The 115343-nt window shown below is 35.4% G+C and carries 91 protein-coding genes and 2 tRNA genes (1 of these 93 running past the window's edge); 46 read left to right on the top strand and 47 right to left on the bottom strand.

All coding sequences use genetic code 11. From position 1 onward, the window contains the following. A protein-coding gene (locus ACJJVI_RS04750) for a NifU family protein (protein ID WP_042269056.1) crosses the window boundary here: on the bottom strand, window positions 1–65 show its beginning. The gene continues 844 nt to the left of window position 1, outside the view; the window shows 65 of its 909 coding nt (coding positions 1–65); it begins with the start codon at window positions 63–65; the stop codon falls past the left edge of the window. 144 nt (window positions 66–209) lie between these two features. Between ACJJVI_RS04750 and ACJJVI_RS04745 the strand changes: the two genes are divergently transcribed. The 3 genes from ACJJVI_RS04745 to ACJJVI_RS04735 all read left to right on the top strand — a co-directional run bounded on the left by ACJJVI_RS04745 (window position 210) and on the right by ACJJVI_RS04735 (window position 5093). Further along, on the top strand, window positions 210–3473 hold the full coding sequence (locus ACJJVI_RS04745; RefSeq protein ID WP_405350746.1) for a choice-of-anchor L domain-containing protein: 3264 nt from the start codon (window positions 210–212) through the stop codon (window positions 3471–3473). A 17-nt stretch (window positions 3474–3490) separates the two neighbouring features. Continuing rightward, the gene (locus tag ACJJVI_RS04740; RefSeq protein WP_036583716.1) at window positions 3491–4492 is read left to right on the top strand and encodes a type IX secretion system membrane protein PorP/SprF; all 1002 of its coding nucleotides are present in this window, start codon (window positions 3491–3493) and stop codon (window positions 4490–4492) included. Between the two features lie 73 nt (window positions 4493–4565). Then, window positions 4566–5093, top strand: a complete 528-nt coding sequence (locus ACJJVI_RS04735; RefSeq protein ID WP_405350742.1) for an RNA methyltransferase — start codon at window positions 4566–4568, stop codon at window positions 5091–5093. Here the strand turns inward: ACJJVI_RS04735 and folK are convergent. Beyond that, window positions 5090–6193 (bottom strand): 2-amino-4-hydroxy-6-hydroxymethyldihydropteridine diphosphokinase, encoded by a 1104-nt coding sequence (gene folK / locus ACJJVI_RS04730; protein WP_405352603.1) that lies wholly within the window; start codon window positions 6191–6193, stop codon window positions 5090–5092. The two genes, ACJJVI_RS04735 and folK, sit on opposite strands and share 4 nt — an antisense overlap. A gap of 93 nt (window positions 6194–6286) precedes the next feature. Between folK and ACJJVI_RS04725 the strand changes: the two genes are divergently transcribed. Together ACJJVI_RS04725 and ACJJVI_RS04720 are read left to right on the top strand one after the other, a co-directional pair. After that, window positions 6287–6985, top strand: a complete 699-nt coding sequence (locus ACJJVI_RS04725) for a queuosine precursor transporter (protein ID WP_036583723.1) — start codon at window positions 6287–6289, stop codon at window positions 6983–6985. Next, window positions 6985–9699, top strand: coding sequence for an AsmA-like C-terminal region-containing protein (locus tag ACJJVI_RS04720; protein ID WP_405350738.1), 2715 nt, complete (start codon window positions 6985–6987; stop codon window positions 9697–9699). The genes ACJJVI_RS04725 and ACJJVI_RS04720 overlap by 1 nt, the downstream gene beginning before the upstream one ends. Here the strand turns inward: ACJJVI_RS04720 and ACJJVI_RS04715 are convergent. Beyond that, window positions 9696–10490, bottom strand: a complete 795-nt coding sequence (locus ACJJVI_RS04715; RefSeq protein WP_405350735.1) for a DUF2797 domain-containing protein — start codon at window positions 10488–10490, stop codon at window positions 9696–9698. The two genes, ACJJVI_RS04720 and ACJJVI_RS04715, sit on opposite strands and share 4 nt — an antisense overlap. 62 nt (window positions 10491–10552) lie before the next feature. Here ACJJVI_RS04715 and ACJJVI_RS04710 point away from each other — a divergent pair, with 62 nt between their 5' ends. Then, window positions 10553–12079 carry a GH3 auxin-responsive promoter family protein gene (locus tag ACJJVI_RS04710; protein ID WP_405350732.1) on the top strand — a complete coding sequence of 509 codons (1527 nt, stop codon included), beginning with the start codon at window positions 10553–10555 and terminating at the stop codon, window positions 12077–12079. A gap of 47 nt (window positions 12080–12126) precedes the next feature. On the opposite strand, the gene clpX is transcribed toward ACJJVI_RS04710, so the two are convergent. The 8 genes from clpX to ACJJVI_RS04670 form a co-directional block, all read right to left on the bottom strand. Further along, complete coding sequence (clpX, locus tag ACJJVI_RS04705; RefSeq protein WP_405350729.1) at window positions 12127–13368, bottom strand: ATP-dependent Clp protease ATP-binding subunit ClpX; 1242 nt, start codon at window positions 13366–13368, stop codon at window positions 12127–12129. Window positions 13369–13437: 69 nt separating this feature from the next. Continuing rightward, complete coding sequence (clpP, locus tag ACJJVI_RS04700) at window positions 13438–14112, bottom strand: ATP-dependent Clp endopeptidase proteolytic subunit ClpP (protein WP_006796247.1); 675 nt, start codon at window positions 14110–14112, stop codon at window positions 13438–13440. Window positions 14113–14199: 87 nt separating this feature from the next. Continuing rightward, window positions 14200–15528: a trigger factor gene (gene tig, locus ACJJVI_RS04695; RefSeq protein WP_405350725.1), complete on the bottom strand. Its 1329-nt coding sequence runs from the start codon at window positions 15526–15528 to the stop codon at window positions 14200–14202. A gap of 162 nt (window positions 15529–15690) precedes the next feature. After that, complete coding sequence (locus tag ACJJVI_RS04690; protein ID WP_405350723.1) at window positions 15691–16038, bottom strand: phage holin family protein; 348 nt, start codon at window positions 16036–16038, stop codon at window positions 15691–15693. Between the two features lie 81 nt (window positions 16039–16119). After that, window positions 16120–17712, bottom strand: coding sequence for a G-D-S-L family lipolytic protein (locus tag ACJJVI_RS04685; protein ID WP_405350720.1), 1593 nt, complete (start codon window positions 17710–17712; stop codon window positions 16120–16122). Window positions 17713–17725: 13 nt separating this feature from the next. Further along, window positions 17726–18982, bottom strand: a complete 1257-nt coding sequence (locus tag ACJJVI_RS04680; RefSeq protein ID WP_105070416.1) for an OmpP1/FadL family transporter — start codon at window positions 18980–18982, stop codon at window positions 17726–17728. A gap of 101 nt (window positions 18983–19083) precedes the next feature. Then, a complete protein-coding gene (locus ACJJVI_RS04675; protein ID WP_036583740.1) occupies window positions 19084–19848 on the bottom strand; it encodes an alpha/beta fold hydrolase in 765 nt (254 codons plus the stop codon). Beyond that, window positions 19849–20565, bottom strand: coding sequence for a pyridoxine 5'-phosphate synthase (locus ACJJVI_RS04670; RefSeq protein ID WP_405350716.1), 717 nt, complete (start codon window positions 20563–20565; stop codon window positions 19849–19851). 86 nt (window positions 20566–20651) lie between these two features. On the opposite strand from ACJJVI_RS04670, the gene ACJJVI_RS04665 reads away from it, so the two are divergent. From ACJJVI_RS04665 to murI, 8 genes are all read left to right on the top strand, one after another. Beyond that, entirely contained in the window at window positions 20652–21308 is a 657-nt protein-coding gene (locus ACJJVI_RS04665; protein ID WP_036583744.1) for a CBS domain-containing protein, read from the top strand. Next, the gene (locus ACJJVI_RS04660) at window positions 21308–22183 is read left to right on the top strand and encodes an NAD kinase (protein ID WP_405350712.1); all 876 of its coding nucleotides are present in this window, start codon (window positions 21308–21310) and stop codon (window positions 22181–22183) included. Before ACJJVI_RS04665 ends, ACJJVI_RS04660 begins: the two co-directional genes overlap by 1 nt. 102 nt (window positions 22184–22285) lie before the next feature. Beyond that, window positions 22286–22966, top strand: a complete 681-nt coding sequence (locus ACJJVI_RS04655) for a DUF6089 family protein (RefSeq protein WP_042244776.1) — start codon at window positions 22286–22288, stop codon at window positions 22964–22966. A gap of 2 nt (window positions 22967–22968) precedes the next feature. Beyond that, window positions 22969–23703, top strand: coding sequence for an isoprenyl transferase (locus ACJJVI_RS04650; protein ID WP_036583751.1), 735 nt, complete (start codon window positions 22969–22971; stop codon window positions 23701–23703). A 4-nt stretch (window positions 23704–23707) separates the two neighbouring features. Then, window positions 23708–26287, top strand: coding sequence for an outer membrane protein assembly factor BamA (gene bamA, locus ACJJVI_RS04645; protein ID WP_036583754.1), 2580 nt, complete (start codon window positions 23708–23710; stop codon window positions 26285–26287). Window positions 26288–26323: 36 nt separating this feature from the next. Further along, window positions 26324–27184 carry an OmpH family outer membrane protein gene (locus ACJJVI_RS04640; RefSeq protein ID WP_405350707.1) on the top strand — a complete coding sequence of 287 codons (861 nt, stop codon included), beginning with the start codon at window positions 26324–26326 and terminating at the stop codon, window positions 27182–27184. Window positions 27185–27255: 71 nt separating this feature from the next. Next, window positions 27256–27786, top strand: coding sequence for an OmpH family outer membrane protein (locus ACJJVI_RS04635; protein ID WP_036583761.1), 531 nt, complete (start codon window positions 27256–27258; stop codon window positions 27784–27786). 87 nt (window positions 27787–27873) lie between these two features. Continuing rightward, window positions 27874–28662, top strand: coding sequence for a glutamate racemase (gene murI, locus ACJJVI_RS04630; RefSeq protein WP_405350703.1), 789 nt, complete (start codon window positions 27874–27876; stop codon window positions 28660–28662). Here the strand turns inward: murI and ACJJVI_RS04625 are convergent. Continuing rightward, complete coding sequence (locus tag ACJJVI_RS04625) at window positions 28659–29393, bottom strand: LytTR family DNA-binding domain-containing protein (RefSeq protein ID WP_042244769.1); 735 nt, start codon at window positions 29391–29393, stop codon at window positions 28659–28661. The two genes, murI and ACJJVI_RS04625, sit on opposite strands and share 4 nt — an antisense overlap. Window positions 29394–29403: 10 nt before the next feature. Further along, window positions 29404–31674, bottom strand: a complete 2271-nt coding sequence (locus ACJJVI_RS04620) for a histidine kinase (protein WP_405350699.1) — start codon at window positions 31672–31674, stop codon at window positions 29404–29406. A 254-nt stretch (window positions 31675–31928) separates the two neighbouring features. Here ACJJVI_RS04620 and ACJJVI_RS04615 point away from each other — a divergent pair, with 254 nt between their 5' ends. The 5 genes from ACJJVI_RS04615 to ACJJVI_RS04595 all read left to right on the top strand — a co-directional run bounded on the left by ACJJVI_RS04615 (window position 31929) and on the right by ACJJVI_RS04595 (window position 37242). Further along, entirely contained in the window at window positions 31929–32960 is a 1032-nt protein-coding gene (locus ACJJVI_RS04615) for an SIMPL domain-containing protein (protein WP_042244759.1), read from the top strand. 10 nt (window positions 32961–32970) lie between these two features. Beyond that, window positions 32971–34146 (top strand): vWA domain-containing protein, encoded by a 1176-nt coding sequence (locus tag ACJJVI_RS04610; protein WP_405350695.1) that lies wholly within the window; start codon window positions 32971–32973, stop codon window positions 34144–34146. 181 nt (window positions 34147–34327) lie between these two features. After that, a complete protein-coding gene (gene mutS, locus ACJJVI_RS04605) occupies window positions 34328–36931 on the top strand; it encodes a DNA mismatch repair protein MutS (RefSeq protein ID WP_405350692.1) in 2604 nt (867 codons plus the stop codon). A 95-nt stretch (window positions 36932–37026) separates the two neighbouring features. Further along, window positions 37027–37098, top strand: a tRNA-Gly gene (locus ACJJVI_RS04600). Between the two features lie 58 nt (window positions 37099–37156). Further along, window positions 37157–37242, top strand: a tRNA-Leu gene (locus ACJJVI_RS04595). A 220-nt stretch (window positions 37243–37462) separates the two neighbouring features. On the opposite strand, the gene ACJJVI_RS04590 is transcribed toward ACJJVI_RS04595, so the two are convergent. Together ACJJVI_RS04590 and ACJJVI_RS04585 are read right to left on the bottom strand one after the other, a co-directional pair. Beyond that, window positions 37463–37681: a hypothetical protein gene (locus ACJJVI_RS04590; RefSeq protein WP_405350689.1), complete on the bottom strand. Its 219-nt coding sequence runs from the start codon at window positions 37679–37681 to the stop codon at window positions 37463–37465. Window positions 37682–37701: 20 nt separating this feature from the next. After that, entirely contained in the window at window positions 37702–37920 is a 219-nt protein-coding gene (locus ACJJVI_RS04585; protein WP_405350687.1) for a hypothetical protein, read from the bottom strand. Between the two features lie 1334 nt (window positions 37921–39254). Between ACJJVI_RS04585 and ACJJVI_RS04580 the strand changes: the two genes are divergently transcribed. Beyond that, window positions 39255–39893 carry a hypothetical protein gene (locus ACJJVI_RS04580; protein WP_405350685.1) on the top strand — a complete coding sequence of 213 codons (639 nt, stop codon included), beginning with the start codon at window positions 39255–39257 and terminating at the stop codon, window positions 39891–39893. A gap of 331 nt (window positions 39894–40224) precedes the next feature. Here the strand turns inward: ACJJVI_RS04580 and ACJJVI_RS04575 are convergent, their stop codons facing one another. The 12 genes from ACJJVI_RS04575 to ACJJVI_RS04520 form a co-directional block, all read right to left on the bottom strand. Continuing rightward, on the bottom strand, window positions 40225–41463 hold the full coding sequence (locus ACJJVI_RS04575) for a hypothetical protein (protein WP_405350682.1): 1239 nt from the start codon (window positions 41461–41463) through the stop codon (window positions 40225–40227). Between the two features lie 97 nt (window positions 41464–41560). After that, window positions 41561–41962 carry a hypothetical protein gene (locus ACJJVI_RS04570; protein ID WP_405350679.1) on the bottom strand — a complete coding sequence of 134 codons (402 nt, stop codon included), beginning with the start codon at window positions 41960–41962 and terminating at the stop codon, window positions 41561–41563. A gap of 4 nt (window positions 41963–41966) precedes the next feature. Beyond that, a complete protein-coding gene (locus ACJJVI_RS04565; protein WP_405350677.1) occupies window positions 41967–42149 on the bottom strand; it encodes a helix-turn-helix domain-containing protein in 183 nt (60 codons plus the stop codon). A 78-nt stretch (window positions 42150–42227) separates the two neighbouring features. Then, the gene (locus ACJJVI_RS04560) at window positions 42228–42902 is read right to left on the bottom strand and encodes an RteC domain-containing protein (protein ID WP_405350674.1); all 675 of its coding nucleotides are present in this window, start codon (window positions 42900–42902) and stop codon (window positions 42228–42230) included. A gap of 2 nt (window positions 42903–42904) precedes the next feature. After that, window positions 42905–44203, bottom strand: coding sequence for a hypothetical protein (locus ACJJVI_RS04555; RefSeq protein WP_405350671.1), 1299 nt, complete (start codon window positions 44201–44203; stop codon window positions 42905–42907). Between the two features lie 375 nt (window positions 44204–44578). Then, window positions 44579–45025 carry a hypothetical protein gene (locus ACJJVI_RS04550; RefSeq protein ID WP_042244752.1) on the bottom strand — a complete coding sequence of 149 codons (447 nt, stop codon included), beginning with the start codon at window positions 45023–45025 and terminating at the stop codon, window positions 44579–44581. Between the two features lie 168 nt (window positions 45026–45193). Continuing rightward, the gene (locus ACJJVI_RS04545; RefSeq protein ID WP_042269001.1) at window positions 45194–45997 is read right to left on the bottom strand and encodes a TIGR03915 family putative DNA repair protein; all 804 of its coding nucleotides are present in this window, start codon (window positions 45995–45997) and stop codon (window positions 45194–45196) included. After that, window positions 45994–47256, bottom strand: coding sequence for a putative DNA modification/repair radical SAM protein (locus ACJJVI_RS04540; protein ID WP_042268999.1), 1263 nt, complete (start codon window positions 47254–47256; stop codon window positions 45994–45996). Before ACJJVI_RS04540 ends, ACJJVI_RS04545 begins: the two co-directional genes overlap by 4 nt. A gap of 74 nt (window positions 47257–47330) precedes the next feature. Next, entirely contained in the window at window positions 47331–50453 is a 3123-nt protein-coding gene (locus tag ACJJVI_RS04535; RefSeq protein ID WP_405350666.1) for a DNA polymerase III subunit alpha, read from the bottom strand. 10 nt (window positions 50454–50463) lie between these two features. After that, window positions 50464–51681 carry a DNA polymerase IV gene (gene dinB, locus ACJJVI_RS04530; RefSeq protein ID WP_036585273.1) on the bottom strand — a complete coding sequence of 406 codons (1218 nt, stop codon included), beginning with the start codon at window positions 51679–51681 and terminating at the stop codon, window positions 50464–50466. Between the two features lie 133 nt (window positions 51682–51814). Beyond that, on the bottom strand, window positions 51815–52099 hold the full coding sequence (locus tag ACJJVI_RS04525; protein WP_036585279.1) for a hypothetical protein: 285 nt from the start codon (window positions 52097–52099) through the stop codon (window positions 51815–51817). A gap of 14 nt (window positions 52100–52113) precedes the next feature. Further along, the gene (locus ACJJVI_RS04520) at window positions 52114–52941 is read right to left on the bottom strand and encodes an SOS response-associated peptidase (RefSeq protein WP_036583781.1); all 828 of its coding nucleotides are present in this window, start codon (window positions 52939–52941) and stop codon (window positions 52114–52116) included. A gap of 132 nt (window positions 52942–53073) precedes the next feature. On the opposite strand from ACJJVI_RS04520, the gene ACJJVI_RS04515 reads away from it, so the two are divergent. After that, complete coding sequence (locus tag ACJJVI_RS04515) at window positions 53074–53838, top strand: LexA family transcriptional regulator (protein ID WP_036583784.1); 765 nt, start codon at window positions 53074–53076, stop codon at window positions 53836–53838. Window positions 53839–53919: 81 nt separating this feature from the next. Continuing rightward, on the top strand, window positions 53920–54579 hold the full coding sequence (locus tag ACJJVI_RS04510; RefSeq protein WP_036583787.1) for a DUF2461 domain-containing protein: 660 nt from the start codon (window positions 53920–53922) through the stop codon (window positions 54577–54579). Here the strand turns inward: ACJJVI_RS04510 and ACJJVI_RS04505 are convergent. Both ACJJVI_RS04505 and ACJJVI_RS04500 read right to left on the bottom strand, forming a co-directional pair. After that, a complete protein-coding gene (locus ACJJVI_RS04505) occupies window positions 54576–55547 on the bottom strand; it encodes a carboxypeptidase-like regulatory domain-containing protein (protein ID WP_405350659.1) in 972 nt (323 codons plus the stop codon). The two genes, ACJJVI_RS04510 and ACJJVI_RS04505, sit on opposite strands and share 4 nt — an antisense overlap. After that, on the bottom strand, window positions 55525–56811 hold the full coding sequence (locus tag ACJJVI_RS04500; protein ID WP_405350657.1) for a 3-deoxy-D-manno-octulosonic acid transferase: 1287 nt from the start codon (window positions 56809–56811) through the stop codon (window positions 55525–55527). The genes ACJJVI_RS04505 and ACJJVI_RS04500 overlap by 23 nt, the downstream gene beginning before the upstream one ends. A gap of 116 nt (window positions 56812–56927) precedes the next feature. Between ACJJVI_RS04500 and ACJJVI_RS04495 the strand changes: the two genes are divergently transcribed. The 6 genes from ACJJVI_RS04495 (at window position 56928) to ACJJVI_RS04470 (ending at window position 63150) form a co-directional block, all read left to right on the top strand. Next, complete coding sequence (locus ACJJVI_RS04495; protein WP_317290322.1) at window positions 56928–58061, top strand: DegT/DnrJ/EryC1/StrS family aminotransferase; 1134 nt, start codon at window positions 56928–56930, stop codon at window positions 58059–58061. A 3-nt stretch (window positions 58062–58064) separates the two neighbouring features. Then, window positions 58065–58583, top strand: a complete 519-nt coding sequence (locus ACJJVI_RS04490; RefSeq protein WP_036583798.1) for a hypothetical protein — start codon at window positions 58065–58067, stop codon at window positions 58581–58583. Between the two features lie 32 nt (window positions 58584–58615). Next, a complete protein-coding gene (locus ACJJVI_RS04485) occupies window positions 58616–59728 on the top strand; it encodes an SH3 domain-containing protein (protein WP_405350653.1) in 1113 nt (370 codons plus the stop codon). A 3-nt stretch (window positions 59729–59731) separates the two neighbouring features. Further along, window positions 59732–60907, top strand: coding sequence for a hypothetical protein (locus ACJJVI_RS04480; RefSeq protein WP_405350650.1), 1176 nt, complete (start codon window positions 59732–59734; stop codon window positions 60905–60907). A gap of 48 nt (window positions 60908–60955) precedes the next feature. After that, window positions 60956–62236 carry an amidohydrolase family protein gene (locus ACJJVI_RS04475; protein ID WP_405350647.1) on the top strand — a complete coding sequence of 427 codons (1281 nt, stop codon included), beginning with the start codon at window positions 60956–60958 and terminating at the stop codon, window positions 62234–62236. 80 nt (window positions 62237–62316) lie between these two features. Beyond that, window positions 62317–63150, top strand: a complete 834-nt coding sequence (locus ACJJVI_RS04470) for a M23 family metallopeptidase (RefSeq protein ID WP_405350644.1) — start codon at window positions 62317–62319, stop codon at window positions 63148–63150. A 10-nt stretch (window positions 63151–63160) separates the two neighbouring features. Here the strand turns inward: ACJJVI_RS04470 and ACJJVI_RS04465 are convergent, their stop codons facing one another. From ACJJVI_RS04465 to ACJJVI_RS04455, 3 genes are all read right to left on the bottom strand, one after another. Further along, a complete protein-coding gene (locus tag ACJJVI_RS04465; protein WP_405350640.1) occupies window positions 63161–64501 on the bottom strand; it encodes an ABC1 kinase family protein in 1341 nt (446 codons plus the stop codon). 153 nt (window positions 64502–64654) lie between these two features. Beyond that, window positions 64655–65338: a TetR family transcriptional regulator C-terminal domain-containing protein gene (locus tag ACJJVI_RS04460; RefSeq protein ID WP_317290316.1), complete on the bottom strand. Its 684-nt coding sequence runs from the start codon at window positions 65336–65338 to the stop codon at window positions 64655–64657. Window positions 65339–65509: 171 nt separating this feature from the next. Continuing rightward, window positions 65510–65869: a nicotinic acid mononucleotide adenyltransferase gene (locus tag ACJJVI_RS04455; RefSeq protein ID WP_317290315.1), complete on the bottom strand. Its 360-nt coding sequence runs from the start codon at window positions 65867–65869 to the stop codon at window positions 65510–65512. A 231-nt stretch (window positions 65870–66100) separates the two neighbouring features. Here ACJJVI_RS04455 and aspS point away from each other — a divergent pair, with 231 nt between their 5' ends. Together aspS and ACJJVI_RS04445 are read left to right on the top strand one after the other, a co-directional pair. After that, a complete protein-coding gene (gene aspS / locus ACJJVI_RS04450) occupies window positions 66101–67849 on the top strand; it encodes an aspartate--tRNA ligase (RefSeq protein WP_405350636.1) in 1749 nt (582 codons plus the stop codon). A 124-nt stretch (window positions 67850–67973) separates the two neighbouring features. Further along, a complete protein-coding gene (locus ACJJVI_RS04445) occupies window positions 67974–68207 on the top strand; it encodes a hypothetical protein (RefSeq protein ID WP_042268979.1) in 234 nt (77 codons plus the stop codon). Between the two features lie 3 nt (window positions 68208–68210). Here ACJJVI_RS04445 and ACJJVI_RS04440 read toward each other — a convergent pair whose 3' ends face one another. Next, window positions 68211–68660, bottom strand: a complete 450-nt coding sequence (locus tag ACJJVI_RS04440; RefSeq protein ID WP_042268977.1) for a nucleoside deaminase — start codon at window positions 68658–68660, stop codon at window positions 68211–68213. 136 nt (window positions 68661–68796) lie between these two features. Here ACJJVI_RS04440 and ACJJVI_RS04435 point away from each other — a divergent pair, with 136 nt between their 5' ends. Both ACJJVI_RS04435 and ACJJVI_RS04430 read left to right on the top strand, forming a co-directional pair. Then, entirely contained in the window at window positions 68797–69771 is a 975-nt protein-coding gene (locus tag ACJJVI_RS04435) for an energy transducer TonB (protein WP_042268975.1), read from the top strand. A gap of 57 nt (window positions 69772–69828) precedes the next feature. Continuing rightward, on the top strand, window positions 69829–71598 hold the full coding sequence (locus tag ACJJVI_RS04430; protein WP_042268973.1) for a 1-deoxy-D-xylulose-5-phosphate synthase: 1770 nt from the start codon (window positions 69829–69831) through the stop codon (window positions 71596–71598). Here the strand turns inward: ACJJVI_RS04430 and ACJJVI_RS04425 are convergent. Beyond that, window positions 71588–74425, bottom strand: a complete 2838-nt coding sequence (locus ACJJVI_RS04425; protein WP_405350631.1) for a T9SS type A sorting domain-containing protein — start codon at window positions 74423–74425, stop codon at window positions 71588–71590. The genes ACJJVI_RS04430 and ACJJVI_RS04425 overlap by 11 nt on opposite strands. A gap of 34 nt (window positions 74426–74459) precedes the next feature. Next, a complete protein-coding gene (gene dgt / locus ACJJVI_RS04420; protein WP_405350628.1) occupies window positions 74460–75794 on the bottom strand; it encodes a dGTP triphosphohydrolase in 1335 nt (444 codons plus the stop codon). Between the two features lie 180 nt (window positions 75795–75974). Between dgt and ACJJVI_RS04415 the strand changes: the two genes are divergently transcribed. The 3 genes from ACJJVI_RS04415 (at window position 75975) to ACJJVI_RS04405 (ending at window position 82593) form a co-directional block, all read left to right on the top strand. Beyond that, the gene (locus ACJJVI_RS04415; protein WP_042249763.1) at window positions 75975–77246 is read left to right on the top strand and encodes a hypothetical protein; all 1272 of its coding nucleotides are present in this window, start codon (window positions 75975–75977) and stop codon (window positions 77244–77246) included. Window positions 77247–77401: 155 nt separating this feature from the next. Then, window positions 77402–80140, top strand: coding sequence for a TonB-dependent receptor domain-containing protein (locus tag ACJJVI_RS04410; RefSeq protein ID WP_405350625.1), 2739 nt, complete (start codon window positions 77402–77404; stop codon window positions 80138–80140). Between the two features lie 191 nt (window positions 80141–80331). Then, entirely contained in the window at window positions 80332–82593 is a 2262-nt protein-coding gene (locus ACJJVI_RS04405) for an anion permease (RefSeq protein WP_405350622.1), read from the top strand. A gap of 337 nt (window positions 82594–82930) precedes the next feature. Here ACJJVI_RS04405 and ACJJVI_RS04400 read toward each other — a convergent pair whose 3' ends face one another. The 4 genes from ACJJVI_RS04400 to ACJJVI_RS04385 are packed head-to-tail and all read right to left on the bottom strand — an operon-like array spanning window position 82931 to window position 89601. Further along, window positions 82931–86431 (bottom strand): efflux RND transporter permease subunit, encoded by a 3501-nt coding sequence (locus ACJJVI_RS04400; protein WP_405350620.1) that lies wholly within the window; start codon window positions 86429–86431, stop codon window positions 82931–82933. Between the two features lie 2 nt (window positions 86432–86433). Further along, window positions 86434–87591 carry an efflux RND transporter periplasmic adaptor subunit gene (locus ACJJVI_RS04395; RefSeq protein ID WP_036583832.1) on the bottom strand — a complete coding sequence of 386 codons (1158 nt, stop codon included), beginning with the start codon at window positions 87589–87591 and terminating at the stop codon, window positions 86434–86436. 24 nt (window positions 87592–87615) lie between these two features. Further along, on the bottom strand, window positions 87616–88986 hold the full coding sequence (locus tag ACJJVI_RS04390) for a TolC family protein (protein ID WP_036583835.1): 1371 nt from the start codon (window positions 88984–88986) through the stop codon (window positions 87616–87618). Next, window positions 88987–89601, bottom strand: a complete 615-nt coding sequence (locus tag ACJJVI_RS04385; protein WP_042272590.1) for a TetR/AcrR family transcriptional regulator — start codon at window positions 89599–89601, stop codon at window positions 88987–88989. It lies immediately after the preceding gene. Between the two features lie 139 nt (window positions 89602–89740). Between ACJJVI_RS04385 and ACJJVI_RS04380 the strand changes: the two genes are divergently transcribed. Next, complete coding sequence (locus ACJJVI_RS04380) at window positions 89741–90724, top strand: polyprenyl synthetase family protein (protein WP_405350617.1); 984 nt, start codon at window positions 89741–89743, stop codon at window positions 90722–90724. Next, on the top strand, window positions 90724–91029 hold the full coding sequence (locus ACJJVI_RS04375) for a hypothetical protein (RefSeq protein WP_105070377.1): 306 nt from the start codon (window positions 90724–90726) through the stop codon (window positions 91027–91029). The genes ACJJVI_RS04380 and ACJJVI_RS04375 overlap by 1 nt, the downstream gene beginning before the upstream one ends. Window positions 91030–91057: 28 nt before the next feature. Here ACJJVI_RS04375 and ACJJVI_RS04370 read toward each other — a convergent pair whose 3' ends face one another. Next, window positions 91058–91591: a hypothetical protein gene (locus ACJJVI_RS04370; protein ID WP_036583846.1), complete on the bottom strand. Its 534-nt coding sequence runs from the start codon at window positions 91589–91591 to the stop codon at window positions 91058–91060. Between the two features lie 114 nt (window positions 91592–91705). On the opposite strand from ACJJVI_RS04370, the gene ACJJVI_RS04365 reads away from it, so the two are divergent. Both ACJJVI_RS04365 and odhB read left to right on the top strand, forming a co-directional pair. Next, complete coding sequence (locus ACJJVI_RS04365; RefSeq protein WP_042272579.1) at window positions 91706–94453, top strand: 2-oxoglutarate dehydrogenase E1 component; 2748 nt, start codon at window positions 91706–91708, stop codon at window positions 94451–94453. Window positions 94454–94457: 4 nt separating this feature from the next. Then, window positions 94458–95744, top strand: a complete 1287-nt coding sequence (gene odhB / locus ACJJVI_RS04360; protein WP_042249774.1) for a 2-oxoglutarate dehydrogenase complex dihydrolipoyllysine-residue succinyltransferase — start codon at window positions 94458–94460, stop codon at window positions 95742–95744. Between the two features lie 131 nt (window positions 95745–95875). Here odhB and ACJJVI_RS04355 read toward each other — a convergent pair whose 3' ends face one another. The 3 genes from ACJJVI_RS04355 to ACJJVI_RS04345 all read right to left on the bottom strand — a co-directional run bounded on the left by ACJJVI_RS04355 (window position 95876) and on the right by ACJJVI_RS04345 (window position 98835). After that, window positions 95876–96880, bottom strand: coding sequence for a hypothetical protein (locus tag ACJJVI_RS04355; RefSeq protein WP_152557898.1), 1005 nt, complete (start codon window positions 96878–96880; stop codon window positions 95876–95878). Window positions 96881–96925: 45 nt separating this feature from the next. Continuing rightward, entirely contained in the window at window positions 96926–97813 is an 888-nt protein-coding gene (gene fabD, locus ACJJVI_RS04350) for an ACP S-malonyltransferase (protein ID WP_405350611.1), read from the bottom strand. A 119-nt stretch (window positions 97814–97932) separates the two neighbouring features. After that, window positions 97933–98835: a dihydrofolate reductase gene (locus ACJJVI_RS04345; RefSeq protein WP_348022195.1), complete on the bottom strand. Its 903-nt coding sequence runs from the start codon at window positions 98833–98835 to the stop codon at window positions 97933–97935. A 56-nt stretch (window positions 98836–98891) separates the two neighbouring features. Between ACJJVI_RS04345 and ACJJVI_RS04340 the strand changes: the two genes are divergently transcribed. From ACJJVI_RS04340 to ACJJVI_RS04325, 4 genes are all read left to right on the top strand, one after another. Beyond that, complete coding sequence (locus ACJJVI_RS04340; protein WP_405350608.1) at window positions 98892–99965, top strand: aminotransferase class V-fold PLP-dependent enzyme; 1074 nt, start codon at window positions 98892–98894, stop codon at window positions 99963–99965. An 18-nt stretch (window positions 99966–99983) separates the two neighbouring features. Further along, window positions 99984–102071, top strand: coding sequence for a T9SS type B sorting domain-containing protein (locus tag ACJJVI_RS04335; RefSeq protein ID WP_405350605.1), 2088 nt, complete (start codon window positions 99984–99986; stop codon window positions 102069–102071). A 365-nt stretch (window positions 102072–102436) separates the two neighbouring features. After that, on the top strand, window positions 102437–103264 hold the full coding sequence (locus ACJJVI_RS04330; RefSeq protein WP_036583861.1) for a hypothetical protein: 828 nt from the start codon (window positions 102437–102439) through the stop codon (window positions 103262–103264). A gap of 130 nt (window positions 103265–103394) precedes the next feature. After that, entirely contained in the window at window positions 103395–104969 is a 1575-nt protein-coding gene (locus ACJJVI_RS04325) for a family 16 glycosylhydrolase (RefSeq protein ID WP_405350601.1), read from the top strand. A gap of 7 nt (window positions 104970–104976) precedes the next feature. Here the strand turns inward: ACJJVI_RS04325 and polA are convergent, their stop codons facing one another. After that, window positions 104977–107814: a DNA polymerase I gene (polA, locus tag ACJJVI_RS04320; protein WP_405350600.1), complete on the bottom strand. Its 2838-nt coding sequence runs from the start codon at window positions 107812–107814 to the stop codon at window positions 104977–104979. 177 nt (window positions 107815–107991) lie between these two features. Between polA and ACJJVI_RS04315 the strand changes: the two genes are divergently transcribed. Next, window positions 107992–108288: a hypothetical protein gene (locus tag ACJJVI_RS04315; protein ID WP_042247183.1), complete on the top strand. Its 297-nt coding sequence runs from the start codon at window positions 107992–107994 to the stop codon at window positions 108286–108288. Window positions 108289–108319: 31 nt separating this feature from the next. Here the strand turns inward: ACJJVI_RS04315 and ACJJVI_RS04310 are convergent, their stop codons facing one another. Then, on the bottom strand, window positions 108320–109588 hold the full coding sequence (locus ACJJVI_RS04310) for an MFS transporter (protein ID WP_405350596.1): 1269 nt from the start codon (window positions 109586–109588) through the stop codon (window positions 108320–108322). Between the two features lie 132 nt (window positions 109589–109720). Between ACJJVI_RS04310 and ACJJVI_RS04305 the strand changes: the two genes are divergently transcribed. After that, window positions 109721–110971 carry a metallophosphoesterase gene (locus ACJJVI_RS04305; RefSeq protein ID WP_405350595.1) on the top strand — a complete coding sequence of 417 codons (1251 nt, stop codon included), beginning with the start codon at window positions 109721–109723 and terminating at the stop codon, window positions 110969–110971. A gap of 81 nt (window positions 110972–111052) precedes the next feature. After that, a complete protein-coding gene (locus ACJJVI_RS04300; protein WP_036583873.1) occupies window positions 111053–111349 on the top strand; it encodes a co-chaperone YbbN in 297 nt (98 codons plus the stop codon). On the opposite strand, the gene ACJJVI_RS04295 is transcribed toward ACJJVI_RS04300, so the two are convergent. Further along, the gene (locus ACJJVI_RS04295) at window positions 111324–111962 is read right to left on the bottom strand and encodes a polysaccharide deacetylase family protein (RefSeq protein WP_036583876.1); all 639 of its coding nucleotides are present in this window, start codon (window positions 111960–111962) and stop codon (window positions 111324–111326) included. The genes ACJJVI_RS04300 and ACJJVI_RS04295 overlap by 26 nt on opposite strands. A gap of 3 nt (window positions 111963–111965) precedes the next feature. Next, window positions 111966–115310, bottom strand: coding sequence for a DUF2723 domain-containing protein (locus ACJJVI_RS04290; RefSeq protein WP_405350592.1), 3345 nt, complete (start codon window positions 115308–115310; stop codon window positions 111966–111968). Between the last annotated feature and the right edge of the window lie 33 nt (window positions 115311–115343).

Genomic DNA, 115343 nt, shown 5'->3' with positions numbered 1-115343 from the left:
TTGCTTTCAAATTTAATGATCGCCTCATTAGTAGTAGGTGTAATAGTAATTGTATGTGAATCCATGATCGTTCTCTTATAAGCTACAAAGATACGATGCGTCATGTAGATAGTAACTTAAAGAAGTCATTGATTCTATTGATAGTGTCATCTTTAAGCCGTTAAGTTATTCTTAAAACCATATATTTACTTTTTATTAGTTAAGAAGAAATGAAAAAAGCAGCCCTTTTATTACTTCTACTAGGTCTTTGTGTTTTTTCAAATGCTCAAATAATAGTAGACAATACAACTTATACCAATATTGAGCTCGTTGAAGATGTTCTTGTGAACAGCACTTGTGCAGGTGTTAGAAATATCGCCTGGAGTACCGGAGCTGGACCTAATGAAAATGGGATAGCTTATTTTCAACACAACTCTTCTGGTTTTCCTATTCGTGAAGGAATTATTCTTTCCACTGGGCATGCCCCAAATGCCATAGGGCCTAATTACGTTAATGGTATCGAGGAACCTACTTTGTCTGATCAATTAGGAACCGCTAGTGATTCAGATTTAGATAATGCTTTGGCTGGAAGTACACCTGCGGTTAATTCAACTGATGTGACATGGATGTCTTTTGATTTTGTGCCACAGGCAGGTTTTATGTCTTTTGAGTTTTTGTTTGCTAGTGAAGAATATGATGGAGGTTTTGAATGTACTTTTTCAGATGCGTTTGCATTTCTCTTAACAGATACTGTAACAAATACAACTACTAATCTTGCAGTTCTTCCGGGCACAACTGAGCCCATTCGAGTTACAAATATTCATCCAGCAGTACCAGGATCATGCCCAGCTATTAATGAACAATATTTTGATAGATATAATATACTTCCTCAAGGTTCAACAAGTCCAACGCAATTTAACGGGAGAACAGTAGTTTTAAGAGCTCAAAGTTCTGTTGTTGCAGGTAGAAATTATACTATTAAATTGGTCATAGGAGATTCTGATCAAAGTTCTCCACCTAGTGATCGAATTTACGACTCCGCTGTTTTCATCGCAGGAGGAAGTTTTGATATTGGAGCAGATTTGGGTCTGGATAGAACTTTAGTAGGTTCAAATCCGCTTTGTGAAGGAGATCAATATACATTAGACGCATCTGTAGCTGGTGCTGCCATGAGTTATCAATGGAATCGTAATGCGGCACCAATTCCTGGTGCTACTAATGCAACATATACAGCAACCACCACAGGGAATTATTCTGTAGATATTAATTATACGGCATCTTGTAGTACGATAGCGAGTGTGTTTCTAGAATTTATCAGTCCTAATTCTTCTACACCTACAGATATGCAAGCTTGTGGTTCTGGTGGAACTGCTGTTTTTGATTTAACGTCTAAAACTTCTGAAGCTTTAGGTGCGTTAGCTGCAGCAGACCATACCGTAAGTTATTATGAGTCTCAGTCTGATGCTGAAGCTGGTATCAACCCGATTCCTAACCCATCAACTTATTCAAACACCGCAAATCCACAAACTGTATATGTACGCATAGAAGAAAACGCATTTAACTGTGCGTCTGTTGAAGAGTTTGATCTCATTATAGCAACCATATCAGCAGGAACGCCAATGGATATGATCGCTTGTGATGTTGATAATGATGGTTTCTTTGATTTTGACTTAAGTACACAGGACGCAGACATGGCAGGAACTAATGCTGCTGGATCTGTAACGGTTACTTACCACCTTACTCAGGCAGATGCAGACGCTGGTGTTAATCCTGTAGGACCAATATATACTAATACGACAACGCCAGAGACTATTTATGGTCGAGTAGAATTAAATACAGATAGTAATTGTGCAGATACTGCTAGTTTTAATTTAATTCTTAATCCTTCACCAGTCGCTCCTACAATAACAGATTTTGAATCATGTAGCACTATAGATCCTAATACTACGGTTTTCGCTTTAAGCGATAAGGATACAGAAATTATGAATGGACAAGCAAATGTCCTTGTCAGTTATTACAGCACGCAAGCAGATGCTGATATAGGTGTCAATGAGTTGCCTACTAATGGTTATACAAACACATCTAATCCACAGACTATTTATGTGAGACTCATAGACGCGCTGACTAATTGTGTTAATACAGATACAACTTTTGAACTGGTCGTTAATGACTTACCGGTAGTTATTGCGCCAGCCTTATATGATCTTTGTGATGATAATACAATTGATGGATTTACTTCTTTTGATTTGGCGACAAGAGATAGTGAAATAACTGGTGGTAATACTTCTTATACTGTTTTCTATTATGCCACACAGCTAGATGCCGATAATAGGATGAATGAATTAACTGGTTCTTACACTAATACTGTAAATCCACAAACGGTATTTGTTGTTGTAGAAGATAATGTAACAGGTTGTGAAAATTATACAACGTTAAATCTTGAGGTTATTGATGCGCCACAGGCTGCAACGGCACCAGATTTAATATTATGTGATGATAATAACACAGGTGATCTTACCGAAACCTTTAACCTGACAGATAATGAGACTGCAGTTTTAAATGGGCAAACGGGAATTACATTAACCTATCATAACTCACAAGCTGACGCAGATGCCGGTTCAAATGCTATAGGAAATCCTACGAGTTTTGATAATTCATCATCGCTGCAGACTGTTTATGTAAGAGTAGAAAACACTACTGGATGTTTCAATACAACAAGTTTTAATATTGTTGTAAATGAAGTGCCAGTCCCACAAATGTTTGATTTGTACTATTTATGTCTTGATGGTAACGGTAATGTTTTAAACACAGATAATTCACCACCTACATTAGACACGACATTATCAGTTACAGGATTAAGTTTTAGCTGGTCGTTAGACGGTAATGTGTTGCCAGCTGAAACAGGTGCGACACTTACAGCTACTATGGTAGGAATGTATACGGTAACAGCTACAGATACGACTACAGGATGTAATAGTTCTCAAACTACAGAGGTAAGACAATTAGGTCCGCCAGATAGTTTTGGTGCCGAGGTAACATCTCGATATTTTGATGAAGTTCATAGAATAGAAGCCTTTGCTCAAGGACCTGCAACACAATATATTTTTAGCGTTGATGATGGTCCATGGCAATATAATGGCTTTTTTGAGGACGTTACACCAGGACCGCATGTGGTATTTATACAGGATTTAGACGGTTGTAACACAGTAGAAATCCCTATCGATGTCATCGGTTATCCACGCTATTTCACGCCTAACAACGATGGTTACCATGATACTTGGAACATCATTGGAATTAACAATGAACCTACTACAAAAATTTATATATTTGACCGATACGGAAAACTGCTTAAACAAATGAATCCTTCCGGTATAGGATGGGATGGTTTTTATAATGGTCAACCGTTACCATCATCCGATTATTGGTTCCAGGTGGAATACATAGAAAACGGAAGCAATAAAACATTTGGTGGACATTTTGCGTTAAAGAGATAGAATAGACTTAATAGAACATGAGAAAAATTTTAATTGTACTGGCACTAGCGTTTAGCAGTCAGTTTGCGTTAGCTCAAGAAGGTGTACCAGTATATCTGGATTACTTAACAGACAACTATTACTTGTTACATCCATCGATGGCAGGTGCCGCTAGTTGTGGTAAAGTTAGGTCTACTATCAGACAGCAGTGGTTTGATCAAGAAGATGCTCCTAATTTACAGACACTCAGTTTTAATACAGCAATAGGTGAAAATAGCGGTATTGGAGCTATTCTATTTAATGATAAAAATGGTTATCACTCTCAAACGGGTGGATACATTTCATATGCTTATCACCTACAAATAGGTGGTGGATTTGAAGACCTTAATAGACTTTCTTTTGGTGTAAACGTAGGTCTTGTTCAAAGTAGATTAGATGAATCTGATTTTGACCTAACAGACTTCGATCCAATCATCACTGGAGTTTTAAGGTCTGATTCTTACTTTAATGTAGATTTAGGTGCTTCTTATTTCTATAAAGAATTTTATGCACACTTCACAGTGAAGAATGCTATCTTCCAAAATCGCGAAATTTATTCTGAAGGTTTTGAAAGCACTAATCAACGTCGTTACATCGCGACATTAGGATATCTTTTTGCACCACGTAATTCAAAATGGCAATGGGAACCATCTTTCTTATATCAACGTACAGATCGTACTGAAGAGCAGTTTATGGATTTCAATGCAAAAGCATATTATGACTTGAGCGACGAGAGTGTGCTTTATTTAGGAGCTTCTTACCGTCAGAGTTTTGATGGAGCAGAGTTTGTAAATGGAACCAGTATCCAAGAACAAAACCTTTCTTTACTTTCTCCATTATTAGGGATTAAGCACAAGAATTTTACATTTGCTTATACGTATAGCTACCAGTTTGGTGAAATTAAATTTGCCAGTGGTGGATTCCACCAGATTACTTTAGGAATTGATTTCTTATGTACTAAAGATAGATGGAGTTGTAACTGTCCTGCAGTGAACTTATAATACTATTTATATTCAAACTAAAAGGACTGTGAAAGCAGTCCTTTTTTAGTTTCAAAAATATTTTCATCTTGATATGAGAAAATTACTTAATGAAGAATTAGGCCGGTTGTCGGTAGATCGCTTCCGCGAAAGCGATAAAACACCGCTCATCATTGTATTAGATAATGTGCGCAGTCTCAATAATATTGGTTCTGTTTTTCGTAGCGCAGATGCTTATCGAGTAGAAAAAATATATCTATGTGGTATCACAGCGCAACCACCACATAAAGATATTAGAAAAACGGCACTGGGCGCAACAGAAACGGTAGCTTGGGAATATCGTGAGCACACCATTGATGTAATTAAAGAGCTTAATGAGCAAGGTGTAACTACTTGTGCTGTTGAACAAGCAGAAGATTCAGTCACTTTGCGCGGTTTTAAGCCATCTACTAAAAAAGTAGCTGTAGTGATGGGTAATGAGGTGAAAGGTGTTCAACAAGAGGTTGTAGACGCTTGCGATACTGTCATTGAGCTAGAGCAATATGGTACAAAACACTCCTTAAATATCTCAGTATGTACAGGAATTGTAATCTATGATTTGTTCTATAAACTCAACTCTTAAATAGCTGAGGTAATTTGTTCCAGTACTTTTAAATAATCTTCTTGATTATTTACAAAATCAAGATCTGTAACATCAATAACTTTAATTTTTAAATCCTGTTGAGATCTTATAAAATCTGCATAACCTTGCTGGATTTGAGATAAGTAACTGGCCTCGATGTTTTGCTCATAATCACGACCACGCTTTTTTATATTTTCTAATAAACGATCTTCTGTCTGATATAAATAAATGTATAAATCTGGTTTTACCAGCTCTTTATACATCATATTAAACAGCCTTTTGTACAGAGAGTATTCTTCTTTTTCAAGGGTTATTTTACTGAAAATAAGTGATTTGATGACGTAATAATCTGCAACTGTAAAATCTGAAAATAGATCTTGTTGTGCGACGTCATCACTTAATTGTTGATAGCGATCTGCGAGAAAAGACATCTCAAGCGGGAATGCATACCTTTCGGTATCTTCATAAAATAGAGGCAGAAATGGATTGTCTGCAAATCGTTCTAGGACCTGTTTGCCATTAAAGTCTTCAGCAATTTTATGAGATAAGCTCGTTTTCCCAGAACCTATGTTTCCTTCAATGGCTATAAAATTGATATTAGTTATAGGATAACGCTTTCGCGAAAGCGGAATCTCAAAGCTAACCTTGCTGTCTAATGACTCTAAGGAATCTGTAATTTCTTGTATACTCTTTTTTAATACTGGATGATATACTTTACCAGCTATGGCAGCAAGAGGCTGCATTACAAATGAACGTTGTTCCATTCTAGGATGCGGCACTTGCAATGAATCAGTATTGATAATTTGATCATCAAATAGTAATATGTCTAAATCTATAACACGATCCTCATAAGTATCACCGCTTCTAGGAACGCGACCTAGATCACGTTCAATCTGTTGTAATATGATGATGGTCTCTAGTGGGTTTCTATGACTGTGAACTAATATACAAGTGTTTAAGAAATTCCCGCCAGTAAAACCTGCTGCAGGCACTTCATAAACCGGAGCCGTTTTAATAATCAAGCCCAGTGTGCTCTCAATAAGTCGTGCGGCATCAAGAAGATGCTTCTCACGATCTCCTAGATTACTACCTAAAGCAATGAATATCTTATGGTTATGATTTGAACTGATGTCTAAAAATTTTGCAGCAAATTAAGGAATTATACGCAGCCTAAAAGCTACTTTTACATTAATATGAAAACTCTTTTGGGCGCAGATTTGCGCAAGGCACATCGTATTTATTTAGTTCTAGCGGCATTGTTTATATGTTCGCTAGTGGTATCTAATCTAATTTTTCAGAAGTTTTTTTATTGGAATCCGTTAGGGCTATTTAATTTTGAGATATCAGTTGGTTTATTACCATATCCGATTACATTTCTCATAACAGATTTAGTGAGTGAGATATACGGAAGACGTAAAGCAAATGATCTAGTACTTGCAGGAATTTTTGCATCAGTATTTAGTCTAGGAATTATCTATGTGGCAGATATGGCTCCTGCTACGGGATTTTCGGCCATACAGGATGATGTGTTTAATAAGGTTTTTGGGGCTACCACAATTGCAGTTATTGCGAGTATGTTGGCTTATTTATTTGCTCAGTTTGTAGATATACAGATTTATCATTTCTGGAAACGGTTGACAAAAGGGAAAATGTTATGGCTGCGCAATAATGCGAGTACCATATTTTCACAGTTTGTTGACACTATGAGTGTGTTATTATTGTTATGTTACTATAATGTGATACCATGGGAGCGATTCTGGCCGTTATTAGGTGCTGGTTTCTTGTTCAAATTATTGGTAGCGTTGATCGATACACCATTATTATATCTGGGTGTTTACGTATTTAGAAGATTGTTTAAATTAGATGTAGGAGAAGAAATTAAAATAGATTAATGAAAAAGTTTTTAAAAATATTAGGCGTCTTTTTACTCGCAGTTGTTGTACTTGTTGCAGCAGCACCATTCTTGTTTAAAGACCAAATTGCGACCATCATCAAAAACAAACTTAATGGTGCATTAGATGCTCAGGTTGAGTTTGCAGATGTGGATTTGAGTTTGTTTAGAGCCTTTCCAGATGCTAGATTACAGATTGATGGATTATCGATTATTAATAAAGCTCCATTTGAAGGTGATACTCTTTTTTATGGTAAGGAAGTGAAACTAGATTTACCAGTAGGTGATTTATTTAATGATGCTTCTGATCCTATACATATCAATGAATTAGTCATTAATGACGCGACCTCGAGACTTAAAGTAAATGAAGATGGTAAAGCTAGTTGGGATATTGCAAAGGTGGACTCTACCGCGGTTGTCGTAGAAGAGCCACAAGATACGACTGCAGGTTTTAGTTTTGATTTAAATCACTATGAGATTAACAATACTGATTTCAGCTATGAAGATGTGGCTACTAAAAATAAATTAAGATTAATGAACCTGACACATTCAGGGAATGGAGATTTCTCTCTAGACAGTAGTACGTTAGATACCCAGACGAGTGCGCAAGTTTTTTACGGCATGGATGACATAGAATATTTATCTGGTCAGCAAGTAGAGCTAGATGCAGATATTTTAATGGATCTCGCAAATCAGAAATATACTCTTCAAGAAAATGAGGCTTTAATTAATGATCTCAAGTTAAACCTCGACGGTTATGTGCAAATGGTAGAAGATGGTACGATGGTAGACTTAGCGTTTAAAACACCTAGTTCTGATTTTAAAAATTTCTTTGCAGTCATTCCTGAGGTTTACCGTAAAAATTTGGACGGTATTACCACCACTGGTGATTTTACGGTTAATGGTGTTATTAATGGTATGGTAGACGATGTGCATATACCAAAGCTAGATATCAATATTAGCTCTAATAATGCTTCTTTTAAATATCCTGACTTACCGCAAAGTGTTACTAAAATTGATATTGATACACAGATAAAAAATACAACAGGTCTTGCAGAAGATACCTATGTTAAAATAGGGAATGTTGCTTTTAATATAGGTCAAGATCGATTGAAAGGAAACGCGCTAATACGCAACTTGACCACTAATATGCTAGTAGATTTAAACCTAGATGGTACATTGAATTTAGGGAATCTATCTAAAGCTTTCCCTATGGGAGATGACATGAATCTAGACGGTACATTAGTAGCAGACGTATCTACAAAGTTTGACATGAACAGTGTAGAACAAGAACGTTATGAAAATATCAATACTAAAGGAACCGCAAGCCTTACTGACTTTAATTATGCCAGTGCAGATTTGAAAAATCCACTTTACATAGAGCGTGCAGATCTGGATATGAATAATACTAGGATCAAACTCGATAACTTTAAAGCAAAAACAGGAAACACAGATTTTGCAGCAAACGGTACGATAAGTAATTTAATGGGATTCTTGTTTAAAGATCAAGACCTTAAAGGAAGTTTTAAAGTCGATTCTAATCAGTTCGACACTTCTGATTTTATGACAGAAACAGAAATTGAGACTACTGAAAATAATAGTGCTAATTCTGCAGCGGCCACTACAGAGGCGATAAAAATACCTTCATTTCTCAATGCAGATATGTCATTTAACGCAAATAAAGTTTTGTATGATAATCTCACTTTGACTAATGTAAAGGGACTTGCTTTGGTTAGGGATGAAACGCTAACTCTAAATAATACCACTACAGATATTTTTAACGGTAACATCGGTCTTAATGGATCTGTAACTACTAAAGGTGATACGCCATTATTTAACATGGCGCTAGATATGAATGATCTAGATATTGCTCAATCTTTTGAAGGATTTGAAATGTTCCAAAAATTAGTGCCTATCATACAGGCATTAAAAGGAAAGATAAATACAGAGATTAATTTAAATGGTCAACTAAATAATGACCTTACACCTATAATCAGTAGTCTTACTGGTGATGCTATTGCACAATTATTAACTAGAGAAATCGATAAAAACAAGGCGCCATTAATTGCAAAACTAGATGATCGCCTTAATTTTATTAATCTAGATGATTTGAAACTTTCAGACTTAGTGACTAAGCTTAATTTTAAAGATGGAGCTGTTCAAATTACTCCATTTGATTTTAATATTAAGGATATTAAAATTACCGCTAGTGGAGCACATAGCTTAACTAATGATATGAGCTATAAGCTAGATTTAAATGTGCCAGCCAGATATTTAGGTACTGATGGTGCTGCATTATTGTCTAAGTTGAGTGATGAGGATATTGATAAAATATCAGTACCGATACCTGTACAGTTGTCAGGATCCTTTATGAAACCTAATGTTGATTTAAATCTAGATCTTGCCGTTAAAAACCTCACAAATCAAATCGTTGAGATACAAACGGCACGTATTAAAGATAAAGGTAAAGAAACACTCGACGATGCTGTTACAGATATATTAGGTGGTAAAAACCCATTAGATGGTATTAAAGATGCAATTACAGGTAATAAAAAACCTAGCGATACCACACAAACTCAAGTAAAGGACTCTACTGCGGTTACAAAACCTAAAGACACTACCGCTATAGGTAAAGCAAAGGAAGAGGCAGAGGATAAAGTAAAAGAAGCTGCCGGAAATATTTTAAATAATTTATTTAAAAAGAAAAAGTCTTAATCAATCGTTAGGTCCACCACATAACCTTCATGGCTGCGAACATTCATGACGTGGCCATCTTCAAAAATAAGGTACTGACCTTTAATTCCCTTTACAGTTCCGCTGTGTTCTGGTGTTTTAGAAAGGTTTACCGTTTTTACCTTTGCTGGGTATTGTAATACAGGAAAGTTGATATGCATCTCGTTTTCTGGAGCTAGAATATACTCTTTTGCTTCCTCAGGGATGTGTTCGATGACGCTTTCGCGAAAGCGTAATAAATCAACATCTACAATATCATTAGTCAACATTTTTCTCCAATTGGTCTTGTCTGCTACGTGATCTTTTAGGGCAACTTCAGCAATTCCAGCTAGGTAGCGATTAGGCGTTTCTAAAATAGCAATTGCCTCATGTGCACCTTGATCAATCCATCGAGTCGGTACTTGCGTTTTGCGTGTGACACCTACTTTTACATTGCTGGAATTTGCTAGGTAAACGATGTGCGGTTTAAGCTGTACTTTTTTCTCATATTCTAGATCACGATCTTCCTCGTCTAGATGGGCACGACTCAGTTCTGGTTTCATGATCCAGTCGCCAGCTTGTGGTGCGCTAGTAAAACAATCGTAGCAAAATCCCTGACGCCATATTTTCTTATCCAGGCCGCAATTAAGACATTCATTTGCGACATGCTTGATATGGATTTTTTTATCGAGCAGCTGGTTAACATGTATAAAGTTATCTTTAAAAACCCAATAGTATTGAACGGTTTCTTGTAGTTCAGTCTGCATTTTACGTAAGGTTCCTGTAACCAGCATAGTCGCTTTATGTTTTTAGTAGTATTTTAGTACGGTAAAAATACCCAAGTTTTTTCGGCTTTATGGCTATACCGTTAATCAATTCTGTAGTATCGTGGTTTCTTAAGAAACGTATACATGATATGGAGCTTTTTATGAAGCATCCACAAGAGTTGCAAAACAATCTGTTGATGGACATGATACGTTTTGCACGTCATACTGAAGTGGGAAAAAAACATGGTTTTGCAGATATGAAGTCTTATCGGGATTTTGCAGACCGTGTGCCATTAGGAAATTATAATGATGTTCAAGATGATATTGAGCGTTGTAAAAATGGTGAAAACAACATTTTATGGCCTACACCTATTAAATGGTTTGCCATGAGTAGTGGTACCACTAGTAGCCGTAGTAAATTCATACCCGTAAGTCAGGAATCTCTTGAGGATTGTCATTATGCAGCGGCAAAGGATTTGTTATGTATGTATCTTAATAATAATCCTAATTCAAAACTGTTTAGAGGTAAAGGCTTGCGTCTAGGTGGTAGTAAAAAACTAGATAAAATAGCTGGTACTAGTGCTGGTGATTTAAGTTCTATATTAATAGATAATATGCCTTTTTGGGCAGATTATAGTTCTACACCAGGTAATGAAATAGCATTGATGCCCGACTGGGAAACTAAGATGCCAGCCATAGTACGAGAAACTATTAATGAGAAAGTAACCAGTCTTGCTGGTGTACCGTCATGGATGATGGTGTTATTGAATAACGTGCTAGAAACTACTGGAAAAAACAATATCTTAGAAGTATGGCCTGATATGGAAGTGTTCTTTCATGGAGGCGTGAGTTTTGATCCTTATGTAGATCAATATAAAAAGTTGTTGCCAGACGATAAAATCAAGTATTACGAAACCTATAATGCCAGTGAAGGATTCTTTGCCATACAAGATAGTAATGATAATAAGGAGTTGCTGTTAATGCTGGATTACGGGATTTTCTATGAGTTCATCCCTATGAAATCTTATGGGACACCAGATGAAAAAATCATCACCTTAGACCAAGTAGAAGTAGGAGAGAACTATGCGATAGTAATCACTACAAATGGTGGTTTGTGGCGTTATAAAATAGGTGATACGGTACGTTTTACGAGTAAAGCACCATATCATATCAAAGTCACTGGTAGAACGAAACACCATATTAACGTTTTTGGAGAAGAGCTCATCATAGAAAATGCTGAGGCTGCGCTTAAAAAAACAATGAAAGAAGTGCCATGCAGTATTAAAGATTATACGGTAGCACCCATTTTTATGCAAGGAAAAGAGAAAGGTGCTCACGAGTGGATGATCGAGTTTGAACAAAAACCTGCCGACTTACATCAATTTGCTCGCACACTGGATCACGAACTACAACAGGTCAACACTGACTATGAAGCTAAACGTGCTAATAACATCACACTTACAGAGCTTAAAATTCACGACGCACAACCCGATTTGTTCTACAACTGGCTCAAAGAAAAAGACAAATTAGGCGGACAACATAAAATTCCTAGATTGAGTAATTCTAGAGATTATATGGAAGAGTTGTTGCGATTGCAGTCGCAAATTCTAGCATAAAAAAACCTCATCATTTGATGAGGTTTTTATTATTTAAATAAGTGATATTAAACCACAGCCTTCAACTGCTTTTGAATTCCGCTTTTGTTGAGTTTAGACTCGGCGTAAGTTTTAGTGACTTTAAATTCTTTATCATCACTACTAGGTAAATCAAACATAGCGTCTGTAAATATCGCTTCACAAAGAGAACGTAATCCACGAGCACCTAATTTATATTCAATCGCTTTTTCAACAATGTATTCCAGCGCACCATCTGTAATGGTGAATGTAATATCATCCATGCCAAAAAGCTTCGTGTACTGCTTGATAATTGCATTCTTAGGTTCTGTAAGAATAGCTCTTAAAGTACCTGCATCTAATGGATTCATATGTGTAAGCACAGGTAAACGACCTATGATTTCTGGAATCATCCCAAAATCTTTGACATCTTTAGGGATGATATATTTCAAGATGTTGTCTTGATCTTTTACATCATCATTAGACATACTAGCGCTAAAACCTACCGCTTGCATATTCAATCGCTTACGGATCACTTTTTCTATTCCGTCAAAGGCTCCACCAGCGATAAATAGGATATTCTCTGTATTTACTTCAATAAATTTCTGATCTGGATGCTTACGACCACCTTTAGGCGGTACGTTAACAACGGTTCCTTCTAGTAATTTAAGAAGTCCTTGTTGCACTCCTTCACCAGATACATCTCTAGTAATAGATGGATTATCACTCTTGCGAGCAATTTTATCTATCTCATCGATAAATACGATTCCGGTTTGTGCTTTTTCAAGATTATAATCTGCAGCTTGTAAGAGACGTGTTAAGATACTTTCTACGTCTTCACCTACATAACCAGCCTCAGTAAGTACGGTAGCATCAACTATTGCTAGCGGTACATTAAGCATGCGAGCAATGGTTTTGGCAATAAGTGTTTTACCAGTACCGGTCTGTCCTACCATAAGGATATTGGATTTTTGAATCTCAATATCATCATCGTTATCTACTTGTAATAATCTCTTGTAGTGATTATAAACGGCGACAGACATCACTTTTTTAGTGAACTCTTGACCTATGATATACTCATCAAGAAAAGCTTTAATATCTTGTGGCTTGCGCAGTTTCAGCTCGGCATTAGTGATACCAGTTTCATCTTCTTTCTTGACATCTTCTAATACAATACCATGTGCTTGCTCAATACAACGATCACAGATGTGCGCGTCTAATCCTGCAATTAATAAATTGGTATCGGCCTTATTACGGCCACAAAAACTGCATTCCAGTTGTTCTTTACTCATAATTTGTAGTTTGTAGTACTTTGTTTTAGAATACGCTTTCGCGAAAGCGTAAACACTATAACAGATGTACTAGTCACGAGTTAGTACTTCATCAATCATACCGTACTCTTTAGCCTCGGCAGCCTTCATCCAGTAATCACGATCTGAGTCTGCATAGACTTTTTCATAAGTTTGCTTAGAATGCTTAGCAATAATAGTATAAAGTTCTTCTCTTAATTTAACGACCTCGCGTGCGGTGATTTCTATATCACTAGCTTGTCCTTGTGCGCCACTAGAAACCTGGTGGATCATCACACGACTATGTGGTAAGGCACTGCGTTTTCCATCTGCTCCTGCACATAGTAAAACAGCTCCCATACTAGCAGCCATACCGGTACAAATTGTTGCAACATCTGGTTTGATAAATTGCATCGTGTCATAAATACCTAAACCTGCATAAACGCTACCACCTGGTGAGTTGATGTAGATTTGTATGTCCTTGTTTGCATCTGTGCTTTCTAAGAAAAGCAACTGTGCTTGTATAATGTTTGCTACTTGATCATTTACTCCTGTACCCATAAAAATGATACGGTCCATCATTAAACGTGAAAACACGTCAAAGATGGCGATGTTCATCTGGCGTTCTTCAATAATATTAGGAGTAAGATTAGTAGGGTACATGCTACCCATTATTTTATCGTAATACATCGGGTTGACACCTTGATCTTTTACGGCAAACTTTTCAAATTCTTTAGATATATCCATGTGGTAATATTACTTTTAATAAGGTAAAAAAGGCGTTAACCTATTGATAAAGTTAACGCCCTAAAGATAAGAATTATTCCATCGAGTTTATGACTCGTAGGCTTCCTTAATGAACTCTTCATAGGTAAGCTCTTTTTTCTTGAGCTTTGCGTTGTCCTTAAAGAATTGTAACATTTTTTCGTTTTGTAATTGCTCGCTCATTCTTTTTACCTCTTCTTGGTTTTGCATGATGCGTGCAACAACTCCATCTATCTCTTCATCACTAGCATCTGTATGACCATACTGTGCCATTTGTGCTTTGATTTGAGTACGAGAATAATCTTTTAGTTCTTCAAATTTTAATTGAAGATCTGGATTAGTCTTTAATATTTTAGATTCAATTAGCTGGTAACGTAGACCTTTTTCAGAACGCTCATACTCTGCAGCGGCTTCTTCTTCAGTCATAGGGTTCTCACCAGAATTTGCTATCCATTTCTTTAAAAAGTCTGCTGGAAGATCAAATTTTGTGTTTTCAATAAGTCCTTCAGTAACGTCTGTTAAGAGTTTTTGATCTGTTTGTTGAGAGAACTGGCGTCCAGCATCTTCTCTTAAACGTTCCATTAATTCTTCTTTACTTGAAATGACTCCAGGACCGAATAACTTATCAAAGAACTCTTGATTCATCTCAGCAAGTTCACGCTCGTTTACTTCTGTGATTTCAAAAGTTACTTTAATGTCTAGACCATGTGCTTTATCGTGTTCTACTTTTAAGAAGTTCATCAAATCGTGATCATCTTCAAAAAGGCTTTTAGTTTTTAGTTCTAAAGTATCACCTACTTTACTACCTACAAATTTCTTAAGGTTGGTCTTCCCTTTGATTTTGTCGGTTTTAAAGGTAGCGTCACTGTTGATGTCTTCATCATCATTACGGAAAACTCCAGTCACTTCATTACCTTCAGCAACGGTATCCTTAGCAATTAATTTACCATATTGCTCACGGATACGATCAATTTGACGATTTAAAGTATCGTCATCTGTTTTGATCTCGTAGTGAGTAATGGTCTTTTTGCCTTTTACATCTACATCAAATTGTGGAGCTATACCTAGTTCAAATTCAAAGGTAAAATCGTCTGCATCCCAGTTGATGTCCTCTTGAGCTTTAGGAAGTGGATTTCCTAATAACTCAAGTTCTTCTTTAGTAATATACTCGTTCAATTGTTGCTGGATCATTTTATTGATCTCTTCAACTAGAATAGGAGTTCTGTATTTTTTTCTGATTAAGCTAGCAGGTACATGTCCTTTTCTGAAACCAGGAATGTTTGCTGTCTTGCGATAATCTGCAAGTAACTTATCTACTTGTTCTTGATAGTCTGCTTTCTCAACAGTTAGTGTAAGCAACGCATTAAGTGCGTCTATGTCAGTGCGCTTGATATTCATTTAAAGACTTTTAAGTGCTGTTAAAATTGGGGTGCAAAATTACTCTTTATTTGCGTGTAATCAAATAGTTTGTAACAATGAACGGTTTTAAAGTCACGGTTTTAACTTGAATTTACGTTTTTAGGATACAAAATGCTGCTGTAGCATGGCATCTTATGTCGATTAATCCTTGTCCTTTTCTAGTAGTTGAAACAATATAGAGCGACCGATAGCTAATAGTAAAGAGAAAATAAAAGCCCATAAAAGCCCATCCACCTCAAAACCGCTTACTAGCCAATCTGCAAGTAAAATGATGATTGCATTGATGACTAACAGAAATATCCCTAGAGTAATTATGGTCACTGGTAATGTGAGTGTCACTAGAATAGGTCTTACTATAAAGTTAAGAAGTGATAATGAAATGGCAACTAAAATAGCGCTTAGATATCCATCGGTACTTACTCCTGGTAATAGCTTTGAAAGCAATACAACTAATAGTGCAGTTATTAACAGCTTGATTATAAATTTCATAATGTATGATTTAGGTGGTAAAAATAAAAAAATCCGTCTCAGTAAAACCGAGACGGATTTTAATAAAGTATTGAACTGATTTTAGTTTACAGAATCACTAGTTTGAATAGAGCGGTATGCACCTATGTTAACCTTAGGAACGTTAGCGTCATATTTAGCGTTTATTGCATCTATAATAAAGTTTGCTGTAAGAGCATATCCTCTTGGTGTTGGGTGAACACCGTCTAAAGAAAATGCACCACCTGTCGCATAAGTAGATGTTAAAACACCACCATTAAAAGATACACCACCGTTAGCAACTTGTGAAAGAGCTGTTCTAGCATCTACAAAAGCAAGATCGTTTGCAGCTGCAAGAGCTTCTAGAGTAGAGTTGTATGCTGTTTGAGCTGTGCTTATAGCAGTTTGTTCTGTAGGAGTTAAAACCCACTGATCTTCTAACGGGAATGTAATACCGTTTACTGATAACTGACCAGCGGTTGCTTGATCAAGACCTAGACCTACTAACTCTTGGAAACGTGTACTGTTAAGCTGTGCAATTACAGTCTGACTAGTGAATACTAATAGGTCGTCCTCAGTTGCTTGTCTTGCTTGTCCATATTGCTGACCGAAAAGTGCAGCTTGTTGAGCAGGAAATCCGCCTCCTATTAAAACCTGTGTAAGTTGTGCTGATATATCTGTCAATGATTCGTCTTTAATTACTACTGCACTTGCAGCTGTAGTAGAAAAAGTAATAGATCTTTCAGGTACACCTAAAAATGCAAACGCTTGATTTAACGCACCAAATTGAGCATTTAAAGCTGGGATTTGAGCGGCAAAATCTGGATTTGCAGGGCTTAATGGTGCAAAAGGAACAGTTGTAAAGAAAGGTATTGAAGTTACATCTGGAATGTTAACTAAAGCGCCTTTAGCTCCGTTTGCTGTTAGTGCCGTTACATATTGAGATACAGCACCTGCAAATACATTAGGGTCTGTAATGTCATTACTCCCATATGATGTTGGGTCAAAGTTTCCAGTTTGATCAACTCCTATACCACCAGAAGTAGCAAAAGATAATATGTCATTATTACCTATCCACAGAGTGAAGAAGCTCGGGTTTGCTGCAGCGGCATCACCTATAACAGTAGACATGCCACCTGATGCAAAGCGTACATAATACGGATTAGCCTGGCCAGTTGCCACACCTGCGATATTTCCATATCCTGGTGCGCCTAAATGAAAACTTTTTGCACCTGGTACACCATAGTTATTCAATTTTCCAGTAAAAGTATTTGTGATATCTGTAGTAGGTGCCTCGCCAGTATAAACTGCTGGTGCAGGACTACCATTTGCGCCTACTGCTAGTACAAATCGATTAGGCAATATTTGAACTCCACCGGCAAGCAATCCACCAGCGTTGTCATTTACTAACGGTTGGATAAATTCACCACCACCAGCAAGTTCCATTTGACCAGCCATTATTGCTGGAAAAGATTTTAATTGAGCGTCTAGATAAAGTGCGCCATCTGCATAACCAGATGTTAAAGAGTTACCTACTGACACGTAGTTTGAAAAATCTGCTTCACCAGAGGTGTATACTCCAGCTTCATCAATAGGATTATCAAATTCTACCTCACAACTTACTACCGCAGCTGCTGCGATAAAAAGTCCAATATATTTTAAATTAAATTTTTTCATCATCATTGTTTTTTTACATGCTGTATGTTACTCCTATACCAGGAATAAGCGCTTGTGATTTATAAGTTCCGCCAAAAGAAGAAGGTGCCGAAGCTCCCGGATCTGTAAAGAAGTCATACGATTCATTTACTTCCTTAAATCTTAAGTAAAGGAATGAAGCATCGATAGCAAGTTTAGAATTAACTTGATAAGAAAGTCCGAAGGTGTATCCTAAAGAGTCGTTACGTGGTGTCTCTGGCGCAAAATAACCAGATTGTACAGGAGATTCATCATAGTACCATCCGGCTCTTAAGGTAAGATTATCAGTTGCTAAATATTGAGCACCTAATCTCCATGAAGAAGAGTCTTTGTAGTTTCTAGGATTGATAGAAGTAGATCCATTTTCAAAAACTAGATCTAGACTTTCGTACTCACTCCATAATGCACGATTGTAATCAAATGCAAGTAAAAGTTTATCGTCAAAAAACTTATGACTAAGTCCTACAGTGATTTCTGCTGGTAAAGGAAGTGTCGCTGTAAATCCAGTTTCACCGTTTGCTGGTGTTAATGCAGAGTTAGGGAAATTTGAGAATGTAGCTGTTCCTTCTGTACTTTCAATATTAATTAAAGAACGATAGTTAAAACCAAAAGAGAAACGATCATTAGGTGTAAACATTAAACCTGCGGTCCAACCCCATGCAGTTACACCTGAATCATCAATGCCTACATTTGAACGGTTACCTTGCTCATCAGTAAGTGATTGGCCAGCGTTTCTGTTAAAGGTAACTCCGCCTATCGCTAGAATCGGTCCACCACCTATACTAACGCTATCAAATAGTTGATAAGAAATAGTAGGTTGTATAAATATAGCGCTTAATTCAATTTCATTTACTAAATGAGAACCTGACCAATCTGTAGGCCATGTTACATTACTACCAAAAGGAGTGTAAATACCTAAACCTACAGCAAGCTTTTCATTGATTTTATAAGTTCCATAAGCATAAACAGGAGTACCTGTAGGGCTGTCAGTTTCTGAAGAAGTTCCAAATTCTGAGTTTTGATAAGAAACGCTTGAAAAAACGCCAAATCCACCAGCACTAAAATTAATTTTGTTTTCTAAGTGTACCAATCCTGCTGGATTGAAAAAGAGAATGTCAGCACTGTTAACTACAGCCACACCAGTGTGTCCCATGGCTAACTGTCTATTACTCTGTGTACTTACTCGATATCCACCAGCATAAGCCATTGTAGAAATCAAAAGAAGCACTGCTAAAGCTTTTAATTTATTCATAATCAGTTTGTTATTAAAAAAATTGGGGTTTTGTTAAGTCAAATTTAATATTTTAAACTTCTTACGCAAGCGTTTTCGTTATTATTATGCTTGCATAGTATTTAATCTGTAAGAAAACTTGTGACCGTATTATAGAAAATTTCAGGTTGTTCTGCGTGCAACCAGTGTCCTGCATTAGGGATTGTTTTTAAGTCCGCTTTCGCGAAAGCGTGTTCTATAATTACGAAATCGTTATCGTTAATGTATCCTGAATTTGCACCTCTAACAAACAGTGTAGGGATGTTTATTTGAGTCTGGATGGGTTCTTGAAAACCAATCATCTCTTGACTATCACCTAATACTTCTAGATTAAAGCGCCATCCATATCTATTTTTATCTATCCGATATAAACTTTTTAATAAGAATTGTCTCGTGCCAAAATCTGATATGCGTAGGGCGAGCTGCTCATCTGCTTCTTTACGACTTTTTATTTCATCAAAGTTGATGGACTTTAATCCATTAATGATATCACTATGATGAGGAGCATAGGTTTTAGGCGCAATGTCTGCAACAACTAGTTTTTTAATAAGTTGAGGAAAATCTGCGGCCACTTTCATAGCAACTTTTCCACCCATAGAATGGCCTAATAAATAGATGTTCTCCAGTTTATGTTCTATACAATAATCATGAACGTCTTTTGCAAGTAGTGTGTAGTTAAAGTCTACACTGTGTAAACTACGTCCATGATTGCGCTGGTCTATTAAATGAACCTCATAGCCGTTTTCACTCCATTCTTTACCAAGAGTTTTCCAATTGTCTGCCATGCCTAAAAAACCATGTAGAATAATAAGTGGTTTTCCTTCTCCTAAAATAATTGAATGCAGCATCTAGTCTGTTAATCTGGATTTATACATATTCACAACATTTTCAAGACCCATGTAGAGGCTTTCTGATATAAGAGCGTGGCCTATAGAGACCTCTAGTAGTCCGGGCACGTTGTCTTTAAAATACCTCATGTTTTCTAGTGATAGGTCATGACCTGCATTTATTCCTAGGCCTAGTTCAAGCGCTTTTTGAGCAGCTTTAACATAAGGTGCAACTGCTAATTTCTTATTGATAGGGTATTGTTGCGCATAAGCTTCTGTATAAAGTTCTATGCGATCTACACCAGTTTTTGCGGCGCCTTCAACCATTTCTATTGTTGGATCTACAAAAATGCTAGTTCTTATGCCTTGATCTTTAAAATGTTTTACGATTTTAGTTAGATAAGCTTCATTCTTTATGGTGTCCCATCCAGCGTCTGAAGTTATTGCGTCAACGGCATCTGGTACTAATGTAACCTGTGCTGGTTGAACCTCGTCTACTAGTGCGATAAATTTCTCATTAGGATTACCTTCAATATTTAATTCTGTCTGAATCACCTTTTTAAGATCACGAGCATCTTGATATCTAATATGTCTTTCATCTGGTCGAGGATGTATGGTAATACCTTGTGCGCCAAATTGCTCTATGTCTAATGAGCATTTTATTAAGTCAGGTACATTTCCTCCACGAGCGTTACGCAGCGTGGCTATTTTATTAACATTTACACTAAGTGCGGTCATAATAATTTATTGAGTTTCAAAAATACAAAGGATTCACCGCAACGAGTAATCACAGAAATGATTAATTTGCAAAAAAAGCTTGTTAAATGAACATTCAAGAATACATTATTAATGATGTGAAGCCGCTTCAGGTTACAGATGAGGTTACGGTGTCTCAAAATATATTCTCGCAATTGACCTATTCCCATCTTCCTGTAATGGAGAATGAGGTTTACATTGGCTGTGTTTCTGAAAACGATGCGCATTGTTTTGAATCTGGATGTACATTAAAAGATGTAAAGTATGCGCTAGACACTTTTTATGTTATGGTTGACACACATTGGTTAGATGTGCTGGAGGCATTTGCACAGCATGATTGTAATGTGATGCCAGTGTTAGATGATAATAATCAATATTTAGGTTATTATGAACTTAAAGATATTTTGCAGTTATTTAATGATTCTCCTTTTTTATATGAATCTGGAGCTGTAATCGTACTAGAAAAAGGTACAACAGACTATAGTTTTAGTGAAATTACTCAGATTATTGAGTCTAATGATTCTAAGTTATATGGTTGTTTTATTAGTGGTTATAATGATCATTTAACTCAGATAACCGTTAAGGTCAGTGCAGAAAATGTTAATCAAGTGCTACAAACTTTTAGAAGATATAGTTATGAAGTAGTCAGTGCTGCTGAAGAAGATACCTATCTCGATAATCTTAAAGAACGATCAGATTACCTTAATAAATACCTTAACATGTAATGAACAAAATCGCTATTTACGGTCAGTATCTTCAAGAGGATAGTCTTACTACTATTGCCAGTGTTCTTAAGCAATTGCATTTACGTGATTGTGATGTTTATATGGAGCAGGACTATGTTTCCCTTATTGGGGATAAGATTGATTTAAACATGGCAGGGACTTTTAAATCGTTAGATACTAGTTTTGATTTAATGATTAGTATAGGAGGTGATGGTACTATTTTAAGGGCTGTATCCTATATCGGTAAGCTTAATATTCCTGTAATGGGAATTAATACTGGGCGACTTGGATTTCTCGCGACATTGCAGTCAGAAGAGTTAGAGCTCGCTTTTACTTTATTATTCAATAAAAAATACCGTTTAAGTAAACGCAGTTTAATCACAGCAACCTCTAAACATCCAGAAAATCATCTGGTACCAGATAACTTTGCACTTAATGAAGTAACAGTAAGCAGACAGAACACCACGAGTATGATACAAATAGAAACACATCTTAATGGTGAGTTGTTAACATCATATTGGGCAGATGGGTTGATTGTTTCCACTCCTACAGGTTCTACTGGTTATAGTTTAAGTTGTGGTGGACCGGTAATTACACCAGATACTAAGGCATTGGTCATTACGCCTATAGCGCCTCATAATTTAAACGCACGACCGTTAGTCATTCCTGATGAAACTGTTATTACCGTAAAAGTTATGGGTAGAGAAAATGAATTCCTGGCCTCTTTAGATAATCGTATTGCTTCATATCCAGATGAGACTGAAATCACTTTAAAAAAGGCAGATTTCACAATTGATTTAATTGAATTAGAGCACGTGAGTTTTATAAAAACCATTCGTCATAAATTACTTTGGGGAGAAGATAAACGTAATTAGACAATAATTTTAAAGAAACCTAGTTTTACATTACTCACAATCATGCATGTTTACTCATGTCAGGTAATGAGAATTGTTATATTTGCACGTTTTAAAATTTCCATGCGTTTATTATTATTAGTTAGTTTTCTTTTTTGTTTCGCTTTCGCGAAAGCGCAAACCTATGAGGTAGGCCTCTTTGCAGGTGGTAGTAATATCATTGGTGATGTAGGTAGCACGCAGTTTATAGATCCTGTAGATCTTACTGTAGGTGGTATTTTTAAATGGAATCGTAGTGATCGTCACAGCTTTAGAGCTTCGTTAATATTTTCTAATATGGTAGGTGACGATAATGACAGTGATGATATATCAAGAGATTTAAGAGGTTATAAGTATAATTACAACCTTATAGAAGCAAGTGTAGGGATTGAATACAATTTTTGGGAATGGGAACTTTACACGGGTAAACCTCAAATCGTGCCCTATATTTACACAGGGATTACTGGTTTTCAATATGAAGGCTTTAGATTAGATCAAGCTAGTAATCAACTAGTAGAAGATGACACAGATAGAGGATTAGCAATTCCGTTTATTTTAGGAGTAAAGTATAATATAGCACCTAAGCTGGTCTTAGGATTAGAAGCTGGTGTGCGATATACGTTTACAGATAACCTAGATGGTAGTAATAACGAGGATTTTGAAAATGTAAGCTTTGGGAATATTAACAATAATGATTGGTATGTATTCTCTGGTGTAACGTTAACTTATGCATTTGGTAGAAAACCTTGTTATTGTAATTTTTAAGAATGGATAAAAACGTACTACATACCCATAATATACCACAGCATGTTGCTGTAATTATGGACGGTAATGGTCGCTGGGCAAAAAAACAAGGCCTCATGCGAGTGCGAGGACATGAAAAAGGAGCAAAAGCTGTAAGAGAAACAGTTGAAACCTGTGCAGAGTTAGGTATCAAGAACCTGACTTTGTATGCTTTTAGTACAGAAAACTGGAAAAGACCTAAGCTTGAAGTAGATACTCTTATGAGATTACTGGTGTCAAGTCTTAAAAAAGAACTTCCTACTTTACAAAAAAATAATATTTCCCTTAAAGCAGTAGGTAGTCTTGAATTATTGCCTAAAACGGCACAAAAAGAACTTCAAGAAGTAATTACTGCTACAGAAAATAATAATCATATGAACTTAACTCTAGCCCTTAGTTACGGGTCACGTGAAGAGTTGATTACAGTTATTAAAAATGTAGCAAATAAGGTGAAAGAAGGAGAGATAGAAGTTGAGAATATCAATCAAGATACGATTAATGGTTTATTGTATACTAATTACATGCCAGACGTAGACCTATTGATTAGAACGAGTGGTGAGCAACGTATAAGTAACTTTTTGCTGTGGCAGATCGCTTATGCAGAGCTTTATTTCACTGATGTACTTTGGCCTGATTTCAGGAAAGAACATCTTATAGAGGCATTAAAAAATTATCAAGACCGAGAACGTAGATTCGGTAAAACGAGTGAACAATTATAGAATAATGACAAGACAGCTAGCACACTCGCTACTTATAGCAGTAGTATTTTTATTAGGAACTACTATAAAGGCACAACAGGCAGATACACCTATTGGAAACGCCACAAAATATAAATTAGGCGATATTACTGTAACAGGTAGCCAGACTTATAACGAAAACACCGTAATTGCCTTCACAGGTCTACGCAAAGGAGATGAAATTTATGTTCCAGGTCAGCGATTAAGTGATGTGGTTAAAAAATTATGGGATTTAAAGCTATTCAGTGATATTAGATTCTATAAAACCAGTGTCATTCCTGATCCAGATGGTGGTGAGTTAGAAATCATCAACCTTGAATTAAATATTGTTGAGGTTCCTAACTTAAGCAATGTAGAAATAACTGGTATTAAAGAACGAAAAGCTAAAGACTTAAGAGATGAACTTAAGCTTACTAGTGGCCGTAAAGCAACTGAAAACCTGGTTACCAACACACGTAATTTTATTGAAAATAAATACAAAGACGACGGTTATTTATATGCAGACGCTTTAGTTCGTGTACGCGAAGTAATCGATACAACAGATCAAAGCACTAATCGTGTTGATATGAAAATCGATATTAATAAAGGTGAGAAAGTAAAAGTTGAAGAAATAACTTTTACTGGAAACCAGTTGATTGAAGACAAGAAGTTGCGTAAAGCGATGAAAAACACAAAACGTCGCAATCCTTTTAGGTTATTAAAAAGGTCTAAATATATCGAGGCAGACTATCAAGAAGATTTAAGCTCTGTTCTTGATATGTATAAAGAAAGAGGTTTTAGAGATGCCCGTATTATAGGAGATACTCTTATAAAAAACAGTGATAAAAGGATTTCTCTAGATATAGAGGTAGAAGAAGGTAAAAAGTATTATTTCGGTAATATAGAGTTTGTAGGGAATACTGTTTACACAGACGATCAATTAAGGAGAATATTGCAAGTTGATAAAGGTGATGTGTATAATGGAGTAGCGTTTTATGAACGTATTAGTAATCCACAAGATCCAGACTCTGATGATATATCAAATCAGTATCAAAATACGGGTTACCTATTCTCATCTGTAAATGCTGTTGAAACACGAGTGTATAATGACACCATAGATTTTGAAGTACGTATAGTAGAAGGTGAAGAAGCCTTCTTTAATAACATTACCGTTACTGGTAACACAAGAACTAATGACCACGTTATTTATAGAAATTTACAAACCACGCCAGGTGAAAGATATTCTAGACAAAAAATTATTAACTCAATTCGTGAATTAGGTCAGCTAGGATTCTTTAATCCAGAAACGATTAATCCACAACTTAAAAATGTAAGTCAGCAAGACGGTACTGTCGACGTTGAATTTGAATTAGAAGAAGCAGGTGCTAGCCAGATCGAACTACAAGGTGGTTATGGTGGTGGTGGTTTTGTGGGTACACTAGGTTTACGTTTCAATAACTTTTCTTTACGTAACATATTTAATGGCGAGGCCTATGAACCAGTGCCTATGGGTGATGGACAAACACTAGCCATACGTGCTCAAGCTAGTACAATATTTAGAACATATAGTTTAAATTTCACGGAGCCTTGGTTAGGTGGTAAGAAACCAGTTTCATTTAATGTTTCGTTTTCACACAGTGAACAATTCCGTGTTAATCAGCAAAATTTCAGAGAAGTCGATCGTAGTCAACGATTCTTAATTACTGGAGGAACCATAGGGATTGCTAAACGTTTAGAGTGGCCTGATAACTATTTCCAATTTTCACAAGCTTTATCATTCCAACATTATAACTTGAAGAATTATCAAACTTCTTTATTTAATTTTCCTAATGGTTTTTCAAACAATCTAGCATATACCATCGGATTAAGTAGAAATAATGTAGGTGTAAACCCTATTTTCCCTACTTATGGATCCTCATTCTCAATTACCGCAAAGTTAACTCCGCCATATTCCTTATTCAACGGTGTTGATTATGCTACATTAGAAGATCAAGAAGAATTCCAAACTAATGGTGAAGCTGATTTAGCAAAAATTGATCAAGAACGATTTAAATTCTTAGAATATTACAAAGTTAAATTTCAAGGTACTTGGTATACTCGTCTATATGATAAGTTGGTTTTACAAACTAACACAGAGTTTGGATTCTTAGGAGCTTATAATCAAGATCGTGGTCTTGTACCATTTGAACGTTTCTTTGTAGGTGGTGATGGATTAGGTGCGTTCTCATTAGATGGACGTGACATTATAAGAATGCGTGGATATGATAACTCATCATTAACTACAAATGCAGATGGAGATACCGTTTATAATAAATTCTCTTTTGAGTTGAGGTACCCTATATCTTTAGAGCAAGCAGCTTCTATTTATGTATTATCATTTGCAGAGGCAGCAGGTAGTTATAACAATTTTAGAGACTATAACCCGTTTGAGGTTCAGCGATCTGCAGGTGCTGGATTGCGTATATTTATGCCAGCCTTTGGATTGTTAGGTATTGACTTTGGATATGGTTTTGATAAAGTGCCTACAGCAGTAAGTAATGATCCTAGTGGATGGAATGTTCACTTCATCATCGGGCAACAATTCTAAGAATGGCACGATATTTTCTATAAACACTTTGAGCTTATGAAAAATAAGATTTTTGTTATCAGTATAATGGCCTTTATGAGTTTCGCTTTCGCGAAAGCGCAAGGAGGAACTAGAGGTATTAGAGTAGGTTTTATTGATATGGAATATATTCTCGAGAATGTGCCAGAATATCAAAAAGCATCTCAACAGCTAGAGCAAAAGATGGGTAAATGGAAGCAAGAAATTGATGCCATGAGTCTAGAAGTACAACAAATGAAAGATGCTTTACAAAATGAAAGAGTCTTACTTACTAATGAGCTTATTGAAGAGAAAGAAGAAGATATTAAGATAAAAGAAGAAGAGCTTTTAAACTATCAACAAAAAAGATTTGGTCCTCAAGGTGATTTTGTTTTACAAAAAGAACAATTAATACAACCAGTACAAGATCAAGTTTTTAATGAAATACGTAAGATAGGAAGCCTTAAGAAATATGATTACATACTTGATAGTTCTGAGGCAGCAATGCTTTATAATGCAGAGCGTCATGATTTAAGTGATCAAGTGTTAAAAGCGATAGGAAGAACTGCAAAAATCGATTCTAGAAATAGAGGTAATGACAAAAAACCTACTAAAGAAGAATTGAGAGAGCAAGAGAAAGAAGAACGTTACTTGTCTGTAGAAGAGGCAGAAACTGTAGAGAAAAAAGAAGAAGCAAAGGAACAACTAGTAAATGATAGAGAAAAGGCACGTCTAGAGAAGTTAAGAGTGCGTGACTCTATCAAAGCAGCCAGAGCTGCAAAGTTTCAAAAGCGTAGAGATAGTATCATCGAGGCTAGAGAGAGACGCAAGGATAGTATACTAAAAGCACGTGAAGCAAAGAAGAAGGCTAATCAAAAAACGCCTCCAGGCGGTGAATAATAACACGATACCATTATATTTGCAGCCGCATTAATAGAAGTTAAAGCAAAACAATAATTAATAATTAGAAAATGAAACAAGTAAAAACCCTTATAACAGCAGTAGTAGTGATGTTTCTTATGGCAGGAATCAACACAGTGCAAGCTCAAGCTACTCCTAGTAAAGTATGTCACGTAGCATCTCAAGAGTTAGTGGAACAACTACCTCAAGCTAAAGCTGCTGATAAACAACTAAGAGATCTTGCTAAGACTTATGAAGCAACTCTAGGTGAAATGGATAAGGAATTGCAAAACAAAGCTGAGCAATTAAAAAGTCTTGCTGAATCACGTAGCGATGAAGAAAATCAACGTGCTTATCAAGAGCTTATGGCTGGTCAAAAGAAACTTGAAGAGTACTACCAAAGTTCTCAACAAGCTATGGCTCAAAAAAGAACAGACCTTTTAAAGCCTTTATATAAGAAAGTACGTGACGCTATTCAAAAAGTAGCTCGTGCAAAAGGTTTTGATTATGTCCTAGACTCTACTACAGGAACAGGAGTAATCATGGCAGATGGTTATGATATCACTCCAGATGTAAAAAAAGAATTAGGTATTACTCAGTAATTAACTAATACCTATAAAAAAACCGCTTGGTACATCTAAGCGGTTTTTTTATGCGTTAAATTCTGGTAATCACATTATCTTTATGTCATGAGTAATTTACAGCCTATTGGATTTTTTGATAGTGGAGTTGGTGGTACTTCGGTGTGGAAAGAAGTTGTGCAATTACTGCCACATGAAAACACGATTTATCTAGCAGATAGCAAGCATGCGCCTTATGGACGTAAGCCTAAAAATGATATAACTCAGTTATGTGTTAAAAACACAGAGTATTTACTTAGTCGTGATTGCAAGTTAATAGCTGTGCCTTGTAATACTGCAACCACTAATAGTATATCATATCTACGTGAACATTATGATGTGCCGTTTATAGGTATTGAGCCTGCTATAAAGCCAGCAGCGCTTAATAGTACTACAGGTAAGGTAGGGATTCTAGCCACGCAAGGAACATTATCTAGTGAATTGTTCAATAGAACTCAAAGAGCCTTTACAAAGGATGTAAACACTATAGAAATAGTAGGTACGGGCATTGTTGAACTTATAGAATCTGGCAAAAAGGATTCTGAAGAAATGAGAAACCTTTTGGTAGGTATTACAGAGCCTTTTATGATATCAGGTATAGATTATCTAGTATTGGGCTGTAGTCATTATCCTTACATTAAAGACATGTTACAAGAGCTGTTGCCTAGCCGTGTAAAAATCATAGATAGTGGAGCTGCTGTAGCAAGACAAACACTTCATATTTTAAAGGAGTTTAATTTACTAAATGACCAGACTTCGTTAGGTCATCATGAGTTGTATTCTAATCTCAATACTCAAGTGCTAGACTTACTAACTGTTGAAGTCAACGATAGAAAAGTGGACTATCTAGACTTTTAACTAAAGAATTTAAATAGTTCTAATTTTCTACTGGGACTCACCGGTAATTCTATCTTGCCCAGAATGACACTGCCGCCTTTACCTTTCTTATAGGCTGTTACATGCGAGGCATTTATTAAATGAGACTTATGAATTCTACAAAAACCTTTATCGGTAAGCATATCCTCGAAATGTTTTAATGTTTTAGAAACTAATTTATGAGAGTTTGCTAAATAGACGTTTGTATAATTATCATCTGCACTGCAGTAAATAATATCCTTTACTGGTATAACTTCAAAACCTTCTTGTGTTGGAATAGTAATTTTATCATTTAATTGAGAGCTATCTTGTTCTTTTACAGAAAGGCCGATATTTACTTCTTCCTCACGCTCTTTAATACTTTTTACAATATCGACAGCTTTAATAAGCTCGTCTATTTCGATAGGTTTTAATAAATAATAAGCAGCCTGTTGATTTAGTGCTTCTTTTGCATATTGATCATAAGCAGTTACAAAAACTGTTTCAAAATCTCTATTTCCTAGTTTGTCTAGTAGGTCAAAGGCTGTTCCATAAGGCATTTCTACATCTAGAAATAAAATGTCAATGTCAGTTTTACGTAGTAACTGTAGTGCCTCATCAACGTTTGATGCTTCAGCAAGAACTGTGACGTTAGGACAGTACTTAGACAGATATTTCTTGAGAATCTCTCTAGAGATTTGCTCATCTTCTACAATGATCGCTTTTAAATTCATAGAGCATTTTTTAATTAGAAACAATCATTTTAACGGTGACTGCAGTCCCTATGTCTGGAGATAGGCCAGCATCATTTACTATCATTTCAATCTGGCAATCGTGCAATTCATTTAGTAATGCTACTCTGTTCATGACATTGCCCAGGCCTTTACTTTCTCGTTTCTTTTGGTGTTCTGTTTTGAGCTCTTTGGACTTAGCTCTTCCTATTCCGTTGTCAGTTATGGTAACGATGATTTCGTTTTCTGCTTTCGCGAAAGCTACCTTTAAAAAGCCTTTCTCATCCTTATATCTCAATCCATGCCATACTGCATTTTCTATAATGGGCTGCAATAACATAGGTGGAACTTGTAAGGATGTACCTTCCAGTAATGGATCTACTATAAACTCATAATCAAACTTATCTTTAAATCGCTCGTGTTCTAGTTTGAGGTAAAGACCTAACAGTTCAGTTTCTTTTTCTAGTGGTATAAAATCTAATTCTGAATTCTCGAGAACACTCCGCATGAGCTTAGAAAAGTCTGCTAGATATTTATTTGCAGCACGTTCATCATTCATTGCGATATAACTATTTACAGAATTAAGTGCATTAAAAATAAAATGTGGATTCATCTGGCTGCGCAGTGATTTGAGCGCTAATAAATGGTTATTAATGCGTTGCTGTTTATTGTTGCGCCACATAAAATATGCGAGAGAAATCAATAAAAGACTTAAGGCAACCAGTGAGTAGATGATCCAGCGTTGTCGATTGTTAACCTGTTGGGTTAATTCACGCTCTGTATTAATTAGCGCGATTCTATTTTCTGTAAGTTCCCGATCTTTTTCAAGTGTTAAAATGCGAGTTTGTCTATTTACTAGATCTTGTGCTTTACGAGTGTTTAAAGCTATTTCTTGTTCTTTTTGCTCATAAAGTCGGTCAACAGTTTCAATGTAAATCTCATTATATTTTAATGATTTTGCCGTGTTACCATTGATGCGATAAAGTTTATAAAGATTACGCGCAGCCTCTTTTTTAGTATCCAGATCATCATTTGCACTAGCTTCCTTAAAACTGTTTTCAAAAGAAGCGATTGCTTCTACAAAATTATTTGTGGCTTTATAGGCTTCAGCAATTTTAAGTTGTTCTTTTTGTTTTGAGTATGCGGTTGTGACGTTATCCACAGGTGTATCTATAGGCGCGCCCACTTCTAGATCTTCCATAATGGTATCTTCCATCTCTATAATGTTACTAGAGCTAGGTGTGTCAAGGTTAGTTACCGTCGCCTTTCTTTTTGCAGTACTAGCTTTATCAATAAGTTCGATATTTTTTTTACGCAAAGCAATTTCTTTATCGTATTGTTGATTGCTATTATAAAAATCTGCAGTGGCAGATTGTGTGACCACGTTACTTATAATCCCTTCATTTTTTGAATCTTGAATGGCGTTACTATAATAAGACTCTGCAGTAGTGACTTGTCCTGTTGCATTATAAACATTTGCAATATTAGTGTTGAGTTGTGGTAATAATGCTTTTAAATTATTTGTCTGTGCAGTTTGTAAAGCTGCTTTATGATTTTTAAGCGCTGCCTCGGTATTTTTAGTTATTTCATAGACATTTCCTAATGTTGTATATGCAGTTACTATTTGTTGAGTGGATAGTCCTGTACTGCGGTTAGAAGATGTTTTTATTGATCTTTCATTAACAGTAAGAGCTTCCAGTGTTTTGATCGCTTCTTGATAATTACCGTTGCTTTGTAGTGATTGGCCAAGTTTGAGTTGTCTTTGTGCTGTGTTTTCAGACTTAATCGCTGCTCTATAATTGGTAATCGCTAGGTCTGCTTGTTTGTTGAAAATGTATAAATCACCTAATGATTCATAAGCACGAGCCTCTTTGCTAGTACTAATGCCACTAGAATTATTAGATAAAGCAGCAATTAAAAAGTCTGCCGTTTTTTGTGCATCCTTTTTAAGATAAACTTGGGCGCTATCCATTAACACTTCATAGCTCAATGATTTAAGGCGATCTTTTTGTGAGAGGTCATCGATAACTTGGATTTCAATTTTATCATAACTTCTTATCGTATAATAAACAGTCTCAAAATCAGATCTCCTAATGATAATTTCATCACCTAGATTTGCTGGTATTTTAAAATAGCCTTGTAAATCTGTGGTTGCATATCGTCCCATAGGCCCTTCAATATTAACGCCAGATACAGGTTGTTTTTTATCGCTAATCACGCGTCCTTCTAGAACCATAGTGGTGCGTTCACTATTGGTCTTACGTGACTCATTACTTTGCGCCATAACCGTAGAGGTTAGACCCAAGGATAAAATTATATATAAGATTATTGCTCTCATTTCGGTTGTAAACTTAGGCATTAAAAGTTAGATAGATTCAAGCACTGTGCCGTTTATGAGCCGATTAGAGCTTATATATTCCGGTAATTAAGAAGTGTACTCGATAGAAATACCATTACACTCATTCATATACTGGTTTCACTCATTTGACATATTTATAAGAAAAGCATCCCAGTAGATTTGATTAAAATTCTAACAAAATGAAAATCATCTCAACGACATTTTTAATCCTTTGTGCACTTAGTTTGAGTGCACAGCATTTAGGTAATTTTAATAACCAAGCCTCGCAAATGGAAATCTCGAGAGCTAATATTGCAACCGCAGATATGGGTAATGCGAGAGTGATAGGTTATAACACCAGCCCGGCTGCAAGCGTGACTTTACAACCCAGTAATATATTAAACTTAAGCTTGCGCAGTCTTTATAACGTTGAGGCAACAGATTACACAGCAGTTTTTAATATCAACCAGGTAGGTGAGACGGCTGATGAGACCACACAGTTAATGAGTGATAAAATTAATGCCATTAAAGCTGAATTAAAAGGTAAGGGTTTCAATGGTCAATTTGCTATTGACATGATATCTTTTATGCCTCAGTATGAAATAGAAGTGACTAAAAAGCTTTTTAGTAAAACATATACAGAGGTTCCGGTCGGTTTTGAATTACAACAAAATTTATTGATTTCTTACCGTGATGATGCCGACTTTGAAAAAATACTGTCGGCATGTGCCAGTGCTGAGGTTTATAATCTGGTTAAAGTAGATTATTATGTGAAAAACCTAGAGGCAATATATGCTGATCTACAAACTAAACTACTTGCCGAAGTAAAAAAGAAGAAAGAATACTATACAGCATTGGGTTTTGATATGGCTGAATATGATGTCCATATGGCAGATGCAAAATATTACCATATGCCTAAGGATCACTATAAAAGTTATGTTGCAGCCAATAATATAAGTATGGATGCACTTAAACAGAAAAAAGGTGTGACACGTATTAAAAAACCTATTTCATATTATTATGATCCTATTCCTCATTCTGGTTATGATATTGTCGTAAATGCTGCTATTACTAGACCTGTAATACAACTAGGTATGGATTTAACATTGCGATATGTGCCTAAGCCTGCAAAGCCAATTGCACCAGTTGCACCAGTAAAAGAGCCTAAACCTAAAGTGTATGTCATATCGCCTACAGGTCCAGTAGACATCAAACAACTACCTAACTCTTAAACGCAAAACCATGAATAATTTTCAAAATATATTACTAGTTACCGTATTAATAACATTCATTGCATGTAATGGAGCAGCTATGGGAAAACCTGTAAATGACAATATTCCAGAGGTTGCTTTATTGGAGAGAAAGCCTTCTCAACCTATTCAACCAGCAACTATTCAAATAGCATTACTACTAGATACGAGTGGTAGTATGAATGGATTAATAGATCAAGCTAAAACTCAATTATGGAATCTGGTAAACAAAATGACTTATGCGCAGTGTAATGAAGTACAGGCTAATATTGAAATCGCGTTGTATGAGTACGGTAATACTACAATTCCACAACAAGAAGATTTTTTAAGGCAGATTGTTCCTTTTTCTACAGATCTAGATTTAATAAGTAAAGAATTATTTGCCCTTGATACCAATGGTGGTGATGAGTATTGTGGTGCGGTAATTAATCACGCAACTAAAAATCTAGAATGGCGCAATGGTACTCAAGATTTAAAGATGTTATTTATAGCTGGTAATGAATCTTTTCTTCAAGGCAATACTTCTATAGATGACGTTATAAAAGATGCTTCTCAAAAAGATATTACTGTTAATACTATATTCTGTGGTGATGCACAAACAGGAATCTCTTTGAAATGGAAAAACGCTGCTTTTTTAGGGAAAGGAGAATATATGGTAATTGATCATAATCAGCAAACTCAATATGTGTCTACACCATATGACGACCAGATATTACAGCTGAATTCACAGTTAAACAGCACTTATATTTCTTACGGAAGTCAAGGTCAATCTAGAATTGCACAACAAAATTATATAGATAATCAAACGGCTGGTGTATCTGTAACAGCAAATGTAAATCGCAGTGTTGTAAAATCAAAAAGTGTATATAATAATGCAGCTTGGGATTTAATTGATGCAGCAGAGGATGAAGAGATGCTAGAAGATTTAATTCTAGCAAATAAAAAAACTCTAGACGCAGATTTAAAAGATAAATCTATTGAGGAAATAAAGGCTATAACTCTAGTGAAAAAGAAGGAAAGAGAAAGCGTACAAAAGAGTATTATAGATTTGAGTGAGAAAAGAGAGGCTTATATAAAGTCGCAAAATGCTGGTGAAAATGGTCTAGAAAGCGCCATGATAAATGCGGTAAAAAAGAAAGCTGCCTTAAAAAATTATACATGGAAATAGTTGTAAGGATGTAGAGGTTGTTTTTATTGCGCTTTCGCGAAAGCGTAATAAAAACAACCTTTTAATTTTTAAAACAACATCTAATCCATAAGACTGACAAGCTGTTGAAAAATGCTCTTTGAATTGCCGTAACTAGCGGTAACAGAATCGTATTTTTGATGCTCACTCATAAGTATACGGTTTGTCAAAGAAGGTTAAGAAGGTCACTCCATTAATGCAACAGTACAACAGGATAAAGACTAAATATCCAGATGCGTTGTTGCTTTTCCGTGTTGGAGATTTTTATGAAACCTTTGGAGAGGATGCAATTAAGACTGCACGTATTTTAAATATTGTTTTAACCAGTAGAAATAATGGTGGAGAACCTATTGAACTAGCAGGTTTCCCTCATCATTCTATGAATACCTATTTACCTAAATTAGTAAAAGCAGGTGAGCGAGTTGCTATTTGCGATCAATTAGAAGATCCTAAACAAACTAAAACGATAGTAAAAAGAGGTGTTACTGAGTTAATCACACCTGGTGTAGCACTTAACGATGAGGTGCTGCAGTCCAAAAGCAACAACTTTTTAGCCGCTGTATCTGTAAATAAGAATATTTATGGTGTAGCGTTTTTAGATATTTCTACAGGTGAATTTTTAGTGAGTCAAGGGTCAAGAGAAGAAATTGATAAACTGTTGCAAAACTTCAATCCTAGCGAGGTATTAATTAATCGTAAGGATAAGACGCTATTAAAAAATGACTTCCCTTATGATTTACCGTATTTCTTTTTAGAAGATTGGGTGTTCCAAATAGATTTTGCCCATGAATCGTTATTAAAACATTTTAAAATCAATTCTTTAAAGGGATTTGGTATTGAAAAATTAGAAGAATCCATCATTTCTGCTGGTGCAATCTTACATTACTTAGAAGAGACCCAACATAACAAGGTAGATCATATTGCTGGAATCTCTAGAATCGCAGACGAGGATTATGTGTGGATGGATCGATTTACTGTGCGCAATCTTGAATTGTATCAAGCATTAAGTACAGGAGCAGTCACTCTGATAGATATTATAGATCAAACTACAACGGCAATGGGTGGTCGTATGTTGAAAAGATGGTTAGCATTTCCATTAAAAAATAAACAGCAGATAGAGAAAAGACATGATATAGTGGAGTTTTTTACAAAATCTGCAGAAACTTTGAATGCGATTAAACTTGAGTTTAAACGCATGAGTGATTTAGAGAGGTTAGTTTCTAAAGTTGCGGTAGGGAAAATATGTCCTCGAGAGGTTGTACAACTTAAAAATAGTCTTGAGGCCATTGAGCCAGTAAAAAAAATAGCTGAAAGTTCTGGAAATAAAGCCTTACAGGTATTAGGGGATAGTCTTAATGCTTGTACACACATGACTCAATTAATTAAAGAGTCTATAGATGAGGAAGCTCCTGTAAATATTTTAAAGGGTAGAACCATCGCTGCTGGTTATAATAGTGAGTTAGACGAGTTGAGAGGTCTCGCTAATAGTGGAAAGGAGTATCTGGATAACATGCTTGCAAGACACACAGAAGAGACTGGTATAACCAGTTTAAAAATTGCTAGTAACAACGTATTTGGATATTATATTGAGGTGAGAAATACTCACAAAGATAAAGTTCCAGAAGAGTGGATTAGAAAGCAAACACTGGTTAATGCAGAGCGATATATTACTGAGGAATTAAAGGAGTATGAATCAAAAATTTTAGGAGCTGAAGAGCGTATTAACGCTCTTCAGCAAGAGCTTTTTGATAAAATAGTTCAGGAAATAGTGCCTTTTATAAAAGTAATTCAAAATAATGCTCAATTAATTGGACAATTAGATTGTTTGATATCATTTGCTGCACATGCTGTCCAAAGCAATTATGTTAGACCGCAACTATTAGAAGGTGACGCTTTAGAAATAACAGGTGGTAGACATCCCGTAATTGAAAAGATGCTTCCTGCAGATAAGCCATATATACCCAATGATGTTTTATTAGATAGAGATCAACAGCAAATCATAATGATTACTGGTCCTAACATGAGTGGTAAGTCGGCAATATTGAGACAGACAGCATTGATTGTACTACTTGCACAAATGGGAAGTTTTGTTCCTGCGACAGATGTTAAAATGGGTATTGTAGATAAAATTTTTACTCGAGTAGGTGCAAGTGATAATATTTCTCAAGGAGAATCTACATTCATGACAGAAATGAATGAAAGTGCTAGCATACTTAATAACATTAGTAAAAGTAGTTTAGTGCTGCTAGATGAAATAGGAAGAGGAACAAGCACCTACGATGGGATTTCTATAGCTTGGGCGATTACTGAGTACTTACATGAACATCCTTACATGCCTAAAACTCTTTTTGCAACTCATTATCATGAATTAAATGAGATGACGGAAATGTTCGACCGTATCAAGAACTTTAATGTTGAGGTAAAGGAATTAAAGGATAAAGTATTATTTATGCGAAAACTTATACCTGGAGGTAGTCATCATAGTTTTGGTATTCATGTGGCAAAGATGGCAGGAATGCCACAGCAAGTCATTAAAAAAGCAAATAAAATTTTAAAAAGACTTGAAAAGAGTCATCAACAAGAGGATTCTAAAAAAGTTTTGCAGGATACTCAAGAAGAAGAATTGCAATTGAGTTTTTTCAACCTAGACGACCCTTTGTTGCAAAACATTAAAGAAGAGATACTTATGGTTGATATAGATACGCTTACTCCAGTAGAAGCACTCATGAAACTTAACGAGATTAAACGTATGCTTCAAGGAAAATAATTTTTATCAAATAATTTTAATTGAAACGCTTTGCAGATAAAGGAAAGTTGTTAAATTTGCACTCGCTTTGAAAAGCTTTTGAGTTTTTCAATTTTGCGAAAGTAGCTCAGGGGTAGAGCATCACCTTGCCAAGGTGGAGGTCGCGGGTTCAAATCCCGTCTTTCGCTCTAAAGTTTGTTCTTAAAAAGATTTTAATAATACCAATGATGTGTCGTGGACACAATCGCTCGAGTGGTGGAATTGGTAGACACGTTGGACTTAAAATCCAATGGGTAGTAATGCCCGTACGGGTTCAAGTCCCGTCTCGAGTACTAAGCCCTTTTATAATCAACTGATTATAAGAGGGTTTTTTTATTACAACCTGTTTTTTATTGTATTTTGCCCCGTATTTGCCCCGTAATTAATTAAAAAGCGGGAATTTAAGATGTTTAACCTTGATGTAATCTAGGGGTTGTTAGTTAGGTGTTTTCTTAGTTATTCATAGTATTTACTCTCGCTCCTAACTGTTTTCAATCTTAGGAATACTTAAGATTAAATAATTCCCTTTAGATTGCTGTATTTATCCAGTAGATCACCTGCTTTAAACGCTCTGAGGTTTACTATCTTATTTGTGGTGCTGTTGTATTCAACCTCAACGAAAAACCTATTTATTGCGTAAAGGTTATAGCGTTGGTGTCCATTAATGTGATTATCTAAGTAAACGCCTAAGCCGTTTAATACAACATCGTATTGCTGTTGTTCTTGCAGCATTTTAAACTCATATAAAGTCATTAAATACGTTTCTTACTTAATGGTTTAACGTACTTGGGTATATCGTCTATCAATATAAAAGTTCTATGAAAATTCTTTGTAGGTGTCTTACCTTCAAAACATGCATTTGCAGCACCAACACTTTTAAAGGTCATAATATAAGGAGGTTTATCTCCGTGATACTTCTGCTTTATTTCATACTGATTGCCTACTTCTAAATCATCTTTGTTTAAATTCATCGAAACAAGTTTAATAATATATCAAAAAGATTGCGAGTTGGTAATACTTTATAAGTTGTTATCCATTTGCTGCATCCCTCACAAAGTAATGGTAATGGTTCAGGTCTCAAATTTAATTTTCGCGCGCAATTTTTACAATATTCTGCCATGAATCATTGATTTGACAATTAATTTTTTGTACAAAACTATATAAATATAATAATTCTGTTTTGTATTTATAGGTAATATCATCAATTCTATTTTATAAATATGCATTGTAAAAGTTAGAAAAAGAAACAAGCGCTGTTGGATAATCGTGGATAACTTTTGACTTATCGTTAATTAAAATAAGTAGGAAAAAGTTTATAAAAAAACTGTTGTTGTTGGCTAAATATGGGATTGTATGGTGCGGTTTCTATATATGGTTCATAAAACAGGTTGAAAATATAAAAACTTGATAATCAAAATTTTAGATTACATTTTTAAGTTTTTTTAACATTTCAAATAAGGTATTCGGATGTGTATAACTTGTTTAAAAGGAAAAAGTTAAAGTAGTCTCTTTAAGTGTTTAAAATGGCATATTTGAATGTTCCCAATGACTGCGAACAAAAAGCCTGAAAGTCGGGTAAAGAAAAACCAGAATATGCTTGGAGGCTTTCTGGTTTCTTAAAAATCCATTTAAAACGATTAGAAAATGAATAGCGTTTATGTTATTTTACTTTTGATTCTTTTAGTTCTTAGAGAATCTAATAAGTAGATGTTTGGACAAGTTTATTTTGTTCAACGAGTACAAATTTAAACTGTTTGTTCGAACATCAAAATTTTGTAGGTATCTATTTTTATTGGCTATGAACAAACTATAGTTAATAACTCGTTTATCTCATGATACACCTAGCTTTTGGTTAGGTGTATTTTTTTTGTTCTACTTTGAATTTATAATTTTACCACTAGTTGTTAACTGGTATTGAATTGTATTTAGACTTTTAATGTTATTCAATTGTAATAGTTTTGCTTAAACTATCACGGTTATCTACTTTTTCTTTTGTTAGTAATCAAAGAGTTCATTAAAAAAATTAATGATATGCCAAAGTATATGCAAAGTCTAGGTAGTGTATAAATACATATGTCGCGTTTGTCTTATTTTATTCGTGAGATTAAGATACCAGTATCATTTAAAACATCTTGTAGAGTTATGCCTTTGCTTTTTACTAGTACTTTCAATCTAATAGAAAGAAGTTTTAAGAGGATTTTATTTGCGCATCAATCATGTTGCAAAATGAAAATACTCTAATACTGACACAACTACCGTTCTATTGGTTATTTGATATATTTGATAATAGATCAGTTACGACAAGATGAAAAATTTATTCACAATACTATTATTATTAACCTCAGCAATAGTGTTATCTCAAACATTTAAAGAAGGTTATAAAAAAGGCTATGAAGAAGGTTACTGTTACGGAATATCTCATTGTACACCTCCGTTAAGTCCGATGGTGCCAATGCCCTCACTCGGTCAAGACACATATACAGATGGATATAATTTAGGGTTTTTAGAAGGTAAAAAATCTAACGAACCAATTGAGCAAGAGACTTACGAAACAATACATGATGCTGATTCAAATGGATCTATGTCCGAAGAGTGTAAAGTAAGTATAGATAAATGTCTTGAAAAGATAATGAAGTATGTCGATGATTTAGATGCTATCCATATTAAACTATTAGAATTATCAGTACAAGAATTCAAAGAACAAAACTACCGTCAAGCACAGGCATATTTCGAATTAAGTTTATACAAGAGACGTGAAGGTATTACTTCTGCAGATTATTATCTATTTGGTGCTAGATGTTATGCGAAATTAATTGCAGAAAGTGAAGAAAAAGAAAGTGCTATAATACTGAGGGCATTAGAATTATTAAATAAGGCAAAAAATAATGGAGCAGAAAATACTGATGAAGTTAGACAGGCAATTAGCGACGCTATAAAGAACTAATTCCTGTAATATCTATTTAATTATTTATGAATACTTAGTATTAGATATACCAGTCTATAATAGTGAGGGGAAACGTTTTTATAAAGCCCCCTAACCCTTTAAATCATATTAATTTATTGAAAGTTATAGGTTTTTTTGCACTAGGACTTAGAACACTTGATTGATTATATACTATTACTAATGACGACATAATTACATAATAGTCCATTGTAACCCTAACTATAATTAAGGAACAACACTATTAAATTGTTAGACCTTAATATAAACACGAACGAATATTAAATTATCTTCTAACTTAAATTATCATTGATTGTTATCTAGTTACAACTGCTTAAAATGAAATACCAAATTGATTACGATCTACTGGTGGTCTAGACCCACCCCTATTACGTATTTGCTTACTCATCTTTGAATAAATATCTTTTTCAAATTTGTTCACATGACCTGTCAATAAAGACTTTTTTAATATTAAGAAAGTTGGCAAATCATTTATTTCTAAAAACTTTAATCCAGTAATAGAAAGATATTTGCTAGATGGTCTTTGCATGGAAATATCTAAACCAGTTAGTATACATACCTTAGAAGTGGTGCAATCTCTGCCTATACTATAAGTAGAAGTTAAACCACTTTTATTTGTAAGAGGGATACTAGAGATTAACCCACTTTTCATCTCAAACAGTTCTTTTAATTTGTTGTCAACGCCTGTTATAACTGCATCCGTATAGTTGAGGTAAGTGCGGTTTGAAATGTTAAAATATTCTCGTTTTTTGCGTGCAAACTTTGAACGGTTGTTTTTAAGTAATTTTTGCCAGTAAATAGGGTTACTCATTCGCTTTGCTTTTGCTATTTGTTTTCGTGTTAATCCCTTAAGGTTACCTTGTTCATGAATAAATAAAAGTTGCTTAGTCTCTTTGATTAAACTAGATCGCAAAGCGTTGTAGTTTTCTAGAATTAATAGATCATTTAAACTGTTTATCCCACGTTGTTTTATAAATGCACTTCTGTTACTTTTTATTTCTGCTCTTAATGTGTTAGGTTGGCAATGTGTAGGGTGTTGTATTGCCTTTGAGTAAAATTTGTATTGTTTGTGTTGGTTTGCTTTGCCATCTGGTCTAGGTTTATAACTCACTTTACTGTACGCAAGGTCTTTATTATTATAGAATTGATTTGTACTATGATAATATACTGCGTTCACTATTTCAACATCTGAATAGGGAGTTACAAAATTAACACCATATTCGAGCCCTACGATTTTAAGACGTTTTAAAGCGTGTTGAAGTTCTAGCCTTTGAGCTATACCGTTAAGTGTTTTAACACATTGAGATGGTGTAAAATCGTTTGCATTATGGACGTTGTTGTTATGGTAGTAGTGAGGTTTGATAATTATAGTTAGTTTGAAGTCATCCCAGTAGAAAACTAATCCTTCTAAGTTAAATGTATGTGTTACAAAAATTTGCCCTGTTTCAATATTTACCCATCTTGAATAATTTATTTTTTCAATAAACGGCAAGTTTGAAACATGGTCAATTAACACTTTATCAAAAACGAATATTTTTATAAAATCAATCAAAGTATAGTATCTTTGAGGTGTAGGATACGTTGCTAAGTGTAACCTATTGAACAATAAAGGACGGTGTGAACAACCGTCCTTTTTCTGTTTGTAACCTTTAGTTATAGATTGATTTTAACTTGTCTATGATGCTTTTGATAGTTTTTGCATCCTTACTGTAGAAATTTTTGAAGTAGAATAGTATTACAGTATTATTTACCTCATCCACTCGAGCAATTAAAAGATGCTTTTTTTTGTACGCATCTCCTTTAAAATAATATGGTGTTGAGGTTTTGAAAAGTCCAGTGATACTTTCCCATTTATTTTGAGGTCTAAATGAAAGCCAATAAGTTGGTAAAGATTTAGCAAAGGATCGGTTTACCGCCACTCTTATTTTATGGCTTATAACCTCTTTATTATTTTTGCTCAACTCCAGTTCAAAATGTTTAGTACCTAAATACTTGCCTATATTGATTTCTTTGAACTGGTTTGTTATTGGTGTTGGGTACGTTGCTTTCATAACCTTAAAATTTTGGGGTTAATGATGCGTTTACCTCATCTACTTTGTAAAATACCCTTGAGCCTAATCCGTACGCTTTCAAACGCCCTGATTTACTCCAGTTGTATATTGTTCTAAGTGAACAATTAAAAAGGACTGCTACTTCTTTGCGAGTGTATAACTCTACTTTGCTCGACGCTGTTTTCATGCTATTGTTTTAAATATTACAATGCAAAACTGCGCTCGATTTCTACTACTATTCCAATACTAATGCCATCAGGTGATGCTAAAAACTTTCTAAAAGACTAGTTTTCAGTCTTTCTAAAAAAATAGGTTTACGATCTTTTCTCGTTTTAATTTCTTGAATCTTCTGATCTGGATTGTTTACTTTAAAGTTTAGAATTTTACAGAACATATCCAAAGTTTCGGTTTGTGTTCCTTCAATACTTTTACTCTCAATTAATGACTTGACTAATTCCACTAAGTCAGTTTGAGTACCTTTCCATTTTAAGGTCGAATTAAAGTCTTTCAAGTTCTTTTCAGGATTTGTATTTTCGAGATCATAACCTAATACATCTTCAATTCTTATTTTAGACCAATTATAGAACGATTCAAAACTTAATCTATTACTCAAAATTGCTAGCCTTAATCTATCAATTTCTTTGTGATCGATTTTAAAAAGATCAACATGTTTCTCGATCAATACTTTTTCAATTTGAATAAGGTATTTTTTAATTTCTAACAATATACGCCCAAGCTCTTTAAAATATAAAGGTTCAATATTATTTTCGTGATAAATTCTATCAGATAAAACCTCTTCACAGTATTTGAAATAATCATTGTTATATTTCTTAATCTCATCAAGTTCATGTTGATAGTTTTCACTAAAACCTATCAGAAAATCTAGTGCGCCTAATTTTTTTTTATATGCCGTAAACTCCTTTATTAAATCGAATTTCATTTTTAACTGGCTATGACTTTTAGTGGTGCGTTTTCTTTTTTGGCAATTGCTTTTTTCTCGATACTTATGAAATGATTTGCTATTTCTTGAGAATAATTTGATGCGGTTGTGCCTATGTAATTGAAAAATGTTTTTTGCGATTTATGTCCAGTAATATGCATTAACAAGTGCAAAGGCATTTTACCATAATAATTTGATGCAAATGATCTACGGCATACATGGGATGCTAAAAGTTTATACTTAGGATAAGCACCATATTTTAAAGGTTGGTGTTTACCAGTACTAATTCCTCCATAACATAATTCATTAAGCTGTGCTTTCTCTCCTATCGTTTTAAGATGATTATTGAATATTTGGTTAGTGATTTGATATGGAAACCCATCTTTTAACAGCTTTTCAATTTTACCTACGGTTGGGATAGTTATTGTTACTGGTGTTTTTTGTTGTCTGAACTCTAAAAGTTTAATACCATTTCTGTAGATAATATCCTTTTCTGTTCTAACCAATAAATCACTCTGTCTTTGCCCTATATGGCAACCAAGGAGTAACCACTTTCTAGCATTAATTAGTCCCTCTGTTTTAAGTTCTAAACTTTCAATCTTTTCTAATTCATCATCATTGAGAAATATAATAGAGCCTTTTTTTGGCTTAGATATTTTAATCCCTAATAGATTGTTGCTTATTTCAATATTATGCATCGCAGCATCCTTACAAACTGTTACAAGATCTCCAGCAAGTTTATGAATGTAACTAGGAGCGTATGTTTTTTGCGCACTAACTGTATTAGAATACAAGAACTCATTAATAAATTCTTGGTCAATGTCTTTAACTCTTAGATTATTATCCTTTTGGTAGTTTTTGATAAAAGTTAGTAATGTGTTATATCCCTTTACACGCCTTTCACTTAGACCAACTCCTCCTTTTTGATTTTTCCTTATAGGTGCTGTGTCAATTACATGTTGAATATAATCGATTACTAAATCACTTCTTTTTTGCCCACGTGTTTTTTCCCCTTTGAATATTTTGATTTGATCTATTATCCAATTCCGATTAATCTTGTGAATTTCTGTATTGTTGAACTCCTTAATGATTGCATTTTTAAGTTCGTTTAATTTTGATTGTAGATTGTTTAGATCAACATCGCCTTTACTAGTTACTTGCTTTTTTGAATTGCTCCAGTATCTAGGATTAATTGCATAATCCGTAGTGCAATAAATATCAAATTTGTTAGAGTGTCTAAAACGTAGAGTAATATTTGTAGGGTTTGAATTGCCCCTTACTAAATAGTTTACGGTTGCCATTGTGCTAAGTATTTTAATTGAACAGTACAAATATAACCTTTTGCCCCGTTTCGCCCCATATTTGCCCCGTAAACCTTTCTTTTCTTTTCTTTTAGTTTCTACTTATTACCTCAACATTAAGGTTTTAACTATTTGGTTTTTAGATGTTACTAAACATAATTGTATAGTGCACAGACCGTTACCTAAATATTCAATTTTAATACTTAGTACTCCCGTCTCGAGTACAAAGAGGTTATCTAGAAATAGGTAGCCTCTTTTTTATTATAATAATTTTTTAGAAATTGATTTATGTAGAGCTTTTAAGGTAGTAGCTTTAATATTGATGTATAAAAAAACCGCCTAAAAGGCGGTTTTGTTTTTTAAAGAGAAAGTGGATTATTTTCCAATCATTTTCTTTCCAGCTTCAGTCGCTTTATCTGCAGCACCTTTAGCAGCATCACCAGCGTTATCAACTGCAGTGTTAGCAGCGTCTTTAGCTCCATCTACGGCTTTGTTAGCAGCATCTTTCACGTCACCAGCAGCACTTTCTACAGCATCACCAGCGTCATCTAAAGCATCTTTTGCATTGTCTAACCCTTCTTTAGCAGCGCCAGTTGCATTGTCAGCAGCATTTTCAATTGCGTCACCAGCATTTTCAATACCGTCCTGTGCACTTTCTACAGCGTCACCAGCAGCGTCCATTGCATCGCCAGCAGCATCTCCTGCAGCATCTGCAGCATTTTCAACGCCGTTTGCAGCATCTTCCATTCCTTTTTCTACTTCTCTACATCCTACTGCGAACATAAGAGAAAGAGCCATCGCTCCGATAAATAATTTTTTCATTTTGAGGTAGATTTATTGATTTATTAAACAAATGTATACTTTTTGATTAAATAACTTAATTTCTAAATTATAAATAGCTATTTATCGATTAGTTGTATGATTTCATCTATGATTTGAAGTTGAATGGTTGATTTCGTAATTGGATTTCAAAAAATCATCAGAGGTTCTTTAAAGTTTTTCACTTAGGTATTTCCAATATCTTTTAGGAACATGCTGCACATGTAGTTTGAGGTTTTTTCTTGACTTTATATTGGTACTTTGAAAATATTGATTCCATAGATCTCTATAATTATTTTCTTTTTCTTGAAAACCAGTCGTTAATTCAATATTGTTCTTATTAGAAGTAGCAGTGGTATTTAATATTCCTCGTTGACCTTTAGGAGTTTTAAAGTCTATATAAACTTCTTGTACTATATTTTGATCGTAGCTTATTCCATAGTTCCGACTCAAATCATATATGACCCAATTTTGATCAGCATATCTGTTTTTGAAATGTTTTGTAATTAAGGGTAAAACATTGAAGTCTGGTTCGATATTAGCATAGTAGGTTTTTTCATCTATTAAGTGAAACCTAACAAATGCCTCCATTCGATGCTTTTCACGACCTACCATCTTTGCTGCTTGTGCAATTTTTAATACACTTGGGTTAGTGAAATCACCGCTTGGTGTTTTTTGCTTTTGGAAAGTAGATTTTATATATTCATATATAGTATTTTCTATTCCATTTATTTCACTTAAGAAAGCGCAATAGACTTGATGTGAGTCTCTATAATCGCATAGAGATTCAAAACGGTTCCATACTCGTTTTGCTTTATCAATATCTGTGGTAATGACCTCCATACCGTCAAAAAGATTTTTTTGTGTTTTGGAAGCTTTAGAAATAATAGGTGATTTTATTTTATGATCATAGATGATAAAAATCGTAGTTAATAATCCATTTAAACTACCATCATATAATAAAGTGGTAGTCATGAGAATAAATTGAGTTGATTGTTAAAGTTTTTATGATACTTACTATTAGAGTTAAGCATGATTAAGTTTTTAATTTTAGAACTAGTAAGATCTCTAGTCTCAAAATCGCGTGAGTCACAGGTCATGAAATATTTAGATCGATTCATAGAGATTCCTATTGCTTTCAAGTGTTGCCAATTTAGTTTTCTATATCTTCTGGCACTTATAATTTTACCTACAGATCGCATTCCTATTCCTGGCACTCGAGCTATCATTCTTTTATCTGCTTTATTAATGTCTATAGGGAATTGGTCTAGGTTGCGCAATGCCCACGATAGTTTAGGATCTATATCCATATCAAGATTTTGATGAGTTTCATTTAATATTTCTTGAATATTAAAACCATAAAATCTTAATAACCAGTCGGTCTGGTAAAGCCTATTTTCTCTCATCATGGGCACCTCTGTACCTATTGCTGGTAATCTAGAGTCGTTTGCCACAGGTATGTATCCAGAATAGTAAACACGTTTCATTTGAAACTTATTATAAAAGAAATTTGCGCTATACATAATGTCGCGATCACTCTCACCTGTAGCACCTACTATCATTTGAGTACTTTGACCAGCTGGAGCATAAATAGGTGTATTTTTAATAAGTTTTTTTTCAGATTTATATATTTGAATAGAGTTTTGAACCGCTTTCATAGGTTTAATAAAATCTTTATGATCTTTATCTGGTGCTAGTAGTTTCAATCCAGCCTTAGTTGGGATTTCAATATTTACAGATAATCGATCTGCATATAACCCAGCTTCTTGCATCAGTTCATCGCTAGTACCTGGAATGGACTTAAGATGTATATAACCATTGAAATTCTCTTCCTCTCTCAGCTTTTTTGCTACTCTAATCAATCTTTCCATTGTAGCATCAGGACTTTTAAAAATTCCAGAACTCAAAAACAATCCTTCAATGTAATTGCGGCGGTAAAAATTAATAGTAAGATCGACCACTTCTTGTACAGTAAAAGCGGCACGTTTGATATCATTAGACTTTCTAGTCACACAATAGGCACAATCAAAAATGCATACGTTGGTCAATAAAATTTTGAGTAATGATACACAGCGACCATCTTCAGTATAGGTATGACATATACCCATACCGCTTGAATCACCTAGACCTTTGTTCTTATTTTGCCTTTTACTTCCACTACTGCTGCAGCTCACGTCATATTTTGCAGCATCTGCTAGAATTTCTAATTTCTCTTTTATTCTCTCGTAATTCATGTGTATAGACTATTCAGACTTTTATTTGAACTCTTTTATATAATGATTGCTTTATTCTTATTATTAGATAAGAATCAATCAGTTTTACTTGATTTTCTCGATACTCTAGGTTGATGTATTTTTATTTTTTCAAGAGGTAATTCTAGCTTACGATACCCATTACCATTTCCCATTCTACGATCTCGTAAGTTGGATTGCTTTTCTAAACGTTGCATGGTTTGGGGATTCTCTTCTGCATACCTCGGATCTTGAATATAATCGGCCTTATGCATGTTGTGTACCTCAATAGAAAAGAAATCAAATTCTTCTACCACCTTACCATATATTTTATAGATTCCGCTTCCGCGAAAGCTGATCTTAGAGGCCACAGGAGGAAACATAACCGTATCGAAAAAGTCACCGTTAATGTCTAAAAACGTACCGAACTGCATGCGCTTGCCTTTAGCAGTATGAGTGGTTTTAATGTTTACAACATAGCCATACATTAATATCATTTTATTGTGATGTGCTATCATTTCTGTACGGCCGTAATGATTTTGAGGTGGCTCTAACAGTAAATCAAAATGAGAGCACAAAGGAAACCCTAGAAGTTCTATTTGTTCATAAGCCATCTCTAAAGCGGTTGTGTGTAATCTGGGTATACTTGCTTCCTGATGCTCAGTAACAAATAATTTATTCTGTATATACTTTTGAGGTGACTTATCTAATTTAAAATGTGCGTGCCATAACAATTCATAGCGATCTATTCCTGTAAATCTAAAAGCATCTATGCGTATCAAAAGAGCTAATTGGTCAATGCTTATGAGTACTCGATCTATGAAATCTTCTAAGGATTTAAAAACTCCATTAAGATGACGAGCCTCTATTATGCGTATCATAGTTTTTTTCTCTAGCTCTTTGAGATAGCTATAGCCCAGGTAGATACTAGTTCCTTTTATAGTATTAGCAATATCGCTATGGTTAACACACGGTGATTCTATAGTTGCACCACACATCTTTGCTTCATGAACATAGAGCTCAGGCCTGTAAAAACCACCACCATTATTTAATGTGGCTACCATATACTCTAGTGGAAAGTATCTTTTAAGATAAAGGCTTTGGTAACTTTCTACAGCATACGATGCAGAATGGCCTTTTGCAAAAGCATAACCAGCAAAACTCTTAATTTGATTCCAAATTTCTTGTGTCTGTTTAGGATCATGGCCTATATCGATACAGTTTTTAAAATACTTTTGTTCCACCTTTTGAAACTCTTCACGAGAACGATATTTTCCGCTCATTCCACGTCTCAATACATCTGCCTCAGCAAGATCTAGCTTTGCATAGTAGTGAGCAACCTTAATGACGTCTTCCTGATAGACCATAATACCATAAGTTTCTGGCATTATTTCTTGCATAATGGGATGTGCTTCTTTGCGCTTTTCAGGATAGCGTGTACGCAAAATAAACTCGCGCATCATACCACTTTGGGCTACACCTGGACGTATGACAGAACTTGCAGCAACCAGTCCTATATAATCATTAGTGGCTAGTTTGCTCAATAGCATTCTCATCGCTGGTGATTCTATATAAAAACAACCTATGCATTTTGCTTGTGAGATCATGTTATTAATCTCTGGATCTAGCATAAATTTTTTCACATCGGTTTGTAGATTTGCTATAGTCGCATCGGGTTGATTGTACTTAATGATCTCTATGCTATCACGTATTTTCCCTAGGCCACGCTGTGCTAGAATATCAAATTTGTGAATCCCAGCATCTTCAGCAATGTGCATATCAAATTGAACCGTACGATAACCTTTAGGCGGTAAACTGGTAGCACTGTAGTAATGAATAGGTTTTTCCGTGATTAAAATTCCGCCAGCGTGTATGCTTGTATAATTAGGCATGCCTTTTATTAAATGACTGTATTTTAATACCAGTTGGTGCATTTGATCTAGTTGCTCTAGTTGAAAATGACCAGTGGTAAGCATATCTATATCTGTTTTAGGCAACCCAAAAACTTTACCTAATTCTCTTACTACTGCTCGATATTGAAAAGTATTATAAGTGGCTAGCAGCGCTACATTATTAAATTCATTGAATATAAAGCGTGTAATATCTTCTCTGTCGTCCCATGCAAAATCGATATCAAAATCTGGTGGACTGGTTCTATAGTCATTAATAAAACGTTCAAAGTATAGGTCTAGTTCTATCGGATCAACCTCTGTGATTTTAAGTAAATAAGCTAAAATGCTATTTGCACCACTACCACGACCTACATAAAAAAATCCTTTACTGCGAGCATATTCACAGATGCGCCAGTTGATTAAAAAATATGCAACAAAACCTTTTTTATGGACTATACCTATTTCTTTTTCTATGCGCTTAATAACAACTGTCTTATCCTCTCTGTCTCCGTATCTATCCTTAATGCCTTCATAAGCTAACTTTCTCAGTTTTGCATAATCTGCTTCTTTACTAGTGCTGTAGACTTGTTGATTTGCGTTAAGTTGTGCGTTTTCAAAATTGAAACTGACATGACATTGTGATAATAATTGTGTCGTGTTTTGAAGGATTATCGGATATTCTTTAAAAACTTTTTTTAATTGAGAAACTGGAATCATTTGTTGCTCAACATTACCTTGTTGCGACTCTGGTAGCTGACTCAAAAGAATATTTAGGTCTATACAGCGCAATAGGCGATGTGCGTTATAGTCTTTTTTAGACCTAAAACTTACTGTTTGCATCACAACCATTTTATCCAGCATGTTTACATAACTAGTAAATGGCATTTTACGTAATGTGGTTGTAGAGATACCTATGAATTCGCTTTCGCGAAAGCGAACTTTATCAAGCTCTATTACTTTATCAAACGGATATATAAGGTATACATTATCAAAGGCTGGTGGCTCTGAAGGAAATGGAATTTTATTTTCTAGATGATACGATAGAAAAGTATTAAGCTCTTGAAGCCCATCATTGTTTTTTGCAATACCAACGTATTGTTGATGATGATTGTTTCTGAAATCTATACCCAGCACGCCATGTAGTTGATGTTGTGCACATAGTCTTATAAAATTTAAACAGGCGCTGGTGTTGTTAATATCTGTAAGGACAATTGTTTTCACACCATTTTCTAGGGCTAGTTCAATGAGATCTTGCTCATTAAAAGTGCCATAACGCAAAGAGTAATATGTGTGATTATTTAAATACAAGTTGAGTATTTTATTGTTTACGATGTGCTAGGACTACTGGTGGTAGCCCATTAAATGGATTTAACATTCTGCCTATGGTTCTTGATTCCATTCCAGCTGCTCTCATAACAGTCCTGTCTCCATATTTTTCTCTTATTTTATCTAATGCTTTATATAAATTCATAGAGGTTTCATTATCGTCAAAGAGGTTGATCTGATAGTGACCGTTAACAATGTGAGAGAACTTTATTCCTATTAATCTTATCAATAATCGACGATTGTAAAGTTTTTCAAAGATTTCTATGATATGTGGAATTAAAATATGATCTGCACTGCAATAAGGGATGCGCATTTGTTTAGTATACGTGTTAAAGTCAGAGTATTTTATTTTAACATTAATGCAACCAGTTAACTTATCACCACGCCTTAATTGAAAAGCTAGGTTTTCTGTCATGGCAATTAGAATGGATTTGAGTTTTTTAATATCTATGGTGTCGCGATCAAAAGTGCGCTCTGTACTAATAGATTTACGTTCATTAAATGCGACGACTGGTCTGTTATCTATTCCTTGTGCACGTCGCCATATCAGGCCTCCATTTTTACCTAGTACATTAATCATCATTTCTTCAGGCATTTCTTGAATGGTGTGGATACGTTTAATGCCTAGATGTCTCAATGTTTGATATGTTTTATCACCTACTTGTGGTATTTTTTTTATTGAAAGTGGTGCTATAAAAAGTTTTTCTGTCCCTTCAGAAATCATAAGTTGACTGTTTGGTTTTGCCTCACCTGTCGCGATTTTTGAAACCACCTTGTTTGTAGATAGACCAAAGGATATAGGTAATCCAGTCTCGTCGATGATTTTTTTACGTATTGCTGTTGCTAGTTTATAACATCCATAAAAGCGATCTGTTCCAGACAGATCTGCATAAAATTCATCAATACTAGATTTTTCAAAAAGAGGAGTTTCTTGTTTGATAATTTCAGTCACCTCATCAGAGTGTTTTGAATAAATACCAGCATTACCTCTTATCACCACAGCTTCTGGGCATAGTTGTTTTGCTAGTTTCATAGACATACCACTATGGACACCATAACCTCTAGTTTCATAACTACAGGCTGCTACAACGCCACGATCACTAGTTCCACCTACTAATATCGGACGATTTGTAAGACGTGCATCCATTTTTCTCTCTACAGAAACATAGAAAGTGTCGAGATCTAAATGTAGGATTTGTTTATCGCTCATAGCTTTTATTCTTTGAAGTGGTGTGACAGTTTTAATTACACATTGCTTAAAACAAGCGGTCAAAAAACCTCACAAGATTTTTCCTGTGAGGTTTATAGGCTATAACTCGTTTTTATTTATGTCTACAGTTTAATTAATCGGTCATGTTTTTAATAACTAAATCATTTACTGTAGGTTCCATAAAACTTACAAAGCCTTCTTTTTCAATTTCATTTTTAAAATGAATACCATTTTGAGACAGTACTTCATTTAGTGTGTGATACACCTTATGTATAAGGTCTTCTGTTTCGGCTATTTTATCTGACCAAGATTTCACTTTGTAAACTACCTTCATAGTTGTTTGGTGTCCTGTTTTTCTTGACACCATAAGTTGTTCTACTCGTTGTGTCAGTTCTGTTTTTATGAGTTCTATGTTCATATCCTGATACATTTTTAAAATAAAATGAATTGATCTCCTTCTACCAGACGTTCTTCCCTTATAGTAAATGAATGGTCCTCTGCATATTTAAGGCGCTCGTATAAACAGCGGTCATAATCTTTAAATAATTTCTCGCCAGTAGGTTTTAATAATTCAAGACCATTTGCATCTGGTTTTTTAATCTTTTGAGATATAGGGTAAGCATTAAAACCTTTAGAGTCAAAAGGCTTCATTAACTTTGAAATCTCGGTAATACTTAAGTCAGGTTGTATCCAGCGTTGCTCATCTTCTTTACTTAAAATTACTGGTGATCTATGATGACCTATACGGTTGATTAATCTGTTTGCCGTTGTAGTAACCATGGCTACCGTATGATGAATTTCTCCAGTAAGTGGATGTTGCCATGAATCATGTATACCAGCTATAGCAAATGGGCCACGATCACGATTAGGATAAACCAGAAAAGGCTTGTTTAATTTCTCTTGCTTTGGGCCTTCAATAAAAGCATCTACTAAAATTAAACATCGTTGAGATTTAATGGCATGTCTGAACATAGGTTTATTAAATATTCCTAATGTTCCCTTATAATCCATTTCATTTTCTATGTTATTACTGCCTTCACTACGGGCATTTAACATGTAGGTTTGCTTATGTGCCCAGTGTGGTGTAAAACCATAAGTAAATAGTTGAATTTCACCAGGAGCTTCACTTGTAATTACAGGAAGTTGCTCACCAGCAGATATATTTACATTCTCTGGCAATTGAACATTGTTTTTAAAGACAGCATTAAAGCGCTTTTCTAATTGCTCTTGCGGTGTTATTATAGTTGCTCTTCCACACATAATATTTTGTTTTATGGAAATATTCCAAGAATCATTCCGTTTTACATTTCAAATATATGGAATAATTCCAATAACTTGGAAATAATCCTATGTTAAAATTGGAATTATTCCTAAAAGGCCTATATTTGTTCTATGGCACAAGAGATATCTATAGAGGCACAACGCTTTAAAAAAGTAAGAGAAGAGTTAGGGAAAACCCAATCTGAGTTTGCAGAACTGCTTGACGCAGGAAGTACAACTGCAGATATTGAACGAGGTAAAAAGAAAATTACTGGTAAAATTGTGACCGAGCTCTTGCGTCAGTTTCATATAAACCCATTATGGTTATATGGCAATAGTTATAATAAACATTTAGAAACCACCTCGAGCACAGCCCCTAAAATTATAAGCATGGATACTAGTGATCGAGAAAATATGATCATGGTACCTATAAAAGCCAGTGCAGGTTATGCTACTAATGTACTAGATACTGATTGGTATCAAGATTTGCCTGCCTTTAGCATTCCTTTACCTCAATATAAGGAAGGTAGTTTTAGAGCTTTTCAAGTGCGCGGCGATAGTATGTTACCTGTATTACAACCTGCAGAATGGGTAATGGGTAAAGCAGTAGAAAGTGTAAGACAAGCAAATGATAACCGCATACATGTGGTGGTAACGGCAGACACGGTTGTTGTAAAAAAACTACGCAAGTCTGAGATAAGTGATTTAGTAAACCTTATTTCTTTAAATAGAGATTATCCAGTTATAGAACAATCTATTTCTGAAATTAAAGAGCTTTGGGAAGTAAATTCAAAGTTGAGCTTTGATTTAGATGTCCATGAAGGTGAAGAAGCCATGATTTCTTTAAAACAAGGCTTGGATAGTTTGCGCGATGAGATTGCTCAGCTTAAAAAATAGGTGTAGAATTCGAGGTTTTTGTAATTCGCTTTCGCGAAAGCGAACTACTTATAAACACGCTAACTTAATGGAACATTAATCATGAGTTTTTATAAACTATATAATTTCTTACGAGACCTACAAAAAAACAATTCTAAAGACTGGATGGATGAGAATAGGTCACAATATCTAGAGGTGCGCAACTGGTATATCCAATGGCTAGACGAATTGAATACAGAACTAGCTAAAGTTGATAAGGATTATCATGATACACCAGGTCGTAAAGCGATTAATCGTATTAATAATAATTTGATGTTTCACCCAAATAAACCGGTTTATAAAGATCATTTTGGTGCTGGAATGGACCTTGCTGCAAATGGGAAGCAAGGTGATTTTTATATACATCTAGGGACACGAGAATCTTTTATCGCTGGTGGATTTTATAAACCTAAAAAAGAAATTCTTAGCTCATTAAGGGATGCTATAGATTATAATGGAGCTGATTATAAAAAGATTCTCAATAAAAAGTCTTTTAAAGACACTTTTCATATCATTAATGATGGCGATTCCTTAAAAACAGCACCTAAGGGATACTCTCAAGATCATGAGCATATCGACTTATTGCGATTAAAAACATTTGCGGTTCAACACGATTTAACACAAAATGAAGTGCAAGCTGATGATTTTAAAGCAAAGTGTATTGAGGTTTATAAAGAAATGAAACCTTTTAGAGCTTATCTAAATAAAGCAGTTACAGTTTAATCTTCTTTATAAAATACCTTAAACTCTGCGCCGATACCATAATTATCATGACCACTGCGCACTAGAGAAGAATTTGGGTTGTAATTAAGATCAAATGGAACCCATTCTTTATTATTATAAAAAATACGTCTTACCCAGGTTTGTTTTCCTTCTGTCTCATTAGTAAATGGTAATAAAGGTCTATAGGTGGTAGATACTTTTTGTAGACCTCTTACAGTCTGTATTTCTCTATACTTTTTGGCTTTAATTAATTTACCATCTGGTGTAGTGTATCCTAAAATTTGAATGGCAGCAAATATTCCTGTTTTAGGAATATTAATATTTAAATGATCGATATCAATCTCTACGATATCATCTGATTTTTCAGTTATGACATAGGTTATACTAGGATAAAAAGAGCGATGTGACGGCTGTCCATTTTCAACATCATAAAACATAATTCTCACCATGGTAGAAAATGCTCTTAGCTTCCCTTTTTTACTAACTTGACTTTCTTCCTTTACAATAGGAAATTGTAATTGTGATATACGTGTAGGTTGATTGTCTATTCTATTAAATCGAACAGCGATTTCTGATTCTACAGTTGGTAACCAGCAATTAAAGTAATTATCATGCGCTATGGGTTTCTGCTTTTTCTTTTTGAACTTACCATTGAGTTCTGCACTAAGCATAACAGCCTCTAATTGATCTGCTTCTTGAGTCAATAGTATTTCAGTATTCACCAAGTTTGCTGCAACAGTTAGGTCTTGATAGCCTATTGATGATATGTAAAGAGAATCTACGTCTTTATAAAGCTTCTTAGTAAATCTGAAAATACCGTCATCATCTGCAAAAGTTCCCTTACCATTACCAAAACTTATCGTCGCAAAGGGAACTCCTTTTTTAGAAGTAGCATCTTTGATGGTAATGTCCTGACCTGTTGAGATTAAAGAACATATTAATACACTAAGAAATAACCAGTTTTTCATCAATTTGTTTTAAATAATTAAGCACTTCTCGAGTAGCACCTGTATTACTATTAATCCAGTGTCCACAAATCATTCCAGTTTTATCTCTCAAGAAATCATCTGTTAGTAGTTGATCCATAATTTCCATCAACTCGTCAGGCGTTGATACTGAAAATAATCCGCCTAAATCTTCCAACTTACCAGCTTCTGGAAATTTTTTATAGTTCTTACCTATGATAACAGGCACGCCATAGGTAGCTGCCTCTAGTATATTATGTAAACCGCTAGTTCCCATCGCTCCACCTACATAGGCAATTGTAGCATAACTATAAACCTTAGTTAATAAACCTATAGTGTCGATAACTAAAATATTGCTTTGTTGTAAGGCGGTAACACTTTTGGGCGTCAACGTTTTTTGATTTCGCTTCAAAGAAGACCATAGTATAGGTTCATCATCGAGCTGTCCCACAAGTTGTTTTATCTTATCTGATCCAGTTTCATGCGGAGCAATAACAACTTTACAATCACCAGATTCATAGTTTTCTCTGAGCCATTTTTGTAGCACTTGAATATCTTCTGGCCAGCTACTACCTACTACAAGACATTTTTTATCACCTATAAATCTATCTAAGAAATCGAGTTGATTGTCTCGTTCAATAAGATGACTCGCACGATCAAATCGGGTATCACCGCTAACTCTTGCATTATGATAGCCTAATCGGTTAAGGTTCCTATAAGAATCTTCATTTTGTAAAAAGAAATGATTTATTGCTTTTAGGTATTTAGTCATCCAGCTCCCATACCATTTGTTAAACGACATGTTTTCTCTAAAAACTCCACTAACTAAGATGGTCACGATATCTCGTTTTTTGAGCTCATTTAAATAATTGGGCCAGAATTCGTACTTCACCATAATGGCTAGTGACGGCTCTACAATCTCAACAAATTTTGATGCGTTAGCAGTAGTATCTATGGGTAGATAACAAACGGTATCTACTAGTGTTGTGTTTTTTTTGTTTTCATAACCGCTTGGTGAAAAGAAGGTTAGGACAATTTGATAGTTTTCTCTATTTAATTTTTCTAATACAGGAACTACTTGTTCAAACTCACCTAGACTAGCAGCGTGCACCCATATTTTAGGCACCGTTTTCTTAATACTTTGATCTAATATATCCCAACTATGAGCGCGACCTTTAGCTCCTAGTTGAAGTTTTTTATTAAAAACGCCAGCGATAGGTAATAGGGCTTTAGTAATGGTAATAAGACTGTCGTATAATAATTTCAATCTAATAGGTTTTAATCAAAAATAACATAAAAATTACGCTTGGGAAGACCCGTGATTATTACGTATTTTTACAAGACTCATCACAGTAGTCGTGATGATATTAATATCTTTCTTAAATGCGTAAAATTCAGATGGTTGACCTTAAAGGTCAATACGAAAAAATAAAAGATCAAGTCAATAATGGCGTGATGAGTGTTATCGAATCTACAGCTTTCATTAATGGACCAGAAGTTCATAGTTTTCAAAAAGAGCTAGAGGATTATTTAGATGTAAAACACGTTATTCCATGTGCAAATGGGACTGATGCGTTGCAAATAGCGATGATGGGTTTAGGTCTGCAACCTGGTGATGAAGTGATTACTACAGATTTTACATTTGCAGCAACGGTAGAGGTTATTGCGTTACTTAATTTGACTCCAGTACTTGTTGATGTGAATCCGTTTGATTTTAATATCGATACTGAGGCGATTAAAAAAGCAATTACTCCTAAGACCAAAGCTATTGTTCCTGTACATTTATTTGGACTTGCGGCAAATATGGATGAAATTATGGCGATTGCCAAAGAGCACAACCTCTATGTCATTGAAGATAACGCTCAAGGGATAGGTTCTAGTTACATGCATAGCGACGGTTCTAAATCCAAAACAGGAACTATTGGTCACGTAGGAACAACTTCTTTTTTTCCATCTAAGAATTTGGGGTGCTATGGTGACGGTGGAGCTATCTTTACAAATGATGATGAACTAGCACATACCATTAGAGGTGTTGTAAATCACGGTATGTATGAACGTTACCACCACGACGTGGTAGGTGTAAACTCGCGACTAGACTCCATGCAGGCAACTGTTTTAAGAGCAAAATTACCGCATTTAGACTCTTATAATAATGCCCGTAGAGATGCTGCCAGAAAATATACAGCTGCCTTTGCCAGCAATGAAAAAATCATTACACCACTAGTATGTGATAGTTGCGATTGTCATGTATTTCATCAATATACTTTGGTGATAAAAGATGCAAACCGTGATGAACTGGTGAAGCATTTACAGGCAAACGACATTCCATGTGGTGTTTATTACCCAATACCACTGCACCTTCAAAAAGCATATGCTGATGATCGATATAATGAAGATGATTTTAAAGTGACTAATCAACTTGTTAAGGAATGTATCTCATTACCTATGCATACAGAGCTAGATGATGAGCAAATCAAGTTTATTACAGACGCTGTTCTGGAATTTGTAAATCGATAGAACATGACTCATCGCAGTCTATTAACTTTAGTTTTAAGAATAGCAGGAATTTTTCTTTTCACTAAGATTTTTGATCATTTTGGATCTTATATATTTTCGATTTGGTCTATATCTGCGATGGATATTTTAGATAAAACAGTTGAGGCGATGGATAGGTTTTATTTCTCAAATCTATTCTTATTAGTTGTAAATATTCTGGTATCCTTTATCCTTATCATTAAAGCAGAATGGATTGCAAAGAAATTAGTAAAAACTGAAGAATCGATATCTATAGATTTAAATGTAAAATCACTGACTAAAGTTATTCTTTTAACGACAAGTATCATCTGGATAGCGAGAGCAGTTTACTTCTTGCCACAAGCAATCAGATATTGTATTGCTGTTTATGAAAAGACTATGGATATGCCAAATGCTGTGTTTTACGATTTTGAAATGGCAACATACATTTTTAAACTAGCTCTTGCCATAATATTCTTTTTGAGAATTGATAAAATTACCAATTGGATTACTAAAAAGATTTAATTTTAGGTCTAATAATTGATAATAAAACCACTATGAAAGCAAAATTAAACATTCTTTTTATAGTGGTTTTTCTTTTTTCCGCTTTCGCGAAAGCGCAGTTAAAAACAGGTCACTGCTATTTTATAAATGCAGAGAATGGTTTGAATTTAAGAGAAGGACCAAGTGTGAATCATAAGGTTGTTGGCAAATATAGTTATGGTTCTCAAGTGAAAGTGATTGAAAATGTCCCATCAGTAGGGAAGACTTTTGTGATAGATAATGGCAAAAAAATACACGGAAGTTGGGTGCGTGTTGAACCTACATTTAATAGCGATTACTATAAAAATACAAGATTATATCTTTTTGACGCTTATCTGAGCAAGCACCTGACTACAATCCCGCCACAAAGCCTTCATAACTTTGTAGAGCTTTATGATAGCGCGGCGCATGACGATTATAAACCTACTAAAGGTGTTTCTTCCAGAAGAGAAATGTGGGAAACAGGAACACATTGCGATGTACGTTATGAATATAATCCAGCCGCAAAAGAAGCACTCAAAGATATTATTCAATTTGAAATAGTCAACCGAGAAGATTACATCAATAAAAAAATCATAGGGAACTATGAAATTGATACCTCTTGGCAACCTAAAAAATTCAAATTAGAGAACGATTATCGACCTGTGGAATGGGAACAGTATTACTTGCCATTAAATGGTGGTAAAGATTCTGTTTTAATAAAAGATAATCTGGGAGAATGGGCTTCAAAAACAGAGTACTACGGTCAGATTGATGAATTAGATAGCTATTTAATCTCAGGCTTTGCAGAAGATGCAGAGGTTATTCTTGTGAATCGAACCACTGGGAAAAGGTCTATGTTATCAAGTGGTTTTCCAACAATTTCTCCTAATGGTGAATATCTCATAGCCGAGTATTACAACGGTTTTGACTACACCACTTATTTCTCAGTCGGTGAGTTTGATGAAGAAGCCATACCGCAAGGAGCTTTTATCACTTTTTCTAGTTGGATTACAGCTGGTGAATTTTTCTGGATTGCAGAGAACGAATTTATAATGGGCGTGTTGCCTATGGATAATGTGACTCTATACGGCGAGGAGTTGAAAGATTCTAAGGTTATTTATTTAAAAGGAACCATTCAGTTTTAAGGAATGAGAATACTACTTACAGTTTTATTGTTTTTGAATTACGCTTTCGCGAAAGCGTATACCACACCATCTTACGATAAAGAGTGTATATACGTGATTGCAAAAAACGGTTTAAACATGCGTAATGCAGCTGGACCGCATGGTAATATTATTGAAAAACTTCCTTATGGAACTAAGCTAGACTGGTCACCGCCAGGATCAAATGATGTCAAGGAATATGTCGTAGACGATGGAAAGAAACTAGAAGGTTACTGGGTGAAAGTATGGCGCAGTGTGCCTTATGAAGAACTTAAGGGCAATGCCGAAGGTTATGTTTTCAGTGCATATTTAGATTATCATCTTAAAGAGATTCCTGAACGCTCATTGTATCTGTACAATCATTTCTCAATTCAAGAAGAGGAATCTCAGACCTATTTTGAATCGTCCTACCATATTGATAAAGATACCTACAATTATTCTGCTTATATAGATTGTTATCCTTGGTATGATGAGCACCATGGATATCATACTGCTCGTACTAATAGTGATGAATCTTATATATCACAACCGGCAGACACACTTCAAAATTTTATTAAACTAGAACTTGTCGAGTATAATAAAGTAATTAAGGAAAAGAAAAAAACAGATTTTGACTTGGATTACGGCTTTCAACCGAATTTGTTGTCCATTGAAAAGAGTGAAACAGAATTTGATTTTCTTAAGAGGTATTATCTGCCTCTAAAAAATGGTGATTCTGTTGAGGTTAAGGCGCATACTGGAGAGTTTCCTCATAACGTAGAATATATGGGCGAGCTCAAAAAGCAAAACAAATATCTAATCGCTGCAGATTTTGAAGGTTTAGAATATGCGTGGATAGACCAATATACAGGAGAACGTATTAATGGTGCTATTCCCAATATTTCTCCTGACAATAAATATGGAGTAAGTCACGAAGTGGTATATTATGAACAAGGTGCTCAAATAGCAATCAGCTGGCTGGATGCCGATTTAAAAACAACTAAAAGCCTTTATGTAAACTTTCAATCTTGGGTTGTTAGTTCAAGTCTTAACGATTCTTTTTGGATATCAGATAATGAGATTATTTTAATGGTACATCCTATTGATAATACCGTTCAAGAAGTTGACATGGATGAGCCTATCCAGCCACAGTGGCAATATTTGAAATTGACGATTCTGTAGTATATTTAATAGGACATTTTCATAACTTCACGATTCAAATGATAGGTTATGAAATTTAAATTTACATTCTTTTTATTACTAACGGTTTTTATAGCTGTTGCTCAAGATAGCATGACCTACATTCATGCCGGTCACTTGCTGGATACTAAAAATGGTGAATGGCAAAATCAAATGACTATTACGGTTAAGAATGATCGTGTCTCAAAAGTTGAAAAAGGATTCAAAGATGTCCCTGAAGATGGCACCTATATAGATCTCAAAGATAAATGGGTCATGCCTGGTTTTACAGACATGCACGTACACATGGAGACAGAATATAATCCACATGCTTATGTGTCAAAATATGTGGATGATCCAGCAGATGTTGCCTATAGCTCTGTCCAATATGCAGAGATTACTTTACTATCTGGATTTACAACTGTGAGAGATTTAGGCGGTAGCGGTATCAATATATCTTTAAGAGACGCCATTAACTCTGGTAAAGTTCCAGGACCTAGAATATTTACTGCAGGAAAATCTATAGCCACAACTGGTGGACACGCAGATCCTACAAATGGAAGCAATCAAGCATTAATGGGTGATCCAGGACCACGTGAAGGCGTTGCAAACTCACCTGCAGAAGGTCGGGAAGCAGTAAGACATCGTTATAAAAATGGTGCTGATTGTATAAAAATAACGGCGACTGGTGGCGTCTTAAGCGTTGCAAAAAATGGTAGTAATCCGCAATTTACTATAGAAGAGATTAAAGCAATTACTGAAACTGCTGCAGACTATGGATTTCACGTCGCTGCACATGCCCATGGCGATGAAGGAATGCGTCGCGCTGTTTTAGGTGGTGTGAAAACTATTGAGCATGGAACGTATATGAGTGAGGAAACGATGGACTTAATGAAGAAAATGGATTGTTATCTAGTACCTACTATTACCGCAGGAAAAGAGGTTGCTGAAAAGGCCGAAGTAGATGGTTTTTATCCAGCTATAGTAGTTCCTAAAGCAAGAACGGTAGGACCACAGATTCAAGGAACTTTTGCTAGAGCTTATAAACGTGGAGTGCCTATCGTTTTCGGAACTGATGCTGGCGTATTTGCACATGGTAAGAACGCAAAGGAATTTGGGTATATGGTGGAAGCAGGAATGCCTGCCATGGAGGCTATTCAAAGTGCCACAATTACACCAGCGATGATTTTAAAAGAAGAAAATAATATAGGTCAAATCCAGCAAGGATTCTATGCAGACATCATAGCTGTAAATGAAAACCCAGTAAAGAATATAGCTATTCTAGAGAAAGTTAATTTTGTAATGAAAGATGGTGTGGTTTATAAGAGGTAGGTTTTCCTATTAAAATACGGTCAATAATTGAGTTAAATACTTTATTATATTTGTAGGATAATAACCGTAAAGTGTTTAGAATGAAAAGAATTATCTTAATTGTTTTATGTCTAATTTTCAACCTTTCTCTTGCTCAAAAGGGCGATTGGACTACAAAATATAGTCAGCGATGGGAAAATTACGATGGAGGAACAAAGCTTTACGTTTCTAATGATAATCTATTGCCCATAACTTATAAGATTGGATACAACCCTGTAAACTTAAAAGCTTCAAAACCTAATGGGACATTTATCGTTATACCAGCTCAATCTAAAGATGTTTTAATACTTGACTTTGTAAAAATAGATGCTACAAAAGGGTGGAAATTTGAGAAAGGAAATACCTCAATTTACTTAGGTGACGTCACAGATACTGACTATGATGAAGACTATGTCTACGATTTACCCTTTGAAAAAGGCACTTCTTTCAAAGTAGGTCAAGGCTATAATGGTGATATCTCGCACCAAGATAAATATGCGATTGATTTTGATATGCCTATTGGGACTAAAGTCTATGCATGTCGTGAAGGCCTAGTAATTGAAGTGGTCAAACTTAATAGTAAGAATTGCGATAAACCTAGTTGTGCAGATTTTAATAATTACGTCAAAATTCTTCATTCTGATGGTACAATTATGCAATACCTACATTTTAAGAAAAATGGAGTTCGAGTAAAAGTGGGACAAAAAGTAAAAAAAGGACAACATATTGGATTTAGTGGTAATGTAGGATGGAGTACAGGACCGCATTTACATATAGATCTATACTTAACTGATAAGAATAACAATTATCAAACACTACCAACTAAATTTAAGACAGAGGACAACACAGTAACTGATGAATTAAAACAAGATGCTGTTTACTTAAAAGACTATTGATTCTTTGGTCTTACAAGGCACTATGATTTTTAAACCCTTTTTCCTCAAGATACTTCACATATTCATGAGTATTTACAGTAGCTTTTAAATCATGTAAAAGATTATAAAGTCCAAAGAACGTGCGGTTGATATACAAGAAGTGCTTGCTACCACGATTACCATTCATTTTACGTAGCTCTTTATCATTGCTGTATTTTTCACTAAGTGATGATATTTCATCCCAAAATGATTCATCAGAAAAGTCAAAAGTTTTTTCTTGAAAAGGCTTTGTAAACAGACTCAACATCTCGTGAAATAACGCACTGAAATAAGTGATTTCTTTCTCACTATCATCTTGTCTTAAAATTTCTAACTCAAATAACTTTGCTTTAAAAATTTCAGGATTATTAATACTTGCCGGCACAGCAAGTTCAAAGTAAGGTTGGTAGAATTCGTCTACAATTTCTTTAATACAGCCAAAGTCGATGGCGATTAGTTCTTCATCTTTAGAAATCAAAAAATTTCCTGGATGTGGATCTGCATGAACCGCTTTTAAACCGTGCATCTGAAACATATAAAAATCCCAAAGAGTTTGCCCTAATTTATTTCCAGTCTCTTGAGAAAAATCTGTTTTTGCAAACTCGCTCAAATGCTGACCACTCATCCAGTCCATTGTGATAATACGCTTGCTGGAAAGCTCTGGATAATAAGTAGGGAATTTTAAATTTGGGATATGAGAGCAAGCCTCAGTGATTTCTACACTTTGTTTTACCTCAAGTTCGTAATCAGTCTCTTCAGTTAATTTATCTTCAACCTCTGCAAAATACCTTTTAGAATCTTCACCCTTAAGATTAAACATTTTAATAGCAATAGGCTTTACTAAGGCAAGGTCACTACCTATAGACTCTGCAACACCAGGATACTGAATTTTCACGGCTAGTTCTTTACCATCTTTAGTCGCTTTATGAACTTGACCTATACTAGCTGCGTTTACAGAATCTTTTGAGAACGTATCATAAATCTCTTCAGGAAAGGCGCCTTGGTACTTTTTAAAAGTTTTACGCACTAATGGAGCGCTCAATGGAGGCACGCTAAATTGAGCAAGACTGAATTTTTCCACATAAGCACCTGGTAACAAGCTCTTATCCATAGAAAGCATTTGCGCTACTTTAAGCGCACTACCTTTTAAACTTTTTAACCCATCATAAATATCGGTTGCATTATCCTCATCTAGCGATGAACGATCCATTGATGGGTTCACCGCTTTTTTAGAATAATATTTAATATAATTAGCACCTATTTTAGCACCAGTTTTCACTAGCTCTGTGGTACGGCCTATTTTACTGGTAGGTATTTTATCTAGTGTTTTCATAATAATTCGCTTTGTGAAATCCACTTCGACAAGCTCAGTGTGACACTCTTGAAACAACTCAAGATTTAAATTTGTAAAATGGTTGGTAACGATAACGCTTTCGCGAAAGCTAAAAAATAAGCTTACTTATTCAGTCTGGATATTTAGGTTTAACTAAGCCATACGCTCTTTCCACAAAAACTTACCGAAGTCTAAAACAGCGTCTAATGGAGTATTATCAAAAACATCAAATATGGTATTCACAGATTTCTCGATAGCCATATCTGTCTTTTCAAATCCAGCACTATCATCATCCATCCAGAATTTCATTAAGAATAACATTTGCACCCAAGCACCTTCGCTATAAATAGTCTCACTGCGTTCTAAAAGTATATTGGTCTTGTTCTCATTGCGTTCTTGAATCAATTCCTTGGCAAACCCTTTTACATGCTTGCGCAATCCTTTGAGTTGCTCCATCTTATTCATCATGTGCTGATTCTCTTTAAGAGTAAAAAGCACATAGCTTCTATTTAAGGTAAGTAACTCAAAGAAAGTATAGAAAAACGTGAGCATTTTTTCACGATTTGAAAAATGCGCATATTCTTCGTTTTTATGAGCTACATCCATAGTCATGGTGAAGAAAGTGTTCCAGATATCTTTACGCAACCCATCAAAATTACCGAAGAAGTTATAAAATTCTGATTCAGACATGTTGTTGTCCTTAGCAAATTTGTAAACGCTCTTAGGTGTTTTTTCATGCTCAAGAACATAATCCATATAAGCAGTAATCACGTCATGACGAGTGATTTCTTTCTTTTTAGCAGTCTTTTTTGGGGTGGTTTTCTTTGCCGTTGCCATAATAAATTACTTTAGTGTAAAGATATGAATTGTTTAACTTATTAGTACATATGTTTAAACAAAACTATGTTAAGGTTTAGTCGTCAGTTTTAGTTAAAACTTAAAGTGATTGCATAAAAAAATCCCTCTTGAAACTTTCAAGAGGGATTTTCTAGATTGATAGTGTATTGCTTACGGTTTGTTAGTAGCCACTGGGTTTTTGTTTACCCAAGTGTTTACTGACACGATAACATTATTACTATAATCTACTTCTGTAAGTTTTTCATCATTCCAGAAAAACCATTTTCCAGCTTTCTCACCATTTTTATATTCGGCTTGAGCGCTTTTTTGTCCTTCCAGATCATATGAAATCCACTCACCATGTCTTTCATTGTTTTCATTAAACATTCCGACTTGTGCTACAGTTCCATCAGAATAAAAATAAGTAGCTTTTATAGTTCCGTCGTTTTGCTTTTCGAATTGTGGTTTTGTCTCTTGTGCCATTGCAATTACTCCTACAAAAAGTGCACACATAAAAATTAATTTCTTCATCGTTCCGTCATTTTAGATAATCAAATTTAACTTTAAAAATACATATAAGCAACATTTAGGTAACATTAAGTTTACATTAGAGGCTTAAACTACTGTTAAAGAGTGTGTTGTGCTTTATTGAAACTAACGATTTTTGACGTTAAAGTTCGCTATTGCCACATAATCTTTGCTTTATTGCTGCTCGAGATGTTTAAAATCGGCTTATTTTTGCAGCTTATTATATGAATAGTTATGTATAGATCACACGATTGTGGTAGCCTGCGCGCTAGCGATGTAAATAAAGAAGTAACACTGGCCGGTTGGGTTCAAAAAAGCCGTGATAAAGGTTTTATGGTTTGGATAGATTTAAGAGACCGTTATGGCGTTACTCAATTAATCTTTGATGAAGAACGTACCGATAAAGCCTTGCTAGAAAGAGCGCAAAAACTAGGTCGTGAGTTTGTGATACAGGTTAAAGGTACCGTGATTGAACGTGAATCTAAAAATGCTAAAATGTCTACAGGTGATGTAGAGATTCTCGTAAAAGAATTGAACATTTTAAGTGAGTCTAAAACGCCACCTTTTACCATAGAAGATAATACTGATGGTGGAGAAGAGTTGCGTATGAAGTATCGCTATCTAGACATACGTCGTAATCCAGTGCGCGAGAACTTGATTTTCCGTTCTAAGGTTGCGATGGAAGTACGTAATTTTCTAGCCGGTAAAGATTTTATCGAGGTAGAAACGCCGGTACTGATTAAATCGACGCCAGAAGGTGCTCGTGACTTTGTCGTGCCATCGCGTATGAATGAAGGGCAATTTTATGCCTTACCACAGTCGCCACAGACCTTTAAGCAACTGCTTATGGTAGGTGGAATGGATAAGTATTTCCAGATTGTAAAATGTTTCCGTGATGAAGACCTGCGTGCAGATCGTCAACCAGAGTTTACACAAATAGACTGCGAGATGTCATTTGTAGAGCAAGAAGATGTGTTGAATATATTTGAGGACATGACACGTCACTTATTGAAAAAGGTAAAGAACATCGATGTTGCAGATTTCCCTCGCATGACTTATGAAGATGCGATGAAGAAATATGGTAATGATAAACCAGATATCCGTTTTGGGATGGAGTTTGGTGAGTTAGACGCTTTCGCGAAAGCGAAGGACTTCAAAATCTTTAACGAGGCAGAATTAGTTGTGGGAATAGCAGTTCCCGGTGCTAATAGTTACACGAGAAAAGAAATTGATAAATTAATTGATTGGGTAAGACGTCCACAAGTTGGTGCGCTAGGAATGGTTTATGTGCGTTGTAATGAAGACGGAACGTATAAGTCTAGCGTTGATAAATTTTATGACCAAGAAGATCTTGCAAACTGGGCAAAAGCTACTGGTGCAAAAGCTGGTGATTTAATTTGCGTATTGTCTGGTCCTGCAAATAAGACTAGAACACAGTTAAGTGCTTTAAGAATGGAAATGGCTGAGCGTCTAGGATTACGTGATCCAGAAGTATTTGCACCATTATGGGTTGTAGATTTCCCGCTATTAGAATGGGATGAAGACACAGAACGCTACCACGCGATGCACCATCCATTTACTTCTCCTAAACCAGAAGACATTGATAAGTTAGAAACAGATCCAGGTAATGTGCGTGCAAACGCTTACGATCTTGTGATGAATGGTAATGAGATAGGTGGTGGATCAGTAAGAATATTTGATAAGAAATTACAGGCATTAATGTTTGACCATTTAGGATTCACACCAGATGAGGCAAGAGCCCAGTTTGGTTTCTTGATGGACGCCTTTGAATATGGTGCGCCACCACATGCAGGATTAGCATTTGGATTTGATAGATTAGTTTCTATCCTAGGTGGACAAGAAACGATACGTGACTTTATCGCTTTTCCTAAAAACAATAGTGGTCGCGATGTAATGATCGATGCACCTAGTGCAATTGATCAAGAGCAGTTAACAGAGTTAAACTTGAAGGTTACGTTATAATCGTTAAGTATCAAGATGAGATAGCTCACATTGAGCTTGTCGGAGACGTGATTTATGACAATAGGTTGATTTTTTGACAAGCTCAATATTTCATTTTATAGTTCAATTTTAGTGAAAAGTTTTAATGAAAATTATAAGCATACTATTAATAGGAGTCATCATTACCTTAATTATAGGTTTTTATAATCTGTATAATGGCGGTGATTATGCTCTAGCACAAAAGATGATAGGTGCCGCTGTGATGACTTTGTTTTTTATAGTAATGCCTGGTTTTTTAATCGTGCGCTATAAAGACAAGAAATTGAAATCATTCATCTGGAATCCAGATGCTTTGAAAGATGATGATGAGGAAGAATAGGTTTTAATTTAAACTTCTTTTTCTAGCAAAGAACTCATTTAAGATCGCACTACATTCTTCTTCTAGAATACCTGAAACGACTTTAGTTTTAGGATGTAATTGAGTTCCCATTTTAATATAACCTCTATGTTCATCGCTAGCACCATAAACGATGTTTGAGATTTGTGACCAGTAAAGAGCACCAGCACACATCTGGCAAGGTTCCAGTGTGATGTAAATAGTACAATCCTTTAGATATTTTCCGCCTATAAAACTTGCTCCAGCGGTAATAGCTTGCATCTCTGCATGTGCAGTAACATCAGTTAATGTTTCTGTGAGGTTGTGACCTTTGGCAATAATGCGGTTTTGAGTAACAATTACAGCACCTACAGGAATCTCACCACGGTCTAGTGCGGTTTGTGCTTCTTGCAACGCTTTTTTCATAAAATATTCGTGGTCGTAGGGTTCTATCATGATTTAAAAATAAAACTAAAATCAAAATCAAGATCAATTTGAGTGTGATTAATATTAAATCATCTACAAATTGGAACTTGGATTGACATTTTTATGGCAAGAATCTTGATGTTAAGAAAACCTTAATTCAGCAATTATGGGAAAGTATTATTCATTGCGTATTCCAGAGCCTTGTCATGAAGATTGGAACTTAATGACGCCTAGTGATAAAGGTCGTTTTTGTAGTTCTTGTGATAAAACCGTTATTGACTTTACAGTAATGAGCGATTATGAAATTAAAGATTTCCTGATGATGAATTATGGAAAAAAACTTTGCGGTCACGTTAAGAAATCACAGCTGGATTTGATTCATATAAAAGTGCCTGTAGAAGCTTTAAACACCTATCGATTAGGATCTCGTTCTTTTTTATTGGCTTTATTAATTGTTATGGGAACTACCTTAATGAGTTGTAAAGATAGTTATGGAAAAAGACAAAAAATTGATCAGGTTGAGGTTGTGGATTCATTAGAAACTCCAGTTTTTCTATTAGGAGTTATGCCGCCACCACCAAAAAGACTAGAATGTGGCTTACCGTTGACAAAAAAAGAAGATTCTCTAATTCAATTGAAAAATCACGAAACTATTGTGAACGATGAAGGAATAATCGGCGGATTAAAAGTTCCGCCACCACCGCCAACTCTTGATGGTGAAATTATAACTATTGAAGGTGATATGGTTTGGGATATTCCTGAGATTCCTACAGTCCCTTTTTCCATTATTCAGAATCCACCTAAGTTTCCTAACACACCTAAAAATTTAGATAAGGAAGATGAAAAAGAATACTTTAACACTCAAATTCAAAAGCATATTACAGATAACTTTAATAAAAAAATAATTGATACTACTATCCAAGGTTTACAAAAGGCAAATGTGATATTTACTATAGATACTAAAGGAAATTTAATAGATTTATTTGTGAAAGCACCTTATAAAGAGTTTGAAAATGAGGCGAGAAGAGTAGTCAACATATTACCTCAATTCTTGCCAGCAACAAATAATCAAGGAAAAATGGTAAAGGTTTATTATTCTTTACCAATTTATTATAAGAAAGAGTCTAGCGTCATTGACTAATTTGCACATTAACAAATTAACTCATCAAAAAATTAGTTTTCATCTTACCTTTGAGCCATGTCTCAAACACTACTTTCTCAAATTAACTCACCAGCCGATTTAAAAGGTTGTGATGTTAATCAATTGCCGCAAATTGCTCAAGAATTGCGCGATTTTATTATTGAGGTAGTAGCTACTAAAGAAGGTCATTTAGGTGCAAGTCTAGGAGTTATCGAGCTCACCATTGCGTTACATTATGTGTTTAATACGCCAGACGATTTACTGGTTTGGGATGTAGGCCATCAGGCTTATGGCCATAAAATATTGACAGGTAGGCGAGATGTTTTTCGTACGAACAGAGACTTGAACGGTATCTCTGGATTTCCTAAAAGAGATGAAAGTGTTTATGACACCTTTGGAGTAGGTCACAGTTCTACTTCTATCAGTGCTGCGCTAGGTATGGCGATGGCTAGCCAGTTGAGAGGAATCGACAGAAAACACATTGCTGTAGTAGGTGATGCTAGTATTGCCAGCGGTATGGCATTTGAAGCGCTCAATCATGCAGGAGTAAGCGATGCAGATTTATTGGTGATTCTCAACGATAATGCTATCGGAATAGATCCTGCCGTAGGCGCATTAAAAGATTACCTTACTAAGACCAAATCTGGAAAAGAAACAGGTCGCGATAATATATTTGAATCGTTAAATTTTGATTATTCTGGTCCTATCGATGGGCATGACTTACCACTTTTATTAAAAGAACTAAAAAGACAAAAATCTCTTAAAGGTCCACGATTACTCCACGTAAGAACCACCAAAGGGAAAGGTCTCAAACAGGCAGAAATTGATCAAGTACGCTATCACGCTCCAGGGAAATTTGATAGAACGACAGGTGATATCGCTCCAGCAGATACAAGTTTATTGCCACCTAAGTTTCAAGAAGTTTTTGGAAATACCATTGTAGAACTTGCTGAGCAAAACGAGAATATCATAGGAATCACGCCAGCCATGCCTACTGGAAGTTCCATGAAGATCATGATGAATGCTATGCCTGATCGTGCATTTGATGTCGGAATTGCAGAGCAGCACGCCGTAACACTTGCGGCAGGAATGGCTACACAAGGATTAGTTCCTTTTTGTAATATTTATTCTACTTTTTTACAACGTGCCTATGATCAAGTTATTCATGATGTAGCATTGCAAAAATTACCTGTTGTTTTCTGTCTGGATCGTGCAGGTTTAGTAGGTCAAGATGGAGCGACTCACCATGGTAATTTTGATCTTGCTTATTTAAACTGTATTCCAGATTTAATTATTGCTGCGCCTATGGATGCCATCGAGTTAAGGAATATGATGTACACCGCGCAATTAGGTCTTGAGTTACCTATAGCGATCAGGTATCCTCGTGGTCGTGGTCGTATATTGAACTGGCAACAACGTTTTCAGAAACTATCAATTGGTCAGTCTCGTGTGATTCATTTAGGTATTAAGATCGCTGTTCTTTCTATAGGTTCTATAGGAGCAATGATAGATGATTTAATCAGTGATGAAGAACTTGATGTCACTCATGTAGATATGCGTTTCTTAAAACCGTTTGACCACGATATGTTAGATGATATTTTTGAGCAGCACGAGCACATTATCACTATAGAAGATGGAACCATTATAGGTGGATTAGGCAGTATGGTAGTAGATTACGCTTCCGCGAAAGCGTATAAAAACAACATCTATAAACTAGGAATCCCAGATGCATTTATACAACATGGTCCCACAAAAGACCTGCATAAAATAGCTGGAATTGATAGTGAGACCGTATATAATTTAATCAGTGATTTATCTACTCGATAATCATTTTTAAGCTTTGGTTGTAACTGCTTGATTTGATATTCACAATATAAATACCACTTGCAGGCTGAGTTAATGATATGCTTTGTTGCTGACTAGATAGATTCATCATTTCATTGTAAACTTCTTGACCACTTAAATTGTAAATAGTCACCTGAGCGTTATCTAACGCTGTGCCTGAAACTAAGTTGATCGTTCCATTATTTATAGTCGGGAAGAGTTTTATATTATTTTGAGAGATTTGTGACTCCTCAAACCCTAGAGTATTGAATTGTCCTGTAAACATTCCACGCCCATGTGTAGAGGCTAGTATAGTGTTATCACTAACTCTTAAATCTAGGTCAACCACCTTTACACTAGTCATACCGTTATTAGTTTGGGTCCATGTTGGGCTTGCGCTATTGAAATCGCCTGTAACATAAATTCCTTCTTCCGTTCCTATGATTACTTCTTCTGCCAGTAATGGGTTTTTAAGAATAGCTTTTACGGGTATATCTGGTAGATTACCTTCTTTACTGGCCCATGTGGTACCACCATCTGTACTATACCATACGCTGTCTACTCCGTAATTATGCATAGTGATTAAAATCTCTTGCTCTGTGGCACCAAATTCTATGTCAGACACTGAACCTAAAAATTGAGATCCTGTAATTTCTGTCCAAACAGGAGATGCTGTGTCGGCATTATCAACCATTATTAGTCTAGAATCTATCGTTCCTAAAAATAATTTGGTCGATGTAATGGTAAAAGGAGAAACCTTCATTGCAGTAGGTCTTGAAGAACTTATCAAAGCATTGGTAATTGTATTGCAGCTTGCAGCATTAGGTCCTAATGCACAAACTAATATGCCGTTTGCCCCATTAAAGGTAGCGCCGTTTGCAAAAAATACATCTAGATTTTCATCTAGTTCTGCGACGTTAATAAAATCACCACCACTACCTTGAGAGATAGCATATAGGCTACCAGTCCCGAATAGTGAGTTAATCGTGCTGCCTGGAGGAATTGGATAATCTGCATAAAGGTGTGTTTGTCCAGTAACTGATAAGACTACATAATTACCGTCTTTGTCAATGTTAGTGTAAGCTCCGTCACCACCTATAGGATCAAAGAATGGTGTCAATCCATTGGCTGGTGCATCATTAGTAAGTTGTGAGCCGTTATCTTGAGTTCCACCGGCAAAGTCATCACCATCTGCAACATCAGTGTCTGCAATATCTCCATAATAGAATTGTGTCACATTATAACCGTTATTTCTATTTGCTATCGCGTTAGGCGATGATAATGCGCCACTCAATGAGTTGGCATATGATACACCACCATCAGACCCAATAATTGCTTCATTATTCAGTCCTGGTCTAAAGGTTAAAGCATGTACATCTGCATGAATAAAAGGGACATTTAATCCATTAAGGTTAGGGTTTTCTGACCATTTTGAAATTTGATTCCAATTATTTCCACCGTTTGCAGATCTATGTAAATCGATTCCACCAGCATAGATGATTTGGTCATTTGTAGGATCAGTTTCAATTACTAAATCATAAAAAGCTTGTCCTCTAGTAAAATCTGTTGCAGAGATGCTGTTATCTGCATCATTAGGTTCATTTAAGGCAGTAATTGTAGTTAACTTGTCTGTTGAGATGTATAAATCTGCTCCAGCTGCGGCATCAACTGCTGCATAAATAAGATTAGCGTTTGTAGGAGAAGTGGCAAGCTCAACACGATCTGTAGAGGCTATAAATTGATCGAGTGTCCAGTTAGTTCCATCAGTACTAGAATAGATTCTTCCGCCACCTTGACCTATACCTGGAGAAGCGATTGATCCCATAAATAAGGTATTGTCTGCTCCTATTTCAAAATCGTTAGGCGATACATAAAAGGTGAGTCCGGAAAAACTAAATGATAAAGCAGGATTTTCAATACGTGTCCATGTTGTTCCATCATCTACACTGCGGTATAATCCAGCGTTTTGAGCTCCCAGAATATTTGAAGGATTAGCGATATTACCATTAGGTGCGGCATAAAAAGTAGAACCTACACCTACATAGATTTCACTAGTACCATTAACGTCTCTTATCGCAATATCATTAACGGTAAATAATCCTGACTTAAATAAAGAGCCGCCGCCACTTACAGTACCTGATCCTGCTGGTTGTATGTTAACTTGAGACCAAGTAGAGCCACCATCTGTAGTTTTATAGACACCATTACCTATTGCAGCGCCTTGTGCATATTGTTCTCCTGTACCTATATAAAAGGTGGATGAGTCATTAGGGTCTAATGCATATGCGTTAACGCTTAAGTCACCTGCGATACCTGGTATAATTGTCCATGTTGATGTTGCGCTAGTGATGTCATTATTGATCCATAGTCCGCCACCAACGCCACCGGCAAAAACACGATTGTAATCGACGCCATCACCATTGTTTGCTCCTACATCAGTAGGGTCAAAAAACACCACACGCGTTCTACCACCAGTATTTAACGGGCCTCTTTCTTGCCATGGTGTGGTATTATTACCTGGCGCACCTAGGGTAGTATATAAACTAGGAGTCGTAGATTCTACTAAAAAAGGAGTAGGAATTCCTAATGTAGGATTCATGGTTAGTTCCCATTCTCTCTCATTATAAGCATTAGGTGGTAGGCTTAATTTCTTACGTTTCTCTTTAGAAAGATTTCTTGTGTCTTTAAATGGACTATTGTCTAGAAATTCTTTGTGCTGTTGTCTTTTAAGAGCGATCTCGCTCAAGTCTTCTGTAGTAGAGTTAATTACAAATAAGACTGTAATTATCGTAGTCACAGCAATTACAGATAGTAGAATAAACTTTTTCATAAAAAATTATATTTTTAAAGATACAAAAAGCTCTTTATTTAATAGATCCATTGATAACACTGAAGAGTTGTAGTGCTCTACTATCAGTTAATGAAGCTACATAACCACACGCATTTAAGATACGCTCATATAGCGATGACGTGTTTTTTTGCAATCCAGAGCAAGTGTTCAAAATAAGTTTATCATAAATCGATTTATTATCTTCTAGATCATTAACGGTAGCGGTAATGACCGCATGCAGTATATCTGTCAATATTTTATAACCAGCGATTTCTTTTTGGATCACTTCTTCGTTACGATATACCTTTTCTATAGTAATCGCAAGAATATCATCTATTTGTGGTTTAAACTGGGACTTATCAGTTAGGGCGTGTGTATAAGTACCGTTAAGAATAGCCTCTTCATTATCCATAAATACATCTACACAATCAGTAATCAGGTTATTGATAGCGAGTGACCTTAGGTAGGTTAATCTTTCTGCGGTAGAGGTTAATTGTGAGTAGACTTCTGACTTAATATTCTTGCGCACCAAATTAATTAGGTATTCCAAAGCAAAATCTTCAGGAATCCAGCCTAGATTAATTCCGTCTTCAAAGTCTATGATAGTGTAGCAAATATCATCTGCAGCTTCAACCAGATAGGTGAGTGGATGACGCATGTATGGTTCCATGCTAGTGTCATTATTTTTTATTCCTAACTCTTGAGCGACATCTTTAAAGTGTTCTAGATCTGCTTGAAAAACACCAAATTTCTTTTGGGATATGTGATTAGTCGGCTTTAATGGTAAAGATTCTTTAGGGTATTTTGTAAAAGCGCCTAAAGTGGCATACGACAATCTTAAGCCGCCAGGAGTTCCTGGAGAATCTAGATTAAGTAGTCGGTATCCATTTGCGTTTCCTTCATAATCGATGAGGTCTTGTTGTTGCTTTCGCGAAAGCGAATCCATAAAAACCTTTCCTTTACCACTTGAGAAGTAACTACCTATGGCTTTCTCTCCACTATGACCGAATGGTGGATTACCGATATCATGCGCTAATGATGCAGCCGCAACGATGGCACCAAAATCCTGCATTTTATATCCTGCTTCTACTAATGATGGGTGCTTTTCTAATATGCGTTGTCCAGCCATACGGCCTAAGGAACGACCTACTACAGATACTTCTAGACTGTGCGTTAATCTAGTGTGTACAAAGCCTGTCTGGCTTAATGGGATCACCTGTGTTTTATCTTGTAAACTGCGGAAATGTTGCGAGAATATCACTCGATCATAGTCTACTTCAAAACCTAGTCGTAATTCATCTTGTGATTTTCTAGGTCTAGGTGCTGTGTCGCCGTGTCTTTTTAAGGATAGTAGGTTTTCCCAATTCATGATGATGCTTTAAGGCTGCAATATAATAGGTTTCTTAAAGTAACACCTAATTAACATAAGGAGTAGGTGCTTAACCTTAATTTCATACAACTAGCAGCTTTGTTAATTTTATATTAACCTCGATTTTGTATAAAGAGTGAATATTTGCACTGATAAACTCAAATTATAAAATCAAGCAAAATGAAAAAGTTTTTTTATTCTATTCTAGCAGTTGCTGCTCTTGCAATCACAAGTTGTGGTGGCGACGATGATATCACAAGTGGTCCAGATACTATGGAAAATGAGATCTCAGGTGTGATCTCCACAGATATGACTTTGACCAATGATCGTATATGGAACTTGAACGGTCGTACAACTGTTACAAGTGGAACAACTTTAACTATTGAGCCAGGAACAATTATTAAAGGTTTTGCTGGGCAAGGTGCAAACGCTTCTGTTCTTATTATAGCAAGAGGTGCTAAAATCGAGGCAAATGGTACGGCAACTCAGCCTATCGTTTTTACAAGTACTGCAGATAATATTGATTTAGGACAGACTACAGGAACTAACCTAGGTCAAAATGATAGAGGTTTATGGGGTGGATTAATAGTTTTAGGGAATGCGCCAAGTTCTTTCAGAGGTGATGTAAGCGCACTACAGATAGAAGGTATTCCAGCAAGTGATACAAACGGGCTTTATGGTGGATCTGACGCTGCGGATAATAGTGGAACATTAAATTATGTTTCTATACGTCACGGTGGTACTAATATTGGTGAAGGAAATGAAATCAATGGTTTAACTTTAGGTGGTGTAGGTACTGGAACTACAATTTCTAATATCGAAGTAGTAGCAAATGTAGATGATGGTATCGAATTTTTCGGTGGTACTGTAAATGCTTCTAATCTTTTTGTATGGGCTGTAGGAGATGATTCAATTGATATTGATCAAGCTTATTCAGGAACTATCACAAACGTAGGTGTTGTTTTAGGAGATATTTCTGACCATGCGTTTGAAATTGATGGTCCAGAAGGTTCATTACAAGGTTCTTTTACAATTAATGATGCAACTATATTTGGAAACACAAATACTCCAAACGGTGAGTACGCTGATTACAGAAGTAATGCTCAAGGGACTACTAACAACGTTTATGCAACTGGATTTAAAGCGAGTAGCGATGTAGAATTAGATAACAATGCTGTTTCTCAAAACTACCTTAACGGTGATTTATCATTCTCTAACTGGACTATTAATTTACCAGCTGGTGTTGCTGCTGCAAACGACGTATTTGTTGAAAAAGTAGGATGTGCACAAAACTGTGATGATACTGATGAATCAAATGATATTGATGAATTAACTATCACAACCTTCACGGCAGATGCTGCTGCATGGGCAAGTGCTGGTACTTCAGGTGGTGCTACTTTAAGTGCATTCTCTTGGACATACTCAAATAATACTGCAGGATTAGGATTCTAATCAATAAATAAATTTTTAAAAATGCCTATCATTATTTAATGATGGGCATTTTGCAATTCAACAATAAATCCACTTTAATGTTACATTTTAATAAAAGCGTTTTTTGTTTTTTTATAATTTTAAGCTGTTGCTTATCATTTGGACAAACCGGAACTTTGACAGGTAAAATACTCGATGGTGATTTTGATGATGTATTATCATTTGCAAATGTTACCGTAAAGAATACGAATTATGGTGCTTCAACAGATTTTGATGGGAAATATTCTATCAATATGGAGCCAGGAACTTACACTGTTGTTTATTCCTTTGTAGGTTATTCAAGTAAAGAAATTACCGATGTGGTTATTAAAGCTGGAGAGGTTACTATTGTTGATGTAACTTTAAATGCATCTGCTGCTGCACTGGATGACATTGTTATAACAGTGACCAGAAGACAAAACTCTGAAAAGGCAGTACTAGAGGTTCAAAAAAACTCAACTGTAGTTCTAGATGGGCTTTCTTCTGAAACTATAAAAAAAGCTGGTTCATCTTCTGTGGCAAGTGCTGTAAAGGCTGTTCCAGGAGTATCAGTTCAAGATGGAAAATTTGTCTATGTAAGAGGTCTTGGGGATCGATATACAAAAACTCTGCTTAATGGTATGGAAGTTCCAGGATTAGATCCTGATAAAAATGCACTACAATTAGATATTTTTCCGACAGGTGTTTTAGAAAATCTTCAGGTAAAAAAATCTTCTACTGCAGATTTAACTGCAGATTTTACAGGTGGTATAGTAGACATATTAACTAAAGACATTCCTTCTAGTGAAGAGTATTCTTTAAGTTTTAGTTTAGGATACAATCCAGACATGCACTTTAATGATGATTATTTAAGTTATAATGGTGGTGATACTGATTTTTTAGGTTTTGATGATGGAACTAGAGATTCACCTATTGCTGCAGGAACTAACATTCCGCTATTACAGCAGGATGGATCGTTAGTGAGAGAGTTGACACAGCGATTTAATCCCGAACTTGCAGCAATGCGAGAAAAAAGTTTTATGAACTTTGGTTTTAGTTTCTCTGGTGGGAATAAGTACAAATTTGATAGTGGGAACTCTTTAGGTTTTACGGCCTCTCTTGCCTATAAAAATGATACTGATTTTTATGAAAATTTTGTTGATGGACAAATTTTTAGGAAAAATGCAGATACTTCTGTATTGACACCAACTGTTGATAGAAGCCAGCAAGGTGCCGTAGGTGTAAATAATATACTTCTTAATGGTCTATTGGGACTTACATATAAAACTGAATTTTCAAAATATAGAATTAATGTACTTCACATTCAAAATGGTGAATCAAATGCTGCGTTAATTACACAACAAAATGCAGAGCGTAGTTCTAATCAAATCAAAAAGGATGTGCTTACTTACACTGAGCGTGCGTTAACTAATGTATTACTTTCAGGAGAGCATAATAATAAAGATGGATCATGGAATACTGAATGGAAAATATCTCCAACTTTATCTCGCGTAGATGATAAAGATTTTAGAACAACACCTTTTAGAATTGATGGAAGTACCGCTACCATTGAGCCATCTGAGGCAGGTGACCCAACAAGACTTTACAGAGAACTACAGGAATTAAACTTAGCAAGTAGAATAGATTTTACTAGAAAACATCAGTTGTTTAATGAAAGTGCTAAGCTTAAGTTTGGTGCAGGCTTCACATATAAAAATCGTGATTTTTCGGTAGATCAATACTCGTTTATTTTACAGAACTTTCAAAGCTCAAACTTTAATGGTGACCCAAATGAAATTCTAGCTCCTGATAATATTTATGATCCTAATACTGGTTCTGGTGTGGCGGTAAGATCTGATTTTAATATTACTAATAACTTTGATTCTCAAATTACGATTGGTAGTGCTTACGTATCTGATGAATTTCAACTTACAAATCGTTTAAAAACAATTTTAGGTGTAAGGTTTGAAAAATTTGATTTAACATATAATGGTCAAAATCAACAAGGTCAAATTTTTGATAATGAAAAATTTATTGATAAGGCTGATGTATTTCCAAGTTTAAACTTAATCTATGATTTAAATGAGGATTCAAACTTTAAATTAAGAGGTTCTTTCTCTATTACAACAGCAAGACCTTCATTTAAAGAGGCTTCAGAGGCTGAAATCTTTGATCCTATTTCTAACTTCTTCTTTATTGGTAACAGAGACATACAGCCAACTTATATTAACAATTTTGATGTAAGATTAGAGAAATATGGTGAAGGAAGTGATTTTTATGCAATCAGTACTTTTTATAAAGATTTTAAAGATCCTATAGAATTAAGTTTTATACGTGAGGCCGAAGGTCAGTTCACGCCCCTTAACTTAGGAAACGCAACAGTGCTAGGTGCAGAAATAGAATTGCGTAAAAACTTAGGTTTTGTCCCTGCACTTAAAAACTTTAATGCAACTTTAAACGTATCTATAATTGATTCTAATCAAAATTATAGTGAAGATGAAGAAAATAATAGGCGAGATACATTAAGAGATGGGCAAACTCTAGACGATACTAGACCATTACAAGGACAGTCTCCTTATCTAGTAAATGCTGGTTTAGTTTATGAAACAGAATCCGATTTAAGAATAGGAGCCTTTTTCAACGTTCAAGGAAGAACATTGGAAATCGTAGGTTCTGGAGATATTCCAGACGTTTATACGCTACCATTTAATTCATTAAATTTTACCGCAAATAAAACTTTTGGTGAAACTGTCAAACACAGCATTGGATTTAAAATAGACAATATTTTAGGTGATGATAGAGAAAGTGAATATGAATTTTTCGGTACTGAAAATAGAACATTCTCATTCCGTAGTCCGCAAACTACACTTTCCTTAAATTATGGTATTAAATTTTAATGCAAACTAAATAACGAAAAAAGCCACTCAATAAGAGTGGCTTTTTTTATGAAACTAGGTTATGTTCTTTAAGTTTTGATGATATACGCTTTCGAGAAAGCGGAATCCTACAAGTGAGATGAATTTATAACACTTAGGTAACGTATAGTAACTAATAAAGTATGATTTTTGCACTCTTAAATTAGCCTCAAATGGGAGATATTTATGTTTATATGCTGGTTATACTTGCCGGCCTTGCCATCACTGACTTAGTCGTAGGAGTAAGTAATGATGCAGTAAACTTTTTAAACAGTGCTATAGGTTCTAAAGCGATAAGCTTTAAAACCATAATGATTATAGCCAGTATAGGTATCGCAGTAGGAGCATTGTCCTCTAGTGGTATGATGGAAGTCGCGCGTAAAGGGATTTTTGTGCCTAGCGAGTTCTATTTTGATGAGGTCATGATCATCTTTATGGCCGTGATGATCACAGATATATTGTTGTTGGATTTTTTCAATTCCATGGGATTACCTACCTCTACAACAGTTTCTATTGTGTTTGAACTCTTAGGTGCCGCTGTCTGTATGTCATTGATTAAAATTTATGGAGAAGGTGAGGCTGGAGAAACAATCTTGGATTTAGGTAAATATATTGCTAGTGATAAAGCTATAGAAATCATATTAGGGATTTTACTATCTGTAGTGGTTGCCTTTACCATAGGTGCTATAGTACAGTTTTTATCTAGATTGATGCTTACTTTTAATTATCCCAAAAGGCCTGCTTACCTAGCAGGATTCTTTGGTGGGTTATCCTTAACGAGTTTGTTTTACTTTATTATTGTTAAAGGTTTGAAAGGTGCAGATTTAGGTGGTTTAACTAATTTTCTAAATAGTCTAGACGTTTATACTCTAGTAGGATGGGCAACGGTATTTTGGATGTTGTTCAGTTATCTCTATGTGTATGTGATGAAATGGGACATTTACAAGCTAATTATTATTCTAGGGACTTTTGGACTTGCAATGGCATTTGCTGGGAATGACCTCGTTAATTTTATCGGTGTGCCTATAGGTGCTTATCAAGCATGGGAAGCCTGGAGTGGTAGTGGAGTAGACGCTACAGCTTATGGTATGGCAGCATTAGGGGAAAAACTTCCATCAAATAAATGGTTATTAGTACTTGCTGGAGTTATTATGGTGGTTACTTTGTGGTTTTCTTCAAAAGCACAAGCCGTTGTAAAAACATCAGTAGATCTTGCAAGACAAGATAGTGGTACAGAACGTTTTCAATCTAATGCTCTTTCTAGAATTTTAGTACGTTACTCACTTAACGCTGCCGAGGCTATACAGCATATTCTACCTGAAAAAGCTACTAATTATATTGCTTCTAGATTCGAAAAATTACCAGAGCCAGCAGTAGTGCCTAAGCATGCTGATAAGCCTGCCTTTGATTATGTGAGAGCAAGTGTTAACCTTATGGTCGCTAGTATATTAATATCGATTGCCACTTCTTTTAAATTACCATTATCAACTACCTATGTGACATTTATGGTTGCTATGGGAACATCACTAGCAGATCGAGCATGGGGAACAGAAAGTGCTGTGTATCGTATTGCAGGTGTACTTAATGTAATAGGTGGATGGTTTTTCACTGCATTTAGTGCCTTTACAGCGGCTGCAGTATTTGCGTTGATTATTTATTATGGTGGATTCTATGCTATACTAGGTCTAGTTGTAGTAGCCATTGTCTTATTAGTACGCAGCTTTGTAAATCATAAGAATAGTCAACTGGTAGAAAAAGAAACAGAAGAGCTTAAAAAGGCTGAGAGCAATACCATTCAAGGTATCATTGATGAAAGTTCAGAAAATGTTGCTGCTGTATTCAAACGTTCTAAGCGTATTTATAAAAATACACTAGATGGATTAATATCACAGGATTTAAATATCTTAAAATCCTCAAAGAAAGAGGCTAATAAGTTAAGTGGCGAGATTGATGGATTGCGCAATAACATCTTTTATTTAATTCGTAATCTAGATGAACAACACCTAGGTGCATCTAAGTTCTATATTGAAGTACTAGGAAACCTGCAGGATATATCACAATCACTAGATTATATTTCAAAATCTGCAACGACACACATTGATAATAATCATAAGAGCTTAAAGTTTACTCAAATTAAAGATCTTAAAGAGATTATATTGAGAAGTCACGAAGTATTTGCGGTATCTCAAACCATTTTTACTAAAAAGGACTTTGGTAAACTGGCTGAAATCATCACTTTAAAACAAGAGCTTCTAGGGCTAATTGATCAAAAGATTGATAAGCAAGTAAAGCGTACAAAGGACACTGAGAACTCTCCTAAAAATACGACCTTATACTTTGGTCTTTTATTAGAAACTCGCGACCTCATGAATGCCGCGATGAATGTAGTAGAACGCTATTATACAGAGTATGACGCAAAACGTTTTGAAGACTAAAACGTATCGTGACTATCATAAAAAATCCTGCCTTGTAAAAGGCAGGATTTTTTGTTTCATCAAGAAATAATAATCACTTTCACCTACTACAATAGCTTTTCTATGCGGTAAGGTAAATTGGAGTACGCTTTCGCGAAAGCGTAACATGAGTAGCTAAAAGGGTTATTTACATCAGGTTTAGTGCATTTGTCTTATTTAAATAAACATGTTATTTATGATCTAAAAATGGAATGTAATTGCATTCTATCCAAGTCATTTGTAGCTTAAGCAATGACACAAAAAAGCCCTTCTCAATAAAGAAAAGGGCTCTATTAACAACCAGTTTTATAGGGATAAACTAGGCTGCTTCTATATGTTCTTCCACTTTAACAGTTTTAGGAGATCTAAATCTTCTCCATCTAAGTTTTATACGGTGAACCATGTACAATAATACCGGTACAATTACTAAGGTTAAGAAAGTGGCAAATATCAATCCGTATATCACGGTCCAGGCAAGTGGTCCCCAGAAAATTACATTGTCTCCACCGACAAATATCTTAGGGTCAAACTCGCTAAATAATGTAAAAAAGTTGATGTTTAAACCTATCGCGAGAGGTATAAGTCCTAGCACAGTTGTTATAGCCGTCAATATTACAGGTCTTAAACGTGCTTTACCACCTTTTACGATAGCATTAAACATGTCTTCTTTACTAATGATATCATCATCTTTTAGGTCTAGTTGTTCTCTGCGGCGCAGTTTAAGTATGTCTATATAATCGATCAGGACCACACCGTTATTTACAACAATCCCAGCTAGTGATATGATTCCCATCATAGTCATTAATATGACAAAAGAATCACCTGTAACGATAAGACCTAAGAATACACCTATGAAACTTAAGAAAATTGCTACCATGATTATAGTAGGTTTAGAAATAGAACCGAATTGAAAAATAAGAATAAGGAAGATTAAAAATAATCCACCAAATAAAGCACTCATTAAAAAGGTCATTTCTTTATTTTGCTCTTCAATTTGACCGGTATAATCTATTTTAATATCCTTAGGTGTCTCAAAATCTAACATCTCGTTTTGGATGTCTGCTACAACGGCACCAGCATCAGTAAAACCTGGTTTTAAAGCAGAATATACGGTTACTACACGTTTTGCATCTTTATGCTTTATAGCACTGAAGCTAGAGGTGTTTTTTTGCTGTGCAATAGCACTTACAGGTACTTCTTTAATCTGTCCTGTTGCCATGTCTCTAAAAGTGATGCGTTGATTAAAAATAGCGCTGCGATCATAACGTTGCTCTTCATTAAAACGGATATTGATATCATAGTCTTCACCTTCATTTTTATAAATTCCGGCTTTTTCTCCGAAGACAGCACGACGCAATTGCATACCTACCTGACTATTGCTAACTCCTAGTTCACCTGCTTTTTCACGATCGACACTCACTAGCATAGAAGGTTTACTTCTGTTAACGTCAACTTTTAATTGGTCTACACCAGCCACGTTACGAGCATTAAGGAATTTCACCATTTGCTCTGCAGTTACAATAAGTTCACCATAATCATTTCCTTCAAGTTCGATGTTTACAGGATAGCCTTGTGGTGGTCCGGCGGCATCTTTTTCTACAGAAATAGATACACCTGGATAGACACCAGCTAGTGCTTCTTGAACTTTTTTGCGCAGCACCTCACTATCTTTTCCATTACGGAATTTGTACTCACGCATACTTGCAGTGATTTTACCTTTATGTGGCATTTCTGCAGCACTTCCACCATCAGTTTGAGGATTTCCTGCGCCCATTCCTACCTGTGACACGGCACTTTCTACTAAAAAGTTACGGTCACCTTCCATATATTCCTCTGCATTAATAATTTCAAATACACGAGATTCAATTTCTTTAGTAATCTGATTTGTTTTTTCTATGGCAGTTCCTTGTGGATATTCTACATAGACTATAATCTGATTAGGCTTATTATCTGGGAAGAACTCAATCTTTGTCCTACCAGATCCTATGGAGCTACCGAAAGCCATTAAAACAGCCACAAACATAATGAACATACCACCTATAAAGAGATAAGGTTTTATACCGCTCAAGGCAAATTTTAAAAAGTTTTCATAGACTTTATCCAACCAAGCAAGAAATGTTTTTTGGAATCCACGTGTTAATGGTTTGATAAGGTATTTGTATAACCAGAAAAGAATAACTGTTAATACCATAACGCTACCTAAACCTCTAACAGGTCCACCGACTATAAGAATAAATATCCCTAAGGTTCCCATAATAGCCGTCAGGTATAGCAGTTGTTTTACACTTAGATTACGATCTTCAATTTCCATGAATTTTGAAACCAACATTGAATTAAAGAAAATGGCAACAAATAAGGAACTACCTAAAACTATAGATAAAGTTATAGGGAAATAAATCATGAATTGCCCCATCAATCCAGGCCATAAACCTAATGGTACAAAGGCTGCTACGGTGGTGAGTGTGGAGATGATAATAGGTATGGCAATCTCACCAACACCTTTTTTAGCCGCCTCAATACGAGACATGCCTTCTTCATCCATCAATCGATATACATTCTCAACTACTACAATACCGTTGTCAACCAGCATTCCTAATCCCATAATCATGGCAAAAAGAATCATCGTATTTAAGGTGTATCCAAAAAAGCTAATGATTGCAAAAGACATGAACATGGACATAGGTATTGCAAACCCTACAAATAGCGCGTTTCTAAATCCTAAAAAGAACATTAAAACACCTACTACTAGTAAAATACCGAAAATGATATTATTAACTAAATCATCTACCTGATTCAATGTCTTTGAGGAAAGATCATTTGCGATTGTTATATCAAGATCGGCAGGTAAAGCACCAGATTCTTGAGATTCTGTAACGATTGATCTAATAGCATCTGCTGCAACAATCATATTTTTACCAGAACGTTTTTTTACATCTAGCATCACTACTTGATCACCGTACTCACGGGCAAAGGTGTTTTTGTCTTCTTCTTTAAATGTTATTGTTGCAACATCTCTAATGTAAATCGGTCCGTTATCATTTTTAATCACAAAGTTTTCTAACTCCTTTGGGTCGCTTATCTCTCCAACAATTCTTATGGTACGACGCTGACCGCTAGATTTTAAATTACCTGCGCTAACGGTAGCATTTCCACCACGTACGGTGTTCAGGATGTCATCAAAACTTATTTGTGCCGCAGTCATTTTATAGATGTCTACTGCTATTTCAACTTCTAGATCTTGAGCACCACGGATATCAACCTGCTTAATTTGCTCTATATCTTCTATCTCATCCTCAAGGTACTCTGCATAGGTTTTTAATTTTCTAACTGTATAATCACCTTTAATGTTGATATTCATTATAGGCATTTCTTCACTTAAGGTCAGATTAAAAACATTAGGAGTAACAGGCTTGTTATTAAATGTAGGCCAGTCTTCTCCAGCACTTTCAGAGTCTACTTCATCTTTTACTAGTTGTTTTGCCGTCTCTACTTCAATATCCTCATCAAATTCAACAATGATAATCGAGTAGTCTTCTTGAGAAGTCGATTCTGTCTCGGTGACACCAGAGATATTTTTTAATTTATCTTCTAATGGATCTGTTATTAATCTTTCAACATCTTCAGCCGTGTTACCAGGCCATACACTTGAGATATAAATTTTAGTTTCCTTTATTTCAGGAAAATCTTCTCTAGGCATATTATTGTATGCACTTAAACCTAGGAAGAATATAATAGCCATCATTACATAAACAACTGTAGAGTTGTCTATGGCCCATGAGGAGAGTTTAAACTCTTTATCACTTTTCTTTTTAGTAGCCATGATTAAGAGTTTTTAATGTCTATTAATTGTCCTTCTCTTACGGTACGTGCACCTTCAGTAATTACTTGATCACCTATTTTAAGCCCTTCAGTTATTTCTATTAGGTCACCGCTAGCTTTACCTGTAGTTACTTTACGTCTTATCGCTTGTACTCCATCTTCAGACTCATTAACAATCATTACATATTGTTCACCTTCTTGATTTTCACTGATGACACTCAATGGTACTAGAATAGCGTTTTCAGAAGTGTAGTCATTAATTTTTAATCTTGCAGTAAGATTAGGCTTAATATTTCCTGTTTTGTTATCTACAGGAATTTCAATAGAAAATGAACGATTTGCAGGATTAATGTAACTACTCGTTTGTCTAATTGTACTTTCTGTTTTTTCAGATAATACAGGGAATTCTACCGTTACTTCAGTACCTTTTTTAATTGATGTAATATACGTTTCTGGTACATCAACATTGATGTACATATCTTTCAAAGAAACTAATCTGAATAAGGCAGTCATTCCAGGACTTACCACATTACCTTGCTCTGTAATGACGTCATCTATAGTACCAGCAAAAGGTGCTCTAACGGTAGTTTTAGATAAAGTGCGTTGCATAGAACTTATAGCTTTACTTTGTCCTTCATAATTAGCTTTTGCCTGCAGAAATTGGATTTCAGAACCTATGTTTTGATCCCATAATCTTTTTTGACGCTCAAAAGTGGTCTTAGCAAGCTGTTCTTGTACTTGCATTTGTTGAATCTGTTGTGATAATCCACCATCATCTATTTTTGCAAGAATTTGCCCAGCGACAACCTTCTGTCCTTCTTTTACATATACTTGCGTTAACAATCCAGACATCTCTGGCATTATGGTGATGTTTTGTTTAGTGTCAACACTACCTTGAAGTTCTATAAAATGATCAAATAGAGTGTCTTTTACAATCATTGTACTTACCTGTGTATTGATAGGCTTATCACCATGCTCGTTTTGATAATCTTGTATTTTTTTTAGAGTTTCGTCGATAGACGCTTTTTGATTATTTAGCTCTGTCTTCTTTGCTGCGATTGCTTTTTCATCACCTTGCGCTAGTAGCTCGTCTATAGAAGGAGATTTACCACCACAAGAAACGATAAGTGCTGTTGTAAGTATGATTAATATTTTTTTCATGATAAGAATGTTCAGTGGTGAAATTTAGTTTTTGGTTGTGTAATTGGGTAGGTTAAGTATGGTTTCCAAGTTTGCTTTTTCTGTAATTACTTGATACATACTATTCAGATACTCTGCTTGTGTGCTGTATAATTGAGTTTGTGCCTGTCTTAGGTCAAAACTGGTGGCGATTCCTTCTCTGAATTTTATGGTGTTTTTGTTCTCAATACGTTCTGCCAGTGCTAGATTATCTTTACTAGTGGTATAATTATCAATCGCTGTTTGATAATTGTTTACTGCAGTAGCATAGTTAAGACGTATTTCTTCCATGGTGCGTTGTAAATCAGTCTCGGCTTGATCCCATGCTATTTTAGTACGGTCCTGTGCTGCTTTTCTACCAAAAGAGCTGAAAATAGGTACGTTAATACTAACACCTGCTACCGATTGTTGATACCATGGTTGATTGCTATTAAAAAATGAAAAATCACTATCAAAAGATTGGGTTCCATAATTGATAAAACCACTCACTGTAGGTAACCCTTTTGCTAGTTCTAGTTTGTGTTCTAGGCGTCGTTGTTGCGTGTAATTATAAGCAATCTGGTAATCTACCGATTTATCCATTTCTAAAGATTCCTCAGTTACAGAAGGATCAATATTGCGCATGGTTAATGCTTCAAGATCATCTGTTAGTGTAACAGGAGTTGAAAGTTCTATACCTAACGCTAGTTTTAACATGTCTAGCGCAATCTCTCGTTGTCTCTTTGCACTATTCAATTGATTATCTAGTTGAGATAGTGTGATCTGTAATTGTTCAACATCTTCTTCTTCGGCAAGTCCATTTTCAAAGATTTTAGTAGTCTCATTTAAGTTTTTTTCAAGCGTATTGCGATTTTTAGTGATAATGTCTATGTTTTCTTCCGTGAGTAAAACACCGCCATAAGCATTGATGATTCCTTTTCTGACTTCTAGTTTTGTCTTGTTATTTGCGTTTTCAGAAAAATCTAGAAAGGTTTTAGAAGCCTCTAAAGCAACGATATATGAACCGTCAAAAATCAATTGGGTTAATGTAGCTGTTAAAGTCATGTTTTGTCTAGGCCCAAAAACCACAGGTATAAAGGTGCCAGGAGTACCACCGGCAAGTTCTGCTGGTAAAGGTGTTACCGGTTGCTTCAATTGGTTTTGATAATCAATAGCACCATTGATTTGTGGTAGACCTGTTGCTGTGGTTTCCCATTTTTGCTTTAAAGCTTTAGCAACATCGCGTTTAGCGTTAATAGATTGATAGTTGTTTTCTAATCCGTGCTCGATAGCCTGTTCCAAGGATAAGCTATAGCTGGATGGTGTAGTTTCTTGGCTGTACGCTTTCGCGAAAGCGAGACCAAAAAGCAATAATGTTATTTTAATTTTTAAGGGCATTTAATCGTGATTTGTGTTAGTGATTAGGTTGAGAATTTTACGTCCTGCTGGAGTTACGATACCACGTAAGTGATACTCTAAATAGTGGTCATGAAGTTTTTGAACTGGAAATTGAGTATTAGGAAAAAGGTGTAAGTCCTTAATGCCTTGTAAGCCTACATAGTAGATTCTAGAAACAAAGTCCTTATCTAGATTATCACGATATAAACCTTGCTCTATACCTAGTTCTAGATTTTTATTAACGCATTCCTTCATATACTCAAACTGTATAGCAGTTACCTTTTGATGTACACGTGGATAGTAACGTTGTAATTGATGAATAGGTGATGATTTATCACCTTTAAGAGATGTTAATACCATTTTTTTGATATCATAGAGCTCTTCAATCGGGTTAGTTGATGTGCTGCATATGTGATCTATGCCGCCACAAATAGTGTTAGATATAGCAAGAGTCACCTCTGTGATGAGTTCTTCCTTATTTTTAAAGTAACTATAAAGTGTTTTTTTACTCATACCCATTTCTGAAGATATATCATCCATGGTCACACTCTTAAACCCTAGGTCTAAGAACATCTCAGTAGATTTTTGTAATATCTCAGTTTTAATATCGGTCATATTTTAATTTAAGCAGCTGCAAATATAAACAGCGGAAACTTTAAAAACGATTAGAGTTTCCAAAGTTTTACAATTGTTTAACATAACCTGTAGGTAAAAGATTCTTTTCTTATCCTTTAGGTATGATTACTTTTACCATATGAATGAAATGTCCCAATTAAGAACTGTCTTTCTAGAAGCGTTAACATCTAGAGTTACCGCACAAGAGCCTGTATCTTTATATGATCCAGTACACTATATATTACAATTAGGTGGTAAGCGGCTGCGACCACTACTGACTCTTATGAGTGCACAGATGTATGGTGTGAGCATTGATAAGGCTATGGATGCTGCTATTGCGGTAGAGGTATTTCACAACTTTACTTTGTTGCATGATGATATTATGGATGCTGCAGACTTGCGTCGTGGTAAAGAAACGGTACATGTCAAATGGGATGTAAATACAGGTATTTTATCTGGTGATGCAATGTTAATTATGGCTTACCAGTTATTTAATTCTTATGATCCTGAAACTTTTTATGAGTTGAATCAGGTTTTTTCAAAGACCGCGCTTGAAGTCTGTGAAGGACAGCAATATGATGTAGATTTTGAAACAAGAGATGATGTAACAATACCAGAATACATCAACATGATTAAATTAAAAACTTCTGTTCTGGTAGGTTGCGCATTACAAATGGGAGCGATTATCGCAGGAGTAGATAAAAAGGAACAGGAACTGATTTATGATTATGGAATTAATTTGGGACTCGCCTTTCAATTAATGGATGATTATTTAGATGCCTTTGGTAATCCAGAAACCTTTGGTAAGGAAGTAGGTGGTGATATAAGAGAGAATAAAAAGACTTATTTGTATCTAAAGAGTATTGAAGATGAAGGTTGTGCTACTGAGCTTAAAGAATGGTTTGCTATGGATTATCAAGAGATGAATGAAGAGCAAATTGAAACAAAAAAAGAAACGGTAAAAGTATTTTTTGAAGAAAGCGGTGGTGCTGTTGCAACTCAAGACGCCATAAAAACTTATACAGATAAAGCACTTAATATTATAGAGCAACTAGCTATAAGCGATGACTCTAAAAAGCAGCTTACTGCTTTTTCACTTGATTTAATGAGTCGTGTTAGTTAATGAGTGATTTACTACCACAAATACAAGAAAAGTTAGAGTCTAGACATCATGTGTTTACGATTTATAAAAATCAGGTAAATAAGGATCTGGAGCGATCTGGATTTGAGGCCATAGAAGAAAATAATCCTAAAGAGTTTCTCATGGAGCTAGCTTCGTTACTTAATGAAGCTATAGAAGACTCAAATCCTAAACTACAACAACTCTACTATCTAGCAGATGTTCAAGAACGCCATTTGCAACACGGCATCATTCTAGGATTTATAAATCGAGAATGGATTAAGATTCAGTTTAGATTGAGGCAGTAAATTATGACGCTTTCGCGAAAGCGTGTCTTTAAAACAATACTCTTACAAAAGGTTGGATACCATTATTATAAATACTGCGCTCGTTATCATATAGGACATCATATCGAGCACCTATCACAAAGTTACCTTGTCGATAACCTGCGCCTAAAAACAATGCCGGAATCCAATAATTATCATCAAAACTAGCATCTGCAAAGTTTCTATTTACATTTAGATATTCAAAATCAGCACTAACTTGTAGATAGTCTATAGGAGAAGCGATAGCAATCAAGCTACCACCAGCTACCGTTGATTTAAAATCATCAAATCTGTTTAAATCCCTTTCAGAGTAACTGTAATTGAGACCTACACCTAGTCCTACCGTATTGTTTACTTGATAAATAGCTTGTGGAGCAATTAAAATTGATGTAAAATTATTACCAAAGTTGGCACCTACGTTTCCTCCAAATCTTACATTATTCCAAAAATTAGAGCCTTCTTTATCTTGTTGGCCATTAGATTGATAAAAAAATAGGCTGCAAACTAAGAATATCGTAATTGATAGGGTAGATGTGTTTTTCATAATGCTGTTTTTTAGCAAATTCAATAGTTATAAATATACAAAAGTCGATGTCATCCGAGCACTTTTCTTTATTTTTGCTCTTACATTTGATAAAAAGGAGAATTCCTTCGATATATGGACAAGTTTTCATTTCTGAACGCCGCACATACCGCGTACTTCGCACAACTTTACGACGAATATTTAATCAATCCAGATAGAGTAGAGCCATCTTGGCGAGCTTTCTTTCAAGGTTTCGACTTTGGGATGGAAAGCGCCCATGAAGGTGATTTTGAGATGGATCAGGCCGCAGCACCAGTTGCGATTCCTGCTCACGTTCAAAAAGAGTTTCAGGTTGTTAAATTAATAGATGCTTACCGCACACGTGGTCATTTATTTACCAAGACTAATCCTGTAAGGGATCGTCGTACTTATGAGCCTACACTCGATTTAGTAAACTTTGGTCTTTCTGATGCAGACTTAAATACAGAGTTTGATAGTGGTGACTTAATAGGAATTGGTAAAACAAGTCTTAATAATATTATCGCTCACTTAAAACAAGTATACTGCGAGAGTATAGGTGTAGAGTATATGTATATACGTAAGCCTGCAGAGGTGAAGTGGATACAAAACTGGTTGCATAAAAACAATAATCACCCTAGTTTTTCTAAGGATGATAAATTGCAAATTCTTAAGAAATTAAATGAAGCTGTTTCTTTTGAATCCTTCTTACACACAAAATATGTTGGTCAGAAACGTTTCTCTCTAGAAGGAAATGAGTCTTTAATTCCTGCACTTGATTCTTTAGTAGAAAATGCTGCAAATAAAGGTGTTAATCACTTTGTTCTAGGAATGGCACACCGTGGTAGATTAAATGTGCTAACTAATATCTTTGGTAAGCCAGTGACAGATATCTTTTCCGAATTTGATGGAAAAGATTATGAGCAAGACATTTTTGATGGTGATGTAAAATATCACCTAGGTTATACTAGTAAACGTAAAACAGATAGTGGTAAGGATATCAATATTAATATTGTACCTAACCCGTCACACCTTGAAACTGTGGGAGCAGTAGTAGAAGGAATTGCACGTGCAAAACAGGACATGCATTCTCCAGAAGATTTTTCAAAAGTATTGCCTATCGTATTACACGGTGATGCGGCAATCGCTGGTCAAGGTATTGTATATGAAGTAGTGCAAATGGCACAACTTGATGCTTATAAAACTGCTGGTACCATTCACATGGTGGTTAATAACCAGGTAGGTTTTACAACTAATTATTTAGACGCTCGTTCTTCAACGTATTGTACAGACATCGCAAAAGTGACCTTGTCACCAGTACTACATGTTAATGCAGATGATGCAGAGGCTGTTGTACATGCTATGAACTTTGCTCTAGATTACCGTATGGAGTTTGGTCGTGATGTATTTATAGATTTATTAGGATATAGAAAGTATGGTCATAATGAAGGTGATGAACCTATGTTCACACAGCCTCAATTATATAAAGCTATTAAGAAGCATGAGAATCCACGTGATATTTATGCTGATAGACTTCTTAAGGAAGGCGTTATCGATAAAAATACGGTAGAGAAGTTTGAGACTGCTTACAAAAGTGAGCTTGAGGAACAACTTGCGACCTCTCGTGAAAAAGAAAATACCATCATCACACCATTCATGCAAGATGAGTGGCAAGGTTTTGAACAAGCCACTGAGGTAGAGATGATGAAAAAGGTGGAGACAGGTGTAGACCGCGAAACCTTAGAAAAAATTACAGCAACGATTTCTAAACTGCCTGAAGATGAAAATTTCTTTAGAAAAATTAAGAAGTTGATTCTGGACCGTCGCAAAATGTTTGATGCAGATAAACTGGACTGGGCAATGGGAGAACACCTAGCCTATGGTAGTTTAATGATGGAAGGATACAATGTGCGCATGAGTGGACAAGATGTAGAGCGAGGAACGTTCTCACACCGTCACGCTGTGGTAAAATCAGAGAATAGTGAACATGAGTTTATTTTACATAATCTTATAGATGGTGTAAAAGGTAAAATGGACATTTATAACTCACACCTTTCAGAATATGGTGTTGTAGGTTTTGAATATGGATATGCACTAGCACAACCGCAAACACTTACTATCTGGGAAGCACAATTTGGTGATTTCTCAAATGGAGCACAAATCATGATGGATCAATACATCAGTGCTGGTGAGGATAAATGGAAAAATCAAAACGGTCTGGTTAAATTATTACCACACGGTTATGAAGGTCAAGGAGCTGAGCACTCAAGTGCTAGAATAGAGCGTTACTTGCAACTATGTGCAAAGGATAATATGTTTATGGCAAACTGTACAACGCCAGCAAACATGTTCCATTTGCTACGTCGTCAGATGTTAGTAAATTATCGCAAGCCATTAGTTGTGTTTACACCTAAGTCTTTATTGCGTTATCCTAAAGCGGTAAGTGCAGTAGATGAGTTAGTAAACGGACATTTTCAAGAAGTAATAGATGTTGATGGAGACGCTTTCGCGAAAGCAGAAACACTAGTATTCGTATCTGGTAAGTTCTATTATGATTTACTAGAATACCGAGAAGAAAATAATCGCACAGACGTTGCACTGGTAAGACTAGAACAATTGTTCCCATTACCGATTGAGCAAATACAAGAAGTGATGAAAAAATATGGTTCTAAAAATGTCGTATGGGCACAAGAAGAACCTAGAAATATGGGTGCTTATGCACATCTTATGTTGCACATGCCAGAGACTAGAAACTGGCGTGTGTGCTCAAGAAATATGTATGCAGCACCAGCCTCAGGTAGTTCAACACGATCTAAGGCAAGACAAGCAAGAATAATAGAAGACGTATTTAATACCAACAAATAAGATTATGGCTCTAGAAATGAAAGTGCCTTCACCGGGCGAGTCGATTACAGAAGTAGAAATAGCAGAATGGCTAGTTGCCACTGGCGATTGGGTTGAAAAAGACCAAGCAATTGCCGAGGTGGATAGCGATAAAGCAACACTTGAATTACCTGCCGAGGCTAGTGGTATCATTACCTTAAAAGCTGAAGAAGGTGATGCAGTTGCTGTAGGTGCTGTAGTCTGTCTAATTGATACCGAGGCTGCAAATCCTAATGGCGGATCTCAAGATGTTGAGAACGCTCCATCTAGTATGGGTGGTGGCGATGAAGGAGGAAACAATGGCGACGTTGCAACGGAAATGAAAAAGGATGCACCGGCTGATAAGTCTGCAAACTCTGAAAAAGCTCCGCAACCTGCACAAGCTAAAGAAACTTATGCTAGCGGTACGGCAAGTCCTGCTGCAAAAAAGATTCTAGATGAGAAAGGTGTAGATGCAAAGTCTGTTTCTGGAACTGGTCGCGATGGTCGTATTACTAAAGACGATGCTGTAAACGCAAAACCATCTATGGGAACACCAGGAGCTGGATCACGTGGTGAATCTCGTACTAAGCTTTCTATGTTACGTAGAAAAGTTGCAGAACGTTTGGTAAGTGTTAAGAACGACACAGCGATGTTGACTACTTTTAATGAGGTAGACATGAAGCCTATCTTTGACTTACGTAAAGAGTACAAAGAAGACTTTAAAGCAAAGCATGGTGTAGGATTAGGATTTATGTCCTTCTTCACTAAAGCGGTTACTAGAGCGCTAGAAATGTATCCTGCTGTTAATTCTATGATTGACGGTAAGGAGATGGTTTCTTTTGATTATAAAGATATTTCTATTGCTGTATCAGGTCCTAAAGGATTAATGGTACCGGTAATAAGAAATGCAGAGAACTTATCTTTTAGAGGTGTAGAAGCTGAGGTAAAAAGATTAGCATTAAGAGCTCGTGATGGAGACATCACAGTAGACGAAATGACTGGCGGTACCTTTACCATTACTAATGGTGGAGTCTTCGGTAGTATGATGAGTACACCTATTATTAATCCACCTCAGAGTGCGATTCTAGGAATGCATAACATTATTGAGCGTCCAGTAGTCGTAGATGGAAATATTGTTGCAAGACCGATGATGTATCTAGCCGTTTCTTATGATCACCGTATCATTGATGGTAAAGAATCTGTAGGTTTCTTAGTAGCAATTAAAGAAGCGCTAGAAGATCCTATCAACATCTTAATGGATGGAGACGTTAAGAAGGCGTTGGAAATGTAAAAATTTCCTAATTATAATTTATAAAGCCCAAAGGTTTTTAAAAACCCTTGGGCTTTATTGTAAACGGAAGAAAAAAATCCTCTATAAAAACATAGTTTTTATAGAGGATTTTCATGTTATGAAAGTAGCTTTTAAAATTTAAAAGGATATTCCTGATACTTATTATGATATAGAGATTTAATAATTCTTAATAGTTGCTCTTCCTTACTCAAATATGCTGTGTCTATTAATTGACCATCTGATAATTGATCAATTTCATCCCTTAGAGCGATAGAATTAGATTTAAATAAGAATCCTTTGTACTCTATCAACCATGTGATTTTTCCTAAAGAAGTCTCCCAATCTGAATTACTAATAGAAATCTCAACACCATTTTTGTTTTTTAATCTTAATACATCAGTGATGCTAGATGTAGAGATTGTGAAAAATTTTGGGTTTATAAAGATATCATTTATTTCCTTCGAGTTTAGGTTGTTAATATCTGAAGATAAGCTTTTTACGTTGCTGTACACTTCACAACGATTTTCTTTGTTAAATTGAAATCTATCATAATATTTGGAAAACATTATCTCGAAATCATCTTCAATACAATCAAACTCCTTCATAAAATTTGACAGTTCTTTTTTAGTTATACCAAATTCCTTAAAAGTCAATTGGTGATTTATATTTTGCACAGTCATCTTGGTAATATGTAAGACCTGATTCAAAAATAGTTTCTTAGGTATAAAGTTTTCAATGGAATTGTTTGAGGATACTAGGTTAAAATTGACACCCGATAGGTCGTACTGATAAGAAATCATGCTATAATGAAAGCAGCCTGCTGATATTTTTTCTAAGAATACTTCATTTGGCTTAAAATTTTGAAGTTCTCTAAGTAAAGATGTTGTATCAAATTCAGATAATACATTTGTAGATGTATCGAGCTCGAAATAACCATCATCAGCATTACCAGTTATCAATTTATCTTCATAAACAAAAAGGTTATGGTAAGTGTTCTCGTTAATTATATTCCATTTCTCATCATTACTTTGCTTTAAAATTCCTAATTCATAATTATAAGCATAATTACTACCTTCAAATTCTACAACTTCTGAGAACTCAGGTAGGTCCATTTGACCCAACGACAATTGAGTCAAAAACAAAATTGATATGAGAATATAAAATCGCAATAAATTTAAATTTTACTCACCTACCACACCAGCACTCACATTCACCTCACGATTAATCTTCTTAATCATTCCCTGCAATGCTCTTCCTGGTCCAACTTCTATAAATTCAGTAGCACCATCGGCAATCATATTTTGAACAGATTGTGTCCATTTTACAGGACCTGTAAGTTGATAAATAAGATTTGTTTTAATCTCATCTACTGCTGTTGTTCCTAGGGTAGTTACGTTTTGATATACTGGGCAAGAAGGAGCTTCAAACTCGGTCGTTTCTATAGCTGCCGCTAGTTCTTCACGTGCCGGTTCCATTAATGGTGAATGGAATGCTCCACCTACTGGTAGCATTAAGGCGCGTTTTGCACCTTTTTCTTTTAAAGCTTCGCAAGCTTCTTCTACCGCTTTAGTAGCGCCAGATATTACAAGTTGTCCTGGACAGTTATAGTTAGCTGCAACGACAATACCATCTATGCTTTTACATACATCTTCTACTACTGCATCGTCTAATCCTAAAATTGCTGCCATGGTACTCGATTGATGTTCGCAAGCGGCTTGCATCGCAAGAGCACGCTTAGAAACAATCTTTAATCCATCTTCAAAACTTAGGGTGCCTACTGCAGTAAGTGCGCTTAATTCACCCAGTGAATGACCTGCCACCATTTCTGGTTGGAAAGAGTCACCCATCATTTTTGCAAGAATTACAGAATGTAAAAAGATAGCAGGTTGGGTCACTTTGGTTTCCTTTAATTCCTCAGCAGTTCCTTCAAACATGATTTTTGAAATTTCAAAACCTAGGATTTCATCTGCTTTATTAAAAAGTGCTTTTGCTTCTGGAAATTGATCATATAAGTCTTTACCCATTCCTGTGAATTGAGCTCCTTGACCTGGAAAAACGTATGCTTTCATATTGTAGTTGTTAATTGCAGTGGCAAATTTAATGAAAAGTAGTTACTAGGTTTATTGATTTCAATATTGCCATTAATCTTAAAATCAAAGCCTTGATTATTGTTGATTAGTTTTAAAATTTATATGCGCTCCCAAGTTTCAAAGTCAAAAGCATATTCATGCTTATCATCTGCTGGATGATGCTCTGTGCGTATAAGCTTCCACTGTTTTTCATCAAACTCTGGAAAATAGGTGTCCACATCAAAACTACCGTGGACTCTAGTTAATTCAATACGGTCAGCTACTTCAAGCCCTAGTTTATAAATTTCGCCACCACCTATTATAAAAGGTTCTTCATCACTAGAGGCAGCAGCTAGTGCCGTAGATAAATCATGTACTACGATTCCACCATCAGTTTTAAAATTAGCATCTCTAGTTAATATGATATGAGTGCGATTAGGTAGCGGTTTAGGGAAACTTTCAAAGGTTTTGCGACCCATTATAATGTGATGACCAGTAGTAAGAGATTTAAAACGTTTAAAGTCATCTGGCAAGTGCCATACTAGATCGCCGTCTTTACCTAACTCGTTGTTTGCTCCAGCAGCAGCTATCATGGTAATAACACGTTTTTTAGAAACAGGTGTATTTATAATTTTGGTTTCCGGTAAAGGATTTGATTTAGTTACTTTTTCTTCTATTTGAGCGATGCGATCCTTTTGTTTTTGAACCAACCTTTCATACTGACGTTTTTCCCATCCTGGTCCTAGTAGTCTATTGGTAATAAATACCTTAAAAGCATGATAGATTAAAATAAGCAGCCACACAAATAAGACCCAAACCCACCATTCTACATTAAGAATACGCAAGGGCTCTTGTTGCATTAATACCTGACTGATGATAATCAAACCTACTGCGCCCACTAGAAAAACAACAAAATGTGTAAATAAACCGCGCTTTTCTTTAATGCGACGCTGTGCATTTTCAATCATTTCCTTTTGAACTGGATCAATCGCAGGTGTTTCTTTTTTCTTTCTACCGAACATATGATGTACTTTTATATTCAAATTTAAGCAGTTCTAGCTCTTTTCAATCTTTACAAATGCATAAAATAAGATCTCAGTATCCCATTCTTGAAAAATACACCTATCTCAATACGGCAAACCATGGCTTAATTTCTCAAGAATTAATGGACTATAGAATCAATGAGATGGAAAAAATGCGAGATCAGGCTAGTTTATACACAAATACTAGAAACGATTTTATAGATGAAGTGAGGACCACTATAGCGCAATTTGTAGATGCGACGATAGAGAATACTGCTGTGATTCCTAATTTCTCTACAGGCTTCAACACGCTGATAGAAGGTATTGATAAGCAGTCTACATTTTTATTGCTAGATGGTGATTATCCATCTGTAAACTGGCCAGTGGAGACTCGTGGTTTTAATTGTTTTTATGCGACTATCAATGAGAACCTTGAATCAAATATTCTTGAAGCTTGCGAAATGCATCAACCTGATTTTTTCTGCTTTTCTGTCGTTCAATATATTTCTGGAATTAAAATTGACTTAGAATTTGTAAAGCAGCTTAAAGATCAGTTCCCAGAGATGGTAATCATTGGTGATTTAACTCAATACGTAGGAACAGAGCGATTCCGCTTTCGCGAAAGCGGACTAGATATCATCCTAGCAAGCTGTTATAAGTGGTTAAATGCAGGTGATGGAAATGCGTTTATTTGCGTTAAAGAACAGATCAAGGAAGTAATTAAACCCACCAGAATTGGTTATCGCAGTACTAAAAATGTTAACGATACAATACCTGAGTTCATAGGCAGATTTGAACCTGGGCATCAAGATATGATCGCTTTTGGTAGTTTGAAACTAGCGCTGGAAGTCGCGTTAAAAATAGGTCTAGATAAAATACAAACTGAACTGCAACACTGGTCTGAAATAGCTAAGGCCGAATTTGAAAGTCGAGATTTATTAGATGAGGCCATAGTAAAGAGAAAACAACATTCTACCATTTTTAATATTAAAGGAAGTCATGATTTATATAATAAGCTCTTAGATCATGGCGTTGTCACCTCATTAAGAGGTAATGGAATAAGAGTTAGTTTCTCTTATTTTAATAACGATAAAGACCTTGCTAGACTACTGGAAGTATTAGATTTGTAATACAACGATTACCACAATATGCAACATACGTATATATTATTCTTCTTTTTATGCTCTGTTATGGGATATTCTCAAAATCCTAATGATTGTACAGACGCCATATTATTATGTGGTGATACTAGTTTTGGTATCAGTCCTTCTGGGATAGGAGTTAATGAATTTGCGCAAGCTGGTAATCCTGTGCCTACTTGTTTCTCATTTCAGACTAATCAAGCTTGGTTTAGAGTAGAGGTACAAACAACGGGTACTTTTAGTTTTGCATTGTCACCAGATACGGCTCAAGCAGATTATGATTTTGCAGTTTTTGGACCTGTAGTGGATTGTGATAATTTAGGCGCAGCTATACGTTGTTCCAGTACAAATCCGCGTGATGCAGGTGTGACTGGTGAAACAGGTTTAAATAGTGTAGAAACGGATTTTATTGAAGGTCCTGGTGCAAATGGTAATGGTTTTTTACAAGAACTTACCGTTAATGCTGGCGAGGTATATTATGTGATTGTTGCACTTGCAGTAGGTACTGGTGGTTTTAGTATCAGTACTGGCGGTACTGCAGACTTGCCACCTGCGCCAGTAGCAAATCCTCTAATGGATTTGGAAGTTTGCGATAATGCTGGTGCACAAGATGGTTTTAGAGAATTTGATTTTAGTTCATTAAACTCTGATGTGTTATTAGGTCAGACCAATACCACAGTGACTTATCACGAATCACTAAACGATGCAAACATAGGTATCAATGCAATCACTTTCCCATATACTAATATTACAAATCCGCAGGATATATATGTAAGAGTTATTAGAAACGATTCTGATTGTACTGACTTTACAGATTTTACCATATTAGTCGATGATCCTAATATCGATACGGATATAGATCCATTTATTATTTGTTCAGATAATGCTACAGAACCATTTGATTATAATACGGTCATTGATTCTATATTACCCAATGCTAGTAGCTTTAATGTGACTTATCATCTAACGCAAATGGATGCGCAAGATGGTCTAAATGCTCAAGGCTCTATGTTTACTGCAACTACAACTGAAGAATTTTACTTTATTAGGGTTGTTGATCCTACTGGTTTATCTTGTGATTATGTTTTAAATACATCAATATTTGTCGCAAATCCACCAGCAATTGCGATTCCCGTAGATTTATTTCTATGTGATGATGATTTTGATGGTTTTTTGAATGTTGCATTAACAGATCAAAATAATGAGATCTTAAATGGATTAGATCCATTATTGCATCAAGTGACCTTTTATGAGAGTGCAGCAGATAGAACCGCTGGACAGAACGCGCTAAACAGTAGTTTTACTACGACACAAAATCCGCAACGCATTTATGTGAGAGTAACAGAAACGAGTACCACTTGTTTTAGTGATGTTGATTATCAAATTACGATAAGGCCTAGACCTGTTTTACAAAGTCAGGACGATATTATAGTATGTGTTGATGCTGTGGTACCTACCACCATTAGTGTCGCTGCCGGATTTGATTTTTATGAATGGAATACTGGTGAAATGGGCGCAACGACTAATAGTATTGATATCAATCAACCAGGTGATTATACCGTTACAGTGACTAATAACTTTGGGTGTGAGAGTTCTTTAACCATTACAGCATTACCATCTGACGTTGCAACTATAGATGATATTATCACCCAAGACTTCAGAAGTGGCGATAACACAGCACAATTCATTGTTTCTGGACCTGGTGATTATGAATTTTCAGTCGACAATGGTCCTTTTCAGGATTCTAATTTCTTCAATGGCCTTTATAAAGGCTTTCACACCGTTAGAATAAGAGATAAGAACGGATGTGGAACGATTACCGAAGAGTTTGCTGTACTAGATTATCAGCGATTTTTCACACCTAATGGAGATGGTTTTCATGATTACTGGACGCTCGATGGATTAACAGATTATCCAGATGCTATTATTTTCATATATGATAGATATGGAAAGTTATTACATCAAATGGCTCCAGATGGTATCGGTTGGGATGGAACTTTTATAAATGCTCCCATGCCTTCAAGTACTTATTGGTTTACGCTTAAGATTGAAGGTAAGCCATTAGTAAAAGGATACTTTGCTTTAAAGAGATAATTATCTTAGTTCCGCTTTCGCGAAAGCGAGTTATAAAAACCCTTCAGGTATCCATATTCAATATAATACAAGGCATCTATTTTTTTTTATCTAGACCTCTTCTTATCGCATTTTAATCATAATAAAGATAAAGCTATCATCAACTATGGTATGCAAATTGTTTATAATAATGAGCTATCACTAGTAATCAATGGTTTAACGAATGTGATATCTAGGTAAGATTAAATGTAGTCCAATACCGCATAAAACATACATTAAAACGTTGATAATTGTATTTTATCGATTATTTTTGTCCTCGTATTTTCAAATTACCTAGTAATCAATTTATTAGTGAAGTTTGATATGTACAATTTTAGAATTGAATTATGAAAACTAAAAAATTAATGCTCAAATTTATTTTTACACTTATGATTATGACGCTGGCGAGTGTTTATAGTCATGCACAAGTAGGGATTGATACTGATGTGCCTATGGCGGCTCTAGATATATCTTCTACTGACTCTGGATTGTTAGTGCCTCGTATTGCTCTAACAGACTTAAATACTGCTTCTCCTGTTACTAACCCTAATGGAGCTAGTCTAGTAGATGGAACAATGATATGGAATACAGGTACAGGTGGAGTTCCTTTAACAGGATTTTACTTCTGGCAGGATAGTAAATGGAATCTAGTCGTAAGTGATAATCAACCACAGGTGTATTTTGGTAAGTTGTTAATCACAGCTGCAGGAACTATTGTTATAGAGGATCTGCCTTTTCAACCTAGTGCTATAGAATTTACCGCTGTTAATAGAATTCAAGGTTTTAATGATGGTGGTTACAGATCAGCTTCAAATAATTCAAATGACATCAGAATGGCTGGTGGTCAAACTATGGGATATGCACAAGATTATGGTACAGGTATAGATCAACAGGTAATCTCTAATGGAGCAAATGGTTCTAGTATTAACAATATAGGTACTTATTCTTCAGACAGTCATTGTATAGCTGCTTATTTTGTAAATAATAATGGTGAGCCTATTCATGATAATGGATCGCCTACTGGAGGTACTGATGATCAAGGTGGATTAATATCTGCTTCATTAGTAAACTTTACTGATGATGGATTTACATTAAACGTAGATAATTTTCTAGCTGGATCGACTACAAATGATAGAACTAATCAAATCGTCGTGATTTTTAAGGCATATAGATAATTAAGTATAGAATTGATTTTTTATCATAATCGCGGTCTTATTTACGCGGTTTAGACACCTAGTATAGTTTTTGTAGTGGTGGATTGTCCAATACTTAAGATTGTGGAGACTAGCTTCGCAAAAAAAAGTCATGATTTTGATTTATCGCGTTTGCCTTATTGCATTACTCTTCGGTTTACAGTTTGCACAAGCACAACAATTCCCTTTAGATTTTGAGGGAAATCAATTTCCGTTTACAGGATTTTCTGGCTCTTCTTTTTCTTTTAGAACAGATCCATTACAGTCCTCAAACAACGTAGGTCAATTTTTCAATGATGGTAATCAGTCCAATCAGGGATTTTTTAGAGATCTTTCTACTGCAGTAGATTTGAATGTAGATCAGAATGTGACTTTGAGATTTTATGCGTTTGATCCTAACGCCCATAGTATCTTATTAAAGTTAGAAAATGGAAATCAACCAGATGTAGAGGTGTTAGGTCAGTCCAATGGAGCTGCAAACAACTGGCTAGATATTAATTTTGACTTCTCTAGCGCTATTGAGAGCGCCTCTGGTAATATGATCTCTGCTATAGGACAATACAGTCGGGTAACGATTTTCATTGATTATGGGTCTAATATACCAGGTACTTATCTCATAGACCAAATTAATAATGGTGCTGTTGTTGTCACTCCTAACCCGATAGATGTGGTGTATACAGATTTAGTGTGGTTTGATGAGTTTGATAATGCTGGAGCCAATAATCCTATAGACGCTACAAAATGGTTTCATCAAACCTTATTGCCTAATGGCAATAGTTGGTTTAATGGTGAGCAACAGCATTATACTAATAGGATTGATAATTCTTTTGTAGAAAACGGATTTTTGAACATCGTTGCAAAACGAGAGAATTTTACAGATCAAGGACAGACCAAACAATATACCAGTGCTAGACTTAATTCAAAATTTGCATTCACATATGGAAGAGTAGATGTGAGAGCAAAATTACCTTTTGGCGATGGGACATGGCCTGCGATATGGACTCTAGGTAAAAATATTAATGAAAATGGTGGTTACTGGGATAGTACTCATGGGACAACTAACTGGCCTTTATGCGGTGAGATAGATATTATGGAGCATGGATTAGGTGCTGTTAATCATGTATCTAGTGCTTTACATACTAATTGCGGAGGATGTTCTGGAAATACAATGAATTTTCAGTCAACAACGTTACCGGATGTTGCTAATGATTTTCATATATACTCTATGAACTGGTCGCCACAACAAATCACTTTCTTGATAGACGATGTACCTTTTTACACGTATAATCCTGTAGTAAAAGATGTAAACACCTATCCGTTTTATGAAGATCAATATTTGTTATTAAACATTGCTATGGGCGGCGTTGCAGGCACTATAGATCCTAGCTTTTCACAAAGTAGTATGGTCATAGATTATGTGCGTGTCTATCAAAATACCTTAAGTCTTACAGATGCAGATACTATTAACGCAACGGTTTATCCTAATCCATCTAGCGAGTTAGTTTCTATTGCGAGCACGACGACCATAGATGGTATCGAGCTATACACGATGCTGGGACAGCGAGTTATTGAAAAGACTAGCGAATGCCATACACTAGACGTTTCTAATTACGATAACGGAATGTATGTTTTAAAAATTCATTCAGGCAATCAGGTTCAAACTGAACGATTAGTGGTTTCGCATTAATGATTAATTAATGCGCCTCTAACCAATTCTGTCCAATTCCAACTTCCACATCTAGTGGAACGGTCATTTTATAAGCATTTTGCATTTCATCTTGAATCAGTTTTTTCATATCTTCTAACTCGTCATTATGAATATCAAAAACAAGTTCATCATGTACTTGAAGCAACATTTTAGACTTGCAATTCATTTCTTCAAACTTTTTATGAATGTTAATCATTGCAATCTTGATAATGTCTGCAGCACTTCCTTGTATAGGTGCATTAACAGCATTACGCTCTGCTGCGCCTCGTACTACCGCGTTAGAGCTATTAATATCTTTTAAATAACGACGTCTACCTAAAACTGTTTCTACATAACCATTCTCACGAGCAAAATCTACTTGATCTTGCATATATGCTTTTAGTTTAGGATAGGTAGCATAATAGGTGTCAATCAACTCTTTTGCTTCGCCACGAGATAAGTCGGTTTGATTACTTAACCCAAAGGCACTTACTCCATAGATGATTCCAAAGTTCACTGTCTTTGCATTACTACGTTGTTCTCTTGTCACATCTTCTAGAGCAACATTAAAAACTTTTGCAGCTGTAGAAGCATGAATATCTTCACCGCTTTGGAATGCAGCAATCATATTTTCTTCTTCACTTAACGCAGCAATAATACGTAGTTCTATTTGAGAATAATCGGCAGCTACAAGTGTATAATTTTCATCTCTTGGTATAAATGCCTTACGCACTTGACGACCACGCTCAGTACGAATAGGAATGTTTTGTAAGTTAGGATCTGTAGAACTTAAACGGCCAGTTGCCGCAACAGTTTGCATATAGTTCGTGTGAATGCGTTGCGTTTTGGGATCTACCTGATTAGGTAGAGCATCAACATAAGTAGATTTCAATTTGCTCAAGCCACGATAATCGAGGACATTTTGAATAATTGCATGATCTTTTGCGAGGTAACTTAGGACATCTTCAGCCGTTGAATATTGCCCAGTTTTGGTTTTTTTAGGTTTGTCAACAAGCTTGAGTTTTTCAAAAAGAATAATACCTAGTTGTTTAGGAGAACCTATATTGAACTCTTCTCCTGCGACCTCATAAATGTCTTTTTCTAGTTGAGCGATATCTGTTTCTAAATCACCAGATAGTGAGCTCAAAAAATCTTCATCTAGATTAATCCCTTCTATTTCCATCGCAGCCAGTACATCTAGTAAAGGCATTTCTATATCTTTAAACAACTTGTCCGTTCCTGCACTAGCTAGTTCTGGCGTGAAATGTTCTTTGAGTTGTAAAGTAACATCGGCATCCTCAACCGCATATTCCTTTTGTTTTTCCAGATCCACATCACGCATAGAAAGTTGGTTCTTTCCTTTTTTACCTATTAGTTCAACTATAGATTGTGGTGTGTAATTTAAATACGTTTCGGCCAGTACGTCCATGTTATGACGCATATCAGGATTTATAAGATAATGAGCTAGCATGGTATCGAACATAGGTCCTTTAACATCGACGCCATATTTATCCAGTACTTTAATATCATATTTTAAGTTTTGACCTACTTTCTCAATGGATGTACTCTCAAAGAATGGTTTTAATTGATCGACAATAGCCTGTGCAACGTCTCGATCTTCAGGAATCGGTAAGTAAAATCCTTTTCCTTTTTCCCAAGAAAATGCGATTCCTACTAATTCTGCGGTAAGTGGATCTAGTCCTGTTGTTTCTGTATCAAAACAAACACTTGATTGTTGCATCAACGATTGTAAGAACAATTTAGTTCCCATTCCTTCTTGAACGAGTTGGTACAAATGATCGCTAGTGGCTAGTGTTTTACGACCGGTAGATTCAGACTCTGATGCTGTGCCAGAACCTGGAGCATCAAATAAAGAGAACTGACCAGCTCCTGCAGAGGAATTTGAAACAGATTTTGAACTAACATTTGATTTCGTTTCCGGCAATTCTTTAGAAAATATCTTTGCCAAGGTTTCTTTTGCACGACGGAATTCTAATTCGTCAAAAATCTCATGAACAGCTTCTACATTAGGATCGTCTAACTCATAATTTTTTGCATTAAAAGTGACAGGGCAATCTAGTCTTATGGTCGCTAGTTTTTTAGAAAGCAATCCCAACTCTGCATTGGCGATAACTTTTTCTTTCATCTTACCTTTCAGTTGATCAGTATTAGCAAGAAGCCCTTCCATAGAGCCGTAAGCGGCTATGAATTTTTTGGCAGTTTTGTCTCCTACACCAGGTAATCCAGGGATGTTATCACTAGCATCTCCCATCATTCCTAGATAATCGATCACTTGTTCAGGTCGCTCTACTTCAAATCTTTTTTGTACCTCAGGAATTCCCCATATTTCTATTCCATTACCCATTCGGGCAGGTTTGTACATGAATATATTTTCAGAAACTAATTGAGCATAATCCTTATCTGGTGTTACCATATAAGTAGTAAAGCCTTCTTTTTCGGCTTGCTTTGCTAGTGTTCCTATTAAATCATCTGCCTCGATTCCTTCTACGACTTCAATAGGAATGTGCATGGCTTTTAAAATACGCATGATATAAGGCACCGCTATTTTAATTGCCTCAGGTGTTTCATCTCGATTTGCCTTGTAGTCTTCATACATCTCCACACGATCTGTACTTCCACCTTTGTCAAAGGCAACGGCTAGATATTCTGGTTTCTCTCGTCTTATAACATCAAAAAGCGAGTTTGTAAAACCCATAATCGCACTAGTGTCCATACCAGCACTATTAATTCTAGGGTTTTTAATAAGTGCATAATAACCTCTAAATATTAAGGCATAAGCGTCTAGGAGAAATAATCTTTTATCGTTAGAACCGTCGTTAGTCATCTTCAAATTTTATGAGTGCTAAAGATAAAAAACGAACCTAGGAAAATAGGAATTCAAAACAGCATTTATGACTTTTTATGCACAAGACTTAACCCTTTTAATTAGCAATAGCTAGATAAGTATTTCGCTTTCGCGAAAGCGGGAAAACAATAATCGTTTGGTAGTTATCAGTTAGTTATGATTATTGAATGGATAAGTAGAGAAAATTTTAATATTGCAACGAATTATCCAGAGGTAAACAATATTATGAAACTAGTTATTCAAAGGAATGGGCAAGAGAGTATAAGTTTTTTGAATCTTTTGAGTTCTCTATCTTATCACGATGAGAAAATAAGTCTAAATGAGATGAGTGAAATTTTAAATGATCAAGACGAAAGTGAAATTTTTATTTATGAAGTCAACAATTTAGAAAAAATCGATGAAATAAAGAACATGCTTAATTTTTATAGTGTAAAATTTTCGGTGGTAGATTGAGTCTTATTGGTCTAAAGGCTTTGACTTTTTTTCAATCCGTAACTGTATTCTCTTCAAAATCCTTTCTCAAATCTAGTTTTCTAAAAGTAGGAGAGACCAATGCGGTAGTAATCACGGTTATTAAAGTCATGGTGCCACCAAAAACAACGGCTGTTACGGTTCCCATTAATTTTGCTGTGACACCACTTTCAAAACCGCCCAATTCGTTAGAAGATCCTACAAACATAGAGTTTACAGAAGCTACACGACCACGCATGTGATCTGGAGTTTTAAGTTGTAAAATGGTCTGACGTATGACCATAGAAACACCATCTGTAACTCCACTGAAAAATAGAGCTATAACAGAAATCCAGAACGATGTAGAAAGCCCGAAAACAATAATGCAAACTCCAAAACCAAAAACAGCCATGAGTAATTTCATTCCAGCATTTTTACTAATAGGAATGTAAGCTGTAGCTATCATGGTTAGAATCGCACCTACGGATGGCGCAGCGCGTAAGATGCCAAATCCTTCACTACCGACATCTAAAATTTCTTTGGCAAAGATGGGTAGTAACATTACCGCACCACCAAATAATACAGAAATCATGTCTAGTGTTAATGCTCCTAAAATCGCTTTGGTCTTAAATACAAATCCTAAACCTTCTTTTAAACTTTGTAAAATAGGTTCGTTAATTTTTGTGTTATGAATAGGCTTTTTGGAAATAAAGAATACGGTAATAAAAGCGAGAGAAACCATGCTAAAAACAATGCATAATGACCAGTGTACACCAAACCAACTAATCGCAAACCCTGAAAAAGCGAGTCCTGCAACTGATGCAATTTGCCAGGCAGAACTGCTCCAAGTTGCTGCATTAGGATATGCTTTTTTAGGAACGAGTAAAGCGATTAATGAAAAAAGAATAGGGCCAAAGAAAGACCTTAAAATACCACCGAAAAATACTAGAGCATATATGCAATACAAAATCCTATTTGTAGACCAGTTTTCTACAATTGTAGGCCAGGTAAGTAAAAATAACCCCAAGCTAATTAACGAAAATGCGCCTATACAAAGTGCTAGTAAATTGCGTTTTTCTCTCTGATCCACAATGTGACCAGCAAATAATGCCATACAAAAAGCTGGGATAAATTCCATTAACCCTATGATTCCCATCGATAATGCATCATTAGTTAACTCATATACCTGCCATTCAATCACAATAAATTGCATGGACCAACCAAATACTAGTAAAAAACGCATCATCAAAAAAATGTTGAATTCTTTAAAACGTAACGCTGCGTAGGGATCGTTTTTAGTCATTTATTAAAAGATTATTGATTTATGTGGCAAGTAGTTTTAATGATTGCGCAAGATACTTGTTTGCCATAAGATCAACTTTAGTTTAACAATCTACCAACATTTTAATGCTGATTTATGCAATAGATTCGCACGATGCGTTTTATTATATTTTTTGCCATAGTAATTTTACTTGAAATTTATTCTTTCCAACTGATTAGGACCTTATCTCGCGGTCATTGGTGGAAATGGGTTTATCTAGGAATTACAGTTTTAGTTATAGGAAATGTATTTCTACAGTTCTATTTGAATCCTAATCGCGGTGTTGTTTCTGGGGCAAGAGACCTTGCCATCACCTTGTTTTTAGCATTTTTAGCAGCGCAATTCATCTTTGTGCTTGTTATGTTAGGAGAGGATATTTTTAGGTTTTTTGAAGGTGTTTATTACTCGCTTTCGCGAAAGCAAACTCCAGATCAATCCTTTTTACCTAGTAGAAGAGCGTTTATTTCAAAAGTAGGGTTGGGATTAGCAGCCTTACCATTTGGAGCAATTCTTTACGGAGCATGGAAAGGGAAATATAATTATCAAGTGCGTGAGTATGAATTGAGTTTTAATGATTTGCCAGAGGCTTTTGATGGGTATAAAGTGACACAGATTAGTGATATACATGTTGGGAGTTTTGACGATAGGGAAGAAGTCGAGTATGCGATAGACTTAGTTAATAAACAAGGCAGTGATGCTATTTTTTTTACTGGAGATCTGGTCAATAATATAAGCACAGAAATGCATGGATGGGAAGACGTTTTTGGAAAGTTGAGCGCAAGCGACGGTGTTTATTCTGTTTTAGGGAATCATGATTATGGAGATTATTATAGTTGGGAAGGAACTAGAGAAGAGGTGTTTGCTTTAAAGAAAGCAAACATGGAAAAGTTATATAGTATACAAAAGCAGATGGGCTGGCGATTATTGCGAGATGAAAATATTGCAATAAAGCGAGGTAATGATTTACTGAATGTCGTCGGTGTTGAAAATATTGGGAATGGGCGTTTTCCAAAATATGGTGATTTAAATAAAGCCTCAGTAGGTTTAACTGAGAACGATTTTAAAATTTTATTAAGCCATGATCCTTCACACTGGGAAGATGATGTGAGGCATAATGATTTAAATTATCACTTAACTTTAAGTGGTCACACTCATGGAATGCAATTTGGAATCGAGATTCCTGGTTTTATAAAATTAAGTCCTGCGTGGTTTGTTTATAAAAGGTGGGCTGGTATTTATAAAGAGTTTGGTAGGTTTATAAATGTCAATCGTGGTTTTGGATTTCTGGGCTATTCGGGAAGAGCTGGGATCTGGCCAGAGATTACTGTGATAACCTTAAAAAAATCAAAGAATATTATAAACTAATACTCGTTGAGAGCTTGTTAAGAATACATTAGTGATTCTATAATGCTTTTTACGTACATTTGATAAGCTAACTAGTTGATTATGTCAAAATTTGGGGAACTTATAAGTGCCGATGTGCCAGTTTTACTCAACTTCTTTACAGAATGGAATGAGGATTCTGTGGGCATGCATGAAGTTTTAAGAGATGTTGCAGCCGCGATAGGTGACAATGCAAAGGTTATTAAAATTAATGTAGATAAAAATCCAGAATTAAGTGATGCCTTGCGTATAAAGGGATTACCTACTCTTATTATTTACAGAAATGGAGAGATGAAATGGAGGCAAAGTGGTGTCCAGGATTCTAATTCCCTGATTACTTTGTTGAAGCAGTATGTTTAATAATGGCTGTTTTATAGCCTTCAGATTCTAGAAATCTAAAATATTTAGGTAAAATTACTTTTAATTTTTCAAAGGCTTTTTCGCTATCGTGAAACACGATAATGCTACCGTTTCTAGTATTCTTCTCAAGGTTTTTTAAACATGATGTAGCGCTGCGGTTTATATCAAAATCACCTGATAAAACATCCCATAATACTATTTTATAACCTTGAACCCTTAAGCTCTTTGCAATACTGGAAGTGATTCTTCCATAGGGTGGACGGAATAATTGAGAATTTATAACAGAATTTGCTAAATCAACATCTTCTAGATAGCTGGTGGTTGTGGTTTTCCAACTATTTAGATGATGAAAAGTATGATTGCCTACCGCGTGACCTTTAATAGGTAAAAGGTCATAAATATCAGTATGACGTTGAACACAATCACCTATACAAAAGAAAGTAGCCTTAAAATCGTACCGTTCTAATTCTTGTAATACATAAGGTGTCACAACAGGATGCGGCCCATCGTCAAAGGTGATATAAACAACTTTATCCTCGCGGGAACCATGCCATAGGTATCCTGAAAACAGACTAGAAAACCAGTCTTTTATTATATCAGGATACCAACGCATTATTTATGGTGTGTCTTGAGGATTTGTTTCTATAATATCTTCAGTGACAGTATTATCTGTCGCTTCTTGAAAAATATTATCCAATTCACTCGTCGGAATTTCTTCTCTACTCGATCCGCCTATTGTCTCTTCTGGGCTATAGAATTGAGTGAATTCTAGAACATATTGATTGAAAACATCTTTGTGTTTTTGTACCATTTTATCGTCTTCATAAAAGATGGCAGATTCTACAAGACTTCTGTAACGTTCAACTGCAGCAATAATGTCTGAGTAACTAGCTCTACGTTCATCAATATTAAGAGCTTTATAGAAATCGATTTCATCTTGATATTTTAAAATTACACGATCTAAAAGATTTTGAGCTTTATCAACCTGGCCTACTTCATAATATCCATTTACAAAAGGTTCTATCATTGAATAATGTCCATAAAGGTCTAGAGGCATTTTCTCCATACCTAAATCTAGAATCTCTTCTGCCCTTTTATAATCACCAGCTTTAGTAAGTGCTTCTGCAACACGGGTTACATTGCTGCGATAACCTACACTATTACGTCTGGTTTCTACATCATAGTACATATCTGGATTACCGCTATTTCTCCAATCCCATTTTTTAAGAATCTCATAACCACGGTCTGGATCTACACGTCCCATATCAAATGGATCACGTCTATTTTCTGGCTCAGTCTTAATAGGTAATAATCTGAATGCGCAGCCGTCTAATTGTAGATAGTCTTTCATCCATATGTAGTCATCATCGCCAAATGCTCCACCAGAAAAGTAGATAGGGCGTTCCCAGTTGTTGGCATTGATAATATCTAACATAAACATTCTGTTCTTATAAACTAAGCTGCTATTAATTTCAATGACAATTTCATCAACTATCTTATCAGCGTCTCGTTGAGGTACAACGCCATTTTTAAGAACCGCTTCTTTATTTACAGGTATGCGTATGAATTTTGTAGGGAAAGTATGTTCCCAATGATCGTTACGCATTTGTTCTTGAGTAATTTTCTTATCACTTGCCACCCATTCCATCCAGTCTTTAAGGTCCAAGGTGTCAGGTAAAGAACTTTTTCCACCGGTACGCTGCAATACACGCTCTTTATCTGCAAACCATAAGGCATCTCTGGTACCATAGGTGTACTTATCATGTGTTAATGTAGAAGGTACTGGATCACTATCCCACGCTTTCTTCTTCATGTCGTCCATGTACCAATCTGTAGCAAGTAATGATGTGCAAACTACTCTCACATCTGTTCGATAACCTTCTACTTCCTGTAAATACCATAATGGGAAAGTGTCATTATCACCTATCGTAAAGATTAATGCATCAGGTAAACAGCTGTCTAGGTATTTTTTTGCACTAGTTAAAGCTGAATATTTTCCAGATCGATCATGATCATCCCAGTTTTGAAATGCCATTAATAATGGAACCGCTGCAAAACAAACGGTAAGAGATAGAATTCTTGCTGTTTTTACAGATATAGAATCTTTAATACCTTCATAAATAGCATAAACGCCCATACCTATCCACATGGCAAATACTAAGAAAGAACCCACATAAGCATAATCACGTTCACGAACCTGATACATACTTTGATTAAGGTAGACTATAATTGCTAGCCCTGTAAATAAGAAAAGTACCAGCGTCACATAAAATGACTTCAAATCTTTTTTAGCATGAAAAATCATACCTATGAGACCTAATATTAGCGGTAAAAAGAAATAGGTGTTTCGACCTTTATTATTGAGCATGTCCTCAGAGAGGTTGTCTTGAGTTCCTAGATGCCATTCATCTATAAAAGGTATTCCGCTAATCCAGTTACCGTTAAAAGGATCTCCTTCTCCTTGAATGTCATTCTGTCTACCAGTGAAATTCCACATAAAGTATCTCATGTACATATATTGTACTTGATAGTTCAAAAAGTAAGAAGCGTTGTCTAGCCCATCAGGTTTTTCAATAACAACAGCTTCTCTTAATTCTACTAGAAAATCTACATATTCCTGTGCACTTATACGACCATTTTCATAATTGCGTTTGTAATCTGCGAGAACAGTTTGCAATTCCATACTAGACGCATATTCTGGCTTAACATAGTAATTTAAACCACCCATAAAGTCTATATAATTAGTCGCTCTAGATGGGTCCGTCATTCTTGGGAATAAACCTTTATGGTCATCGTGTGTGTTTTGTAAAGAATTCTTATAATTATTTACGATTACATACTTTCCTAATTTATGATCCTTTTCATACTTAGGTTTTTCGTCTAGATATGGGGTTTCAGGATCTAATCCTGCATAGATATCTGTGAATGCTTCTCCATAAAATAAAGCTGGTGCTGGATATTGCTCACGATTATAATAAGCTAATAGTGCACGGGCATCATTTGGGTTGTTTTCGTTGATAGGAGTCCCAGCATTAGCTCGTATAGGCAACATAGTCCATGAAGAAAACCCTATTAGTACAAACATGACACATAGTGTAATAGTGTTTAATAAAGGTTTATTACGCTTACGCGAAAATCGAATCAAGAAAACAAACAATGCAATCACTAGGATTAACATTATAATAGAACCAGAGTTAAAAGGTAATCCTATATCATTAACAAAAAATACTTCCATGTATCCAAAAATAGACAGCGTATATGGTAGTAGTAATTTGAAAACAAAAAGTAATACAGCAACGACTGAAATATTTGCGATAACAAAGTTCAAAGGTGTAATTTTCTTATAATGCTTAAAATACCAAAGCATTCCAATAGCCGGAATCGTAAGTATTCCCATAAAGTGAACGCCGAATGATAGACCTACCGTAAAGGATATTAGTACTAGCCATTTATTACCTCGAGGTAAAAACATATCTCGTTCCCACAATAACCCCATGTAAAATAATGCGCTCATTAATAGGGCAGCAGGAGCATAAACCTCTGCCTCAACAGCATTAAACCAAAAACTATCGGAAAAAGTATAAGCAAGACTACCTATAGCTGCCGCTCCTAAAATCATAAAATCATTACTAGCCTCTCTTAAGACATGTCTTTTTAATAAAAGCGTTAGAGACCAAAACATGAATAAGATTGTAAACGCACTGGAGAAAACAGACATCATGTTAACCATATATGCGATTTGACTTTTATCTAAAGCAAACATGGAGAAAAACGCACCTAGCATTTGATAAAGAGGTGCTCCTGGTGGATGTCCTACTTGAAGTCCAGATGAAGTGGCTATGTATTCACCTGCGTCCCAAAAACTTACGGTAGGTTCAACAGTAAGCCAGTAGGTGATTAAGGCGATCGCAAATACGACCCAGCCAGCTATTTTGTTAAGTTGATTGTAATTCAATTTCATAGTATTTTTTAGCTAAGGCGAAAATAATATTAA

It is taken from the genome of Nonlabens sp. Asnod3-H03, assembly GCF_045063665.1.
Taxonomy (GTDB): Bacteria; Bacteroidota; Bacteroidia; order Flavobacteriales; family Flavobacteriaceae; genus Nonlabens; species Nonlabens ulvanivorans.
This window is presented reverse-complemented; position numbering and strand designations above follow the sequence as displayed.

What these genes read in the sequence shown, in the direction of transcription:
- dgt (WP_405350628.1), bottom strand. Translation starts at nt 75,794, where the DNA reads ATGAATTGGGAAAACCTACTATCCTTAAAAAGACACGGCGACACAGCA.
- ACJJVI_RS04505 (WP_405350659.1), bottom strand. Translation starts at nt 55,547, where the DNA reads ATGAAAAACTGGTTATTTCTTAGTGTATTAATATGTTCTTTAATCTCA.
- ACJJVI_RS04720 (WP_405350738.1), top strand. Translation starts at nt 6,985, where the DNA reads ATGAAAAAGTTTTTAAAAATATTAGGCGTCTTTTTACTCGCAGTTGTT.
- ACJJVI_RS04565 (WP_405350677.1), bottom strand. Translation starts at nt 42,149, where the DNA reads ATGAAAACAGCGTCGAGCAAAGTAGAGTTATACACTCGCAAAGAAGTA.
- ACJJVI_RS04525 (WP_036585279.1), bottom strand. Translation starts at nt 52,099, where the DNA reads ATGAACATAGAACTCATAAAAACAGAACTGACACAACGAGTAGAACAA.
- ACJJVI_RS04515 (WP_036583784.1), top strand. Translation starts at nt 53,074, where the DNA reads ATGGCACAAGAGATATCTATAGAGGCACAACGCTTTAAAAAAGTAAGA.
- ACJJVI_RS04405 (WP_405350622.1), top strand. Translation starts at nt 80,332, where the DNA reads ATGGGAGATATTTATGTTTATATGCTGGTTATACTTGCCGGCCTTGCC.
- ACJJVI_RS04475 (WP_405350647.1), top strand. Translation starts at nt 60,956, where the DNA reads ATGAAATTTAAATTTACATTCTTTTTATTACTAACGGTTTTTATAGCT.
- clpP (WP_006796247.1), bottom strand. Translation starts at nt 14,112, where the DNA reads ATGGATATATCTAAAGAATTTGAAAAGTTTGCCGTAAAAGATCAAGGT.
- ACJJVI_RS04520 (WP_036583781.1), bottom strand. Translation starts at nt 52,941, where the DNA reads ATGTGTGGAAGAGCAACTATAATAACACCGCAAGAGCAATTAGAAAAG.
- ACJJVI_RS04740 (WP_036583716.1), top strand. Translation starts at nt 3,491, where the DNA reads ATGAGAAAAATTTTAATTGTACTGGCACTAGCGTTTAGCAGTCAGTTT.
- polA (WP_405350600.1), bottom strand. Translation starts at nt 107,814, where the DNA reads ATGACTAACGACGGTTCTAACGATAAAAGATTATTTCTCCTAGACGCT.
- dinB (WP_036585273.1), bottom strand. Translation starts at nt 51,681, where the DNA reads ATGAGCGATAAACAAATCCTACATTTAGATCTCGACACTTTCTATGTT.
- ACJJVI_RS04380 (WP_405350617.1), top strand. Translation starts at nt 89,741, where the DNA reads ATGAATGAAATGTCCCAATTAAGAACTGTCTTTCTAGAAGCGTTAACA.
- ACJJVI_RS04640 (WP_405350707.1), top strand. Translation starts at nt 26,324, where the DNA reads ATGAAAAATAAGATTTTTGTTATCAGTATAATGGCCTTTATGAGTTTC.
- ACJJVI_RS04725 (WP_036583723.1), top strand. Translation starts at nt 6,287, where the DNA reads ATGAAAACTCTTTTGGGCGCAGATTTGCGCAAGGCACATCGTATTTAT.
- ACJJVI_RS04610 (WP_405350695.1), top strand. Translation starts at nt 32,971, where the DNA reads ATGAATAATTTTCAAAATATATTACTAGTTACCGTATTAATAACATTC.
- fabD (WP_405350611.1), bottom strand. Translation starts at nt 97,813, where the DNA reads ATGAAAGCATACGTTTTTCCAGGTCAAGGAGCTCAATTCACAGGAATG.
- ACJJVI_RS04545 (WP_042269001.1), bottom strand. Translation starts at nt 45,997, where the DNA reads ATGACTACCACTTTATTATATGATGGTAGTTTAAATGGATTATTAACT.
- murI (WP_405350703.1), top strand. Translation starts at nt 27,874, where the DNA reads ATGAGTAATTTACAGCCTATTGGATTTTTTGATAGTGGAGTTGGTGGT.
- ACJJVI_RS04655 (WP_042244776.1), top strand. Translation starts at nt 22,286, where the DNA reads ATGCGTTTATTATTATTAGTTAGTTTTCTTTTTTGTTTCGCTTTCGCG.
- ACJJVI_RS04335 (WP_405350605.1), top strand. Translation starts at nt 99,984, where the DNA reads ATGCAACATACGTATATATTATTCTTCTTTTTATGCTCTGTTATGGGA.
- ACJJVI_RS04715 (WP_405350735.1), bottom strand. Translation starts at nt 10,490, where the DNA reads ATGCTGGTTACAGGAACCTTACGTAAAATGCAGACTGAACTACAAGAA.
- ACJJVI_RS04620 (WP_405350699.1), bottom strand. Translation starts at nt 31,674, where the DNA reads ATGGCGCAAAGTAATGAGTCACGTAAGACCAATAGTGAACGCACCACT.
- ACJJVI_RS04710 (WP_405350732.1), top strand. Translation starts at nt 10,553, where the DNA reads ATGGCTATACCGTTAATCAATTCTGTAGTATCGTGGTTTCTTAAGAAA.
- ACJJVI_RS04385 (WP_042272590.1), bottom strand. Translation starts at nt 89,601, where the DNA reads ATGACCGATATTAAAACTGAGATATTACAAAAATCTACTGAGATGTTC.
- ACJJVI_RS04745 (WP_405350746.1), top strand. Translation starts at nt 210, where the DNA reads ATGAAAAAAGCAGCCCTTTTATTACTTCTACTAGGTCTTTGTGTTTTT.
- clpX (WP_405350729.1), bottom strand. Translation starts at nt 13,368, where the DNA reads ATGAGTAAAGAACAACTGGAATGCAGTTTTTGTGGCCGTAATAAGGCC.
- ACJJVI_RS04735 (WP_405350742.1), top strand. Translation starts at nt 4,566, where the DNA reads ATGAGAAAATTACTTAATGAAGAATTAGGCCGGTTGTCGGTAGATCGC.
- ACJJVI_RS04370 (WP_036583846.1), bottom strand. Translation starts at nt 91,591, where the DNA reads ATGAAAAACACATCTACCCTATCAATTACGATATTCTTAGTTTGCAGC.
- ACJJVI_RS04290 (WP_405350592.1), bottom strand. Translation starts at nt 115,310, where the DNA reads ATGAAATTGAATTACAATCAACTTAACAAAATAGCTGGCTGGGTCGTA.
- ACJJVI_RS04585 (WP_405350687.1), bottom strand. Translation starts at nt 37,920, where the DNA reads ATGAATTTAAACAAAGATGATTTAGAAGTAGGCAATCAGTATGAAATA.
- ACJJVI_RS04615 (WP_042244759.1), top strand. Translation starts at nt 31,929, where the DNA reads ATGAAAATCATCTCAACGACATTTTTAATCCTTTGTGCACTTAGTTTG.
- ACJJVI_RS04330 (WP_036583861.1), top strand. Translation starts at nt 102,437, where the DNA reads ATGAAAACTAAAAAATTAATGCTCAAATTTATTTTTACACTTATGATT.
- ACJJVI_RS04580 (WP_405350685.1), top strand. Translation starts at nt 39,255, where the DNA reads ATGAAAAATTTATTCACAATACTATTATTATTAACCTCAGCAATAGTG.
- ACJJVI_RS04305 (WP_405350595.1), top strand. Translation starts at nt 109,721, where the DNA reads ATGCGTTTTATTATATTTTTTGCCATAGTAATTTTACTTGAAATTTAT.
- ACJJVI_RS04485 (WP_405350653.1), top strand. Translation starts at nt 58,616, where the DNA reads ATGAAAGCAAAATTAAACATTCTTTTTATAGTGGTTTTTCTTTTTTCC.
- ACJJVI_RS04690 (WP_405350723.1), bottom strand. Translation starts at nt 16,038, where the DNA reads ATGAAATTTATAATCAAGCTGTTAATAACTGCACTATTAGTTGTATTG.
- ACJJVI_RS04310 (WP_405350596.1), bottom strand. Translation starts at nt 109,588, where the DNA reads ATGACTAAAAACGATCCCTACGCAGCGTTACGTTTTAAAGAATTCAAC.
- ACJJVI_RS04665 (WP_036583744.1), top strand. Translation starts at nt 20,652, where the DNA reads ATGAACATTCAAGAATACATTATTAATGATGTGAAGCCGCTTCAGGTT.
- ACJJVI_RS04555 (WP_405350671.1), bottom strand. Translation starts at nt 44,203, where the DNA reads ATGGCAACCGTAAACTATTTAGTAAGGGGCAATTCAAACCCTACAAAT.
- ACJJVI_RS04660 (WP_405350712.1), top strand. Translation starts at nt 21,308, where the DNA reads ATGAACAAAATCGCTATTTACGGTCAGTATCTTCAAGAGGATAGTCTT.
- ACJJVI_RS04490 (WP_036583798.1), top strand. Translation starts at nt 58,065, where the DNA reads ATGACTCATCGCAGTCTATTAACTTTAGTTTTAAGAATAGCAGGAATT.
- ACJJVI_RS04670 (WP_405350716.1), bottom strand. Translation starts at nt 20,565, where the DNA reads ATGACCGCACTTAGTGTAAATGTTAATAAAATAGCCACGCTGCGTAAC.
- ACJJVI_RS04540 (WP_042268999.1), bottom strand. Translation starts at nt 47,256, where the DNA reads ATGAATTACGAGAGAATAAAAGAGAAATTAGAAATTCTAGCAGATGCT.
- ACJJVI_RS04400 (WP_405350620.1), bottom strand. Translation starts at nt 86,431, where the DNA reads ATGGCTACTAAAAAGAAAAGTGATAAAGAGTTTAAACTCTCCTCATGG.
- ACJJVI_RS04480 (WP_405350650.1), top strand. Translation starts at nt 59,732, where the DNA reads ATGAGAATACTACTTACAGTTTTATTGTTTTTGAATTACGCTTTCGCG.
- ACJJVI_RS04685 (WP_405350720.1), bottom strand. Translation starts at nt 17,712, where the DNA reads ATGAAAAAATTTAATTTAAAATATATTGGACTTTTTATCGCAGCAGCT.
- ACJJVI_RS04340 (WP_405350608.1), top strand. Translation starts at nt 98,892, where the DNA reads ATGCATAAAATAAGATCTCAGTATCCCATTCTTGAAAAATACACCTAT.
- ACJJVI_RS04390 (WP_036583835.1), bottom strand. Translation starts at nt 88,986, where the DNA reads ATGCCCTTAAAAATTAAAATAACATTATTGCTTTTTGGTCTCGCTTTC.
- aspS (WP_405350636.1), top strand. Translation starts at nt 66,101, where the DNA reads ATGTATAGATCACACGATTGTGGTAGCCTGCGCGCTAGCGATGTAAAT.
- ACJJVI_RS04315 (WP_042247183.1), top strand. Translation starts at nt 107,992, where the DNA reads ATGATTATTGAATGGATAAGTAGAGAAAATTTTAATATTGCAACGAAT.
- ACJJVI_RS04495 (WP_317290322.1), top strand. Translation starts at nt 56,928, where the DNA reads ATGCGTAAAATTCAGATGGTTGACCTTAAAGGTCAATACGAAAAAATA.
- ACJJVI_RS04415 (WP_042249763.1), top strand. Translation starts at nt 75,975, where the DNA reads ATGAAAAAGTTTTTTTATTCTATTCTAGCAGTTGCTGCTCTTGCAATC.
- ACJJVI_RS04470 (WP_405350644.1), top strand. Translation starts at nt 62,317, where the DNA reads ATGAAAAGAATTATCTTAATTGTTTTATGTCTAATTTTCAACCTTTCT.
- ACJJVI_RS04560 (WP_405350674.1), bottom strand. Translation starts at nt 42,902, where the DNA reads ATGAAATTCGATTTAATAAAGGAGTTTACGGCATATAAAAAAAAATTA.
- ACJJVI_RS04570 (WP_405350679.1), bottom strand. Translation starts at nt 41,962, where the DNA reads ATGAAAGCAACGTACCCAACACCAATAACAAACCAGTTCAAAGAAATC.
- ACJJVI_RS04375 (WP_105070377.1), top strand. Translation starts at nt 90,724, where the DNA reads ATGAGTGATTTACTACCACAAATACAAGAAAAGTTAGAGTCTAGACAT.
- ACJJVI_RS04675 (WP_036583740.1), bottom strand. Translation starts at nt 19,848, where the DNA reads ATGCTGCATTCAATTATTTTAGGAGAAGGAAAACCACTTATTATTCTA.
- ACJJVI_RS04345 (WP_348022195.1), bottom strand. Translation starts at nt 98,835, where the DNA reads ATGTTCGGTAGAAAGAAAAAAGAAACACCTGCGATTGATCCAGTTCAA.
- ACJJVI_RS04510 (WP_036583787.1), top strand. Translation starts at nt 53,920, where the DNA reads ATGAGTTTTTATAAACTATATAATTTCTTACGAGACCTACAAAAAAAC.
- ACJJVI_RS04395 (WP_036583832.1), bottom strand. Translation starts at nt 87,591, where the DNA reads ATGAAAAAAATATTAATCATACTTACAACAGCACTTATCGTTTCTTGT.
- ACJJVI_RS04590 (WP_405350689.1), bottom strand. Translation starts at nt 37,681, where the DNA reads ATGCTGCAAGAACAACAGCAATACGATGTTGTATTAAACGGCTTAGGC.
- ACJJVI_RS04550 (WP_042244752.1), bottom strand. Translation starts at nt 45,025, where the DNA reads ATGAAAAAATTATTTATCGGAGCGATGGCTCTTTCTCTTATGTTCGCA.
- ACJJVI_RS04465 (WP_405350640.1), bottom strand. Translation starts at nt 64,501, where the DNA reads ATGAAAACACTAGATAAAATACCTACCAGTAAAATAGGCCGTACCACA.
- ACJJVI_RS04650 (WP_036583751.1), top strand. Translation starts at nt 22,969, where the DNA reads ATGGATAAAAACGTACTACATACCCATAATATACCACAGCATGTTGCT.
- ACJJVI_RS04425 (WP_405350631.1), bottom strand. Translation starts at nt 74,425, where the DNA reads ATGAAAAAGTTTATTCTACTATCTGTAATTGCTGTGACTACGATAATT.
- ACJJVI_RS04455 (WP_317290315.1), bottom strand. Translation starts at nt 65,869, where the DNA reads ATGAAGAAATTAATTTTTATGTGTGCACTTTTTGTAGGAGTAATTGCA.
- ACJJVI_RS04430 (WP_042268973.1), top strand. Translation starts at nt 69,829, where the DNA reads ATGTCTCAAACACTACTTTCTCAAATTAACTCACCAGCCGATTTAAAA.
- ACJJVI_RS04635 (WP_036583761.1), top strand. Translation starts at nt 27,256, where the DNA reads ATGAAACAAGTAAAAACCCTTATAACAGCAGTAGTAGTGATGTTTCTT.
- odhB (WP_042249774.1), top strand. Translation starts at nt 94,458, where the DNA reads ATGGCTCTAGAAATGAAAGTGCCTTCACCGGGCGAGTCGATTACAGAA.
- ACJJVI_RS04295 (WP_036583876.1), bottom strand. Translation starts at nt 111,962, where the DNA reads ATGCGTTGGTATCCTGATATAATAAAAGACTGGTTTTCTAGTCTGTTT.
- tig (WP_405350725.1), bottom strand. Translation starts at nt 15,528, where the DNA reads ATGAATATCAAGCGCACTGACATAGACGCACTTAATGCGTTGCTTACA.
- ACJJVI_RS04300 (WP_036583873.1), top strand. Translation starts at nt 111,053, where the DNA reads ATGTCAAAATTTGGGGAACTTATAAGTGCCGATGTGCCAGTTTTACTC.
- ACJJVI_RS04365 (WP_042272579.1), top strand. Translation starts at nt 91,706, where the DNA reads ATGGACAAGTTTTCATTTCTGAACGCCGCACATACCGCGTACTTCGCA.
- ACJJVI_RS04435 (WP_042268975.1), top strand. Translation starts at nt 68,797, where the DNA reads ATGGGAAAGTATTATTCATTGCGTATTCCAGAGCCTTGTCATGAAGAT.
- bamA (WP_036583754.1), top strand. Translation starts at nt 23,708, where the DNA reads ATGACAAGACAGCTAGCACACTCGCTACTTATAGCAGTAGTATTTTTA.
- ACJJVI_RS04460 (WP_317290316.1), bottom strand. Translation starts at nt 65,338, where the DNA reads ATGGCAACGGCAAAGAAAACCACCCCAAAAAAGACTGCTAAAAAGAAA.
- ACJJVI_RS04325 (WP_405350601.1), top strand. Translation starts at nt 103,395, where the DNA reads ATGATTTTGATTTATCGCGTTTGCCTTATTGCATTACTCTTCGGTTTA.
- ACJJVI_RS04680 (WP_105070416.1), bottom strand. Translation starts at nt 18,982, where the DNA reads ATGAATAAATTAAAAGCTTTAGCAGTGCTTCTTTTGATTTCTACAATG.
- ACJJVI_RS04625 (WP_042244769.1), bottom strand. Translation starts at nt 29,393, where the DNA reads ATGAATTTAAAAGCGATCATTGTAGAAGATGAGCAAATCTCTAGAGAG.
- ACJJVI_RS04445 (WP_042268979.1), top strand. Translation starts at nt 67,974, where the DNA reads ATGAAAATTATAAGCATACTATTAATAGGAGTCATCATTACCTTAATT.
- ACJJVI_RS04440 (WP_042268977.1), bottom strand. Translation starts at nt 68,660, where the DNA reads ATGATAGAACCCTACGACCACGAATATTTTATGAAAAAAGCGTTGCAA.